The 115,343-nt window shown below is 56.9% G+C and carries 104 protein-coding genes and 3 tRNA genes (1 of these 107 only partly in view); 53 read left to right on the top strand and 54 right to left on the bottom strand.

Features of this window, described 5'->3' with window-relative positions; all coding sequences use genetic code 11:
- On the top strand, positions 1-689 hold the end of the coding sequence (locus GQF03_RS01355) for a ComEC/Rec2 family competence protein (protein ID WP_161337389.1). The gene continues 1,408 nt to the left of window position 1, outside the view; 689 of the gene's 2,097 nt are visible here — the last part of the coding sequence; its start codon lies off the left edge, out of view; the stop codon is at positions 687-689.
- A 12-nt stretch (positions 690-701) separates the two neighbouring features.
- On the opposite strand, the gene lexA is transcribed toward GQF03_RS01355, so the two are convergent.
- From lexA to GQF03_RS01325, 6 genes are all read right to left on the bottom strand, one after another.
- A complete protein-coding gene (gene lexA, locus GQF03_RS01350; protein WP_161337388.1) occupies positions 702-1,427 on the bottom strand; it encodes a transcriptional repressor LexA in 726 nt (241 codons plus the stop codon).
- Between the two features lie 108 nt (positions 1,428-1,535).
- Positions 1,536-2,750 (bottom strand): molybdopterin molybdotransferase MoeA, encoded by a 1,215-nt coding sequence (locus GQF03_RS01345; protein ID WP_161337387.1) that lies wholly within the window; start codon positions 2,748-2,750, stop codon positions 1,536-1,538.
- Positions 2,750-3,223 (bottom strand): cyclic pyranopterin monophosphate synthase MoaC, encoded by a 474-nt coding sequence (gene moaC, locus GQF03_RS01340; RefSeq protein WP_161337386.1) that lies wholly within the window; start codon positions 3,221-3,223, stop codon positions 2,750-2,752. Before moaC ends, GQF03_RS01345 begins: the two co-directional genes overlap by 1 nt.
- Positions 3,224-3,234: 11 nt before the next feature.
- Positions 3,235-4,026, bottom strand: coding sequence for an indole-3-glycerol phosphate synthase TrpC (gene trpC, locus GQF03_RS01335; protein WP_161337385.1), 792 nt, complete (start codon positions 4,024-4,026; stop codon positions 3,235-3,237).
- Complete coding sequence (gene trpD / locus GQF03_RS01330; RefSeq protein WP_161337384.1) at positions 4,023-5,063, bottom strand: anthranilate phosphoribosyltransferase; 1,041 nt, start codon at positions 5,061-5,063, stop codon at positions 4,023-4,025. The genes trpC and trpD overlap by 4 nt, the downstream gene beginning before the upstream one ends.
- A complete protein-coding gene (locus GQF03_RS01325) occupies positions 5,060-5,653 on the bottom strand; it encodes an anthranilate synthase component II (protein ID WP_161337383.1) in 594 nt (197 codons plus the stop codon). Before GQF03_RS01325 ends, trpD begins: the two co-directional genes overlap by 4 nt.
- Before the next feature lie 222 nt (positions 5,654-5,875).
- Between GQF03_RS01325 and GQF03_RS01320 the strand changes: the two genes are divergently transcribed.
- Complete coding sequence (locus GQF03_RS01320) at positions 5,876-6,973, top strand: divergent polysaccharide deacetylase family protein (protein ID WP_161337382.1); 1,098 nt, start codon at positions 5,876-5,878, stop codon at positions 6,971-6,973.
- 2 nt (positions 6,974-6,975) lie between these two features.
- Here the strand turns inward: GQF03_RS01320 and trpE are convergent, their stop codons facing one another.
- Complete coding sequence (trpE, locus tag GQF03_RS01315) at positions 6,976-8,493, bottom strand: anthranilate synthase component I (protein ID WP_161337381.1); 1,518 nt, start codon at positions 8,491-8,493, stop codon at positions 6,976-6,978.
- 4 nt (positions 8,494-8,497) lie between these two features.
- On the bottom strand, positions 8,498-10,372 hold the full coding sequence (locus tag GQF03_RS01310; protein WP_161337380.1) for a SurA N-terminal domain-containing protein: 1,875 nt from the start codon (positions 10,370-10,372) through the stop codon (positions 8,498-8,500).
- Positions 10,373-10,592: 220 nt separating this feature from the next.
- Between GQF03_RS01310 and tpiA the strand changes: the two genes are divergently transcribed.
- The 15 genes from tpiA to GQF03_RS01235 all read left to right on the top strand — a co-directional run bounded on the left by tpiA (position 10,593) and on the right by GQF03_RS01235 (position 25,072).
- Positions 10,593-11,351, top strand: coding sequence for a triose-phosphate isomerase (gene tpiA / locus GQF03_RS01305; protein WP_161337379.1), 759 nt, complete (start codon positions 10,593-10,595; stop codon positions 11,349-11,351).
- A gap of 30 nt (positions 11,352-11,381) precedes the next feature.
- Positions 11,382-12,068, top strand: a complete 687-nt coding sequence (locus GQF03_RS01300) for a phosphatase PAP2 family protein (protein ID WP_161337378.1) — start codon at positions 11,382-11,384, stop codon at positions 12,066-12,068.
- A 127-nt stretch (positions 12,069-12,195) separates the two neighbouring features.
- The gene (secG, locus tag GQF03_RS01295; protein ID WP_161337377.1) at positions 12,196-12,528 is read left to right on the top strand and encodes a preprotein translocase subunit SecG; all 333 of its coding nucleotides are present in this window, start codon (positions 12,196-12,198) and stop codon (positions 12,526-12,528) included.
- Between the two features lie 89 nt (positions 12,529-12,617).
- Positions 12,618-14,249, top strand: coding sequence for a CTP synthase (locus GQF03_RS01290; RefSeq protein ID WP_161337376.1), 1,632 nt, complete (start codon positions 12,618-12,620; stop codon positions 14,247-14,249).
- A 2-nt stretch (positions 14,250-14,251) separates the two neighbouring features.
- Positions 14,252-15,085, top strand: coding sequence for a 3-deoxy-8-phosphooctulonate synthase (gene kdsA / locus GQF03_RS01285; RefSeq protein WP_161337375.1), 834 nt, complete (start codon positions 14,252-14,254; stop codon positions 15,083-15,085).
- A gap of 18 nt (positions 15,086-15,103) precedes the next feature.
- Positions 15,104-16,381 (top strand): phosphopyruvate hydratase, encoded by a 1,278-nt coding sequence (eno, locus tag GQF03_RS01280; RefSeq protein ID WP_161337374.1) that lies wholly within the window; start codon positions 15,104-15,106, stop codon positions 16,379-16,381.
- A 7-nt stretch (positions 16,382-16,388) separates the two neighbouring features.
- Positions 16,389-17,024: a class I SAM-dependent methyltransferase gene (locus GQF03_RS01275; RefSeq protein ID WP_161337373.1), complete on the top strand. Its 636-nt coding sequence runs from the start codon at positions 16,389-16,391 to the stop codon at positions 17,022-17,024.
- A 123-nt stretch (positions 17,025-17,147) separates the two neighbouring features.
- The gene (locus GQF03_RS01270) at positions 17,148-17,645 is read left to right on the top strand and encodes a lysozyme (RefSeq protein WP_161337372.1); all 498 of its coding nucleotides are present in this window, start codon (positions 17,148-17,150) and stop codon (positions 17,643-17,645) included.
- Positions 17,646-17,759: 114 nt separating this feature from the next.
- Positions 17,760-18,071, top strand: a complete 312-nt coding sequence (locus GQF03_RS01265; protein ID WP_161337371.1) for an FtsB family cell division protein — start codon at positions 17,760-17,762, stop codon at positions 18,069-18,071.
- A gap of 287 nt (positions 18,072-18,358) precedes the next feature.
- On the top strand, positions 18,359-19,402 hold the full coding sequence (gene pdhA / locus GQF03_RS01260; protein ID WP_161337370.1) for a pyruvate dehydrogenase (acetyl-transferring) E1 component subunit alpha: 1,044 nt from the start codon (positions 18,359-18,361) through the stop codon (positions 19,400-19,402).
- Between the two features lie 30 nt (positions 19,403-19,432).
- Positions 19,433-20,821: a pyruvate dehydrogenase complex E1 component subunit beta gene (locus tag GQF03_RS01255; RefSeq protein ID WP_161337369.1), complete on the top strand. Its 1,389-nt coding sequence runs from the start codon at positions 19,433-19,435 to the stop codon at positions 20,819-20,821.
- Positions 20,822-20,832: 11 nt separating this feature from the next.
- A complete protein-coding gene (locus GQF03_RS01250; RefSeq protein ID WP_161337368.1) occupies positions 20,833-22,164 on the top strand; it encodes a pyruvate dehydrogenase complex dihydrolipoamide acetyltransferase in 1,332 nt (443 codons plus the stop codon).
- Between the two features lie 12 nt (positions 22,165-22,176).
- Positions 22,177-23,580, top strand: a complete 1,404-nt coding sequence (gene lpdA / locus GQF03_RS01245; protein WP_161337367.1) for a dihydrolipoyl dehydrogenase — start codon at positions 22,177-22,179, stop codon at positions 23,578-23,580.
- A 38-nt stretch (positions 23,581-23,618) separates the two neighbouring features.
- Positions 23,619-24,572: a lipoyl synthase gene (lipA, locus tag GQF03_RS01240; RefSeq protein ID WP_161337366.1), complete on the top strand. Its 954-nt coding sequence runs from the start codon at positions 23,619-23,621 to the stop codon at positions 24,570-24,572.
- Between the two features lie 32 nt (positions 24,573-24,604).
- The gene (locus GQF03_RS01235; protein ID WP_161337365.1) at positions 24,605-25,072 is read left to right on the top strand and encodes a type II toxin-antitoxin system RatA family toxin; all 468 of its coding nucleotides are present in this window, start codon (positions 24,605-24,607) and stop codon (positions 25,070-25,072) included.
- Here GQF03_RS01235 and GQF03_RS01230 read toward each other — a convergent pair.
- The 3 genes from GQF03_RS01230 to GQF03_RS01220 are packed head-to-tail and all read right to left on the bottom strand — an operon-like array spanning position 25,062 to position 27,185.
- Entirely contained in the window at positions 25,062-25,562 is a 501-nt protein-coding gene (locus GQF03_RS01230) for a CinA family protein (RefSeq protein WP_161337364.1), read from the bottom strand. The genes GQF03_RS01235 and GQF03_RS01230 overlap by 11 nt on opposite strands.
- A complete protein-coding gene (locus GQF03_RS01225; protein ID WP_161337363.1) occupies positions 25,549-26,037 on the bottom strand; it encodes a phosphatidylglycerophosphatase A family protein in 489 nt (162 codons plus the stop codon). The genes GQF03_RS01230 and GQF03_RS01225 overlap by 14 nt, the downstream gene beginning before the upstream one ends.
- Entirely contained in the window at positions 26,034-27,185 is a 1,152-nt protein-coding gene (locus GQF03_RS01220) for a bifunctional 2-C-methyl-D-erythritol 4-phosphate cytidylyltransferase/2-C-methyl-D-erythritol 2,4-cyclodiphosphate synthase (RefSeq protein ID WP_161337362.1), read from the bottom strand. The genes GQF03_RS01225 and GQF03_RS01220 overlap by 4 nt, the downstream gene beginning before the upstream one ends.
- A gap of 128 nt (positions 27,186-27,313) precedes the next feature.
- On the opposite strand from GQF03_RS01220, the gene dusB reads away from it, so the two are divergent.
- The 10 genes from dusB to hflX all read left to right on the top strand — a co-directional run bounded on the left by dusB (position 27,314) and on the right by hflX (position 40,173).
- Positions 27,314-28,300 carry a tRNA dihydrouridine synthase DusB gene (gene dusB / locus GQF03_RS01215; RefSeq protein WP_161337361.1) on the top strand — a complete coding sequence of 329 codons (987 nt, stop codon included), beginning with the start codon at positions 27,314-27,316 and terminating at the stop codon, positions 28,298-28,300.
- 1 nt (position 28,301) lies between these two features.
- Entirely contained in the window at positions 28,302-29,423 is a 1,122-nt protein-coding gene (locus GQF03_RS01210) for a two-component system sensor histidine kinase NtrB (RefSeq protein ID WP_161337360.1), read from the top strand.
- Between the two features lies 1 nt (position 29,424).
- Entirely contained in the window at positions 29,425-30,867 is a 1,443-nt protein-coding gene (ntrC, locus tag GQF03_RS01205; RefSeq protein ID WP_161337359.1) for a nitrogen regulation protein NR(I), read from the top strand.
- A gap of 102 nt (positions 30,868-30,969) precedes the next feature.
- Positions 30,970-33,183 (top strand): ATP-binding protein, encoded by a 2,214-nt coding sequence (locus GQF03_RS01200; protein WP_161337358.1) that lies wholly within the window; start codon positions 30,970-30,972, stop codon positions 33,181-33,183.
- A 2-nt stretch (positions 33,184-33,185) separates the two neighbouring features.
- A complete protein-coding gene (gene ntrX, locus GQF03_RS01195; protein ID WP_161337357.1) occupies positions 33,186-34,592 on the top strand; it encodes a nitrogen assimilation response regulator NtrX in 1,407 nt (468 codons plus the stop codon).
- 33 nt (positions 34,593-34,625) lie between these two features.
- Complete coding sequence (gene trkA, locus GQF03_RS01190) at positions 34,626-36,002, top strand: Trk system potassium transporter TrkA (RefSeq protein ID WP_161337356.1); 1,377 nt, start codon at positions 34,626-34,628, stop codon at positions 36,000-36,002.
- Positions 36,003-36,007: 5 nt separating this feature from the next.
- On the top strand, positions 36,008-37,495 hold the full coding sequence (locus tag GQF03_RS01185) for a TrkH family potassium uptake protein (protein WP_161337355.1): 1,488 nt from the start codon (positions 36,008-36,010) through the stop codon (positions 37,493-37,495).
- 14 nt (positions 37,496-37,509) lie between these two features.
- Positions 37,510-38,367, top strand: a complete 858-nt coding sequence (locus GQF03_RS01180; RefSeq protein ID WP_161337354.1) for a D-amino-acid transaminase — start codon at positions 37,510-37,512, stop codon at positions 38,365-38,367.
- A gap of 214 nt (positions 38,368-38,581) precedes the next feature.
- Complete coding sequence (hfq, locus tag GQF03_RS01175) at positions 38,582-38,824, top strand: RNA chaperone Hfq (RefSeq protein ID WP_161337353.1); 243 nt, start codon at positions 38,582-38,584, stop codon at positions 38,822-38,824.
- A 35-nt stretch (positions 38,825-38,859) separates the two neighbouring features.
- On the top strand, positions 38,860-40,173 hold the full coding sequence (hflX, locus tag GQF03_RS01170) for a GTPase HflX (RefSeq protein WP_161337352.1): 1,314 nt from the start codon (positions 38,860-38,862) through the stop codon (positions 40,171-40,173).
- 11 nt (positions 40,174-40,184) lie between these two features.
- Here hflX and mazG read toward each other — a convergent pair whose 3' ends face one another.
- Positions 40,185-41,009, bottom strand: a complete 825-nt coding sequence (mazG, locus tag GQF03_RS01165; RefSeq protein ID WP_161337351.1) for a nucleoside triphosphate pyrophosphohydrolase — start codon at positions 41,007-41,009, stop codon at positions 40,185-40,187.
- A gap of 105 nt (positions 41,010-41,114) precedes the next feature.
- Here mazG and GQF03_RS01160 point away from each other — a divergent pair, with 105 nt between their 5' ends.
- Positions 41,115-41,702, top strand: a complete 588-nt coding sequence (locus GQF03_RS01160) for a regulatory protein RecX (RefSeq protein ID WP_161337350.1) — start codon at positions 41,115-41,117, stop codon at positions 41,700-41,702.
- A gap of 100 nt (positions 41,703-41,802) precedes the next feature.
- Here GQF03_RS01160 and GQF03_RS01155 read toward each other — a convergent pair whose 3' ends face one another.
- The 8 genes from GQF03_RS01155 to GQF03_RS01120 form a co-directional block, all read right to left on the bottom strand.
- Entirely contained in the window at positions 41,803-42,270 is a 468-nt protein-coding gene (locus GQF03_RS01155; protein ID WP_206376071.1) for a GNAT family N-acetyltransferase, read from the bottom strand.
- Complete coding sequence (locus GQF03_RS01150) at positions 42,270-43,028, bottom strand: MBL fold metallo-hydrolase (protein ID WP_161337349.1); 759 nt, start codon at positions 43,026-43,028, stop codon at positions 42,270-42,272. The genes GQF03_RS01155 and GQF03_RS01150 overlap by 1 nt, the downstream gene beginning before the upstream one ends.
- Complete coding sequence (locus GQF03_RS01145) at positions 43,028-43,813, bottom strand: TatD family hydrolase (RefSeq protein WP_161337348.1); 786 nt, start codon at positions 43,811-43,813, stop codon at positions 43,028-43,030. Before GQF03_RS01145 ends, GQF03_RS01150 begins: the two co-directional genes overlap by 1 nt.
- Before the next feature lie 23 nt (positions 43,814-43,836).
- Complete coding sequence (locus tag GQF03_RS01140; RefSeq protein WP_161337347.1) at positions 43,837-44,937, bottom strand: DNA polymerase III subunit delta'; 1,101 nt, start codon at positions 44,935-44,937, stop codon at positions 43,837-43,839.
- Positions 44,934-45,575, bottom strand: coding sequence for a dTMP kinase (tmk, locus tag GQF03_RS01135; protein ID WP_161337346.1), 642 nt, complete (start codon positions 45,573-45,575; stop codon positions 44,934-44,936). The genes GQF03_RS01140 and tmk overlap by 4 nt, the downstream gene beginning before the upstream one ends.
- Positions 45,576-45,588: 13 nt before the next feature.
- Positions 45,589-46,764, bottom strand: a complete 1,176-nt coding sequence (locus GQF03_RS01130) for a D-alanyl-D-alanine carboxypeptidase family protein (protein ID WP_206376069.1) — start codon at positions 46,762-46,764, stop codon at positions 45,589-45,591.
- Positions 46,765-46,848: 84 nt separating this feature from the next.
- The gene (locus tag GQF03_RS01125) at positions 46,849-47,850 is read right to left on the bottom strand and encodes a septal ring lytic transglycosylase RlpA family protein (RefSeq protein WP_206376067.1); all 1,002 of its coding nucleotides are present in this window, start codon (positions 47,848-47,850) and stop codon (positions 46,849-46,851) included.
- 34 nt (positions 47,851-47,884) lie between these two features.
- On the bottom strand, positions 47,885-48,871 hold the full coding sequence (locus GQF03_RS01120) for a lytic murein transglycosylase (protein WP_161337345.1): 987 nt from the start codon (positions 48,869-48,871) through the stop codon (positions 47,885-47,887).
- A gap of 225 nt (positions 48,872-49,096) precedes the next feature.
- Here GQF03_RS01120 and GQF03_RS01115 point away from each other — a divergent pair.
- Positions 49,097-49,186 (top strand) — tRNA-Ser (locus GQF03_RS01115).
- 21 nt (positions 49,187-49,207) lie between these two features.
- On the opposite strand, the gene GQF03_RS01110 is transcribed toward GQF03_RS01115, so the two are convergent.
- The 4 genes from GQF03_RS01110 to GQF03_RS01095 are packed head-to-tail and all read right to left on the bottom strand — an operon-like array spanning position 49,208 to position 53,713.
- Positions 49,208-49,537: a hypothetical protein gene (locus GQF03_RS01110; RefSeq protein ID WP_161337344.1), complete on the bottom strand. Its 330-nt coding sequence runs from the start codon at positions 49,535-49,537 to the stop codon at positions 49,208-49,210.
- A gap of 26 nt (positions 49,538-49,563) precedes the next feature.
- Positions 49,564-51,036 carry a M81 family metallopeptidase gene (locus GQF03_RS01105; protein ID WP_161337343.1) on the bottom strand — a complete coding sequence of 491 codons (1,473 nt, stop codon included), beginning with the start codon at positions 51,034-51,036 and terminating at the stop codon, positions 49,564-49,566.
- Complete coding sequence (locus GQF03_RS01100; RefSeq protein WP_161337342.1) at positions 51,033-52,169, bottom strand: FAD-dependent oxidoreductase; 1,137 nt, start codon at positions 52,167-52,169, stop codon at positions 51,033-51,035. The genes GQF03_RS01105 and GQF03_RS01100 overlap by 4 nt, the downstream gene beginning before the upstream one ends.
- Positions 52,166-53,713 (bottom strand): acetolactate synthase large subunit, encoded by a 1,548-nt coding sequence (locus GQF03_RS01095; protein WP_161337341.1) that lies wholly within the window; start codon positions 53,711-53,713, stop codon positions 52,166-52,168. The genes GQF03_RS01100 and GQF03_RS01095 overlap by 4 nt, the downstream gene beginning before the upstream one ends.
- Before the next feature lie 318 nt (positions 53,714-54,031).
- Here GQF03_RS01095 and GQF03_RS01090 point away from each other — a divergent pair, with 318 nt between their 5' ends.
- The 4 genes from GQF03_RS01090 to GQF03_RS01075 all read left to right on the top strand — a co-directional run bounded on the left by GQF03_RS01090 (position 54,032) and on the right by GQF03_RS01075 (position 57,966).
- Positions 54,032-55,072 carry an ABC transporter substrate-binding protein gene (locus GQF03_RS01090; protein WP_161337340.1) on the top strand — a complete coding sequence of 347 codons (1,041 nt, stop codon included), beginning with the start codon at positions 54,032-54,034 and terminating at the stop codon, positions 55,070-55,072.
- Between the two features lie 71 nt (positions 55,073-55,143).
- Positions 55,144-56,328 (top strand): ABC transporter ATP-binding protein, encoded by a 1,185-nt coding sequence (locus GQF03_RS01085; RefSeq protein ID WP_161337339.1) that lies wholly within the window; start codon positions 55,144-55,146, stop codon positions 56,326-56,328.
- Positions 56,325-57,161 (top strand): ABC transporter permease, encoded by an 837-nt coding sequence (locus GQF03_RS01080; protein WP_161337338.1) that lies wholly within the window; start codon positions 56,325-56,327, stop codon positions 57,159-57,161. The genes GQF03_RS01085 and GQF03_RS01080 overlap by 4 nt, the downstream gene beginning before the upstream one ends.
- Positions 57,162-57,174: 13 nt before the next feature.
- Positions 57,175-57,966, top strand: coding sequence for an ABC transporter permease (locus tag GQF03_RS01075; protein WP_161338065.1), 792 nt, complete (start codon positions 57,175-57,177; stop codon positions 57,964-57,966).
- Here GQF03_RS01075 and GQF03_RS01070 read toward each other — a convergent pair.
- The 3 genes from GQF03_RS01070 to GQF03_RS01060 all read right to left on the bottom strand — a co-directional run bounded on the left by GQF03_RS01070 (position 57,907) and on the right by GQF03_RS01060 (position 61,815).
- Positions 57,907-58,926 carry a LysR substrate-binding domain-containing protein gene (locus tag GQF03_RS01070; protein ID WP_161337337.1) on the bottom strand — a complete coding sequence of 340 codons (1,020 nt, stop codon included), beginning with the start codon at positions 58,924-58,926 and terminating at the stop codon, positions 57,907-57,909. The two genes, GQF03_RS01075 and GQF03_RS01070, sit on opposite strands and share 60 nt — an antisense overlap.
- A gap of 108 nt (positions 58,927-59,034) precedes the next feature.
- Positions 59,035-60,330: an NAD(P)/FAD-dependent oxidoreductase gene (locus tag GQF03_RS01065; protein ID WP_161337336.1), complete on the bottom strand. Its 1,296-nt coding sequence runs from the start codon at positions 60,328-60,330 to the stop codon at positions 59,035-59,037.
- A gap of 51 nt (positions 60,331-60,381) precedes the next feature.
- Positions 60,382-61,815, bottom strand: a complete 1,434-nt coding sequence (locus GQF03_RS01060) for an amidase (RefSeq protein ID WP_161337335.1) — start codon at positions 61,813-61,815, stop codon at positions 60,382-60,384.
- 515 nt (positions 61,816-62,330) lie between these two features.
- Between GQF03_RS01060 and GQF03_RS01055 the strand changes: the two genes are divergently transcribed.
- Together GQF03_RS01055 and GQF03_RS01050 are read left to right on the top strand one after the other, a co-directional pair.
- Positions 62,331-63,950: a class I adenylate-forming enzyme family protein gene (locus GQF03_RS01055; RefSeq protein ID WP_161337334.1), complete on the top strand. Its 1,620-nt coding sequence runs from the start codon at positions 62,331-62,333 to the stop codon at positions 63,948-63,950.
- The gene (locus tag GQF03_RS01050) at positions 63,913-64,818 is read left to right on the top strand and encodes an amidohydrolase family protein (protein ID WP_206673070.1); all 906 of its coding nucleotides are present in this window, start codon (positions 63,913-63,915) and stop codon (positions 64,816-64,818) included. Before GQF03_RS01055 ends, GQF03_RS01050 begins: the two co-directional genes overlap by 38 nt.
- 568 nt (positions 64,819-65,386) lie before the next feature.
- On the opposite strand, the gene GQF03_RS01045 is transcribed toward GQF03_RS01050, so the two are convergent.
- Genes GQF03_RS01045 through GQF03_RS01020 form a run of 6 tightly spaced genes read right to left on the bottom strand, consistent with a single transcriptional unit; the run spans position 65,387 to position 72,004 of the window.
- Positions 65,387-66,529, bottom strand: a complete 1,143-nt coding sequence (locus GQF03_RS01045; protein ID WP_161337333.1) for a rhodanese-like domain-containing protein — start codon at positions 66,527-66,529, stop codon at positions 65,387-65,389.
- A gap of 3 nt (positions 66,530-66,532) precedes the next feature.
- Positions 66,533-67,657, bottom strand: a complete 1,125-nt coding sequence (locus GQF03_RS18720; protein ID WP_194237073.1) for a hypothetical protein — start codon at positions 67,655-67,657, stop codon at positions 66,533-66,535.
- Positions 67,658-67,669: 12 nt separating this feature from the next.
- On the bottom strand, positions 67,670-68,362 hold the full coding sequence (locus GQF03_RS01035; RefSeq protein ID WP_161337332.1) for a vWA domain-containing protein: 693 nt from the start codon (positions 68,360-68,362) through the stop codon (positions 67,670-67,672).
- 2 nt (positions 68,363-68,364) lie between these two features.
- Entirely contained in the window at positions 68,365-69,819 is a 1,455-nt protein-coding gene (locus GQF03_RS01030) for a PrsW family intramembrane metalloprotease (RefSeq protein ID WP_161337331.1), read from the bottom strand.
- An 8-nt stretch (positions 69,820-69,827) separates the two neighbouring features.
- Positions 69,828-70,655 (bottom strand): PP2C family serine/threonine-protein phosphatase, encoded by an 828-nt coding sequence (locus GQF03_RS01025; protein WP_161337330.1) that lies wholly within the window; start codon positions 70,653-70,655, stop codon positions 69,828-69,830.
- Positions 70,652-72,004 carry a serine/threonine protein kinase gene (locus GQF03_RS01020; RefSeq protein WP_161337329.1) on the bottom strand — a complete coding sequence of 451 codons (1,353 nt, stop codon included), beginning with the start codon at positions 72,002-72,004 and terminating at the stop codon, positions 70,652-70,654. Before GQF03_RS01020 ends, GQF03_RS01025 begins: the two co-directional genes overlap by 4 nt.
- A 576-nt stretch (positions 72,005-72,580) precedes the next feature.
- Between GQF03_RS01020 and arsB the strand changes: the two genes are divergently transcribed.
- Both arsB and GQF03_RS01010 read left to right on the top strand, forming a co-directional pair.
- Positions 72,581-73,639 (top strand): ACR3 family arsenite efflux transporter, encoded by a 1,059-nt coding sequence (gene arsB, locus GQF03_RS01015; RefSeq protein WP_161337328.1) that lies wholly within the window; start codon positions 72,581-72,583, stop codon positions 73,637-73,639.
- A 56-nt stretch (positions 73,640-73,695) separates the two neighbouring features.
- Positions 73,696-74,043: an antibiotic biosynthesis monooxygenase family protein gene (locus GQF03_RS01010; RefSeq protein ID WP_161337327.1), complete on the top strand. Its 348-nt coding sequence runs from the start codon at positions 73,696-73,698 to the stop codon at positions 74,041-74,043.
- Between the two features lie 42 nt (positions 74,044-74,085).
- Here GQF03_RS01010 and GQF03_RS01005 read toward each other — a convergent pair whose 3' ends face one another.
- The 7 genes from GQF03_RS01005 to GQF03_RS00975 are packed head-to-tail and all read right to left on the bottom strand — an operon-like array spanning position 74,086 to position 84,831.
- Positions 74,086-74,742, bottom strand: coding sequence for a carbonic anhydrase (locus GQF03_RS01005; RefSeq protein ID WP_161337326.1), 657 nt, complete (start codon positions 74,740-74,742; stop codon positions 74,086-74,088).
- Between the two features lie 18 nt (positions 74,743-74,760).
- The gene (locus tag GQF03_RS01000) at positions 74,761-75,213 is read right to left on the bottom strand and encodes a hypothetical protein (RefSeq protein WP_161337325.1); all 453 of its coding nucleotides are present in this window, start codon (positions 75,211-75,213) and stop codon (positions 74,761-74,763) included.
- A 2-nt stretch (positions 75,214-75,215) separates the two neighbouring features.
- On the bottom strand, positions 75,216-75,899 hold the full coding sequence (narI, locus tag GQF03_RS00995) for a respiratory nitrate reductase subunit gamma (RefSeq protein WP_161337324.1): 684 nt from the start codon (positions 75,897-75,899) through the stop codon (positions 75,216-75,218).
- Entirely contained in the window at positions 75,896-76,603 is a 708-nt protein-coding gene (gene narJ, locus GQF03_RS00990) for a nitrate reductase molybdenum cofactor assembly chaperone (RefSeq protein WP_161337323.1), read from the bottom strand. Before narJ ends, narI begins: the two co-directional genes overlap by 4 nt.
- Positions 76,600-78,153 (bottom strand): nitrate reductase subunit beta, encoded by a 1,554-nt coding sequence (narH, locus tag GQF03_RS00985; RefSeq protein WP_161337322.1) that lies wholly within the window; start codon positions 78,151-78,153, stop codon positions 76,600-76,602. The genes narJ and narH overlap by 4 nt, the downstream gene beginning before the upstream one ends.
- 9 nt (positions 78,154-78,162) lie before the next feature.
- Positions 78,163-81,903: a nitrate reductase subunit alpha gene (locus tag GQF03_RS00980; RefSeq protein ID WP_161337321.1), complete on the bottom strand. Its 3,741-nt coding sequence runs from the start codon at positions 81,901-81,903 to the stop codon at positions 78,163-78,165.
- 24 nt (positions 81,904-81,927) lie between these two features.
- Positions 81,928-84,831 (bottom strand): nitrate/nitrite transporter, encoded by a 2,904-nt coding sequence (locus GQF03_RS00975; protein ID WP_161337320.1) that lies wholly within the window; start codon positions 84,829-84,831, stop codon positions 81,928-81,930.
- 243 nt (positions 84,832-85,074) lie between these two features.
- On the opposite strand from GQF03_RS00975, the gene GQF03_RS00970 reads away from it, so the two are divergent.
- Complete coding sequence (locus GQF03_RS00970) at positions 85,075-85,773, top strand: cyclic nucleotide-binding domain-containing protein (RefSeq protein WP_161337319.1); 699 nt, start codon at positions 85,075-85,077, stop codon at positions 85,771-85,773.
- Positions 85,774-85,776: 3 nt separating this feature from the next.
- Here GQF03_RS00970 and GQF03_RS00965 read toward each other — a convergent pair whose 3' ends face one another.
- Together GQF03_RS00965 and GQF03_RS00960 are read right to left on the bottom strand one after the other, a co-directional pair.
- On the bottom strand, positions 85,777-86,670 hold the full coding sequence (locus GQF03_RS00965; protein WP_161337318.1) for a DMT family transporter: 894 nt from the start codon (positions 86,668-86,670) through the stop codon (positions 85,777-85,779).
- Positions 86,670-87,809 (bottom strand): NADH:flavin oxidoreductase/NADH oxidase, encoded by a 1,140-nt coding sequence (locus GQF03_RS00960; protein ID WP_161337317.1) that lies wholly within the window; start codon positions 87,807-87,809, stop codon positions 86,670-86,672. The genes GQF03_RS00965 and GQF03_RS00960 overlap by 1 nt, the downstream gene beginning before the upstream one ends.
- A gap of 183 nt (positions 87,810-87,992) precedes the next feature.
- Between GQF03_RS00960 and GQF03_RS00955 the strand changes: the two genes are divergently transcribed.
- The gene (locus GQF03_RS00955; protein WP_161337316.1) at positions 87,993-89,024 is read left to right on the top strand and encodes an alpha/beta fold hydrolase; all 1,032 of its coding nucleotides are present in this window, start codon (positions 87,993-87,995) and stop codon (positions 89,022-89,024) included.
- Here the strand turns inward: GQF03_RS00955 and GQF03_RS00950 are convergent, their stop codons facing one another.
- Positions 89,025-89,705, bottom strand: coding sequence for a 5-formyltetrahydrofolate cyclo-ligase (locus tag GQF03_RS00950; RefSeq protein ID WP_161337315.1), 681 nt, complete (start codon positions 89,703-89,705; stop codon positions 89,025-89,027). It abuts the gene before it with no gap.
- A gap of 290 nt (positions 89,706-89,995) precedes the next feature.
- Here GQF03_RS00950 and GQF03_RS00945 point away from each other — a divergent pair, with 290 nt between their 5' ends.
- The gene (locus GQF03_RS00945; RefSeq protein WP_161337314.1) at positions 89,996-90,607 is read left to right on the top strand and encodes an NADPH-dependent FMN reductase; all 612 of its coding nucleotides are present in this window, start codon (positions 89,996-89,998) and stop codon (positions 90,605-90,607) included.
- Between the two features lie 3 nt (positions 90,608-90,610).
- On the opposite strand, the gene GQF03_RS00940 is transcribed toward GQF03_RS00945, so the two are convergent.
- Positions 90,611-91,864, bottom strand: a complete 1,254-nt coding sequence (locus tag GQF03_RS00940) for a flavin-dependent oxidoreductase (RefSeq protein ID WP_161337313.1) — start codon at positions 91,862-91,864, stop codon at positions 90,611-90,613.
- A 9-nt stretch (positions 91,865-91,873) separates the two neighbouring features.
- Positions 91,874-92,641, bottom strand: a complete 768-nt coding sequence (locus GQF03_RS00935; protein ID WP_161337312.1) for a glucose 1-dehydrogenase — start codon at positions 92,639-92,641, stop codon at positions 91,874-91,876.
- Between the two features lie 198 nt (positions 92,642-92,839).
- Between GQF03_RS00935 and GQF03_RS00930 the strand changes: the two genes are divergently transcribed.
- Positions 92,840-94,144, top strand: a complete 1,305-nt coding sequence (locus tag GQF03_RS00930; protein WP_161337311.1) for a diguanylate cyclase domain-containing protein — start codon at positions 92,840-92,842, stop codon at positions 94,142-94,144.
- Between the two features lie 70 nt (positions 94,145-94,214).
- Positions 94,215-94,868: a DsbA family oxidoreductase gene (locus tag GQF03_RS00925; RefSeq protein WP_161337310.1), complete on the top strand. Its 654-nt coding sequence runs from the start codon at positions 94,215-94,217 to the stop codon at positions 94,866-94,868.
- On the opposite strand, the gene mfd is transcribed toward GQF03_RS00925, so the two are convergent.
- Positions 94,869-98,363: a transcription-repair coupling factor gene (mfd, locus tag GQF03_RS00920; RefSeq protein ID WP_161337309.1), complete on the bottom strand. Its 3,495-nt coding sequence runs from the start codon at positions 98,361-98,363 to the stop codon at positions 94,869-94,871.
- A gap of 6 nt (positions 98,364-98,369) precedes the next feature.
- On the bottom strand, positions 98,370-98,648 hold the full coding sequence (locus tag GQF03_RS00915; protein WP_161337308.1) for a succinate dehydrogenase assembly factor 2: 279 nt from the start codon (positions 98,646-98,648) through the stop codon (positions 98,370-98,372).
- A 155-nt stretch (positions 98,649-98,803) separates the two neighbouring features.
- Between GQF03_RS00915 and recG the strand changes: the two genes are divergently transcribed.
- Positions 98,804-100,894 carry an ATP-dependent DNA helicase RecG gene (gene recG / locus GQF03_RS00910; protein WP_161337307.1) on the top strand — a complete coding sequence of 697 codons (2,091 nt, stop codon included), beginning with the start codon at positions 98,804-98,806 and terminating at the stop codon, positions 100,892-100,894.
- Here recG and GQF03_RS00905 read toward each other — a convergent pair.
- Positions 100,886-101,656, bottom strand: coding sequence for a DUF502 domain-containing protein (locus tag GQF03_RS00905; protein ID WP_161337306.1), 771 nt, complete (start codon positions 101,654-101,656; stop codon positions 100,886-100,888). The genes recG and GQF03_RS00905 overlap by 9 nt on opposite strands.
- Positions 101,657-101,885: 229 nt before the next feature.
- Between GQF03_RS00905 and GQF03_RS00900 the strand changes: the two genes are divergently transcribed.
- From GQF03_RS00900 to GQF03_RS00890, 3 genes are all read left to right on the top strand, one after another.
- Positions 101,886-103,598 (top strand): PAS domain-containing sensor histidine kinase, encoded by a 1,713-nt coding sequence (locus GQF03_RS00900; RefSeq protein WP_161337305.1) that lies wholly within the window; start codon positions 101,886-101,888, stop codon positions 103,596-103,598.
- Positions 103,599-103,695: 97 nt separating this feature from the next.
- Positions 103,696-104,451 carry a glucose 1-dehydrogenase gene (locus tag GQF03_RS00895; RefSeq protein ID WP_161337304.1) on the top strand — a complete coding sequence of 252 codons (756 nt, stop codon included), beginning with the start codon at positions 103,696-103,698 and terminating at the stop codon, positions 104,449-104,451.
- A 20-nt stretch (positions 104,452-104,471) separates the two neighbouring features.
- Entirely contained in the window at positions 104,472-104,894 is a 423-nt protein-coding gene (locus tag GQF03_RS00890; protein ID WP_161337303.1) for a cupin domain-containing protein, read from the top strand.
- 4 nt (positions 104,895-104,898) lie between these two features.
- Here the strand turns inward: GQF03_RS00890 and GQF03_RS00885 are convergent, their stop codons facing one another.
- Positions 104,899-105,420 (bottom strand): peptidylprolyl isomerase, encoded by a 522-nt coding sequence (locus tag GQF03_RS00885; RefSeq protein WP_206376107.1) that lies wholly within the window; start codon positions 105,418-105,420, stop codon positions 104,899-104,901.
- Positions 105,421-105,687: 267 nt separating this feature from the next.
- Between GQF03_RS00885 and GQF03_RS00880 the strand changes: the two genes are divergently transcribed.
- Positions 105,688-105,763 (top strand) — tRNA-Lys (locus GQF03_RS00880).
- Between the two features lie 65 nt (positions 105,764-105,828).
- Here GQF03_RS00880 and GQF03_RS00875 read toward each other — a convergent pair.
- A complete protein-coding gene (locus GQF03_RS00875; protein ID WP_206376061.1) occupies positions 105,829-106,521 on the bottom strand; it encodes a hypothetical protein in 693 nt (230 codons plus the stop codon).
- A 151-nt stretch (positions 106,522-106,672) separates the two neighbouring features.
- Between GQF03_RS00875 and GQF03_RS00870 the strand changes: the two genes are divergently transcribed.
- The gene (locus tag GQF03_RS00870; RefSeq protein WP_161337301.1) at positions 106,673-107,902 is read left to right on the top strand and encodes a DUF6161 domain-containing protein; all 1,230 of its coding nucleotides are present in this window, start codon (positions 106,673-106,675) and stop codon (positions 107,900-107,902) included.
- A 62-nt stretch (positions 107,903-107,964) separates the two neighbouring features.
- Here GQF03_RS00870 and GQF03_RS00865 read toward each other — a convergent pair whose 3' ends face one another.
- The gene (locus tag GQF03_RS00865; RefSeq protein WP_161337300.1) at positions 107,965-109,305 is read right to left on the bottom strand and encodes an ABC transporter substrate-binding protein; all 1,341 of its coding nucleotides are present in this window, start codon (positions 109,303-109,305) and stop codon (positions 107,965-107,967) included.
- Positions 109,306-109,394: 89 nt separating this feature from the next.
- Positions 109,395-109,481, bottom strand: a tRNA-Leu gene (locus tag GQF03_RS00860).
- Between the two features lie 235 nt (positions 109,482-109,716).
- Between GQF03_RS00860 and GQF03_RS00855 the strand changes: the two genes are divergently transcribed.
- The gene (locus GQF03_RS00855) at positions 109,717-110,238 is read left to right on the top strand and encodes a fasciclin domain-containing protein (protein ID WP_161337299.1); all 522 of its coding nucleotides are present in this window, start codon (positions 109,717-109,719) and stop codon (positions 110,236-110,238) included.
- A 102-nt stretch (positions 110,239-110,340) separates the two neighbouring features.
- Here the strand turns inward: GQF03_RS00855 and GQF03_RS00850 are convergent, their stop codons facing one another.
- Positions 110,341-111,111, bottom strand: a complete 771-nt coding sequence (locus GQF03_RS00850; protein ID WP_161337298.1) for a competence/damage-inducible protein A — start codon at positions 111,109-111,111, stop codon at positions 110,341-110,343.
- A 106-nt stretch (positions 111,112-111,217) separates the two neighbouring features.
- Between GQF03_RS00850 and sfsA the strand changes: the two genes are divergently transcribed.
- The 4 genes from sfsA (at position 111,218) to purB (ending at position 114,957) form a co-directional block, all read left to right on the top strand.
- Complete coding sequence (gene sfsA / locus GQF03_RS00845) at positions 111,218-111,919, top strand: DNA/RNA nuclease SfsA (RefSeq protein ID WP_161337297.1); 702 nt, start codon at positions 111,218-111,220, stop codon at positions 111,917-111,919.
- Between the two features lie 53 nt (positions 111,920-111,972).
- Positions 111,973-112,797: a type I methionyl aminopeptidase gene (gene map / locus GQF03_RS00840; protein WP_161337296.1), complete on the top strand. Its 825-nt coding sequence runs from the start codon at positions 111,973-111,975 to the stop codon at positions 112,795-112,797.
- Complete coding sequence (gene radC / locus GQF03_RS00835; RefSeq protein ID WP_161337295.1) at positions 112,787-113,566, top strand: RadC family protein; 780 nt, start codon at positions 112,787-112,789, stop codon at positions 113,564-113,566. Before map ends, radC begins: the two co-directional genes overlap by 11 nt.
- 95 nt (positions 113,567-113,661) lie before the next feature.
- A complete protein-coding gene (gene purB / locus GQF03_RS00830) occupies positions 113,662-114,957 on the top strand; it encodes an adenylosuccinate lyase (protein WP_161337294.1) in 1,296 nt (431 codons plus the stop codon).
- Positions 114,958-115,011: 54 nt separating this feature from the next.
- Here purB and GQF03_RS00825 read toward each other — a convergent pair whose 3' ends face one another.
- Positions 115,012-115,335, bottom strand: coding sequence for a DUF1476 domain-containing protein (locus tag GQF03_RS00825; protein WP_161337293.1), 324 nt, complete (start codon positions 115,333-115,335; stop codon positions 115,012-115,014).
- Positions 115,336-115,343: the final 8 nt, after the last annotated feature.

Here is a 115,343-nt window from a genome sequence, read left to right as displayed (position 1 = left end):
CCTTTCCCCTGATCATCGTCGGCAGCGGGATCGATCTTATTCTCTGGTCGGCCCAGGCGACGGCATCCTGGCCGGCTGCCGTGCAATATCTTGGCAGTTTCCCGGTTGTGCAGCTTATCGCTATCACCCTCATCGGGTTGTGGTTTATTATCTGGCGCCAGCCGGTGCGCTGGGCCGCCCTGCCGGTACTGGCGGTTCTGCTCCTGAGCTTCGCGCTGACGCGCAGTCCGGATATCCTCATATCGTCAAGCGGAAATCTTTACGCCATAAACACGGGGGCAGGGCAGGTCTATTTCTCCTCCGATCGTGCGGAACGGTTTGAGGCCGAACGCTGGCGGCTTGTCATGGGAGAGCGTGTGGCGCGGCAACCTCCCGACGGATTTCTCTGTGATCCCTATGGCTGCGTCCTGCGAACGGCAGGGGATATCATCGCCTTTCCCGAAACCATGGGCGGGGTGGAGACGGATTGCGATCGCGCCGATATTATCGTGAGCCGTATTCCGGCACCGGAGAATTGCCGCAAGGCGCACTTGGTGATCGACAAATTCGACCTTTGGCGGGAGGGGGCGCATAGTCTCTATCTCGACAGGGCGGGATCGATAACGGTGGAGACAGCGAATGGTCTCAGGGGTGACCGTCCATGGGTCCCGATCCGTTATCGGACAAGGCCGGAAACTACGCGAAAATAGCCGGACCGGGCCCTAATATTTCCGGAAAAGCGCAACAAGATGACCCTGCACCTTGACGCGGTCCGGGCCGAAAATACGCGTTTCAAAATCGGGGTTTGCCGCTTCCAGCGCGATGGAGCCGCCCTTGCGCCGCAGGCGTTTCAGTGTCACCTCGTGATCATCGATCAGCGCGACGACGATCCGGCCGTTCTCGGCCGTTTCACTCTCGCGGATGATCACGGTATCGCCATCATGGATACCGGCGTCGATCATCGAATCACCCGCAACCTCGAGGCAGTAATGCCGGCCCAGCCCGACCATCCCGGCCGGTATATCAACGAAGCTGCTGGGATCGCTGAGGGCTTCGATCGCCGTACCGGCGGCGATGCGCCCATAGAGCGGCAGGCTGAGAAGGCTGTCATCGTCCGCCTCAACCACTTCTTTGGACGGCAGGTCGTCACGCGCTCCCTTGCGGGAGAAATTCACCTCAACCAGATTTTCGGTATCCGCCGTGGTTTCTTCGGCCTCGATCCGCCGTTTGAGATCATCCGGCAGCTTCAATACCTCGAGCGCCCGTGCACGATGCGGCAGGCGGCGGATAAATCCCCGTTCCGTCAGCCCCGTAATCAGTCGATGAATTCCGGACTTTGATTTTAAATCAAGCGCTTCCTTCATCTCATCAAAGGAAGGGGAGACGCCACGCGTCTCCAGGCACTCATGGATATAGAGAAGAAGCTGGTGCTGTTTTTTTGTCAGCATGCGGGAACCACCGTAAAGAACAAATCAAAAACATTCACAAATGTTCTACAAAAGTTCTCACCACCCGTCAAGGGGAAATCTCCGGGTATCAGGAACTACCGTTCCCGGTTAAACGGCGGGGTAGGGCTGGTGAAGCGGGATAATCTCTATTTCCGCGCCCTTTGACAGGGCTTTCGCAAAGGGCGCGCGGACGACAAGGCAGTCGGCGGCGGACAGCGGGGAGAGCATGGAGCTGTCCTGCTTCGGAAAAAGCGTGACAACGGGAAGACCCTTTTCCTCCCCGTCGATGGTGGCGCGCATATAATCCTCGCGCTGGTCATTCTGTTTCAGATCATGGGCAAGCAGTGCCTTTTGACGCGGCGGAAGCCGGGGCGGGAGACCGCGAAGCGCATCGAGCGCGGGGATCAAGAAAAGATAGCTGCAAATCATGCTGGAAACCGGGTTGCCGGGCATGCCGAGCATGGGGATCCCGGCGAAGTTGCCAAACATCAGTGGCTTGCCGGGACGCATGGCGATCCGCCAGAAATCGACGCTAAGCCCTTCTTTCGCAAGCACCGGCTGGATCAGGTCGTGATCCCCGACAGAGGCGCCGCCGAGGGTAATCAGCATATCGGCCGAGCCCGCGTCCCGCACCTTTTCGCGGAGGGATGCGGCGGTATCCCTGGCGATGCCGAGATCGAGGGGCACCCCGCCCGCCGCGTCGACAAGCGCGGCGACCAGCAGACTGTTGGAAGAGATGATCTGGTTCTCGCCAACCGGCTCGCCGGGACGGACAAGCTCGTCGCCCGTGGAGAGCAGTGCAACCCTCGGCTTGCGGCGGACCGTGACCCATGGAACATTCATCGCGGCAAGCAGGCCGATATCGCGCGGGGTCACGATCCTCGGTGCCCTGAGGCCGATATCGCCATCGCGAAAATCGAGCCCGGCGGCGCGGACATAGGTGCCTTTCGCCGCGCCTTCCTTGACGGTGACAGTACCGCCATCAAATTCCGTATCTTCCTGAATGATGATGGTGTCGGCGCCAGGGGGAAGCGGAGCGCCGGTGAATATCCTGACCGCCTCTCCGGCCTTGAGCTCGCCATCGAAGCTGCCACCCGCCGCACTCTCGCCGATAATCCGAAGTTTGGCGGGAACGTTCGCGACATCGGCCGCGCGGACGGCGAAGCCATCCATCGCCGACATTGCCGCAGGGGGCTGGGTCCGGCGGGAGCGGACATCTTCGGCGAGCACGCGGCCCGCGGCGTCGCTGATGGAAATCACCTCGGTGCCGACCGCGCGGATTTCTTTCAGGATCTTTTCACGGGCTTCATCTACCGAGATCATTATGCTTTATAAGTTCCTGATTTTCCGCCGCTTTTTTCAAGCAGCCTGGTGTCCGCGATGACCATTGAACGATCGACGGCCTTGCACATGTCATAGATGGTAAGCGCGGCGATGGAGGCGGCGGTAAGCGCCTCCATCTCGACGCCGGTGCGGCCCTTGAGTTTGCAGGATGCGCGGACTTCGATGGCATTGTCCGCCTCATGGATAAGGAAATCGACGGTAACATTGCTAAGCGCCAGCGGATGGCAAAGCGGGATCAGATCGGCCGTCTTCTTGGCGGCCATGATTCCGGCAATCCGGGCGACACCGGGGACATCGCCCTTCTTCGCGTCGCCTTGTTGGATGAGTTTCAGGGTCTCCGGCGCCATGCGGACGGTCGCGGCGGCAGTTGCCTGCCGTTCCGTCACGTCCTTGTCCCCCACATCGACCATGTGGGCGGCGCCCTTTTTATCGAAATGGGTGAGGCGGCTCATCTATATGTTCCTTATGTCCGTGTGAGAAGCGCGCGCACCGCGGCGGCGACGTCGTCCTGACGCATCAGGGATTCGCCGACGAGAAAGCAGCCGCAGCCCGCCTTTTCCATCCGCGCGAGGTCGGCCGGGGTATAAAGCCCACTCTCGCTCACGGCGAGGCAACCTTCGGGGAGCGCGCCGGCGAGCGCCTCCGTCGTCGCGATATCCACTTCTAGCGTTTTGAGGTTGCGGTTATTGATGCCGATCAGCGGGCTTTTAAGGGTCACCGCCCGATCAAGTTCCTCCCGGTTGTGCACCTCGACCAGTACATCCATGCCCCAGTCATGGGCGCAGGTTTCAAGCTCCTGCGCCTGATTGTCCTCAAGCGCTGCCATGATAAGGAGAATGCAATCGGCACCGAGCGCCCGGGCCTCGATCACCTGATAGGGATCAAGCATGAAATCCTTGCGAAGAACGGGAAGCGAGACGGCGTTTCGCGCCGCCACCAGATAATCGTCGGACCCCTGGAAATAGGGAATGTCCGTAAGCACGGAGAGGCAGGTTGCGCCGCCTTCCTCATAGGCGCGGGCGAGGGACGGCGGGTCGAAATCGGCGCGGATCAGGCCCTTCGAGGGGGAGGCCTTCTTGATTTCGGCAATTAGGCCGTATTCGCCCCTGTCGCGACGGGCCTTCAGGGCGCGGATGAAGCCGCGCGGGGCCTCCGCGGCACGGGCCGCTGCCTCGATATCCGAAAGGCGGACACGGTCCTTGCAATGGCGGACATGCTCGCGCTTGTCATGGCAGATTTTTGCGAGGATGCTCATCCTTCCTGAACCTTTTCATTGGAAATGCGCTTGAGAGTCTCGAACGCCGTGAGCGCAGCGCCGTCGTCAATGGATTGCGCCGCGAGCTTGATCCCTTCCTCGACGGTCGCGCATTTGCCGCCGATCATGATGGCGGCGCCGGCGTTCAGCAAGGTGACATCGCGATAGGGGCCGGACGCCCCCTGGAGGAGGGCCATCAATGCCTCGGCATTTTCCTCCGGCGTTCCGCCTTTGAGCGCCGCAAGCTCGGCTTTTGCAAGGCCATACTGTTCCGGTGTGATTTCGAATTCCCGGATCTCGCCGTTTTTCATCTCGACCACCTGGGAGGGTCCCGTCGTGGAGAGTTCATCGAGCCCGTCCGCCCCATGCATGACCCAGATGTGGGTCGAGCCGAGCTCGCGCAGGGTTTCTGCCATTGGCCGCATCCAGCTCGGGTCGTAAACGCCAATGAGCTGGCGCTTTACGGCCGCCGGGTTGGACATGACACCGAGCAGGTTGAAGATGGTGCGTATCCCGAGTTCCACCCGTGTCGGGCCGACATGGCGCATGGCCCCATGATGGCGATAGGCGACCATGAAGCCGATTCCGGCCTCGTGAACCGCGCGCTGGGTGAGTGAAAAGTCGCATTCGGTGTTGATGCCGAGAACCGCCTGCACATCCGCCGTGCCCGAGCGGGAGGAGGCGGCCTTGTTGCCGTGCTTGGCGACGGGCACGCCGGCGCCGGCGGTGACGAAGGCGGCAGCGGTGGAAATATTGAGCGTCCCATGGCCATCGCCGCCGGTGCCGACCACATCGACGGCATTATCCGGCGCGGTGATATAGGTTGCTTTTTCGCGAAGTACGGAGACGCCGCCGATCAATTCATCGACGGTTTCGCCGCGCAAATGCAGTCCCATCAGGAAGGCGCCCATCTGCGACGGGGTGGCGTCCCCCGATAAAATGGTATTGAAGGCGGTTTTTGCGTCCGTCACGCTTAAAGTCTGGCCTGCCGCAATTTTCGCGATCAGCGCCTTGAAATCCGGCTGACTATTGCTCATGCCGCGGCCCTGGTATCCGGGCGGGTTAGGTTCAGGAAATTCCGAAGAAGATCATGGCCATGCTCGGAGGCGATGCTTTCGGGATGGAACTGCACGCCGTGAAGCGGCAGGCTCTTGTGGCTGAGCCCCATGATTACCCCGTCATCTGTCGTCGCGGTAACCTCGAGCGTATTGGGCACGGTTGCCGGATCAATGGTCAGAGAATGATAGCGCGTCGCGACGAACCGATTCGGAAGGCCCTTGAAGAGGCCGGTGCCGTTATGAATGATTTCCGACGTCTTGCCATGCATGAGCTGATCGGCGCGCACGACCTTGCCGCCAAATACCTGGCCGATGGTCTGGTGACCGAGGCAGACGCCGAGCAGCGGCGTTCCCGTGACGCTCGCCCGTTTTACGGTTTCAAGGCAGATTCCCGCCCGATCCGGATCGCAAGGGCCCGGCGAAAGAACGATCCCGGCGGGATTTTCCTCAAACAGGGCGTCGACCGTCACGACATTGTTGCGATAGACCTTGACCTCCGCCCCCAGTTCACCGAGAAAATGAACGAGGTTATAGGTAAAGCTATCGTAGTTATCAATTAACGTAATCATTTCAATATTATATCATGCTTTGTTAAAGTCATGCCGGGACTGCTTGGACTAAATCTCCCGACTCCCCGGTTCCGACAAGCAGTTTGGCTTTTTTCGCGTCAAAATCAAGAGCGCAATTTTCGCCCATTTGCCATTTTTATGCCTTGTTTACCATATTGAAATAGATTTACATACATAACGATGAGTAATTTACGCGTTGAGTAGAAGACGAGGGGCCTGTTTATGACATCCCGGCATAAGGGGAAAACCAAGGCGACGAGCGTATCGCGGGTTGACCGGGTGACGGCGTCGCCGGTCAGGATCGCCGTTCTTTGCGTGGCTGTCTTGATGATCAGCGTCAGTGGCGGCATTCTCATCGGCAAGATTTTCGATCCGTTCGAGCGCAAGAAAGAAGTCCAGTCGGTGCATGCGCTGGCGGTCCCGGCCGCCGAGGTTGCGTCGGCCCCCTCAGCCACGACTTTTGTCCCCGAGAGTCCCTTTGCCTATAACGATTATCCGGCACCGGAAGAGCCGCGCCTGACCCCGGAAGCGGAAATCGCGGCGCGTGAGCATATGACGCGCGAACCGGCCACTGCCGAATTACCGGCCAATGCCGAATTGCCGGCCTGGAAACGCTATGCGGCGCTCGCGCCCGATATCAGCGGCAAGCCGATGATCGCGATCGTCATCGACGACGTCGGGCTGAGCACCCAGCGTATTGAGGATCTAAATGAATTGCCGGCGCTCCTGACGCTCGCGTTTCTTCCCTATGCGCCATCCCTGCAGGGAAAGGTGGAGATGGCGCGCCGTAACGGCAATGAGGTGATGCTGCATCTGCCGATGGAACCGACGGACGAGGATACCGATCCGGGCCCCGACGCGCTCCTGACCGAGCTGGACGATGCGGAAATTCTGGAACGGACGATCCGTAACCTCGATAGCTTCGAAGGTTACGTCGGGGTGAACAACCATATGGGCAGCCGGTTTACCGCTGACAGCCGGGCGATGGCCATTGTCATGGACGAAATGTCGAAACGCGGGTTGCTGTTCCTCGATTCCAAGACGACGTCCGCCTCTGTCGGCTATCGGTTCGCGGTAGAACGGGGCATGCCGTCCGTAAAGCGGGATTTCTTCATCGACCATGTGATCGACGAGGCGGCGATCCTCAAACAGCTCGCGAAGGTCGAGGCAATGGCTCTGAGAACCGGCGTCGTGATCGCGATCGGCCATCCGCATCACGAGACGATCGGCGCGCTCCGCAAATGGCTGCCGGAGGCAAAGAAGAAGGGTTTTCTTTTCGTGCCGGTGAGCGCGGTGACGGCACTCACCTTCAAGGGATAATTCTAGCGGTTGCGTCCCGTATCGGATGCGTAGCGCACAGCTTCCTGCGCGGCCCGGACCAGGGCCTTCGCCTTGTTGACGGTTTCCTGATATTCCGCTTCCGGATCGCTGTCCGCAACGACACCGCCGCCCGCCTGGATATAGATTTTCTTGTTCTTCACGACCGCCGTGCGAAGCGCGATGCAGGTATCCATCGACCCGTTGGCCGAAAAATAACCGACCGCGCCGCCGTAAACACCGCGGCGGCTCTTCTCGAGTTCGTCAATGATCTCCATCGCCCGCACTTTCGGCGCGCCGGAGACGGTGCCCGCCGGAAAACCGGCCTTCAGCGCATCGATGGCCGTCAGATCGTCCGCGATGTCGCCCTCCACGTTGGAGACGATATGCATGACATGTGAATAATTCTCGATCGCCATTTTCTCGGTCACGGTCACCGTGCCGATCTTGGCGACGCGGCCCACGTCATTGCGCCCGAGATCGAGCAGCATCAAATGCTCCGCCAGTTCCTTGGGATCGGAGAGAAGATCTTCCGCCAGCGCCGTATCCTCCGCCGCGGTGGCGCCGCGCGGGCGGGTTCCGGCGATGGGACGGATGGTGACTTTTCCGCCGCGAAGCCGGACCAGAATTTCCGGGCTGGAGCCGACAATCGAGAACTCCCCGAAATTGAGATAGAACATGAAGGGGGAGGGATTGGTCCGCCGAAGTGCGCGGTAAAGCGCGAGCGAGGGGAGCTCGAAGGGTAGCTCGAACCGCTGGGACGGGACTACCTGGAAGATATCGCCGGCGCGGATATATTCCTTCGCCTTCTCCACCATCGCATGATATTCGGCTCTCGTCGTGTTGGACGTCGGCTCCGGCAGGTCGAGTTTTCCGGCATCGAGAGACGCCGTATGCGGCAGGCTCCGCTCGAAATCATGGACCGCATCGGCGATCCGCTCCGCCGCATGGTTATAGGCGTCCTGCGCCGAACGGCCGTCGCCGGTCCAGATCGGCGTCACGATGGTGACCAGATCGAGAATGGAATCGAAGATCGCCATAACGGTCGGACGGATGAACATCCCTTCCGGCACCTTCAGATCGTCCGGATTGCCGTCCGGAATTTTTTCCATCAGCCGCACCGTGTCGTAGGACATATAGCCGACCAGCCCGGCCGCCATCGGCGGCAGGTTCGGCGGCAGATCGATATGGCTCTCGTCGATCAGCGCCTGCAGGCTCTCGAGAACCGGCGCGTCGCAGGCGATAAAGGCGTCCGGGTCGAACCGCGCCATGCGGTTGATCCGCGCTTCATTGCCGTCGCATCGCCAGATCAGGTCCGGCTTCAGCCCGATAATGGAATAACGGCCGCGCACGGCGCCGCCTTCCACGGATTCGAGCAGGAAAGAGTTCGGCTGTCCCTCCGCGAGCTTCATCATCGCGGAAACAGGTGTTTCAAGATCGGCTACCAGCGTCGTCCAGAGAATCTGGGACTGCCCGGCATCATGCTTTTCCTTGAATTCGGCGAAACTGGGCTGAATGGACATGATGTTAGAAATATTCCCGGATCAGCTCTTCCTTGATGGAGATACCAATATCCTTTTGAAGATAGTTTTCATATTCCGCCACAATGCCGGTGCGGACGCTGCCGGTTATCCGGTTGGCGATTTCCGTGTAAGTTTCCGTGTCCGCGGCGGCGTCTGCGGGAACAATCTCGGCGATGCCGTAAACAAGCGTGCCGTTGTTGTTTTTATTGATGTTGACGCCATAGGCACCCGGCTCCAGGTCAAACAGACCTTCCAGCGCGATGGGAGAAAGGTCGCTGGCGACATCATTCCGAAGGGCAGGGGTGGAGGTCTGGACCGGAACACCCAGTTCCGCCGCGATCTTCTCGAGCGTCTCGCCGCCGTTCAGCCTGACAAGCAGGGCATCGGCCTTCTTTTTGGTTTCCTCATGGCGCCAGTTGTCCTGCCAGTCCTTCGTGACCTGATCCCGCACTTCCGAGAGCGGCCGGACGGCGGCGGGCTCGATTTCATCGACGGCAATGGCATAATAGCCACCGCCCGCCGTTTCGCTGACTTCCGCGTCATCGCCGGTGCTGCGCGCGAAAGCCTCGCTCAAGAATCCGGTGGCATCGGGAAGGCTGCTGACGGCGGTCCCTGATTTATCCTTGCCCTCGGCGTCGATCCAGTCGGTGGAAAGGACGGTCAGGCCGAGGCTCTGGCCGGCTTCGGCAAGCTTGGCACCGCCCGCGAATTCATCCTCCAGCTTCGTCGCCTGAGCATACAGAAGCTCCTGCGCACGATTGAGCAGGATATCCTTCCGAAGCTGGTCCTTGACGTCTTCGAAATTGCTGGCCGCGCCGGGCTGAATATCGGAGATCGTTGCGACATGCCAACCAAGTATCGTCTTTACTGGTTCCGTGACGCCGCCTTTTTCAAGCGCGAATATCGGGCCCTGCAGTTCGGGGAGGAGGTCGGCGGGCGAAAGAAGCCCGAGATCGATATCCGTTTTCGTCAGTTGCAGATCGGACATGGCGACATCGGCAAAATCTGCGCCCTCGGCGATTTTTTTGCGCGCCGCGGCCGCTTTTTCCTCGGTCTCGAAAATCATCTGCTGGACCGCGCGTTTCTCGGGCGTGTCGAATTCGCTCTTGCGGGCGTCATACTCGGCCTTGAGGTCCTCCTCGGCGATGTCCACCGCCGATGCGACGCTTTCCGGCGTCAGCAGGATATAGCTGATCTTGCGGTATTCGGGCGCGGAGTAATTCTCTGGCTTCTCCCCGATCAGGGCTTCCAGTTCTTCATCGGTCGGTGCGGGAGCGAAGCCGATGCTGCTGTCGAGGATATCGATATATTTCGCAGATCTTTTCTCGGCGGCATAGGCGTAAATGGTGTCGGTCAGCGGCTTCGGCGCGCCGGTGAGGCCCAGCGGGAGCGTTCCGAACAGCTGATCGCCCGTGATGTCATTACGCACGATATTGATATATTCGCCTTCACTGTATCCATTGCGCGCAAGAAACTGTTCGAACAGGAAACGGTCGAATTGCCCGGACTGATTCAGGAAGGCCGGCTGGCTCTGGATCACCGTGCGCACTGCATCGTCATTGGCACTGAGGCCAAGCGAGCGGGTCTTTTCGTCCACAAGGGCGCGTGAGGCAATATTGTTGATGGTCATCTGGGCGAGGCCGAACTGCCGCGCCTGGTCCTGCGTCAGCTGGGTATTCAGGCGCGATGACAGGATATTGAGGTTGCGCTGGTAATCGCGCTGGAACTCACCCAGGGAGACTGTCGTATCGCCCACTTCGATCACATTGTTGCCAACCGAACTCGTCAGCATGTCGCTGCCGATGCCCCAGATGCCGAAACTCGCAACCAGAAGAAGCAACAAACCTTTTGCGAGCCATCCGCTGGCTCCTTTTCGCATCGCGTGAAGCATGATTATCGTCTACCAAAAACCTGTTAGTGTTTAATGCCGCTGTATCGCCGCCGGATCACCCGGCGCAAGCGCGCCAGATTATAGGTGCCATGCGGGGCGGGGCAACATGGAAATTTGCAAAGCGGTATCTTTCTAATCCAAAAAATGGCATATGAACCTGAAATTGCAATATATCTTCTGTTTTTTGTAAAAGCTTCGGGGAAAATTGATGTCAAAGCAAAGACGACCGCTGATTGCCGGAAACTGGAAAATGAACGGCCTGTCGCAACCGGCGGCAACTGAACTTGGGGAACTTGTGCGGCTGTCGAATGAGCATGCCGGGCCGAACTGCGATATCCTGATCTGCCCGCCGGCGACGCTGCTGCGGGAAATGGCGACGATTGCCAAGGGCAGCGCCGTCAGCCTCGGCGGTCAGGACTGTCACGCAAAGGAAAGCGGCGCGCATACTGGCGACATATCGGCGGAAATGCTGAAAGACGCAGGCGGGGACTATTGCATTGTCGGTCATTCCGAACGGCGCGCTGATCATGGCGAGTCGAGTGCTGTCGTCAAGGCAAAAGCGGAAGCCGCGCTACGCGCGGGCCTTGTCGCAATTGTCTGCGTTGGCGAGACGCTGGCGGAGCGCGACGCGGATAAAACGCTTGATTTAATCAGCAGCCAGGTCAGAAATTCTCTTCCCGAAGGCGCAACGGCGACGACCACCGTGATCGCCTATGAGCCTGTCTGGGCGATCGGAACAGGAAAAACACCGACACCGGACGATGTCGCTGTGGTTCACGCCCATATTCGCAAGGAACTGGGCTCCCTGATCAATGATTCGGACAAGATGCGCCTCCTGTACGGGGGATCGGTCAAGGGCAGCAACGCGGCCGAGCTCATGGCGGTGGCGAATGTTGACGGCGCGCTCGTCGGTGGTGCTAGCCTCAAGGCGGCGGATTTCTGGCCAATCGTTGAGACCTGTATCTGAGTTTCGATCCATCAAGCCGGAGAGTGAGGGATGACGTTTTTCACCCGTATTGCAGCCGTTGCATCAATTCTCGTGATTGCAATATTCGCGGGGGTGGTGGCCGATGACTCGGGCGGCGAAAAGTATTTCCCGGATGGCGCGGTCGATGCGGAAGCGCTGATCCCGCCGCCACCGCCGCTCGGATCCCCGGCCTTCAATGAAGCCATGACCGTTGTCCTCTGGATGCAGCGAATCCGGACACCGGAAGACATCGTCTTTGTCGAAAAATCCCTCAATTTTGATCGTTTCATTCCGATTCTCGGAAATGATCTGGATGCTTTCGACCGGGAGGCTCTGGAGGAAATACTGGATGACGCCATTGACGAGGTCAGGGAGGAATATGACGCGATCAAGGAACGGTATGATTACCCGCGTCCCTTCCAGGTCAATGACGCGGTCAAGCCCGTGGGCGATGCGCGGACTGTCGCCTCCTATCCGAGTGGGCATTCCATTCGCGCGACGGTCTATGCAAGACTGCTGGCCGATTTATTTCCCGCGCATGCATCGGAGCTGACGGAATTCGGCAAGCAGATCGGCTATGGACGCGTCACGGGTGGCCTGCATTATCCGCAGGACGTCCTTTCCGGGCAGATTCTTGGCAACGCCTTCGCCGATGTCATCTTGCAGCAGCCGGCCTTTGAGGAAGCGGTTCAGCAGATTCGCAGCGCTAAGGATTAGGGCTCCTCATTCCCGCGTTAAAATAGCGGCACTAGTGTCTAGCATTCTCATTGACTTTGGTGTAGAAGCCCACCAACTGTTGATAAAATGGGCGGATGACGCCGCCCGGTAATCAGGATTGAAGAGAATGGAAACTGTCCTTCTGGTCATTCATATTATGATTGCGGTCTTTCTGATCGGGGTTGTTCTGCTCCAGCGCTCCGAGGGTGGGGCGCTCGGCATTGGCGGGGGCGGCGGCGCGATGACAAGTCGTGGCGCGGCCAATTTGCTGACGCGGACGACGGCCGGCCTTGCGACGGCGTTCATGCTGACGAGCATTCTGCTAGCGATTGTCAGTGGCACGCATTCCGAACCGACATCCATTCTGGATACGCCCGCAACGACGACGGATAGCCCGGAACAGACCGTGCCGGCTGTCCCCGCAAAACCGGCGGAGCCCTCGGCTCCCCTGTCGGAATAATCGGACTTTTCACAAAATATTCCAGAGGCGGCGAAATTGCCGCCTCTTTTACTTCCCGTCGATTACAGAATTGGTTATAACGTAACTCCATGGCTCGGTTTATATTCATTACCGGTGGTGTGGTTTCCTCTCTTGGCAAAGGTCTCGCAGGGGCGGCATTGGCCTCCCTCCTGCAGGCGCGTGGCTTCAAGGTACGGCTTCGGAAACTGGACCCCTATATCAACGTCGACCCCGGCACCATGAACCCCTATGAGCATGGCGAATGCTATGTGACCGACGACGGCGCGGAAACCGATCTCGACCTTGGTCATTACGAGCGATTCACCGGCGTTCCCTCCAAACAGACCGATAACGTGACAACGGGGCGGATTTATCAGACGGTGATCCGCAAGGAACGCCGCGGCGACTATCTTGGCGGCACGGTGCAGGTGATCCCGCATATCACCAACGCGATCAAGGAATTTGCGACGGCCAATCTGGAAGACGAGGATTTCGTTCTGGTCGAGATCGGCGGGACCGTCGGTGACATCGAGGGACTGCCCTTTCTCGAGGCGATCCGGCAATTGGGTTACGAGCTTGGGAACAACGCGGTTTTCATTCACCTGACCCTGCTTCCCTATATCGCCGCCGCGAAAGAGCTCAAAACCAAGCCGACGCAGCATTCGGTTAAGGAGCTCCGCTCCATCGGCATCCAGCCCGACATCTTGCTCTGCCGGAGCGAGCAGCCGATCCCGCAGGGTCAACGGCGCAAGATCGGCCTGTTCTGTAACGTTCCGGAAGAAGCGGTGATCCAGGCGCTCGACGTCAGGACCATTTATGAAGTGCCGCTCAGCTATCACAAGGAAGGCTTCGACGAGCAGGTCCTCAAAGCCTTCGGCATTATGGATGCGCCGACGCCGGATCTTTCCAAATGGGAAAATATTGTCGACCGAGTCCTGCATCCGGAAGGCGAGGTCAATATCGCCGTCGTCGGCAAGTATATCGAGTTGCAGGATGCCTATAAGTCGCTGACGGAAGCCCTTATTCACGGCGGCATTGCCAACAGGGTCCAGGTCAATATCAACTGGGTGGAATCGGAAAGATTCGAAGACGCGGATGCGTCCCCGGCGGCGGTTCTCGGAGATGCGCATGCCATTCTGGTTCCCGGCGGTTTCGGGGAGCGCGGAGCGGAAGGCAAGATCAAGGCCGTTCAATATGCCCGCGAACAGAAGATTCCCTATTTCGGAATCTGTTTCGGCATGCAGATGGCGGTTATCGAAGGCTGCCGCAACCTTGCGGGAATGCCGAATGCCGGCACGTCGGAGTTCGGCCATTACGATCCGAATGTCGTCGGGCTGATGACCGAATGGACGCGGGGCAACAAGACGGAAGTGCGCACGAAAGACAGTGATCTTGGCGGCACCATGCGCCTTGGGTCCTATCCTTGCGATCTTACGCCGGGCAGCAAGGTCAATGAAATTTATGGCGTTTCCCATATCGACGAGCGCCATCGTCACCGGTTTGAAGTCAATATCGCCTACAAGGATGTGCTGGAAAAGGCCGGATATAAATTCTCCGGGCTGTCGCCGCAGGGGGACCTTCCGGAAATCGTCGAGATTGCGGATCACCCGTGGTTTATTGGCGTTCAGTTCCATCCCGAGTTAAAATCGAAACCCTTCGCGCCGCATCCGCTGTTTGAAAGCTTCATCACGGCGGCGGTTAAACAATCACGATTGGTGTAAGCATGAGCGAAAACCATCACGTCCAAATCGGTAATATCACGGTTGGCAACGACCTGCCGCTCGCGCTGATCGCCGGGCCCTGTCAGATGGAAAGCATGATCCATGCAATGGACATGGCGGGCCGACTTCATGAGATGACGAAGAAACTCGGCATGGGGCTCGTCTACAAGACGTCATTCGACAAGGCGAACCGGACGTCGCTGAACGCGGAGCGGGGCCTCGGCCTCGACGGCGCGATCCCCGTATTTCAGCGAATCCGGAGCGAATACGGCATTCCGGTGCTGACCGATGTGCATCTGCCGGAACATTGTGCGGAGCTGGGCGATGCGGTGGATGTATTGCAGATACCCGCCTTCCTCTGCCGCCAGACGGACCTTCTGATCGCCGCCGCCAAGACGGGCAAGGTGATCAATGTGAAGAAGGGGCAGTTTCTGGCCCCCTGGGACATGAAGAATGTTGCCGACAAGCTGATCAACAGCGGTAATAATCGCGTGCTGCTCACCGAACGCGGCGCCAGCTTCGGCTATAACACGCTGGTCTCCGATATGCGCAGCCTCGCCATCATGGCCGAGCAGACCGGCCAGCCGATTGTTTTTGACGCCACCCATTCCGTGCAGCAGCCAGGCGGGCAGGGAACGTCCTCCGGCGGGCAGCGTGAATTTGTGCCCATTCTTGCCCGTGCGGCCGTTTCCGTCGGCGTCGCCATGGTCTTTATGGAAACCCATCAGGATCCGGACAACGCCCCTTCCGACGGGCCGAACATGGTGCCCATCGATCAGATGGAGGCGCTGCTCACCACCTTGCAGAAATTCGATGAACTCGCGAAAAATCTCTAATTAGCAGGAATCAGTTAAATGAGTGCAATTCTTGATATTACCGGCCGTGAAATTTTGGATAGCCGGGGCAACCCGACGGTGGAAGTCGATGTCATTCTGGAAAGCGGCGCGTTCGGCCGTGCGGCCGTGCCCTCCGGCGCATCCACGGGCGCGCATGAGGCGGTCGAACTCCGCGACGGTGATAAATCCCGCTATGGCGGCAAGGGTGTGCTGAAGGCCATCGACTCCGTCAATGGCGAGATTTTCGACATCCTGTCGGGCCGCGATGCAGATGACCAGATTGCCCTCGACCGGGCGATGATCGCGCTGGATGGCACAGAGAACAAGGGCCGCCTCGGCGCGAATGCCATTCTCGGCGTCAGCCTGGCGCTCGCCCGCGCCGCGGCGGAGGATTGCGGCCTCCCGCTTTACCGCTATATCGGCGGTGCGTCGGCGCGCACCCTGCCGGTGCCGATGATGAATATCATCAACGGCGGGGAGCATGCGGACAACCCCATCGACATTCAGGAATTCATGATCATGCCGGTTTCCGCCGATACTTGCGCGGATGCGATCCGGATGGGCTCGGAGGTTTTCCAGACACTGAAGAAAGAACTTTCCAAGGCCGGCCATAACACCAATGTCGGCGATGAGGGCGGCTTCGCCCCGAATATCGCCAGCACCCGAGATGCCCTTGATTTCATTATGAAATCGATCGAAGGCGCCGGTTACAAGCCGGGCGAGGATGTCTATCTCGCGTTGGACTCCGCCTCGACCGAATTCTTCAAGGACGGGAAATATCATCTAAAGGGTGAAGGCAAGGTCCTCGAAGCCGGGGAGATGGTCGATTACTACGCCGCGCTTGTCGGCGACTATCCGATCATCTCTATCGAGGATGGCATGAGCGAGGATGACTGGGCCGGTTGGAAGCTGCTCACTGACAAGATCGGGGGCAAGGTCCAGCTGGTGGGCGACGATCTGTTCGTTACCAATCCGAAGCGTCTGGCGGATGGCATCGCGAAAGGCGTTGCCAACTCCATTCTCGTGAAGGTCAACCAGATCGGCTCGCTGACGGAAACGCTGGAGGCTGTCGAGATGGCCCACAAGGCGCGCTACACGGCCGTTATGTCCCATCGTTCCGGCGAAACCGAGGATTCTACCATCGCCGATCTTGCCGTCGCCACCAATTGCGGCCAGATCAAGACGGGCAGCCTCAGCCGCTCCGACCGGCTCGCAAAATATAATCAGTTGATCCGCATCGAGCAGGAGCTCGGCGACGCCGCGGAATATGCGGGGCGCAGCATCCTGAAAGGATGAACTGTCCATGGCGCTCTCGATGGCGGAACTTGCGAAGAGAACGCAGGACGTTTATGAGCGCAATGCCGCCCGGTTCGACGCGGAGCGGGCAAAAATCCTGTTTGAGAGGAACTGGTTAGATAAGTTCCTCTCCCATCTTCCCACCGGCGGTCACGTGCTGGATCTTGGCTGCGGTTCCGGCGATCCCATCGCCAGCTATATCATCGGGCAGGGCTACAGGCTGACCGGTGCCGACGCCTCCGCTGCCATGCTCCGCCTCGCGCGCGAAAAATTTCCCAAGGGCGACTGGCGGCTGGTGGATATGCGAAGCCTGGAACTGCCCGAACGGTTTGACGGCATTATCGGCTGGGACAGTTTCTTCCACCTCACGCGAGAGGAACAGAGATCGGTCATCCCGAAGCTCGCGGCGCATCTAGTCCCCTCCGGCGTGCTGATGCTAACCGTGGGGCCGGACGATGGCGAAGAGACCGGACGGGTCGGGGATGACGCCGTTTATCACGCCAGCCTCTCCATTGACGAATATACCGCCATTCTCGCGTCCCATGACGTTACTGTCATCGATTTTCGGGTGGACGATCCCGACTGCGGCCATCATACGATCCTGCTTGCGCAAAAAAAGGCGACGCCGGACCACTCTCACTGAAACATAAGCTCTGTAGGGCGACAGTTCTTTTACGAGTATTTTTTTATAGAAAAACAATTAATAATTGAAATTACTTCTGCCGGTAATATTTATGGAAGTGTATCAATCGGCAGGAGATTACCCATGGCGCATCAACTTTCCAAACAAGGGGCGGAGTTTATCAAACGGTTCGAAGGTCTGAGATTAACGGCCTATAACGACGGAACGGGTGTGATGACCATCGGCTATGGTCATACGGGCGATGTCAAGGCGGGGGAGACCATCACCCAGGCAGAGGCGGACAGTTATTTCTGCGAAGATGTCAAATGGGCCGTCGATACGGTGAATAATGCGGTGAAAGTGAAACTCCAGCAAAATCAATTCGATGCGCTGGTTTCCTTCGCCTATAACGTCGGCGAGGGGGCGTTCAAATCCTCAACCCTTCTGAAAGACCTGAATGCCGGTGACTATAAAGCGGTCCCCGATCAGCTGGACCGATGGATCTATGCAGGTGAGAAAACCGGGATATTGGCCGCATTCGTCCGCTGGGCTCATATTGGCAGCGGCAAGGAAGTATCGCCCGTCCTGAAGTCGCGGCGGGAGAAAGAGGGGCGGCTGTTCGAAACCGGTTCCTATTCCTGAAAAAAATCCGAATAATCAACGGATTTCGGACGATTAGCCGGGTATTTGCAACTAATTTATCCACAATGCAACTTTACTGTTGACCTCGACTCATGGATTTGATTCACTCCCTAAATGATTATCAGCCTTGAGATAAGAAAGCGTGCGAAGGCCGGAGCCGGACCCATCCTTGGGATTCTGGCCGTCGCCTATTTCAGCTACCATTTGATCGAAGGGGATCGAGGCCTGTTCGCCTATCTCAAGCTCCAGCATGAAATCGACCGGGCCGAAGCGGTTTACCAGCTGACGGAAAATGAAAAGCAGGCGCTTGAAAAGCGCGTGGCGTTGCTGCGACCCGAGAATCTCGATATTGATATGCTGGAAGAACGCAGCCGCGATGTTTTGGGGCTTGCCCATCCGGACGAGATCGTCATCTACCGGAAATAGCCGGGCGCGCGCCCGGAAGATTTTTTATGTCCCTATTTTTTCTGTTGCTTTTCGTTTATTGCGTGAGTTCGATGCCCAAAGTCCCGTTTCTTGCTGCCGAAATTTATTACTCATATTTCGGTTAATTTTTGCATGATCAATCGAAATTTGTAAATTTAACCTATTTTAAGTTAAATTTTAAAATCTGCTTGTCTAATACTGTCGCGTCATCCACATTCAACCCATATCTGGCATCCATCGTGAAGCTGCAGGGACGCTTCATGATCCAAACATGATTGGGAGATATTATGGCACGTCAAGCTGCGAGCCGGGCAAAATCGTCCGCATCCACCGCAAAAAAACCGGCGGGAGGCGGTAAGAAATCCGCTCCGAAATTCACGCCCGAGCAAATCCGGAAATTTTATTACGATATGCTGCTGATCCGGCGGTTTGAAGAAAAGGCAGGCCAGATCTACGGCATGGGCCTGATCGGCGGCTTCTGCCATCTTTATATCGGACAGGAAGCCGTGGTTGTCGGCATGAAATCGGCCATTACCGACGATGATGCCGTGATTACCTCCTATCGCGATCACGGTCACATGCTGGCCTGCGGCATGGATCCCAAGGGAGTGATGGCCGAACTCACCGGGCGTGAGGGCGGCTATTCCAAGGGCAAGGGCGGCTCCATGCATATGTTCAGCAAGGAAAAGAATTTCTATGGCGGCCACGGGATCGTCGGCGCCTGCGTGCCGCTCGGCACCGGTCTCGCCTTCAGCCAGAAATACCAGGACAGCAACGATATCACCCTTTGTTATATGGGCGATGGCACGGCCAATCAGGGGCAGGTCTATGAGAGCTTCAACATGGCGGAACTCTGGAGCCTGCCGGTCGTTTATGTGATCGAGAACAACGAATATGCCATGGGCACGTCGGTCAAGCGTTCGTCGGCCCAGACGCAGCTCTACAAGCGCGGGGAAAGCTTTAACGTTCCGGGCGAACAGGTTGACGGCATGGATGTTTTCGCCGTTGCCGCCGCGGGCCGGAAAGCCGTCGACTGGGTCCGTTCCGGCAAGGGGCCCTATATTCTCGAGATGAAAACCTACCGTTATCGCGGTCATTCGATGTCGGATCCGGCCAAGTACCGCTCCAAGGAGGAGGTCAACAAGAAGCGCGCCGAACATGATCCGATCGACCATCTTCGCCAGACCATGCTCGATGACAAGATCAACACCGAGGAGGAACTGAAGGAGGTCGACCGCAAGATCAAGGCGATCATCGCCGATGCGGTCGAGTTCGCCCAGAACAGTCCGGAGCCGCAACCGGAAGAGCTTTATACCGATGTTGTGGCCTGAGCGCCGATCAGCTTGAGAAGGACAAGATAAATGCCAACAGAAATTTTGATGCCGGCGCTGTCGCCGACGATGACCGAAGGCAAGCTGGCCCGCTGGATGGTGAAGGAGGGCGATACCGTCAGCTCCGGCGACGTGCTTGCGGAGATTGAAACCGACAAGGCGACCATGGAGGTCGAGGCGGTGGATGAAGGCAAGATCGGCAAGATCCTGATTGCCGGCGATACCGATAATGTCGCTGTCAATACGCCGATTGCGGTTCTTCTGGAAGAAGGGGAGGATGCCGGTGATCTTGACGATTTCAAAGCATCTGCCGCGCCCGCTCCGGCGGAGAAGGCGGAAGACGTAGAGGAGGCCCCCGCGCCGACGCCGCGCGTCAGTACGCAGGAGACGCACGACGCCTATGACGCCAGCGGCGAGATCCCGGCGGGCACCGAGATGGTCAAGATGACGGTGCGCGAGGCGCTACGCGACGCCATGGCCGAGGAAATGCGCAAAGATGACCGCGTTTTCATCATGGGGGAGGAAGTCGCCGAATATCAGGGCGCCTATAAGGTGACGCAGGGCCTGCTCGATGAATTCGGTGCCCGCCGCGTGATCGACACCCCGATTACCGAACATGGCTTCGCCGGGATTGGTGTCGGCGCTGCCTTTCACGGTCTCCGCCCGATTGTCGAATTCATGACCTTCAACTTCGCCATGCAGGCGATTGACCAGATCGTCAACTCCGCGGCCAAGACCCGCTATATGTCGGGCGGGCAAATGGAAAGCCCGATTGTCTTCCGCGGTCCGAACGGCGCCGCGTCGCGTGTTGCCGCGCAGCATTCGCAATGCTATGCCTCCTGGTACTCCCATGTGCCGGGACTGGTGGTCATTGCGCCGCATACGGCGGCCGATGCAAAGGGTCTCCTGAAGGCCGCCATCCGCAATCCCAATCCGGTTATTTTCCTCGAAAATGAAATCCTGTACGGCCAGAGCTTCGAGGTGCCGGTGATGGATGATTTTGTCCTGCCCATCGGCAAGGCGAAGATCGAGCGGGCGGGCGATGATGTCACCATCGTCTCCTTCGGCATGGGCATGCGCTACGCCCTGGAGGCCGCCGAGGCGCTCAGCAGCGACGGGATCAATGCGGAGGTTATCGATTTACGCACGCTCCGCCCGATGGATATGGAGACGGTGCTGGCGTCGGTCCGCAAGACCAATCGCTGCGTGACGGTGGAAGAGGGCTGGCCGCAAAGCGGCGTCGGCGCGGAAATCACCGCGCAGATCATGCATCATGCCTTCGACTATCTCGATGCGCCGGTGCTGCGGGTCACGGGCAAGGACGTTCCGATGCCCTATGCCGCCAATCTTGAAAAACTGGCGCTGCCGCATGCCGACGAGGTCGTGGCGGCCGCTAAATCTGTTTGTTATCGCGATTAAAGGGGGCGAAGATGCCAATTACCATTACAATGCCGGCCCTTTCGCCCACCATGACCGAGGGGAAGCTGGCTACCTGGCAAGCCAAGGAAGGCGATAGCGTATCGTCGGGCGATGTCCTGGCCGAAATCGAGACCGACAAGGCGACCATGGAGGTCGAGGCGGTCGATGAGGGAACGCTCGGCAAGATCCTGATCCCGGCGGGAACCGATAATGTCGCCGTCAATACGCCGATAGCGATCCTCCTGGAAGAGGGGGAGGATGCCTCCGCTCTTGACGGATATAAGGCGGGAGGCGGTGCGGCACCAGCGGATGCGCCGGAGCCGGCGACCGAGGAAAAGGCCGAAGCGGCTCCTGCCTCCGCGCCAGCGGCGCCTGCGGCGCCAACGAGTAGCCCTGCGTCCGAACCCGCGAAAAATACGGCGCCCGGGCCGGCGAAGTCAGAGGACCGCATCTTCGCGAGCCCGCTTGCGCGGCGCATCGCCAAGGATGCCGGGCTTGATCTCGGCGCGATCGCGGGTACCGGGCCGCATGGACGGATTATCAAGGCGGATGTCGAAAAATCCATTGCCTCGGGCGGTGCGAAAGCTCCGGCGACCCAACCTGCTGCCGCCGCCGCCGCGCCGACCCCCGCGGCTCAGGCGGTGACGCCGCCCCCTGCCGGAAATTACGAGGAAATCCCGCTGACCAGCATGCGCAAGACCATCGCGCGGCGGTTGTCGGAGGCCAAGCAGACGATCCCGCATTTCTATCTCACCATCGAATGCGAACTCGATAACCTGCTGGCCATGCGCAAGGAGCTGAATGCCCGATCCGATGACTACAAGATTTCGGTCAATGACTTCATCATTCGCGCCTCCGCCCTTGCGCTCAGGAAAGTGCCGACGGCCAATGCCTGCTGGGGTGGCGACAAGATCCTGCAATATAAGGATGTCGATATCTCCGTCGCGGTGGCGATCGAGGGCGGCCTGATCACGCCGGTCGTTCGCAATGCCGACCAGAAGGGGCTCGCCGCCATCTCGAACGAGATGAAAGAGCTGGCAAACAAGGCGAAGGCAGGCAAGCTGATGCCGGAGGAATATCAGGGCGGCTGCTTCTCGATCTCCAACCTCGGGATGTTCGGGATCAAGGAATTTTCCGCCGTGATCAATCCGCCGCAGGCGGCGATCCTCGCCATCGGTGCCGGTGAAATGCGCCCGGTCGTAAAAGAGGGCGCGCTCGCCATGGCGAATATGATGAGCGTGACGCTCTCCTGCGATCACCGGGTGATCGATGGCGCGCTTGGCGCGGAATTGTTGAAACATTTCAAGGGCTACATCCAGGAACCCTTGACCATGATGCTATAGAGGAACCGGATTATGAGCGATACGAATTTTGACCTGGTTGTCGTGGGGTCCGGTCCGGGCGGTTATGTGGCGGCGATCCGGGCGGCGCAGCTCGGCATGAAGACGGCGGTCATCGAACGGGAGCATCTCGGCGGTATCTGCCTCAACTGGGGCTGTATCCCGACCAAGGCGCTGCTGCGGACCGCGGATATCTATAATCTGATCAAGCATGCGGACGCGTTCGGCATCAAGGTCGAGGGCGCGTCGGTGGACATCAAGAAAACCGTGGAACGCTCCCGTCAGGTGGCGGGGCAGCTTTCCGGCGGCGTGCAGCATCTTCTCAAGAAGAACAAGGTCACTGTCATTGATGGCCATGGCAAGCTGGCAGGCTCGGGCAAGGTCGATGTTTCAAAGGATGGCAAGAAAGTCTCCACCGTATCCGCCAAGCATATCATTCTCGCGACCGGAGCCCGGGCACGGACGCTTCCCGGCCTTGAACCCGACGGCAAGCTGATCTGGACCTATAAGGAAGCGCTCGTACCAGATGTGACGCCGAAGAAGCTGCTGGTTGTCGGCTCCGGCGCGATTGGAATTGAATTCGCAAGCTTTTTCAATTCCTTGGGCTCCGATGTGACAGTCGTTGAGGTGATGGACCGGATCCTCCCGGTGGAAGATGCGGAGATTTCCAGCTTCGCCGAGAAATCCTTCAAGAAGCAGGGGATGACGATCCATAAGGGCACGACGGTGTCCGAGCTAAAGAAATCGGGCAATACGGTCACCGCCACCTTCAAGGACAAGAAAGACAAAACTTCCTCCGACACCTTCGATCGGGTGATCCTCGCCGTTGGGATTGTCGGCAATGTCGAGAATATCGGCCTTGAGGGCACCAAGGTGAAGGTCGAGAAGACTCATGTGGTCGTCGATGACTATTCCCGGACGGGAGAGCCCGGCGTCTATGCCATCGGCGATTTGACGGGTCCGCCCTGGCTCGCGCATAAAGCCTCCCATGAAGGGGTGATTTGTGTCGAGAAGATCGCCGGGGAAAAGGATGTGCATCCGCTCAATACGGCGAACATTCCGGGCTGTACCTATTGTCATCCGCAGGTTGCCTCCGTCGGTCTCACGGAAGAGGCGGCGAAGGCCAAGGGCTATGAGCTAAAAGTCGGGCGCTTCCCCTTTATCGGCAATGGCAAGGCCATCGCGCTTGGCGAGCCGGAGGGGCTGATCAAGACGATTTTCGATGCCAAGACGGGCGAGATGCTGGGCGCGCATATGGTCGGCGCGGAAGTGACCGAGCTTATTCAGGGCTATGGCATCGCCAAAACGCTGGAGACGACCGAAGTCGAGTTGATGCATTCGATCTTCCCGCATCCGACGCTTTCGGAGATGATGCATGAATCCGTGCTTGACGCCTATGGTAAAGCGATCCATTTCTAGGCTATAAGGTCGTCAAGGTCTTTCCCTCGCGAGGTGATATGATGAACGAGACTACGCCATTGAAACGGGTGCGACATCCGGAAAAGGTGAACCGGCCCGATAATCCGATCCAGCGCAAGCCCGCCTGGATACGGGTAAAGGCGCCTGTCTCGAAAACATATCATGAGACGCGGGAGTTGATGCGGGGCCTCAATCTCACCACGGTCTGCGAGGAGGCGGCCTGCCCCAATATCGGCGAATGCTGGGCGAAGAAACATGCGACCATGATGATCATGGGGGAGATTTGCACACGGGCCTGCGCCTTTTGCAATGTTGCCACCGGCAAGCCGAATACGCTTGATCCGTTTGAGCCAACAAATGTGGCGACGGCGGTCAAGACTATGGGGCTCAATCATGTGGTGATCACCTCCGTTGACCGGGACGATCTGAAGGATGGCGGCGCGCAGCATTTCGCCGACGTTATCCAGGCGATCCGCGAGGCGGCGCCGGACACCACCATTGAAATTCTGACACCTGATTTTCTTAAGAAACCCGGGGCTTTAGAGGTCGTTGTTGCGGCCAAGCCTGATGTCTTCAATCATAATCTGGAGACGGTGCCGAAGCTCTATCCCTCTGTCCGGCCTGGCGCGCGCTATTACCATTCCCTCCGCCTTTTGGAGCGGGTGAAGGAGCTGGACCCGAACATGTTCACCAAATCCGGCCTGATGGTCGGGCTTGGGGAAGACAAGGACGAGGTCGGGCAGGTGATGGACGACATGCGTGTTGCCGGCATTGACTTCGTTACCATCGGCCAGTATCTGCAACCGACGATCAAGCATCACGCCATTCACCGTTTTGTCACGCCGGATGAATTTGCGGTTCTTGAAAAACAGGCCTATGCTAAGGGCTTCCTGATGGTCTCCGCGTCTCCGCTCACACGTTCCAGCCATCATGCGGGTGAGGATTTTGCGAAACTCAAAGCCGCGCGGGAGCGGGCGAACGCTGCCAAGTAACGTCAATGCCGTGTATGGGTAAAAAGTAGAGTATGCCGACACATGCCGAAAAGCGGGTACTTCCCTATAAGCCCAAAGAAATGTTCGATCTGGTCGCGGCGATTGACAGATATAATGAATTCCTGCCCTGGTGCATCGGTTCGCGGATCAAGGAGCGCAGGGATAATGTAGTTCTTGCCGACCTCGTGATCGGGTTCAAGCTGTTCCGGGAGAAATTCACCTCGAAAGTGACGCTTGACGAGGAGAATATGCGGATCGACGTGGAATATATGGACGGGCCCTTCCGCTACCTCAATAATCACTGGCAGTTCAACGATCATCCCGATGGATGTGAAGTGGATTTTTTCGTCGATTTCGAATTTCGCTCAATGATCCTGCAAAAGACCATCGGCATGCTGTTCAACGAGGCGGTGACCCGCATGATCACTGCTTTTGAGGGCCGGGCGCGGGATCTGTATGGCGCTCCCGCTGCCCCGGCGCCGCGACCGACTAACGGCTGAGGGCGTCGCGCAGCATTTCCAGCGCGGTTTTGACGGTGGCGAGGCGGACTTCCGACCGGCCAATATCACCATATTCCATCTTCCGATGCTCCGCGATGCCTTCTTCGGTCGCGACCGCAAAATGAACGAGGCCGACCGGTTTGTCGGGACCGCCACCGCCGGGGCCCGCAATGCCGGTCACCGCGACAGTGATATCAGCGCCCGCCGTTTTTAACGCGCCGAGCGCCATCTCCCGCGCTGTCTCTTCCGAAACCGCGCCATGGGCCCGCAAAATCTCGGTGCTGACGCCGATCACGCGGGCCTTCGCCTTGTTGCTGTAGGTGATAAAGCCGCGATCGAACACATCGGAGGAACCGGCGATATCCGTAAGCGCGCCGCCGATCAGGCCGCCCGTGCAGGATTCCGCCGTCGCCAGCTGCCATTTCCTCTGGCGGCATTTTTCAAGGACGTCTGTTGCCAGCGTTTCGATCTCATTGCTAAAAATGCCCATAATACACCTTTTTTATGATCACCAGCAGGACCGAGCCGATCAATCCCGCCACATAGTCGTCGATCATGACGCCGAAGGCGCCTTTGACCTTCCTGTCGAGCCAGCCGATGGGCCAGGGTTTCAGGATATCAAGGGCGCGGAAAATCACGAAAGCAAGCAGGATCATGAGCGGGCTCAGATCCGCCGCATGGAGGGTCAGCCAGATTCCCGCGACCTCGTCGATCACGACTTCACCCGGATCGGATTTTCCCGTCCGTTCCAGATAGATTTTCGTGCTCCACCAGCCGATGAGAAGCGCAATCAGCGACGCCATCCCGAGCGCCGGGGCGCCGAAATAGTATAAAACCAGGATACCGAACGGAAGCGCGGCGAGGGAACCGACCGTTCCCGGCGCTTTCGGGGAAAGCCCGCTCCAGAACCAGGTGGAGAGAATGACGGCCGGATGCCAGAGGGAGAGGGGCGCCGTCTTGCTCATTCGGGAAGTCTCACGGTTGCGACGGCCTCTGCGGCGATGCCTTCGCCCCGCCCGGTGAAGCCGAGCTTTTCCGTCGTCGTGCCCTTGACGCTCACTCGCTCCTCGGAAATGTTCAGGATTTCCGCAATTCGCCTCCGCATGGCGGCGCGGTGCGGGCCGATGCGCGGGGCTTCGCAAATGACCGTAAGATCGACATGATTGATCATGCCGCCCCGGGCCGCGACAAGGGACGCCGCATGGGCAAGGAATCGGTCGGACGGCGCGCTTTTCCAGCGGGCGTCCGAGGGTGGGAAATGGGTGCCGATATCGCCCTCTCCGATGCTGCCCAGCAGGGCGTCGGTCAGCGCATGAAGCGCAACGTCCGCATCCGAATGACCTTTCAGTTTCTTGTCATGGGTGATGTGAATGCCGCCGAGCCAGACGCCATCACCTGCGGTGAAGGCGTGAACGTCAAACCCGAACCCCGTCCGGATGTCCGTGAGGTCCCTCTGGATAATCCGGCGGGCCTTCTCAATGTCTTCTGCCGTGGTGATCTTGAAATTGCCGGACTCGCCCTCCACCATCGCAACCTCTATCCCGGCGCGCGTCGCCACCGCTGTGTCATCGGTCAGCGCCTCACCGGCAAAGGTCCGGTGCGCGGCGAGGATGGTGGGATAAGTGAAGCCCTGCGGTGTCTGCGCGGCGACAATCTCATCACGGTTGAGGGCCCCGGTAATGCGTTCATCCGCGAAGGTCTTGAGGCTGTCGATGACCGGAAGGGACGGGAGAACGGCGTCTGCCCCTTTAAGCCTGTCGAGACAGCGGCTGATCAGGTCATGGCATACAAAAGGCCGCGCGGCGTCATGAATCAGGACAAATTCGGGCGGTGCGCCTGTCAGGCTTTCGAGCCCATTGTGGACCGATTCCTGCCGCTCACTCCCGCCCGTGACCGGCGGAAGCAGGGAGAGTCCGTCGACCGCGGCTTCATAGAGCGCCCGGTCGGCATCGCTGATAACCACGCAGACATTATCGATGTCGGGATGCTCGAGAAAGGCGTCAATGCTTCGGCGGAGGATGGTTTTTCCCGCAATTTCAATATATTGCTTCGGAAGTTCCTGGCCGGTGCGGCGGCCTTTTCCGGCAGCGACGATAAGGGCGGTTGTTGTCATGCGCCGACAATAGTTCGCGAATTTGAAAGGTTCAATAAAATTGACCGGATCCGAATGAATCTGTTGCAGTGCGGCAAAGACCCGCCTATAGTGCCTAATTATTAGTCAATATAAATTTTGCATAAAAAATGGTCATTCATATTGGTTCCATCACCATAGATCCTCCGGTTTTGCTGGCGCCGATGGCGGGCATTACGGACCTGCCGTTCCGCCGCCTGGTCTCCCGCTACGGGGCGGGGCTGGTATTTTCCGAAATGGTGGCCAGCAAGGCGATGGTCGCGGAAACCCGCCGCTCGCTGCGTATCGTCCGCTCAGAGAAGGATGATCAGCCGATGGCAGTCCAGCTCGCCGGCTGCGATCCCGAGATCATGGCGGAGGCGGCGAAGCTCAACGAGGATATGGGCGCGCGGATTATCGATATCAATATGGGCTGCCCGGTGAAAAAAGTTACCTCCGGCATGGCCGGGTCCTCGCTTATGCGCGATCTGGACCATGCGGCGGGAATTCTGGATGCGACGGTCAAGGCGGTGAATATTCCGGTCACGCTCAAAATGCGCACCGGCTGGGATGACGAGAGCCGCAATGCGCCGGAACTTGCCCGCATCGCTGAGGAATGCGGTATCCGGATGCTCACCGTGCATGGCCGGACCCGTTGCCAGTTTTTCAAGGGATGGGCGGACTGGCGGTTTATCGGCGAGGTCAAGCGCGCCGTTTCCCTTCCGGTGATCGTCAATGGCGATATTCAGACGGTGGAGGATGCGGCGCTTGCCCGGCAGCAGTCCGGCGCCGATGGCGTGATGATCGGCCGCGGCTGCTATGGCCGCCCCTGGTTCGTCGCGCAGGTTGCCGCCTTTCTTGACAGCGGCGCGCGTATTTCCGATCCGGACTATGCGGAACAGAAGGATATCCTGCTCGAGCATTATGACGCGCTGCTTGCGCTTTATGGCGAGGACGTCGGCGTTCGCGTCGCGCGGAAACATCTCGGCTGGTATACGGAACGGCTGCCCGGCGGGGAGAGTTTCCGCCAGACCGTCGTGCGTCTCACTGACCGCCACCAGGTGCGCCGCGAAATCGATTGTTTTTATGAGGCCCTGCAAATGAAGGAAAGCGCGTAACATGGCCCTTTCTAATCCTTTTAGCAGCACGAAGCGCAAGAAGACGGATGTCGATGCGCTCTCCGTGCTAAATGCGCTTCCCGATCCGCTGATCGTCGTCGATGACGACGGCTATATCTGCATGACCAACCCGGCGGGGGAGGAGTTTTTTGCGCTTTCGGCGAAGAAGCTGCTGCGCATGACGGTAAATGAAATCGTGCCTTTCGACAGCCCCCTCATCGGCCTGATCGAGCAGGTCCGGGCGATGGGCGATTATGTATCGGAATATGGCGTCGACCTCGGCACGCCGAAAATCGGCATCAAGAACGTCAATCTCCAGGCGTTCCTGCTCTATGGCACGTCCAATGTCGTTGTCCAGATCGAGGAACGGACGATCGCCGCGAAGATGGACCGCCAGCTGACCCATCGGGGTGCCGCCCGTTCGGTGACGGCCATGGCGATCATGCTAGCCCATGAAGTGAAGAACCCGCTTTCAGGCATTCGTGGATCGGCGCAGTTGCTCGAGATGAATGCCTCCGATGCCGACCGGGCGCTCACCCGCCTTATCTGCGACGAGACGGACCGCATCTGTGCGCTTGTCGATCGCATGGAGGCCTTTTCCGACGACCGGCCGATTGATCGGGACGCGGTCAATATCCATGAAGTGCTGGAACATGTCCGCCGCGTCGCCGAAGCCGGTTTCGGGCGGAATGTTACCTTTCGTGAAAATTACGATCCCTCGCTCCCCTTTGTCTATGGCAATCGCGACCAGTTGATCCAGGTGCTGCTCAATCTTGTGAAGAACGCGGTCGAGGCGGCGCCCGAAGACGGCGGCGAGATCACCCTCAGCACTGCCTATCGTCACGGCATCCGCCTGGCGGTGCCAGGTGCGCAGGAAAAGGTTCAATTGCCGCTCGAAGTCGGGGTGCAGGATAACGGCCCCGGCATACCGGAAGAGATCCTGCCGCATATTTTCGATCCCTTCGTCACGACCAAGGCAGGCGGCAGCGGGCTGGGCCTCGCTCTCGTCGCCAAGATCGTCGGCGATCACGGCGGGATTGCGGAGTTCGAGTCGTCGGAAGAGGGCAGCAAGGTACTGATCCGGCTGCCTGTCTATAATTTCATTAAAACGGATACGGAATAAAATGCCCGGAACCATATTAGTCGCAGATGACGACCAGAGTATTCGCACCGTGCTGGAACAGGCGCTTTCGCGGGCGAATTATATCGTCCGCTCCACCGGCAACGCGGCCACCCTCTATAACTGGGCGCTGGAAGGGATTGGCGACATCATCCTGACCGATGTGGTCATGCCTGACGAGAATGGTCTTGATCTGCTGCCCAGAATTAAGAAGATCCGCCCGGAACTGCCGGTCGTGGTGATGAGCGCGCAGAATACGCTGCTGACCGCGATCAAGGCGACGGAGCGGGGGGCCTATGACTATCTGCCCAAGCCTTTCGATCTGAAATTGCTGTTGCAGGTCGTCGAACGGGCGCTTTCCAAACCCAAGAAAGCGGCCAGCCGGTTCGGCGCGCAGGAGGATGAGGAGACGAAAACGCCGCTCATCGGCCGCTCGCCCGCCATGCAGGAGATCTATCGCGTGCTCGCGCGCCTCATGGGTACGGATCTTACGGTTCTTGTCTCCGGCGAGAGCGGCACGGGCAAGGAGCTCGTCGCCCGGGCGCTGCATGAATATGGCAAGCGGAAAAACGGACCGTTTGTGCCGATCAATATGGCGGCGATCCCGAAGGAACTGATCGAATCCGAGCTGTTCGGTCATGAAAAGGGGGCGTTCACGGGCGCCGATTCCCGCGCCATCGGCCGGTTCGAGCAGGCCCAGGGCGGCACGCTTTTCCTCGATGAAATCGGCGATATGCCGATCGAGGCGCAGACGCGCCTGCTCCGTGTCCTGCAGCAGGGGGAATATACCACCGTCGGCGGCCGGACGGCCATCAAGACGGATGTGCGCATCGTCGCGGCAACCAACCGCGATCTCCGGCAGTTTGTGCGGCAGGGGCTGTTCCGCGAGGATCTCTATTACCGGCTAAATGTCGTGCCATTGCGGTTGCCGCCGCTGCGCGAGCGGGCGGAGGATATTCCCGATCTCGTCCGGCATTTCCTTGCGCAGGCAAGGGATGAGGGCCTGCCGGTCAAGAGCATCGACAAGGAATCGCTCGAGGCGCTGAAGAAGCATAAATGGCCCGGCAACGTCCGGGAACTTGAAAATATGGTCCGCCGTCTGGCGGCGCTCTATTCCGATGATGTCATCAACCTGTCGGTTATCGAACAGGAACTGCAGCCGCAGGAGATCGGCACCTCCGAAGAGCGGCTGCATGAGGATGAAAGCCTCGGCATGGCGGTTGAGCGGCATATCGCGAAATATTTCGCTGCCCATGCCGGCGGGCTCCCGCCGAGCGGCCTGTATGAGCGGGTGATCCGCGAAGTCGAACGGCCGCTGTTGTCGCTCTCCCTTGAGGCGACGAACGGAAATCAGATCAAGGCCGCCGATCTGCTCGGCGTGAACCGCAATACGCTGCGTAAAAAAATCCGGGATCTGGATATTCAGGTTGTGCGCGGGCTCAAGTGATGCTTAAATGCCACAATGTGGTATTTTGATCGAAAAGCCGGAGGAGGCCAGATTCTCTGGTCCGCCCGGACCGCATCATGACAGGGTCGGTCGGGGGACATTGTGGCAGAATCGCAGCACAATAATGTGAAGCAGCCGTTTTCCTTCGTTCGCTGGACGAAGAAGATCGGACTAGGGCCCAAAACCTCTTTCTTCGTGGCCATGCTGGCCATCGCCAGCGGGATCGCGACCTATGAATCCCTGACGATCGATAATCCGGCCTATACCCGGGCGCTGCTGATCGCCGATGTGGTAATCGTCGTCATTCTCGCCGCCATCATCACGCACCGCGTGATCAGAACCTGGCGCAAGGGACAGTTGGGCGGGTCGGGCAGCATGATGCACCGGCGCATCCTGCGCCTCTTCTCTCTGATTGCCGTCGCGCCGGCGCTCATGGTTGCGCTCTTCTCGGCGCTCTTCTTCAATATCTATTTCCAGCGGCATTTCTCCGATCCGGTCAATATGGCCGTCTCGGAATCGATTGTTGTTGCCGATGCCTATATCAAGGAGCATATCCAGAATATCCAGTCTGATGTTCTGGCGATGGCGGCCCAGATAAATCGGGCACCGACGCGCGTTCTGGAAAACCGGGCCCTGTTCGATTCCTATCTCAGCGACCAGGTCATCGCGCGCAACCTGAGCGAGGCAGTGGTTGTCGACGGCAACCAGAATATTATCGCCCAGTCGGATCTCAGCTTCGCGCTCGAATTCGACAAGATCAAGCCCGAGTTCTTCAATGAGGCGAGGGAGCGCGAAGTGGTCATTACCACGAATGAGGGCGATGACCAGGTTCGCGCCCTGATCCGGCTTGACCGGCTGCTTGACGGCTTTCTCTATGTCGGCCGGTTTATCGAGCCGCGCGTGCTCGCCCATATGGAGCGGACCCGTGCCGCCGCCGCGGAATATGAGGAATTGAAGGAAGAGGGCTTTGGCATTCAGATCCAGTTTGCCGTCATTTTCTTTATTATTTCGCTGATGGTGGTGCTGGCGGCCGTCTGGTTCGGGCTCGTGATCGCCTCCCGTCTGGTCGGGCCGATCGAAAGCCTTGTGAAGGCGGCGGAGAGAGTGCGTTCCGGCGATCTTTCGGCCAAGGTGGATGAAAGCCGTGCCTATGATGAAATGGCGATGCTGAGCCGCGCCTTCAACCGGATGACCGAGCAGTTGTCGACGCAGCGACAGGAGCTGGAAGAAACCAACGAGAAGCTCGACGAGCGTCGTCGGTTTACCGAGGCCGTGCTTTCCGGCGTGTCGTCCGGCGTTATCGGCCTCGACAAGCAGGGTTTCATCCATCTGCCGAACCGCAAGGCGACGGAACTCCTCGGTCTGACGGAGGAGGAGATGATCGGCAAGGCGATCCGGGAGATACAGCCGCAGATGGCGGGGCTGCTAGATGAAATCCGCGACAAACCCTACCGCGTGGCAGAGCGGCAGATCCAGCTTCAGGCCGGGAACCTGCATCGTCACCTGCTGGTTCGCGCGGCCGCTGAAATATCCATGGGAAGCATTCAGGGGTTCGTCGTGACATTTGACGATATCACCGACCTTGTCTCGGCGCAGCGGATGGCGGCCTGGGGTGATATCGCGCGGCGCATCGCCCATGAGATCAAGAACCCGCTCACGCCCATCCAGCTCTCGGCGGAGCGGATCAAAAGGAAATACGGCCGCCAGATCCAGGAGGATGTGGACATTTTCAACCAGTGCACCGATACGATTATCCGTCAGGTCGGGGATATTGGGCAGATGGTCGATGAATTCTCCTCCTTTGCGCGGATGCCGACGCCGGTGTTCAAGCCCGAGGATCTGGGCGAATTGGTCGGGCAGGCGATTTTCCTCCAGAAAATCGGGCATCCGGAAATCGACTATGAGTATGAGACACCGAAATCGCCGATGATCTGCGCCTGCGACGCACCGCAGGTCAACCGGGTGCTCACCAATCTCCTGCAGAACAGCGCTGATGCCATCGAAGGGCGGGATGACACCGGGGAATCGCTGCCGAGGGGAAAGATCGCCGTCGATATCCGAATGGTTGCCGATGAGATTTTTGTTGAAATCCGGGACAACGGGCGTGGACTGCCGAAGGAAAACCGCAGCCGCCTGACAGAGCCGTACGTGACCCACCGCGAGAAGGGAACCGGCCTTGGTCTGGCGATTGTCAACAAGATTATGGAGGAGCATGGCGGCAGCCTCGCCATGACGGATGGAGAGAACGGGACGGGCGCTTGTGTCAGGATTGCCTTTCCGGTCAGTGAAGCGAACTTGAAAACAGGGAATGACTAACAATGTCTGCAGACATTCTGATTGTTGATGATGAATCCGATATCCGGGAGCTTGTCGCGGGAATACTGGAAGACGAAGGCTATGAAACCCGCATGGCGGCGAACAGTGACCAATGCCTTGCGGAAATCGCCCATCGTCGGCCGAGCCTGGTTATTCTCGATATCTGGCTGCGCGGCAGCAAGCTGGATGGCATAGAGATTCTCCAGGCCGTTAAAAAAGACCATGCGGATCTGCCGATCCTGATGTTTTCCGGCCATGGCAATATCGAAACGGCGGTCCAGACGATCAAAATGGGCGCCTATGACTTTATCGAGAAGCCGTTCAAGGCCGAACGCCTGATCCAGCTTGTCGACCGGGTTCTCGAAGCGGTGCGGCTTCGGCGGGAGGTTGCGGATCTGAAGACCCGCGGCGGGGAAGTGATGACAGAACTGATCTGCCGCTCGAATGTCATGATCCAGTTGCAGCAATCTATCGAAAAGGTCGCGCCGACGAACAGCCGCGTGCTCATTACCGGGCCCTCCGGCGCCGGCAAGGAAGTCGTCGCCCGACTTATTCACAACCGCTCCCATCGCAAGGAGGGGCCGTTCATTGTGCTGAATGCGGCGACGCTCGCGCCGGACCGCCTCGAAATACAGCTGTTCGGTGTCGAGGATGGCCGCATGAGCTCGGTCAAGGGCGCGCGCCGGGGGCTGCTGGAGCAGGCCCATGGCGGCACGCTTTTCCTGGATGAAATCGCCGACATGCCGATGGAGACGCAGGGCAAGATCCTGCGCGTGCTCGTCGATCAGTCGTTCCAGAGGGTTGGCGGCACGGAAAAGATCAAGGTTGACGTCCGGATCATTTCCTCCTCCAGCCGCGACCTGAAGGAGGAAATGGCCAACGGCCGCCTGCGGGAGGATTTGTACCACCGTCTCGGCGTGGTGCCGGTTTCGGTCCCGTCGCTCAAGGAACGGCCGGAGGATATCGGCCCGCTCGCGCGGTATTTTGTCGAGCGATTCTCGAAAAGCGCCGGCCTGCCCATGCGCAAGATCGGCGAGGATGCGATCGCCACCCTGCAGGCATCGGCCTGGCCCGGCAACGTGCGTCAGCTCAAGAATGTTATCGAGCAAATCATGATCCTTGCGACCGGCGACCGCACAGCGCCGATCACGGCGAATATGATCCCGGCGGATGCCGGCTCCGCCCAGTCGATCATGGTCGGGCAGAATGACAATACGGAGATCATGGCGCTCCCCTTGCGTGAGGCGCGCGAACGGTTCGAAAAGGAATATCTCGAGGCGCAAATCAATCGGTTTGGCGGAAATATTTCGCGTACCGCGTCATTTGTTGGTATGGAAAGGTCCGCGTTGCATCGCAAGCTGAAGACGCTCGGTGTGAGCAACGGGGAGCGCAAACGCTCTCCGGAGTAAGTGCGGATATTGGCGTAGGGGGATATTGAGGCGATGAAGGTTATCGTTTGCGGCGCAGGTCAGGTGGGCTCGAATATCGCGCGGCAGCTCGCCCGGGAAAACAACGATGTCACGCTGATCGACCAGTCGGCGGAGCTGGTCCGCAAGATCGGCGATGAGCTCGACGTCCGGGCCATGGTCGGCCATGCGTCCCATCCGGATGCCCTGGAGCGGGCAGGGGCCTATGATGCCGACATGATTATCGCCGTGACCTACAGCGACGAGGTCAATATGGTCGCCTGCCAGATCGCGCATTCGATCTTCGATATCCCGAAGAAAATTGCCCGTATCCGCGCGTCTCAATATACCAATCCGCTCTGGGCGCATCTGTTCAGCCGGGAAAACCTGCCCATCGATGTGATTATCTCCCCGGAGAACGAGGTCGCCCAGGCGATCGAGCGGCGGCTGAAGGTGCCCGGTGCTTTCGACACCGTGTCGTTCGCCGACGGGAAGGTGCAGGTGATCGGCGTACGGCTTGATGAAAGTTGCCCGATCGTCAATACCCCGCTCAAACAGCTGACCGAACTATTTCCCGACCTTAATGTCATCGTTGTCGCCATCTACCGCGACGGCAAGATGATTGTCCCGGCCAGCAATGACCAGATGTTCCCCGGCGACGAGGTTTACTTCGCTGCGGACGTCAACCATGTGGCGCGGGCGATGCCGCTTTTCGGTCACGAGGAGCAGGAGGCGCGCAGCATCGTCATTGTCGGCGGCGGCAATATCGGCCTTCATCTCGCCCAGTTCGTCGAGAAGAACATGAAAAATGTCTCGCTCAAGCTGATCGAGTATAACAAGGCCCGCGCGGAGAAAATCACGGACGATCTGGAGCGGGCGGTGGTCCTTCATGGCAGTGCGCTCGACCCCGACCTGCTGCAGGAGGCAAATGCGTCGCGGGCCGAAACGATCGTCGCGCTCACCAATGATGATCAGGTGAATATCCTCTCATCGCTGCTTGCCAAGGGGCAGGGGACCAAAACGGCGGTCACGCTTATCAACAATCCGGTATTCGGCAACTTGGTGACCTCGCTCGGGATCGAGGTTGTCGTCGATCCGCGCGCGACGACGGTATCGGAAATTCTCCGTCATATCCGCCGCGGACGCATTCGCGGCCTGCATTCCTTCCGCGATGGCGCCGCCGAGGTGGTCGAGGGGGATGCCCTTGAAACCTCGCTTCTGGTCGGCAAGCCGCTGCGCGATATCAAGCTGCCGCCCGGCACGATCATCGGTGCGGTAATCCGGGGCAACGAGGTGGAGATCCCGCGCGGCGATTCGGTCATCCAGGCCGATGACAGAGTGGTGATCCTAGGCCTTCAGGAGTCGATCCAGAAGGTGGAGGAAATGTTCTCCGTCGGCCTCGAGTTCTTCTAGACATCATGCTGTTCGCCCCTGTCTTTACATTTGTCGGCTGGGCGCTGGGCTTTCTTTCAGCCCTGATGGCGGTGCCGATCCTGTTCGCGCTCGCGCAAGGGCAGTCGGAACTCGCCCTCAGTTTTCTCATTTCGGCAATCGTTACGCTGTTTTTCAGTGGCGGGCTGATCCTGGCCATGCGGCGGGAAATCACGATCCTTGGCCGGCGCGAAACCTTTCTCGCGGCAACGCTGATCTGGATCATGGTGCCAGCCTTCGCCGGGCTTCCCTTTTACCTGAGCGATGCCATTCCTTCGGCGACCAATTCCTATTTCGAGGCGCTGTCGGGCTTCACGACAAATGGCGCGACGGTGATTGATGACCTCAATGTTCAGGCCCGCGCCATATTGCTCTGGCGCAGCATGATCCAGTGGACCGGCGGGTTCGCGATCATCGTGTTCCTGTCGATCCTTGCCAGCGCCTTCAATTCTCCGGGCAATAACCCGCTCAGGCGGGCGATCGCCAAGAACAGCCGGCGCCGGGTCTCTCGCCGTGTCGGTTACGCGGTATTTTCGCTCCTCAAGATCTATGCCCTGCTGACGGCCATCTGCATCGTTGCCCTCTGGATTGCCGGAATGTCCGCCTTCGATGCAATCTGTTATGCGTTCAGCACCCTGTCGACGGGCGGTTTCATGACCTCCAATTCCGCCGGGACCGCCTTCGCGAGCCGGGCGATCGAGGTGGTGCTGATGGTCTTCATGATTGTCGGGGCGGTGAATTTCTCGCTGCACTGGTCGTTCTTCAACGGCGACCGGCAATCCTATTTCAAGGATCCGGAATACCGCTATCTTCTGGTCACGATCGTCTTCGGCAGCTTTTTCGTCTTCTTCCTGATGATGACGCAGACGGATATGTCGATACCGGACACCCTCCGCTATGCGGTGTTCAATACCGTTTCCGCGATCACGACGACCGGTTATAACCTGCCGCTCATCTCCGGGCAGGGCGAATATTACTGGCCGCTCGGCGCGCTATTCCTTGTGCTTGTGTTGATTACCATCGGCGGATCCACGGGGTCGACGGCGGGCGGCATCAAGCTTATGCGCATCAGCATCCTGATGAAGGTCGCCAATACGGAAGTAAATCGCCTCAGTTTTCCGAGCAGCGTTTACGTCATGAATTATGGCGGACAGAGGGTCCTGCGGGAACAGATTCTCTCGGCCTGGGTATTTTTCGTGCTCTATTGCGTGGCGATTGTGTTTGTTACGCTGATTCTCGCGTACAACGGTCTCGATCTTCAATCCTCGCTCTCGCTGGCGGTCACCAATCTGGCGAACGCGGGATCGGCGGCGCAGCCCCTTATTACCGATGTTGTGGTGGGGCAGGAGAATTTTGTCAGTTACGAGGCCTTACCGAAATTTTCGAAATGGGTATTATGTGTCACTATGTTGCTTGGACGGCTTGAATTCATTGCCGTGCTTTCGTTACTCAATCCGGCCCTATGGCGGCGTTAACAGGTTAGGAAAAAATGTCCAGAATTGCTTATGTAAACGGTCAGTATGTCCCGCATCGCGACGCCAGCGTTCATATCGAGGATCGCGGGTATCAGTTCGCCGACGGGGTCTATGAGGTTGTTACTGTTACCGGCGGCCGGATGATCGACGAGGAGGGGCATCTCGACCGGCTCTGGCGCAGCCTGAATGAGCTCAGGATGGCGCCGCCGATGAAGCGCGCGCCCCTGAAAATGGTCATGCGGGAGGTCATTCGACAGAACGGCATCCGCGACGGCATCATCTATCTGCAGGTGACCCGGGGGGTTGCGCCGCGCGATCATCCGTTCCCGAAAAACACGCCGTCGTCCCTTGTCATGACGGCAAAGCGTTTGTCGATGGCCAAGGCGGCGAAGACGGCGGAGCAGGGGGTCAGCGTCATCACGGTGCCCGATATCCGCTGGACCCGCCGCGATATCAAGTCGGTATCCCTGTTGCCGAATGTGCTGGCCAAGCAGGAAGCCAAGGACCGGGGCGCCTATGAGGCGTTTCAGGTCGATGATGACGGCATGGTAACGGAGGGGAGCTCAACCAATGCCTGGATCGTGACAAAGGAAGGCCGGATTGTCACCCGGCCTACGAGTAATTCCATTCTGGCGGGGATCACGCGGGCCTCCCTCATCCGGGAGCTGGAGAAGAACGATATCGAGATCGAGCTGAGAAGCTTTTCGGTGGAGGAATTGCTTGACGCCAAGGAGGTGTTTCTGACCAGCAGCACGTCTTATGTTCTGCCGGTGGTAAAGGTCGACGACCAGGTCATTGGAAACGGCCATCCCGGAATTGTCTCGCAGAAGCTGAGATCGATTTACGAGAATTTCATGGCGGGTGAGGTCTAGACCGGTTTCGCCCTTTGTAGGTGTAACTGTGCTTTTTATGCCAATTACGTAATTTGTTGCAATTTTGGCGTGATAATGCTTGAGTTTAACGTGAGAAATCCTTATGTCAGGGAAACTTTTTTGCCTTTTATTTGCGATACGGGCCAACCGAACCCTGATTGGACTGTAAAAAAGGTAATTTGAACATTAAATGGCAGACGAGAGATAATTCGAGATGGGCGCTGAAAAGTCACAGAATGTACAGGATGTTTTCCTTAACAAGGTACGCAAGGACAAGGTGCCGGTAACGGTATTTCTGGTTAACGGCGTCAAACTTCAGGGCTCCATCAGCTGGTTCGATAATTTCAGCGTTCTGTTGCGCCGCGACGGTCACGAGCAGCTTGTCTATAAACATGCCATCTCGACGGTCATGCCGGCGGGCCCGATCCAGCTTTTTGATCCGTCAGCCGAAAGCTGAACCCATTTCCCTCATGGCGCTGCTGATATCCACATATGGAAGCTAATTCGGAACGCGATGGATTGCGTTCGGGTGAGGCGGCGCTTGTCCTGCATCCCTATATAAAGAGCGGTCCGCAGACAAAGCTGCGCGATCCGGTGAGTTGCCTGGAAGAAGCGGTGGCGCTGACCGCCGCCATTTCCCTTGACGTTGTTCATGCCGAGATCGTGCCGCTCGCCAAGGCGCGGCCGGGCACGTTGCTCGGCGAGGGGAAAATTTCCGAACTCGCGGATTTCATCAAGAACTCGGAGATCGATGTCGTCATTATCGATGGTCCCGTCTCGCCCGTACAGCAACGCAACCTTGAACGGCGGTGGCATGTCAAGATTGTCGACCGGACCGGCCTGATCCTCGAGATATTCGGCGAACGGGCGCAAACGCGCGAAGGCGCGCTGCAGGTCGAACTCGCGCATCTCAGCTATCAGCGGACCCGACTCGTGCGGTCCTGGACCCATCTGGAGCGGCAGCGCGGCTCCCTCAGCTTCATTGGCGGCCCCGGTGAATCGCAGCTTGAGATCGACCGGCGACTGATCGATGAGCGGATCACCAAGATCAAGCGTCAGCTCGGCTCCGTCGTCCAGACGCGGGAACTGCACCGGGCGAAGCGCAAAAAGGTGCCGTATCCCATCGTGGCGCTCGTCGGTTATACCAATGCCGGCAAATCGACGCTATTTAACCGGATGACGGAATCGCAGGTTTTTGCGAAGGACCTGCTCTTTGCCACGCTCGATCCGACAATGCGCAAGGTGTCGCTGCCGGGCGGGCAGCCGGTGATCCTCTCTGACACGGTCGGATTCATTTCCGATCTGCCGACCGAACTCGTCGCCGCCTTTCGCGCGACGCTCGAGGAGGTGCTGGAGGCCGACCTGATCGTCCATGTCCGCGATATCACCCATGTGGATTCGGAGGCGCAGCGCCAGGACGTTCTCGATGTTCTGCAACGCCTCGGCGTCGATACCGATGACGAGACCCTGTATCTCGAAGTCCTGAACAAGATTGATCTGCTGGGGCCAGAGGAAAAGGAAAGAGTGCTGAACAGTGTTTCGCGCGATGTCCGGCAGGTGGCGATCTCGGCGGTGACGGGCGAGGGGACAGACTCCTTCCTTGCGCTGATCGAGGGGATGCTGACCGCCAAGCAGCAGATAATGGAGCTCGATATTCCGGCTGCCGACGGGGCCACCTTGTCCTGGATTTACCGCCATGGCACGGTACTGGATCGCTCCAACAGGGACGACAAGGTCCATATCGAGGCGAAGTTCTCGCCGGAAAATCTTGGAAGATTGGAGAAAATTCTTAAAAATAACTCATAATATATTGATTTTTAAGAATTTATTTTATCTTTGATCCGTATTTCGTTCCAGATGGCGTCCATTTCTTCCAGACTGCTTTCGACTATCTTTTTTCCCTTACTTTCAATCGTTTCTTCGACTTTCTGAAAGCGTCTGATAAATTTCCGGTTGGCGTCGCGCAGCACGGTTTCCGGGTCCAGTTCCAGATGCCGGCCGAGGTTGGCGAGAACGAAAAGAAGATCGCCATATTCCTCCGCAATGCGATCCTTCCTGCCGCCGTCGTCGATCTCCGTTCGCAATTCGCCGAGTTCTTCCACGATCTTGTCGAATACCGGCGTGATAGACGGCCAGTCAAACCCGACGCGCGCCGCCCGTTTTTGCAGTTTTACGGCACGGGTCAGGGCCGGAAGGGTCTCGGCGACGCCATCGAGAGCGGACGGCGCCTTGGCCGATGTCGCGGTTTTGGCGGCGCGTTCGCGGGCCTTGGTTTCCTCCCAGGCGAGGGTTTGCGCCTCCGCCGTGGCAATATCGGCGCTGCCGAAAACATGGGGGTGGCGGCGGACCATCTTTTCTGAAATCGCCTCGATCACGTCGTTGAAGTCAAAATCGCCAGATTCCTTCGCCATCTGGGCGTAAAAGACGACCTGGAACATCAGATCGCCGAGTTCGTCTTTAAGCTCGTCCATGTCGCCTTTGGCGATCGCCTCGGCGACTTCATAGGCTTCCTCGATTGTATGCGGCGCGATGGTGCTGAAATCCTGCTCCAGATCCCACGGACAACCGCCGTCCGGATCCCGTAATTTCTTCATGATATCAAGCAGTTGATCAATAGGGACGGCAGCATTTCTTTGCGGCATTGGGCGGTCTTTCACAGTGAACTGAATATCCGGGCAGTTTAAGGGATTTCCTTTCCCGCTGGCCATAAGTAACATTGGATTTCCTGGAATTTTATTGAGTTTTCCATGACGGAAGAGCGAAAACCGGACAAGAAGCGCGCGAGAAATTTCGTCGAGCCCACGAAAAAATGGCTGCGCGATCAGGCGCTGCGCTATCTGAACCGTTTTCCGGCGACCAGCCACAAGATGGCTCAGCATCTGCTGCGAAAGGCGGAACCGCATGCCGAACATTTCGACATTGCACGGGAGACCCTCAAGTCCGACGTCGATGCGGTCGTTGCGGAGCTTGTAAAGGTCGGCTTCATCAATGATGCGGAATTTGCCGCGAGCAAGGCGCGCCTGATGGCGCGCCAGGGGCGGTCTGTAGCGCAGATCGGCCTCAAGCTCCAGGAGATGGAATTTTCCGACAGCGATCAGGTGCAGGCGCTCGATGCGCTTGGCGAGGACAGGCAAGGACTCGACAGGCGCGCGGCGGCGCGTTTCGTGAAAAGACGGCGGTTCGGGCCGTACAAGCCGGAGAAGACACGAAGCGAGCGCCGCAACCGGGAGCTTGCATCGCTCGCGCGTCAGGGATTTTCCTTCGATGTGGCGACGCTGGTGATTGACGCGGAGACGGTCGAGGATATCGAAGCCATCATCTATGGCGACGAATAGCCGTCGATTTAGCCAGGTTATTCATGGGATAGGGCAGAATAAATTCCGTTGCGACCTCATATCCGTAATACGCATAATATATATTATGGAAAATAATGGGCTAGGTAATATCAACCTTATAGCCGATATGGCTCGCTGTGAGGCCAGCCCCCTCATAGAAGCGGTGGGCATCAGGGCGGGATTTATCGGTGGTGAGTTGCAACAGCTGGCATCTGTTTGCCTGAGCGCGCTCTATGGCGTCCGCCATCAACCGTTTTCCGATATTCTGTCCGCGCATGCTGCTGTCGACGCGAACGCCTTCGATTTGTGCGCGTGACGATCCGCTGCGTGAAATGCCGTGGATCACCGTGAACTGATAACAGCAAACGATGCGGTCATTGATGGCGCCGACAATATAGTCATTGCCCGGCTGGCTCTCCATGGCCTCGAATGCCTCCAGATAAACCTGCGGCAATGGATCGGTCAGGACTTCGCGTGTGGACCCGAGCTGATCCTGAATGAGCAGTCGGACAATCTCGGGAAGATCTTCCGCGCATGCGATCTTGAACTGCAGCTCATCCGTCATCATCAAGCCTCTATCACCATGCCGTCATAGGCCGGCTCGACGCCCTTGGGCAGTTCCTTCAGCAGCGTCTGGTAATCCAGATCTACATGCATATTCGTTAAGATCGCCCGTCGTGGTTTCAGGCGCTCGATCCATTTGAGCGCGGTTTCCAGGTTCACATGGGTTGGATGCGGCGTATAGCGCATGGCGTCGACGATCCAGGTATCGACGCCGTTAAGGATTTCGAATCCGCGATCGTCGAGATTGACCAGATCGTTCGAATAGCCGATCGGCCCCATGCGAAAGCCGAGGCTCGTGATACTGCCGTGATCCTGCTCGAACGGGATAAAATCGATATCGCCGATGGTAAACGGCCCGTCGATGAAATGCTCCTGCAAGATCGCCGGATATGGGTTCCCTTCCAGCTGACGGAAGCAATAGTCAAAGCGCCGCATCAGGATATCGAGCGTCTTGTGGTCGCCCCAAACGTTAACACGGTGGCGGTTACGGATCGCCAGTACGCGCAACTCGTCTATGCCATGGCACTGGTCGGCATGCTCATGGGTCCAGACGACCGCATCCAGCTTTCCGATGCCGGCATCCAGCAACTGCTCGCGGATATCCGGCGAGGTATCGATTAGCACCGTGGTGTTCTTTTCCTTGAGCAGGATTGAGCAGCGCCGCCGGCGGTTTTTCGGCTCCGTCGGGTCGCAGGCGCCCCAGTCATTGCCTATGCGCGGAACCCCGCCGGAGGTGCCGCAGCCGAGGATCGTCACTTCCATTAGATTTTCCGCTCTATCTTATTGAAAAGGTTAAAGAAATTATCCGTCGTAATGGCGGCGAGCGCCTCCGGATCGAGCCCTTTTAATTCGGCGACCTTCGCCGCCGTGTGGGCAACAAAGGACGGTTCATTCGTCTTGCCGCGCTTGGGAACCGGAGCAAGATACGGACTGTCCGTCTCGACCAGAAGTCTTTCGACGGGAATGTTGCGGACATGCGCGCGAAGGTCGTCGGCGGGCTTAAAGGTGACAATTCCGGAAATGGATATGTAAAATCCGATTTCCATAGATTTTTCAGCAACTTCCCAACCCGAGCTAAAGCAATGGATAACCCCCGTGAAGGGCCCCTTCTCATATTCTTCATGTAAAATCTTAACGGTATCCGCATCCGCATCGCGCGTATGCACGATGAGCGGCAGTCCCGTCTCCCGCGCCGCGGCGATATGAACGCGGAAACTTTTCTCCTGCAACGTGCGCGGTGCATGTTCGTAGAAATAATCGAGGCCCGTCTCGCCGATGCCGACGACCTTCGGATGCTGGCTGAGCTCGATGAGTTTCGCCGCGGTGACGTCCGCCGCCTCGCTTTCCGCCTCATGCGGATGCACGCCGACGGAACAGTGAATTTCGTCATAGCGTTCGGCAATGGCGCGCACGCCCGAAAATTCTCGGAGTTTCGTGCCGATGGTCAGCATATGCCCGACCCCGGCCTCCCTCGCCCGCGCGACGACCGCGTCGAGCTCGCTTGAGAGCTGTTCGAAATTCAAATGGCAATGACTATCGACTAACATCAACTATCCGGCTGTTTTTGTTGTTATCTGCCCATGCGTTCTACATTCAAAAACAGGTTGAGCACAACCTGTTTGCGGTCGAGATTGATGGAATCCGCCTTTTTTATCAGCTCATTCCCCTTATCCCAGAGGTTCGCCCATGCCGATGGCGGATGGGCAGCGGCCATGCGTTTCATGATGTCCGCCTCACCCGGCACCAAAATATCCGTCTCGAAATTCTCGCTGGCGGCGCGCACAAGGCGGGTCAGCCACCAGGGATAAAGCTCGCAGATACTCCGATAGACCGCCTCCGCGTCCTTGGTGCCGCTGCTATCGGCAAGGGCATGCAGCTTTTCCGCATCAAGACGCGGGTAGCCCCTGAAGATATCGAGGATCGCGGTGAATATTTCAAGCCCCTTGGCATCGAGCAGGCGGAGTGCCTTGCCCGGGCTCCCCTCGGCGAGGATCAGCAGCATCTCAAGCTGTTCCGGCGACAGGATTTCACAATAGGGTGTCAGAACCTCCCGCATATGCGCGTCGTTCAGGGGCCTTAGCGCGAGTTGCCGGCAGCGTGACCGGATGGTCGGCAGCAACCCCGCTGGCGTATGCGAGAGCAGCAGGAACAGGGTTTTCTTCGGCGGCTCTTCCAGGATTTTGAGAATGGCGTTGGCGGCGCTCGCGTTCATGTCGTCGACGGGATCAATGATAACGATCCGCCAGCTGCCTTCGGATGCGGTGAGCTGAAAGAAGGAGTTGAGCGCCCTCACCTCGTCGACACGGATGACCGTGAAGAATTTCTTGTTCTTGGTATCATACTGCCGCCTGAGGACGGCAAGGCCAGGGTGCGATCCGGCCCGCAGAAGCGCAAGTGACGGATGATTTTCCGAAACATCCAGGGTTTCCGGCGGGCCGAACAGTCCCCCTGCTCCCTCCCCATCCTGACAGAGAAGGAATTTCGCGGCCCGATAGGCAAAGGTCGCCTTGCCAACGCCCTTCGCGCCGGTGACCAGCCAGGCATGATGAAACCGTCCGCTCAGGTAGTTGCCAAGAAACAGCTTTTCCGCCGCCTCATGCCCGATAAGGCGCCCGGTGTCCTGCGGATGCGGATAACCATCGAGCTTATCGGAAAGGGGAATGTCACTCACGGCGCCAGCCGCGCAACCAGGATATCGCGCATTTCCTGCTGAATGGCGTCGATCGCGCCCGACGCATCGACAAGGACGCACCGGTCGGGATGTTTCCGGGCGATCTCGTGAAAACCACCGCGCAGCCGTTCATGAAAGGCGAGATCCATCTTCTCGAAGCGATCCTCGTCATGGGTGCGCCCCTCGGTGCGGCGGAGCCCCTCCTCTGCCGGGAGATCGAGGATAAAGGTCAGGTCGGGATTGAAGTCGCCAACGGCGAAATCCTGTATTGTCCGGACGGCGGCTTCGCCAAGCTGGTTTCCGTATCCCTGATAGGCCATGGTGGAATCCGCGAAGCGATCGGAAATCACCCATTTACCCGCGGCAAGTGCCGGGCGGATGGTCAGGCGGATATGATTGCGCCGGGCGGCATTGAACAGCAGGGTTTCCCCCACCGCATCCCATCTGTCAGGCTCGCCTGTCAGGATTAGCTCGCGGATTTCATCTGCTCCCGGCGCGCCCCCCGGTTCCCGGGTCACGACGCAGTCAATGCCACGTGTCGCCAGAAATTCGGCGAGAAGACGGCATTGGGTTGACTTGCCGCTGCCGTCCCCACCTTCCAATGTGATGAATTTTCCCTGCACCGGTTCCCTTGCCATCCGGGTCGGCCGCCTAATTGGCGGGCGGGCCGAAAACCAGATATTCGACCGCCGATGTCAGGCGCTTGAACGGGCCGGGACGCGTGACATCCTCCATGGCGACGAGGGGGACAGAGACGGTCTCCATTTCCGGGGCCGAGACAACCAGCTGCGCGACCGGTGTTCCCTTGACGATCGGGGCCGGGATCGGTTCGTTATAGACGACCTTGACGACCATGGATTTCCGCGCCTGACGGGAGAGAGTTACGGTCAGGTCGGATTCCACGGTCAGCGGCACGGTATCCTGACTGCCGAGCCAGACCCGGGCGTTGTCAACCACATCCCCCGCCTTGAAGAGCGCATAGTTATCGAACTCGCGGAAGGCCCATTCCATCAGACGTTCGGATTCGCGGCTGCGTTCCTTCGCGTTCTCAAGGCCATTCACCACAAGGATCAGTCGCCGTCCGTTGCGTTCTGACGAGCCGACGAGACCATAACCGGATTCTTCCGTATGCCCGGTTTTAAGGCCGTCCGCGCCGTTATCCTTGTAGAGAAGCGGATTGCGGTTGCCCTGATTAATCTCGCTGTAGGTAAAGTCCTTTTCCGCGAAAATCGGATAATATTCCGGAAAATCCTCGATGATATGCTTGGCCAGCATTCCCAGTTCCCGCGCCGTCATTTTATGGTTCGGATCGGGCCAGCCCGTTGCGTTCGCGAAGGTGCTTTTCTGAAGACCCAGTTCCCGCGCCCGCGCCGTCATGGCGTCAGCGAAGGCTTCCTCGGAACCGCCAAGGCCTTCGGCCACCACGATGCAGGCGTCATTGCCGGACTGCACGATGATCCCGCGCAGAAGATCGCCAATCTTTACGCGGGTATCCACCTCGACGAACATCTTCGAACCGCCTTTTTTCCAGGCCTTTTCACTGACCGGCAAGGTGTCGTCCATCGACAGCGATCCTTCCTTCAGCCGTTCGAACAGCATCGTGATCGTCATCAGCTTGCTCATGGATGCCGGCGCCATCAGGTCATCGGCATTCTTCTCAAGGAGGATAGCCCCGGTATTCATGTCAAAAATGAAGGCTTCGCGGGCCGGGGTATCGATGGCGTCCGCCCGGGCGGCGGTGATGCTCAAGGCCATGCAAAGGCAAAGAAGAGAGAAAATCCGGGTGGAAAAGGTCCTGCATGTCATTGCGGTTACGCTTTCAGTCATTGTTATCACTTGGGTCTGTCAACAGAATCCGGTTGATGTTCAGCCGAATTCCCTAACGGCAAAATCAGGCCAGTTTGTGGCCGCTTACTCGATTATAATCCGGGCGTCCGTGTGACCGGTATTGAGCAGGTTGGCCAGCAACTGATCGGCTTCGGCGATATTGTCAACCGGACCAACCCGTACGCGGTAAAAATCCTGCCCGTTCACCAGTACCTGGCTCACCTTGGTCGGACCGAGGGACGAGAGCCGCGCACTCAGGATATTGGCATTGTTATAATCGACAAAGGCGCCCGCCTGAATAAAAATCTCACTCTGCGCGACCGGGGCGACGGTCACCACATTTGTCGGCCCGTTGTAGGGCGCGGTGCTGGCGATCTGGGTCTCGACAGCGGGCGACGGTGCCGGCAGTGGCTCAATCTTCGGCAGTGGGGCCGCCTTGACATTCGGCGGCGGCGCAAGGGTATCGGCCACGATGGTCGCCTGCGGCGCGGCGGCAACGGCATTTTTCTCGTTAAGCGGCGTATTCGGTTTGGCGATAACGGTATTGCCGTCGATCGTATCGGAATTGATCACCTGCACGCGGACCTTCGCTGTTCCATTCTCTACCATTCCCAAAAGCTGGGCGGAGCGATAGGACAGATCGATGATGCGGGAATGCGCAAACGGTCCCCGGTCATTTACGGTCACGATGATCGACCGCCCGTTTTCCAGGTTGGTGACCCGCACATCCGTTGGCAGCGGCAGGGTCTTGTGGGCGGCGGTCAGCTGATGCATGTCATAGACAGCGCCGTTCGCGGTTTTGCGACCATGAAACGGCTCCCCATACCAGGACGCGATCCCGGTTTCGTCATAGGAATTGTCTTCCTTCGGATAGTACCAGATACCGTCCACCTGGTAGGGATTGCCGATCTTCGGCGTCCCCCGGTCGATGCCGGCACTGGTGACCGTGCTGTTCTGCTTGTCATAGGCGGCATGGTATTTCTTTGCGCCATAGCTGAGCAGGTTGACCTCGGAGCAGCCGCCGAGCAGCATTGTCGTTGCGGCGAGGATCAGGAATCCGGATTTCGGCATCGGTTTTGTCATCATACTACCACCTTATACGCTACGCACTTTCAATATTCTAGCCGTCCCCGATCCGGTCGGCGAGAAAGCCGACGGACATGGCGAAATAGGTTGACCGGTTCCATTTCAGAATGGTCCGGTAATTGTTGTACACCAGAAAAGTCTGGCCGTTGCCGCCCTTGGGCTGCACCAGAGAGCCGACCAGTTGGCGATCCGGCAACGGACTGCCATCGGACTTGCGCACCCCGAGTTCCTCCCATTCGCGCATCGGCTTGGCGACGTCTAGATCGATGAGGGCGGGATCGAAGCCTTCCGGCAGCCGGACCTCCCTCCCCCATGTCTGGTCATACTGCCAGCCGGATTTGGCGAGGTAATTGGCGGCGGAGGCGAAGACGTCGGCTTTCGTTGTCCAGATATCGCGTTTCCCGTCCGCGTCGTAGTCGACGGCGAAATTGACGAAACTGGAGGGCATGAACTGCGACTGACCCATGGCACCGGCCCAGGAGCCCTTCATGTCGGCAAGCGCGATATGGTTCTCATCGAGGATCCGGAGCGCGAGCAGCAATTCCTTGCGGAAATAATCCGCCCGGCGGTTGTCATAGGCAAGGGTCGTCAGCGCGTCGATGACGCTGAAGCCGCCGGTATATTTGCCAAAGCGCGTCTCGACGCCCCAAAGGGCAACGATAAATCGAGGCTGCACGCCATATTTCCGGCCAATTTCTTCAAGCAGGGGACGATGCTCGTTAAGCATGGCCTTGCCGGAATCGATCAGCGATTGCGGCAGGCGCTGCGCCATATATTCCTGAAATGTCTGGACGACTTCCGGCTGCTTGCGGTCGAGTTTGACGACTTTCTCGATCAATTGCACATTGGCGAATGCGCTTTCAAGGGTGCCCTCGCTGATGCCCTTTTCCCGTGCTTCGGTCTTGAATTTCTCGAGCCAGACGTCAAATGACTCCTGCGCGGCGAAAGCCGGCGTGGAAACAGCAACGAGGAAAATGCCAAACAAAAGTACAAGAATGTTACGCGCAGATAACTTTGCCATTTGAACTCCGAATTACGACCCCCTCCTTTTTGCCACAAACCCCAAGGATTCGCAACGGGTTCGGCATGAAAAGACTTGATTTTTACCGATTAACGGATGCGGCGCGGGAATTGTGAATTCGGCCCTGAAAGATATTGACAGCCCCCTGCCGGAACTTTAAACGATCAGGACCAGTTGCGGGTGGTGATGCACGGAAGGTCGGCGCATCCTTCAACGCCCGCCGCGGGAGGGTTGGCAGAGCGGTTGAATGCACTGGTCTTGAAAACCAGCAAGGGTGCAAGCCCTTCCGGGGTTCGAATCCCCGACCCTCCGCCATATAATCAATAAGGGCTGCTTTCATCTTCTCAATGTAATGGGATTTTCCGTGTTGAGTGGGCGGCCATGGGCAAATACAACAAAACAAGCAAAACTTAGTGCATTTTTATGTGTCATTAAGCGAGAGTACTTTGATAGATTTAGGGGTGAAGAATTGGGATATTTTGTCCCATCGTCGCCCTTCCAATAGAACTTTTGAGATATCAATTGACGCTGGTCTTTCATCAAAATCTCAACGCCGATTTCTCTGTTGCTGCCGGTGGTGATGGCCCCTATGGCATCGATACGGCGGGGACCATGATCGATAGTGTAGTGAAAAGCAATGGGGTAGGTTACGAACAGGAGCCCCACCCCCCTTGCCTCTTTCTGGCTAAAGCTTATTGCGCTGCCGCTCTCGGGTCTTCCACAACCGGCCAATAGTTTCCGTCGCGGTGTTTGTAGGGGGACACGGGCCCTTCAAACTGGATCGCACTTTCGGTTCGGGAATAAAGCACTTCGCTTGCGATGGGGGCAAAGCCAGCATAAAAATGTTGCGTAGATTTCACGCAGATGATGGGACGATTTGACAACTCAATTCCCATCTCGGTAAACGCGTTAGGATGAAAAGTCTGGACGCGTTTATCGCACAAAACAACATCAACGCCGTCAACGTCAATCCAAACGGCGGTGCCTGTGGTCATGGTTTGCCCGGCGACTGTGGTTTGCGTATGATTCTCCCGAATATTTTTAACAATCGCCTGTAAATCCAGAGGCGGTCCGGAGAAAGGACCAAATTTTCCGCCGACGCGCACTGTCATTCGAGTTCCGATGCCGGCGTTACAGCAGGAGGCGACCGCCATGGGATCATACATTAATCCGAAGACGGAGCCCTTTGCTTTCTGATCAAGCAAGGCGCTTAAGATAAAAGTGCTATCTCCTCCCGCGCCGGTTCCCGGATTGTCCGCGGCGTCGGCAATGACAACCGGCCCTGATTTCGCCTGCAAAGCTTTTTGAACAACTTCCTGTGCGCCGAGTGAAATATGGCGGGTCTTATGGCGCATATCCCAAATTTTTTCAGCGCATTTCTCAGCGGTTACCTTCGCCAATTCTGGATCTTTATCAGCATATACGAGCATACGGGAACCAAGTTGCGGGGTGTCTGCAAGGGCGAAGCCATGACAAAAACTCACAGATAGGATTGCTGAGTTATCGTTTTCAAGTGCAAACATTTCGGCGACGAAGGATTTCATCGGCTCCCGTGTCGTATGCCAAACACTCAACATATGGCATTCCGCGCGCCCTGCGACTGGCGTAATTTCACCCCGCATGGCGCGGTCACATAAAGTATAGAGATCTTCAGCCCGATCCAGAATATCCGTATGTGGATACTCCTTGTAAGGAACAATCAAGGTTGCCGCGTCGACCATTTCATTTGTCAGCACGCAGTGAAGATCAAGTTCGCAGCCAATTATGGTCGTAGGGCCGGATATCTCGCGGATGGCCTGCAACAACTCTCCCTCGCAATCGTGATGACCGTCAGCCACCATCGCACCATGAAGATTTAGTAAGATCATGTCGATAGACCCAGCCTGACGAAGATCTTCAAGGAGCATGTTTTTCAACGCTTCCCACGCGTCATGCGTCGTGGTTCCACCGGGCTGCGTATAAGTCATCAAGCCTTCAATAACTTCGTACCCATCTGATTCAGCTCGGCGACGCCAGCAATGCAGCGGAGATGTGAAATGTGTGGGAGGAGACTGCGTCGCATTCCCGCGAAAGAGACCATCATTCTGAAAGTCTTTTAGCCCTGTGGGAACGGCGGAAAATGTATTTGTTTCCGTGGCGATGCCGCCAATGAAAATACGGTTCATCTAGCAAACTCCATGATTCGGTTGGGTGAAAAATTATTTTGGTGCAGCCCGGCAAAACCGCAGAACTCCGGCAAAGGCTCTTTCAGCAATAATGCGGCTCCAACCTTAGAGAGAGCTGGAGAGCTTTGTACGCCAAAGCCACCTTGACCTGCATACCAGAAGAAACCTTCGGCCTGCGCATCGTATCCGACCACGGGATCTTCATCGGGAAAGAAGCTGCGCAGACCTGCCCAGGAGCGTTCAATACGTCTCACCGGGATATCCAGCCATTGCTGCATTTTGTCGATAGCAATGGCGATATCCATTTCGTCTGGCTGGACATCATGCGGCTTACAGGGCTCGGCGTCTACTGGCGACACCAGGAGGCCAGTAGCCTCTGGTTTCAAGTAAAAGGAATATTTCAAATCAGCAATCAATGGCCAACGTTCTGATTTTTCCCGGACAGTGGCGGGAATCATGACGATCGTCCGCTTTTTCGGGGATAACGGTAGCCGCATTGCGCCTGCCAAAGTGGCGACATTACTCGCAAATGCGCCGGCGGCATTCACAACAATTGGGCTTTCGAATTGTCGCCCGCCTGCCGTAACCGTCCAGATGCCCGAACGCTGAGATAATTTTGTTACGGGAGTTTGCAAATAAAGCTGGGCGCCCTCTTTTTTTGCGCCAGTTAGAAAACCCATATGAAGGCTGTTTACGTCGATGTCGTCCGTCTCGTCATCAATTAGAAGCGATACAACGCGCTCCGAAATCGGGATACCCAGTTTTTTCGCTTCGGAAAGCGGAGCCATCCGAACGGGCCTGCCGACATTTTGCATTTCCTTTGCACTGGCGATTAATTCCTCTTCATGCGTCGCGTCTGCCATCAGCAATGTACCTCGTGCAGAGACAAGCGGATAGGTAGTGAATCCCTCAGGCGGATTTCTCAAAAAATTGCGACTTGCCAGACTGCAAGCCTTTATGGCGGGTGCGCCTGCATACGGGGTCAGCAGGGCCGCGGAGCGGCCCGTCGAATGGAATGCGGGTGTTTCTTCCGCCTCCAGTAGCAGGACTTTGCATTTTGGAGCGAGGCGCCAGGCGAGAGAGGCCCCTGCGATCCCTGCACCTACTATAACGATGTCGGCGGTTTCGCTCACAACATAACCTCGATAAGTGTTGGCCCGGGATTGCGAAAAGCGGATTCCAGGGTTTTTTGGAACGCCTTTATCGTCTCAACTCTTTCGGCGGCAACGCCCATCCCCTCGGCCATCTTGACGAAATTCAGCTCCGGAGAATCTATGTTCAATGTTTTCTGTATTGCATTACCTTGAGTTCTAGTGACCAGTTTTTCAGCCTCTAATTGTAGGATTTTGTAAGTTCGGTTCACCAGAATTATGGTAATGACATGTAGGTTTTCTCGTGCCTGCGTCCAAAGTGCCTGTAGAGTATACATCGCCGAGCCATCACCTATCAGCGTAACGATAGGCCTGTCCGGGCGGGCAAAAGCACAGCCTGTTGCGGCGGGCGCCCCATAACCGATAGATCCGCCCATGTTCTGAAGCCACTCATGAGGTGCGGCTGTTGCTGTCGCTGCGGCAATCGGCACACTATTGGTTATTGCCTCATCAACAATTACAGCACCTTCGGGTAAAAGGGTCGCGAGAATATGCCCAACGGCACCGGCATCCAGGAGACCTGTTAATACGGGACGGTCTCCTGCTTTTGTTGTATGGGAGGCGACGCCATAGGCATCAACCGCATCCGCCAAAGCGGCGAGTGAGGCTATTGCATCTCCCGCCGGTGGACAAAAATCTACAATTTTACAGTCGTTGGGTGTGAGACGACCGGGCTTGCCAGGATAGGCAAAAAAAGCGACGGGAGCCTTCGCGCCGAGCAGCACCATCGCGGGCACATTTTGAAGAGTGGCCAACGCCGCTTCAATTGGGAACGGCAGGCGGGTAATGGGAACCCGCCCAATACCTCGATCAATAACCGGGTTAGTCGTTTGTGCAATTAGCCGTGTACCGGTTTTATCGGAAATTTGTCCGGCGATCTCAAGTGCTTTGCCGCGTACGGCATGATGCCCTAGTAGTAGGACACTGTTTGGTTGTCGCAATATGCGTACAGCTTCGTCAAGGCTGGCCGAACTGTGTTGAAAATTACTATTTATGAAATTGCTGGATATCTGCGCGGAACTATCCGCTTCGGACCAGGCCGCATCGGCAGGTAACAACAATGTTGAAACGCCGGGTTTCGGCCCAAGTGCCGCTTTAACCGCCGTATGAGTTGCGTTTGCAACGCCTGTCTTAACGGGAACCGTCAGGGTCGAGACACTTACGGTACGTGATAGCGCTTCAATATCTGATGTCAAAGGGGCATCAAGTGCACGATGCGTTGTTGCATGATCGCCGACAACATTCACTATTGGCGTTAAGGCGCGAGCGGCATTATGAAGGTTGGATAGCCCATTCGCCAAACCAGGCCCAAGATGTAAAAGCGTAACAGCTGGTTTGCCCGCTAACCTGCCATATCCGTCTGCGGCCCCGGTCGCGATATTTTCCTGGAGCGCAAGTACGGGGCGAATGTCTGCTCGTTGATCCAGGGCAGCGAGAAAATGCATCTCAGAGGTGCCCGGATTGGCGAAGCACAGATCAACACCGCAGTCTGCCAGCGTCTTTACAACCAGGTCCGCGCCGTTCATTTCTTCTTACCCCTTATAGAAATTATGAAACTTACTTTTGCGATATCTCACATGAAAAAAAAATGAATTATGATCACCATATCATATGAAATTGTTATGAACGGCGGTTGTTTGTTGTTTTCGCCAACTCAGCCGAACAACTGTTATATTGCGGAAGAAGAGCAAGTTCATCCCATGGGTATTTCAATTCAATCATAACCCACAGGAATAAATTATGCTGACAAATGAATTTTACAAAACGCCAATCGGTTAGCGATAGTGATTGAATATCGGCTGTCGCTCGAAATAGGCCGTGGTAAACAAAAGGGAGAAAGATTCATGAAACGCTGGTTCATTATGTTCGCATTGGCGATATTTGGCGCAGCGATGAGCAGTTCAGCCATCGCTGAGGTCATTCACGCAACATGGGGAGGTGGAGGTGCAATCAACCTTGCCAAATACGTGACAGATCCATTTACAGAGAAAACCGGAATTGTAGCCAAAGTAGCTGAGGTGCCAAATACTGCGGGAACTGTTCGTTCGCCGAATGCGTCGCAGTATAATGTTGTTACTGTTACATACTTCGAATCGATTGCTATGGCCGACCTTGACCTGCTCGAAGAATTTGAAGATAGCGAACTCCCGGGAGTTCAAAATTTGCCGCCTGAATTGGTCGTTCGTAATTCTGCCGGAAAGATCGTCGGCATTCCAACAAGTTTCGGGTATTTGGGTATTGCCTTCAGGAACGACATGGCAACCGCCGCAGACTTTGCCTCGTGGAACAACCTCGCAGATCCAAAATGGAAAGGAAAGCTGTCCATTACAAGGCCAATTTATGCGGCACCTTATGATTTGACTATGTTCGCCCACGCTAATGGCGGCGATGCCAACAATGTCGAGCCAGGTATGGCCACTCTGAAGGGATTAATCGCAAACTCACTGACGACCTATACGTCGCTGGCACATATGAATACGCTGCTCGGGCGCGGCGAAGTGATTGCTGTACCATATTATTCCACTCGGATCTGGCAAATGCGTAGAGATGGTGTCACTAATCTTGATATCGTTATTCCGAAAGAGGGTGCGTTGATGCTGCCCTACGCGGCGGTAGTGCCGAAGGGATCTAGCAATCGGGCCGATACTATTACCTATCTCGAGTGGCTGATCAGTGCGCATTCGCAAAAGGCAATGGCACTTGCAACAGGATCTCTGCCAACCAACACTACCGTAATATTACCGCCGGAGTTCGAACAAAGCATTGGAATGCCGATGAAGGAACTGTTGGCCAAAATGTACGTTCCTGATTGGAAAGTAGTTGTTGCAAATCGAGAAGAACGCGTGGATGCGGTCGAGCAGATTATGGCAAATACGCAAAAATAGCCTCCCAGCGGGGTGGGATAAATACTATGTGTCCCACCCCAATTTAAAATTATTGTGTACCGGAGTCTTGAATGACCAACATCCGCGCGAATTCCGTGAGCCAAATTGATGATGGAACGCCTTCTGCGCAAGGCAGTATTACAATTGAAAATGTCTCGAAGAGCTATGGAGAAACAGAAGTTCTTTCCAATGTTTCTCTTTCAATCGGGTCAGGCAGTTTTGTGACTCTACTTGGCCCGTCGGGGTGTGGTAAAACGACACTCTTACGGCTCATAGCCGGATTTATTGAACCATCCCGCGGCCAAATTAGTATCGATGGGCAGAATGTAAACGGTATTCCAACCCAGAAACGCCCAATTGGCATGGTGTTCCAGAACCTGGCTCTTTTCCCACATTTTACGGTATATGAGAACATTGCCTACGGATTGAAATTACGACAAATTTCTTCGAAGGAAATTGAATTTCGCGTTGGGCAATTCATTGAGTTGGTTGGCTTGCAAGGGCTTGGCGAACGACGGATAGCCCAGTTATCTGGCGGTCAAAAGCAACGGGTCGCACTCGCTCGTTCCCTCGTCCTTGAGCCTTCGATCCTGCTGCTGGACGAGCCACTTAGCGCCCTTGATCTACAACTACGCAAACAATTGCAGTTCAGCCTGAAGGATATCCAGAAGGTCTTAAAAACCACATTTGTTTTCGTAACGCATGATCAGGAAGAAGCGACTCTCATGTCCGATCAGGTTGTCGTTATGAGCGCAGGAGAAGTGCAGCAGATTGGCTCACCGCAATCTATTTATGAACGGCCGGAAACGCTGTTCGTATCCAAGTTCATCGGTGAAGTGAATGAACTTGCAGGAACAGTCCGCACGATAAAGGGGGATATGCTTGAAATCGATACAGCTATAGGCCTCATCTCCTTACCAAAGTCCACGGCGCACGGCTTGGTTGCCGTTGAAGGTGCACCTTGCGTTGTTTGTTTGCGTCCTGAAAAACTCATGACATTGCCCACTGGCAGTAGCGCCGCCGCGGGCAGAATTTCTTTTGACGGAGTCGTTGAAGACCGTCTCGCATTGGGACCAATGATACGCAATACTGTGAGATGCAAGAATCTAAAGTTAATATCACTGACGATGACGGGCAACGACGCAAACTCCCTGCATACAGGCGACCACTGCAGTGTTCAGTTCGACGCCGAAAATGTTCAATTATTTTCACCGCTTACCGGTGATTTGGCTTTGGCGTTTGGAGAGCGAGAATGAATACCGGCGAACCTTTCAGCCCCTCCAAAGCGTTAATGATTTTGCCCGTACTGATCCTTCTTGGCCTGTTTTTTGGATCAGTAATCTACCTGTTCAGTAATGCATTTACCGCGGGCGACGGTTTCTCGATGAAATATTTTCAGCAGATTATCGACCGTCCTGACTACATTGTCGTATTTATACGCACAATTATCGCTTCAGTTATCGTTGCCCTGCTTGCTGTGATTCTGTCCTATCCGATTGCATTGCTTTTATGGCGTGCGGATAAATGGCGCAATATGTTGCTGATTATTGTGCTCGTCCCTTGGCTTGTTAGCCTCGTCGTCCGTACCTATGGCTGGATCGTCCTACTCGGCACTAAAGGCTTCATCAATTCCATGCTGATATGGATTGGCGTAATTGAGGATCCATTGTCGTTGATGTTCAATGATCTTGGCGTTATTATTGGCCTTACCCATGTGCTTATACCTTTCGCGGTGATCTCAATTTTGTCGTCGCTTTTGCAGATTGAGAACAATTTGGAAGAAGCATCGCGTGTACTTGGCGCCGGTCCTGTTCAAACTTTCCGTTACATTGTTCTTCCACTTTCGTTGCCTGGCGCATTTACAGCATTAATAGTGATCTATCTGGCATGCATTGGCGCAATTGTTACGCCAATCCTGCTCGGGGGACTGTCGCAGAAATTTGTCGGCTCACAGATCTATCAGGAGGTAATGTATGCCTTCAATATGAATAAAGCGGCAGCATGGTCAATTTGTCTATTAGCACTCAGCTTTCTCTCTCTCGTGATCCTTAAAAAAATTGAGCGCCGCGTTTTGCGCGGACAGGAGTAGAACCGTGCCAAGAATGAATCGTAGTTTAAAATTGCTTGGAATAATACTTCTATGCGCTCTTCCGGCACCAATTTTTATCGTTATAGGGGCGTCTTTCAACGGCGGAGCCTATATCCAGTTTCCACCGGAAAGCGTGAGCCTGCGCTGGTATCTTGAAGCTTTTGCAGATCCAAGATGGCTGGATGCATTTTTAACGAGTTTTTGGATGGCTGCCGTTACCGCAATAATTACGACAGCGGTTAGTTTTTTGACGGCTTATTACGTGCTGCGTTATGCCCCACGTATCGCGTCAATGCTGGAAATTGCGATATTCTCTCCCCTCTTTTTCCCTCATGCGGCGATGGGGGTCGCCTTGGTCGCTCTTATCGCAGAGCTTGGTCTTCTCGGGAGGGCACCAGGTATTATTTTGGCGCATCTCATCGTCGTACTGCCATTTTCCTACCGGCCGATCTATATTTCGTTGCGTAGTATCGATCCTGATTTGATGCGTGCGGCAAATGTTCTGGGGGCAAGTGAATGGCGGGCGCTTAAGGATATAATCTTACCTATGTGCCGGTCTGGTATTCTGACGTCTTTGTTGTTTTCAGGTATTATCTCATTCGACGAGGTAACTGTGACTATGTTTTTGATTGGTCCCGAAATTACGACATTGCCTGTGCAGATTTTTACATTCATTCAGGACAGGGCATCCCCTGTCCTCGCAGCGATATCGACCATCAGCGTGATTGTAACATTCCTCGCGGTTCTAATTCTTGAGCGCGTGGCTGGCTTGGCCTTCTTTGTCCAGCGAGATAGCTCCGCCTGATGTGTTGTCCTCCGCGTTTATTGATCTTGGCAGTCTGATTGAGAGACCACTATTTGGCTGTTCAATTTCGCGATCAATTAACGCGGCTACTCTAAGGCGAAGATACTCCAAAAATGAATCAGTTAGCGCGGAGCGCTTTCTATCGCGGGGAAGCACGACATTGAAGGTAAACTCAATTGCTGGGCTGAAAGGACGGAAGGCAATGTCTTCGCGGAATTTGTAGTACAATCCCAAAGGTTCAACAATCGCGACTCCCATCCCGCGAGAAACCAATTCAATGGCTTCAACAGAGGAAAACACTTCGGTATTCATTTCCCTTTGAACACGATGTTGTTCAAAAACAGCGTCGATAATATGGCGCATTCGAGTCTCGCGCGGAAATGATACGAATGATTCTCCCGCAAGGTCCCTCGGGACGATTTCGTCCTTTGTCGCCAGAGGATGGTTCTTTGCCATAATACAAATGGCATTCGCGTGAAAAAGAATATTTGTTGTAAGTGCCGCTTGCTGCAGCTGTGTCACCGAAAAACCGACATCAACATTTTGTCCCATGACGTCACTTCCAACAGATGTAGAGACATCTAAAGAGATTTTGACGGCGGGATTGGCGCGAGAGAAATCAGCAAGTGCATCAGCCACCAATGTCCGTCCGATAGAGGCGGCAGATACCACACGTAACTCGCCTGTTCTCATGGCTTTTAGGTCCTGTGCGAACCGTTCGATGTCGGATAAGGACGCAAACATTCGACGAACTTCCTGAAACAGAAGTTTGGCTTCGTCCGTGGGCACTAAGCGTTTGCGATGGCGCCGAAACAAGGTAAGGGATAGATCCATTTCGAGTCCCGCCAACATCTTGCTCATGGCGGGTTGAGATACGCACATGCCATCAGCAGCGGCAGACACCGTACCGGTCTCCATAAATTTGACAAAGCCCTCCAATTGCCGATGTTTGATGCGCATAACTAGCCCCCAGTGTTTTCTTCTAGTTCGTGATTAAAAATTGTAGTCAATTCGAAAAGAACGACAACCCTTGTGATGAAGTTAGCTTTGACGGACTTTTTCTAGAGATCAGCGTGTAAACCTCTGTTGCACATTGTCTACCTGATCCATAAGGCGAAAATAACCAGTCATAAGGGGCAAAAACCAGGGGCGCTGATGATAGAATGGCAGGGTAGGAAACTTCAGGTTCCAAAATAGACTCTTTGGCCGATCGAGCATACCTTCGGCAGCACAATGACCGAGATAGCTTTGCATAGCGACGCCGCTGCCATTGCAACCGGCGGAATGGATAATGCCGTCGTTCTCGCCGAGATGAGGCATGAAGTCAAAAGTGAAGGCAATCTTCCCACTCCAGGCATGGCTAATTCCGGTGTCTCGCACTTCCGGGAAAATACGGTGTAGCCGAGCAAATAACTCCGGTGATACATGCGCTGGATCTCGATGGCTTAAAGTCGCCCGTCCCCCAAAGAGTAACCGTTGCCCATCAGGCGTGGGGCGAAAGTAGCTTAGCAAGCGGCGCGTGTCTGCGTAGGTCCTCCTATTGGGGAGTAAGCGATCCATCATTTTGGTGGGGAGCGGGTTTGTAACAATGATATAGCTTGCAACGGGAATTATTCGCCTTCGCAACCAGGGCTGAAGGCCGTCCGTGTACCCATTTGTGGCAATCAGAACCTTGTCGCAACTTAGGCGCCTGTTTTCCGACGTAACCTGCCATTTATTGGCCGTTCTACTAATACTGGTTACCGGCGTGTTCGAACACAAGCGAACACCTTCCTGCATCGCTTTCTGAACCAATCCATGTAAATAGCGCGCCGGGTGAAGTTGTCCGGATCGACCAATGACGGCACCTCCATGGAAAAGAGTTGATCCTATTTCGCGGTCCTGTTCAGAACTGGGTATTAGCTCCGCATCATTTGGGGCCACTTTTTTCATTTTTGTAGCCAAAGTGGCGTAATGTTGTGGTGACATGGCAGCAACGAAACGGCCAGAGCGGACATATTGTGAATCAACGGGCAAGGTTTTAAGTCGTTGTTCTATAAAGTCGAATGATTTGCTTGCCTCTTCACGCAAGCCCGCAATGGTTTGCTCAGACATATGGCGTTCCATTGGGGATTTTGCGGCAGATGTAGACCCTTTCCCAAGATTAATTCCGCTGCTTACATGCCCTGCATTTCTGGAACTGGCGCCTTGGCCGAACTCTTGCGCCTCCAGCACGGCGACAGACGCACCACCCTGCCGAAGGGTTATCGCTGCATTTAATCCTGTATATCCTCCCCCGATAATAATGACATCCATATGAGAGGAAAGGTCGTCTTGATGCCGTATTGGAGGACACTCTTCCCACCAGTAAGGTGTCGTTTTCATTGGTTGATCAAACGCCTCCACCTTAGGGGTTACGGGCATATGCGTGAGTCGTCACAACGTCGGCCATTCATTGTGCCAAGGCGCAAGCTTTGAAAGGGTGTTTGCAATATCGAGTAAACGCTGTTCATCAAACCAGCGACCAACCACATGCAGACCCGACGGCAGCCCGTCAGAAGTGAAGCCCATTGGAATATTGATTGCCGGATGACCGGTATGATTGAAGGTACCCGTATATCCGTACCAATTTGCGCGTAATGGTCCCGCTAACTCATTATTGATATAGATTGGATCGTTCTGAGTGTGATCATAATAGGGTGGCGGCGCAGAAACTGTTGGTGTGGCGATCACATCATAGGTAGAGAACAAGCTCTGAACTCTTCTAAAAAGGTCAGAACGTTTTGCCGGCGCGCTCTGTACATCAAGAAGATTCTGTTTTGCCCCTTCCTCAAGAGCATCGACAAGGATGGGATCCATAATATCACGATGTTCATCCAGATAATGACTGAGCCGTGCATGCTGATATGACCTCATTGCGGCCATCTGGGGTAGCTTATCCCAATCAAAATCATCCGAGCCGTCGTCGATTGTCGCGCCCTGCTCGCGAAGCCTGTCAAGCTGAGCATTGAAGAGAGCTTCGACATCATTGTCCAGCAGACGATTTCCCATCTTGCGGAATGTTAATACCTTTAGCCCTTTCATACTCATGTCCCCGTTGTCAGAGACTTTGAATTCTTCCTGCGGAATTTTTATGGACCAGGGATCCAATTCATATTCACCGCACATTACGGTCAGGCCGAGCGCCAGATCATCCGTCGTCCTAGAGCTAATGCCGAGGTTTACGAAACTTGAAAACAGCTCGATTGCTGTTTCATTGGGAATTCGGCCAAGTGTAGGTTTCAGACCTAATACACCGCAAACGGCGGCCGGGATACGGGATGAACCGGCCCCGTCCGTTGTAACGGCGATCGGGCCCATACCCGCCGCCACGGCGCAAGTCGCGCCGCCACTTGAGCCGCCCGGGGATCGATCTGTTTTCCATGGGTTTCGTGTATATCCGTGGCGAGGATTGTTGGTAAGGGCCTTAATACCAAATTCCGGTGTATTGGACTTGCCGACTAAAATTGCGCCCGCTCGGCGTAACCGTGCCACTGCTTCTGCATCTACATCGGGGATATTGCCCGCAAAAATATGGGACCCGAAGGCCGTTTCAACGCCCTTGGTAATTACCAGATCCTTAACGGAGAATGGAACCCCCGCCAATGGCCCCGGCATTTTTCCGTCTGCGATAGTGGCGTCCAGTTCTTTCGCGGCCGCCAGTGCGCCCGGTGCATCGACGCATGCATAAGCATTAATTTTGTTATCAACTTCCGCAATACGAGCCAAAACCGCCTCAGTTACTTCATAAGCCGTGAGTTCGCGGTTTGTTACAGACTTGGCAATTTCTGTTGCACTTTGTTGCCAGATTGGTGCTTTCGTTGATGGCATTGTTCTGTCTTCCCGTTTTTTACCGCAATTTTGGGCGGTCGCTGGTGACCATCCATTTTGTTATTACAACGTTACTATCACTGAATACTTTTCTCTGTTCTGCGAAGAAACTACGAAGAGCGGAGAGAATTATTTTGCCATTGTAACTTTTGTCTGGGCAAAACTTGGTTCGGTGCGCACGCTTTTTTAATTTGTAAATAGATCACCCAACTCCTCGGTCAGTCAAATTTCATTTTGGATATAATTTATTCCTTCAGGTTATGTGTTCGGGAACGGTGGCAATGTGGCGCTATTTCCAATCGCCTTACTTCTTACATTGATTTTGGCAATTTAACTTGGTGCACTGAAAAGAATGTGACGCTAATGAAGGATCATGAAGAGAGGTTTTATTCTCCTTGGTTATAAATTCGGGCCAAATTGATATTTGTCGAGTCCGACGCTCATTCAGTAGAAAGGAAGTAGGTAAGCAATGATTATGACCCATAACTATAAACCAAAATGCAGCCGAGTTTTACATGACACCTGTTCCCGTTACTACCCCGGACCAAACCGCAGAGGAGCGGCGCGCGACCATCGAAAAAGCAGAGCTGCCAAAGTCCATAAGCGATCTTCTCGATCAGGCAGCTATTGATTCAGGGGACAAGTGTCTTCTGAATTTTTTCGACGATGGTATTACGCGAACCTATTCTGAAGTTCGCAGCGCATCAATGCAGGCAGGTGCCGCTTTGGCAGAACTCGGTATTGGAAAAGGGACGCATGTTGCAGTGATGCTGCCTAATATATTGGAAATGCCAATAATCTGGCTCGCACTCGCTCGACTTGGTGCAGTAATGGTGCCCGTTAATATTCGTTATAGTCCAAGAGAGCTGAGATACGTCATTGAAAACTCCGAGGCGACCTATTTGTTCATCCACAATGACCTGAGGTCGTCAATTAGCGGTGAAATGACCGACGCTATGCCTTCTGACCGCATTTTCTTCATTGGTGGAAATACCGATTTTTGGCACGCGAATGTATCCCATGCTGACCCTGGAAAATGTCCAGTGCCGGCGACAGATCTAGATGATCTGATGAATATTCAATTTACATCTGGTACGACGGGGTTTCCCAAAGGTTGCATGCTCTCGCATCGCTATTGGCTAACCGCGGGCATCGTCAATGCGTGGCGGGACGGGCGGCGGTTCCGACGAATACTCTCTGTCACGCCGTTTACCTATATGGACCCACAATGGCTGCTATTAATGGCAATGTTCCAGAGAGCTACACTTTTCGTGGGCCGCCGTCAAAGCACCAGCAAATTTTCCAAATGGCTTTCACAGTATAAAATCGAATTTTGTCTTTTTCCCGAAGCGGTAGCAAAACAACCACTGGCCGAACATGATAATCAAAACAAGGTCGTGCGGGCCAATATTTACGGTTTACGGGCGTCAGCACATGCGGCATTGGAAAAGCGGTACGGTTTGATCGCTCGGGAAGCTTTTGGAATGACAGAGATAGGCTCCGGCATGTTCATGCCCATGGAGGCCGTCGAAATGGTCGGTTCAGGCAGCTGCGGCCGTCCATCTCCTTTTCGGGAAACGCGGATCGTCGATGAAACCGGAAAAGACGTTGCAGATGGCGAAATCGGGGAACTATTGATAAAGGGACCTGGTATCTTCCAGGGATATTACCGCAACGCCGAAGCAACGATGCAGTCACTTAAAGATGGCTGGTTCCACACTGGTGACCTTTTCCATAAAGATGCAATCGGAAATCATTTTATTGTTGGTCGGAAGAAAGACATGATCCGGCGTAGCGGCGAGAATATTGCCTGTCGCGAAGTTGAGGGTGTCCTGAGGGAAATTGATGAGGTGGTTGAGGCCGCCCTAATTCCGGTTCCGGATCCGATCCGCGGTGAAGAAGTGAAAGCCTATATTGTTTTACGCGACGGTATAAAACCAAACGATGAAATAATTAGGGGTATATTTGAGTTCACTGGTGAGCGTCTCGCAACTTTTAAAATCCCGCGTTATCTTGAATTTATTCCCACCATGCCTCATACGACGTCTCTCAAAATAGCGAAGTCAGAGCTTGCAGCTTACCGTAAAGACCACCGGCTTGGCAGTTTTGACCGTGTCGATGATGTGTGGCGATAAAAAAGGTCCTGATATGATAATAGATTACGGCGCAACGCCGCCTGTTCCGCAATTAAAGCTGACGTCACAAGAGCATCTGGAAAATTACAGACGTGTCTATGCCTCCAGCGAGAAAGCGTCGGGCCGTCATACGCCTGAGGCTAATCTTGAGAACTATCTCAAGGAATGCGACACTCAAGACATAGAACATGTCGTCATAAAGGCGCGCGACGTGGAAACCACCTTTGGCGGCCGCGTGCGGAACGAAGACGTTGCGGAATTTTGCAATAGTAATGGTGATCGCTTCATTGGTTTCGCAGGCGTCGATCCCAACAAGGGTATGGTCGCCGTACGTGAGCTGGAATATGCCGTGCGCGAGCTCGGGCTACAGGGGTTAAACCTCCAATGCTTTGAAAACCAGTTGGCAATTGATGACCGCAAAATGTATCCGGTTTACGCGAAATGCGTAGAACTCGACATCCCGGTAAATATTCATGTGGGCGTCAACTTTTCGTTAAAAAGTTCGCCGGAATTTGGACGTCCTGAAATGTTGGACCGCGTGATGTGTGATTTTCCAGAGTTAAGAGTTTGTGCTTCTCCTCCCGGTTGGCCATGGGTATTGGAGTTGTTATCGGTTGCCTGGCGCCAACCTAACTTGTGGATAGGCCTCGTCGCTGTTCGCCCTCGTCTTCTGGGCGTCGCAGAGTCCGGCTATGGCCCATTGCTACAGTATGGAAAAACAGTGCTGAAGGACCGGATGATATTCGGCTCTGCTTATCCGATGCAGCCTGTTGGAAGATGTATCGAAGAAATTCTGGCGCTGCCGATGAACCCCGAAATAGCCGATCTTTGGTTATACAAAAATGCAAAAGCATTTCTGAGACTTTAGTTGCAAAGTGGGCACGCGAGACAATTGCCCAAGGCATAAATTTAGCACAATTGCCCGCGAAAAATGACGACATTTGACGCGAACGGAGGATTGGTGATTTAAAAATATAGTATTCTTTCTATCGTAGAGACTCTTCATCTATCCTCTTGGATTAAATTTATATTATGTGGCAATATCTATTCTCTGAATATACCAACAGGAAATCTGGGTTATAATATTGGATTTACGATTAGCCGGTGATCGTTGGGTGATCCAGTGTTAGAAAAGCATGTTAAATTTTATTCTAAGTAATTGAAAAGATTAATGCATCGGATGCGATTCGAACGTGTGACCTCTGCCTTAAGAGGTTTAAGTTCGGATGTACGGGGAATTTTCTTGAGAAGCTATCAATCTAAAACGAAACCAACGACATTTGCAATCAATTGCAAATCCATTGGACTGATACAAAAAACTGGTACAGGATTCTGCATTGCAAGGAGGCAGTGTAGCTCTAACCCCTTGATATAATTACATCGGAAAAACGCGGCGGTTTCTCCCTGATGCACCGCCATTTTATGGAACGCATGAATTACCGAGGGGGCGGCGTTGGCTGCATCGGCAGTCCTGCGGCACTCCAGGAGGCTAAACCTCCGCGGTACCAGTATAGATTGGTGTAGCCTGCAGCATTGGCGCGCAGCACCGCGTTATAAGATTCCCAACATTCAGACCCGGCACAAAAGAAGATTATAGGGACGGATGTTCTACCTCCAAATAACGACCGGAGCGACGCCACAAAATTCTGCTGGGCGTTATCGTTGAAGGTGCCGCCATACCCCCCAGAGGGTATATGGACTGCATTTTTTATTGTCGATCCATGGGAATTCGCCAATACATCAATCAGCTGAATTGATGCGTCCTGCGCGATCATGTTCTGGACCTCGCCGGTCGTCACGCGTCGCCCGACAGGAATTGAAATGGGCGTTGCGGATCCAACATTGTTTTCAAGAGTTGATTTAGCCGGCACGCCCCAGTCTGCCAATTCGTTGGCATAGCCCGTGGTATTGACAGGATTGTTATGCACGACGACTGGCTCATTATTATCGGGAGATGGAATGACGTCATCACCGCCGAATTGATCCTGCAAGCCAAATATGACAACGGCAACGACTACGACGGCAATCGCCGCATATTTTCGATCCAGCGAAAACTGGCCGATGGTGATGGTGTTTGCCGCTTTTTTTGTCGCTTCCTTTTTCGCATTGTTCGTTCTGGTGTTCTCAGGGGAAACAACGTTTGTTTGTCTCCCCGTCTCCGGCTGCACTGGTTGTGAAAGGCCTGCCCAAGTGTCCTCTGACGCCTGTGGTGGCTTTTCGGCATCTGATGACGGCGTTTCATATACCGACGGCAACGGGCCAAGACCAAGGGAATAAGCGAACGCCCGGACGATCTGCCGGGCAATATCAATACGAAGTCCGGTGCCGGATTCCAGGCGGCCGGCCTGACGGTCCATTTCAAGTCCGGAAAGATGACGCTCGGTACTGACAAGCGCAGCGGGCACGCCTTCATCCACGGCAGACCGCACAACGCGCAGTTCTCGCTTGGCGTCCGGCAGATGGTCCGCGAGGAGCGATATCAATCGTCTTCGATCATTGAAAATATCACTGCCGAAGCGTTCAACAAGAGCCTTCAAAACCTCGGCGAGTGAATCATATGTAGAGATATTTCCAGTCATTTCTTATTGTATCCGGCCACAGGCTGCGGCTTGTTCGCAATTTCCATCCATTATGCACATGGTCGACCCGGATAATTGTACATCCTGTCCCATTGACCCCATGAATGCGACACAGATATTTCCCAAGCCGATGTTGTCGCGCTGCCATAAGGGTAAAAGGGCCCGTATCGGCGTACCATTCGGATTGTAGGGCATAAATATACCGCCGCCCAGGCTGTCGGGAGGAGTTGAGTTAGCATCGGCACCGGGACGCCATACACCAAAAAAGCCTTCGCCCATATCCCAGCCCCCGGCGGGCAGCACGACCATGGCCGGAGCAGCGCCAACTTGTGTTGTAATGGAGAAGGTAATGCCAAGATTTCCGTTCTGCATTTGCTGAGCTTGTATGGTCGGCAATTGGCCATTCGGAGGCTGAAGCAACGGGAGTGTTTGCTGTCCGGACGGCTGGGGAACTGGCTGCGGTCCCGGTTGGGGCGCCGGTTGCGGCGCCGGCTGAGGCCCAGGTTGCGGCATTGGCTGTGGCGCGGGTTGCGGGGCGGGCTGCGGGGCAGGTTGCGGCACCGGTTGCTGCCCTCCCCCCTGCTGCTGCGAAAAGTAGAGTAAGGCCACTACAGCAATCGCAGCGCCTGCAATTACACGCTTGTCCTTCCATATCGGAGGTTTTTCTTCCTCCTCCTCGTCATCGTCTTCATGCTGACCTTGTGCCTGCGGGCCCGTCTGACCAGTATGCGGTTGTTGATGTTGCTGTGGTGCGGGGCCGCCGACAACCACAGAATCCCCGGCCCATTCATCGCTTGCTGGTGCTGTCGCGCCACTGGCTGTCGGTGCCAGAGACCCTATTCTTTTTGCGACATTTAACGCTGTCTCAACAACGCCTGCCGACAATTTTTCATTTACGGCGATTTCATTTCGGATCTGCTCGGTTTCAGCAGCGCTATCGCCAGCGCCAGCAATGCGACCGGCGGCATTCATGGCAAATGCCGCGGACAATGCCTTTATTTCGGCGTGCAAATCTGGCGCCTGACTGCTGAGGCGGGGCACAAGAAGGGCGGGAGACTGGAGGAAACCATCACCCTGCTGCTGCCGGCACTGGTCCACAAGTGTATATAAGCGGTCTTCAACGGACATGAATGTTTCCTCTTACCAGATGATATCGCTCGTTACGGGCTGATTTTCATCAATTTCCTGAGCGAACGCTTTGAGTGGGTCGGGTGAATTCGTTGGCGATGATGCGGCTTTCACCGGGGCGGTAGTCGCCCATTTGATATACTTTACAAGGTCAGTTGCATTATTCGCCTTCAAGGGTTTTAGTTCCGGATGGCGGATAAAGCGGCCAAGTATTTCATTATCGGCATCGGATCCTATTGCTATCGCCAGCCGGATCGCCGACGATGTGAGTTCAGCCGCAAAGAACGCGTCAAACCCAGATTCGAAATCGTCCGTCGGATATCCATCGGAGGCCAGCACCAGTATTGGAGGAAGCTGGCGTCCCGGCATGGCCGCCGGGGTCAGCCTGTCGGCCAAAAGCCTTAGCGCATCGCCCAAATGGGTCTCGCCTTCCGCCGTCAGGTCTGTCCATTGAATGTTCTCGACAGGTTCCGGGGCTTCTATTTGCCATTCGGCTGTAGAGGCAAACCGCAATACGCTCATTCTAACGTCGACTTCAGGATTATCCGCCGCGACGCTTCTCAACTCCGGTAAAGCGGTTCGCATCGCGTAATTCAGGGACGCAATCCGGTCGCCCTGCATCGATCCGGAGCAGTCGACCGCCAGCAGTATTTGCAGTTGCCGCCGAGCGATTGCGGCGGGATCGAGTGGAATTTTCTTGGCCATTACTACCCCAGTCCCACGACAGTACCGATCAAGTTACCGCCGAAATCAATTGTAACGCCGGGTGCCAGACGGATGTTTTGATTAATTTCGATCATCTGCGTGCTGCCATCGCGTAAAGTCGCAGACCAGGCAGAGGCGCCGCTGTTTCGAAGCCCGATAACATTTTTCCGTGTGGGATGGGGCACAACGGCAGCGGTAACGCCGGCACCACGCCCGTTGAGCGCGGGTTCACTCCCCAGATCGAAGGCACTATTGGCCCTGAGCGGAATTTGCAGCCCCTCTATATCGAGCATCAGTATTTCTGCCTTCGCAACCGTTGGCGCGGCCGCCGGAGCCGGAGCCGGAGCCGGAGCTGCCGTGGCCTGTGCAGGCGGCGGTGATGCGGTTGTGGCCGGTTTCGCTTTTGGCTTGTGGTCATTTTCGACAACGATGGATCCGAAACTTTCCGCAGCGCGGCCCGCTTCTTTCGCGTCAATATGGCGAGCCTTTAGAATTGCGGCAACCAGCCCGACAGCGGATATCCCTGCAATGACATAGTTTAGCATCGGAGAGATAACGGAAACGCTGTTCCATAAGGCGTGGATAATTGAGGCGGCGAGCCACCCTATTCCCAGCAATTTCCACATCTGCTTTGGACGAATGACAGCCAGGCCGATGAAATATCCGGCAATTCCGGCATAGGCCATGTGCCCCACCAGAGAACCGAGGACCCGTGGCATAAGAAGTAGCAATCCCCCGGCCATACCCAGTGAAAGATCACCCGTCTCTTTCGTAATATCCTGGACCATATTGGGAACATATTGCGTGCCGGTTTCAATAAATGTAAAAGCGCCCCCTGCAAAAATTCCCATAAGTGCGCCGTCCAATGGCCCGCGCACATGAATAATCTTCCAGAAGAAATTTTCCTTCAGATCCGGCTTCGACTCCGCCTTGAGTGTCCACCAGGCGCCAAACAGGATGGGCGTGGCCTTCAACAGTTCTTCCATCAGGCCGGCGCCAAAAAACATTCCAATGAATGTCATGATAAAATTTGAATTTGCCCCCATGCCGATGTTGCCCGGAAGAATTGTTCGGAAAACAAAGAAGTACGGCATGATCAGAGGGGTCATCATGATCACACAAACAGCGGCAAACGGGTACATATATGTCCAGATGGGTCGCGATGTTCTGGAATAGAAGAATATCATCAACTGAAACAGCATGACGACGAAGAAACAGATAATCAGGTTGATCGTAACCAAGGCACCGAACCGCTGCTGATCATCCGGGTTTCCAAGAGCACTGCCCATTGCCGCGAACAAAAACGGCACGCCAATTGCGAGCAGAATGGTAAGCAGGAATAACGGGCTCTTGAATATTTTTATATTTTTGGAGCGAAATGGAACCAGTTCCGAAAGACTTGCGTCGTCATGATCGCGGGGCACCGTCGGCATAACAGGCTTCTTTTTCTTGGCCATAGTTATTCTTATTCCTTTCTGGGCATGTTGGTATCAGTGCGGATGGCAATACAAATCGTGCTGTCATCCCCACTGCCGTTGCGGGAGACTTCTTCCAACCAGGATGGAAGTGCTTCTATCGTTTCGTCCCAATTGTCATGCGCAAGTGTGCGCAAATGTTTTATGGCTTCTTCGAATCCATCGTTATCGCGGAATGATTTGGCGACGCCGTCAGTTGCAAGAATTATGAAGTCAGGCCAGTGATGATCCCCCTGATTCCACATTGTGGCGACCCTGAAATACTGGCCGGCATCATCTTGGCATAGAGAGTAGGTTTCTTCTCCGTGCAGACCTTCGTCGTCACGTAGTGGACGCTCTATGCTGCCGTCAGCGTAGCCGAGCAGTAAATCTCCGTCGCCGATCTGCAGCAGGATTGCGATGTTTTCGTCCGCCGCTACTGTAATAAGTGTTGCGCCATAAGGCGTATACGCCGAACGACCGGGATAGATGTTGTCTTCTTCAGAAATTGGATTCGCTTGCAGATCAGCGATCACCGATGTTTGCCAGTGGGAAATAATTTCACCGACCAGAGCCCCCTCGATTTCGTCATCTTCCTGAGTGTCAAGATGCCATGCCAAGATATCGGTGGCCCCTTGTGTCGCAAACCGGGCGCCGGTCGACGAGCGGAAATGGGGCGCGGATCCATGACCGTCCGAAACCGCGGCGACTATTCGGGCCCCTGCCCCCGTATCCGGCAGGAACCTAACCGCATCCTGATTGGGAAGGCCGGAACGCGAATGCGCCGCCCCTCTCACTGAGGCGCCAGCTATCTTCCAGTTCGGATAATCAGAACTCATGAAGTAAGCTCCAGTTTATTGACCTCAATTATGTTTCCGACGGCTGTACCAAATTCTATGGTGGTGCCGGGCGCAATGCGGACGGCTTGTCCCGGTGGCACAAGATGTGACGTGCCCTCCGGGAGTGACGCCCGCCAAGGAGCATTAGTCATATTGCGCAGGCCGATCAGGTTCGCTCGAGTGGGATGTGCCTCAACTTTCGCCGCAACGGCGGCCGCATCCTTCGTATAATTGACCTGTTCGCCGCGAATTTCTTGCCCGATGCTCATGGTAAGGATGTGAGATCCCAGTACTAGCACCGGGGAAAACTCCAGAATTTCTCCGCAACAAAGGCATTCACCGGATGCCGCGGGCTGATTTTTCACTAGTGAAATCACATGCTCAAAACCGCAATCGTGACAAATGTGAATTGAATCCGGTATGAGGTTTAAAACATTCATCCATTCGGTTTCAAGCACGCGCGAAGCCGGATCATGAAGCCCGTCCGTAAAGGAACGGATGAAAAGCTGTCGCAAGGCCCGGGGCAAACTGTGCCACCGTGCAACGATCCAGTCATGCACACCCTCAACGGGGCCGTTTTCATCTGTATCCGGGTCGAACAGGAAAATCGGCTTGGTGCCGTAAAGTGACATTTCTGAATCGGCGTTCAAGACGCTGATGTCATTTTCTCTGCGGCCATCAAGCGGATGCCAGCCGAATATCGTATAAAAAAACAACACGGCCATTGAGAACAGGTCGGTGCGGCTATTTGGCAGGGATTCCCGGCGAACGACTTCCGGCGCCATGAATTTACGCGTGCCGTAAATGCTCGCGTCGGCGCCATCTATATTCACATTATCATTATCGCAGATGAGAATACGCGCCGTATCCGGATTCACAAAAATATTGCCAAAATTGATGTCCTGATAACAGAACCCTCCGGCGTGGAGCTCGAAGAAACTATGGGCCAGTTGTTGGCAGAGACGAATTCTGCTGGCAAGCGTAAGCTCAAGTCGATGCGGCGGTGGCGCGATCAGGTCGCGGATGCCTCTGAAGTCGCTTTTCCGCAATGGCATTATATAGCCAAAGCTGCTATTTCCCGGAACTTCAACAAGGTCAAGGGGCCAAAGAAAATCGTTTGTCGGCGCACCACGCCTCACGCCGCGTTCCAGCCGCAACCTTAGTCCTGTATCAATTTCCGTGTAGTGTTGGTGATACCATTTCAGGGCGAAAGGCAGGCCATCAACGACGACATGGTAAACCTCGCCCTGTCCACCAGCTCCAAGTAATTCTCCAATGCGTCCTTGTCTTCCGCTCAACGTGGCGAAGGACAGCCCTGACATCGCAGGTCTGGCTGAAGGTACTTCCATACCCTGCCCCCCCTCAATATTTTTGAATGGAAGGCGCATAAGCCAATCCCATTTTCGATAATATATTCATATGAAGATATTTTTGGCAAACTTAATGATCTAATTTTACTATGTTTTTTTAAGGTTAGGCGCGCGTAATCAACGGCTTAATCAAAGTTTTTCTCCAATTCACCAAGATTAAATGTGCGGAAATACTTGTTAAACGAAAATTATATTTGAGATTTCCTCGTAATTTAGGTTTTTCCACTTAAGCGCAAATCCACTGGCTTGGACAGAAAACCGGCACAGGATTCAGCTTTGCAAGGAGGCAGTGTAGCTCTAACCCCTTGATATGATTACATCGAAAAAAAACGCGGCGGTTTCTCCCCCACCTCCCCCATATTTTCTTCAGTCTATAGCCCGCTGACGGGTAGTTATTGGTTTCCTGCGGATCAATTCGCGGATGAAAAATGCGCGGACAGGCTCCTTTTCGTCGACAAAGGCGGTGGTGCTTGTATTATTAATCGTGCCGCAGGAATATCTTTTCCGCCCGCCGGTTCACGGCAATGCTTGCATATCTATTTTTCAGGTTGACTGATGACGAATACAATCGGATCCCGCAGTTCCGCCCTTGGCATCTTCGAACGCTGGCTGAGCCTGTGGGTCCTCCTGGCGATCATCGTCGGCGTGACGCTCGGCAATTTCCTCCCCGGTTTGATGGAGGCCATCGCGACGGCGGAAATCGCCTCGATCAACCTTGTCGTCGCCGTTTTGATCTGGGCCATGGTCTACCCCATGATGGTGGGCGTCGATTTTGGCGCCGTCAGCGGTATCGCCCGGCAACCCAAAGGCCTGCTGATAACCTTGGTCGTGAACTGGCTGATCAAGCCTTTCACCATGGCGCTGCTCGCCGTTCTCTTCTTTGAGTATCTTTTCGCCTCGTTGATCGCCCCGGACGACGCGGCGCAATATATCGCGGGCCTCATTCTTCTCGGCGCGGCCCCCTGCACGGCGATGGTGTTCGTATGGTCGCAACTGACGCGCGGCGATGAAACCTATACTCTGGTTCAGGTGTCGGTTAACGACCTTATCATGGTCTTCGCCTTCGCGCCCATCGTCGCGTTTCTGCTCGGCGTTGCGGATATCTCCGTTCCCTGGGAAACGCTGGTCCTGGCGACGGTTCTCTATGTCGTTCTGCCCCTTACTGCCGGCCTGGCGACCCGGCGATGGCTTCAGACCCCGGCACGGATCGAGTCCTTCAAGGCGCGGGTCAAGCCCTTGTCCGTCATCGGCCTGATTGCGACCGTCGTCATCCTGTTCGGCCTGCAGGGCAATGTCATCATCGAGCGTCCGCTAACGATTGGCCTGATCGCCGTCCCGATCCTGATCCAGAGCTATGGCATTTTCGCAATTGCCTATGCGGCGGCATTTTTTCTTAAAGTTCCGCACCGGATCGCGGCGCCCTGCGCGATGATCGGCACGTCCAATTTCTTCGAACTGGCGGTCGCCGTGGCGATTAGCCTGTTTGGCCTGAATTCGGGAGCGGCGCTGGCCACCGTCGTCGGCGTACTGGTCGAGGTTCCGGTGATGCTCTCCCTCGTCGCATTGACCAACCGCACCCGGAACCGGTTTCCCGAAACCAGCACAAAACAATAGGAAATCAGCCATTTAGTCCAATCTCATCCCCCGTTCCAAAATAAAGGATCAGCACAATGATTGCCGTTATTTTTGAAGTGTATCCGCACGAAAAACACAAACAGCAATATCTGGATATCGCGGCGAGCCTGCGCCCGACGCTTGAAAAGATCGACGGATTTATATCGGTTGAACGGTTTCAAAGCCTGACGGACGAGACGAAAATTCTCTCGATTTCCTTCTTTCGCGACGAGGCGGCAGTCGAGCAATGGCGCAATATTTCCGCGCACCGCAGCGCCCAGGCCAAGGGCCGCGCGGATATTTTCCGGGACTACCGCATCCGCATCGCCAGCGTCATCCGCGATTACGGGATGTTCGAGCGGGACGAAGCGCCGACCGACAGCAAGGCGGAACATCGGGGCTGATGCCGGAGGGCCGGCAAAGGGCTTCCGATTCCGGCGCCGGGGCTAATGCGGGCGGACGAGGCGGAGATAGCGGCCCTTTTCGAAATTGTAGCTGAGCAGCTCCCCGCTTTCGATATGGAAATACCAGGCGTGGAGGTCCAGCGTCCCCTTTTCCAGTGCCGCGCGCACATAGGGATACTGCATCAGATTGGCGAGCGAGACGAGCGCGCCCTCCATCTCGCAGACCTTGCATTGCTCCTCGAGATCGCGGTGGGCCATCGATGACAGCACCGCGTCCTTCGCCTCGCGGATGATATTGACCCAGCCCTGGATATAATCGTCCGCCGGCGTATCCTCCGCCGCCTCGCCAAGGGACATCAGCGCCCTCACCCCGCCGCAGCCGCTATGGGCCATGATGATGATATGCTCGACTTCGAGACGGGTGACGGCGAACTGAACCGCCGCGCCGATGGAGAGATGTGAATGCCGTCCCGTCTCGAAGGGCGGGACGATGTTCGCGACATTATTGGCGGCAAAGATATCGCCAAGGCCCGCATGGGTGAGGATGGACGGATTGACCCGGCAATCGCTGCAGCCGATGATCATGGTTCGCGGGCGTTGCGTGGTCGCGGCCCAGCGCTGATAGGCATCGAAATCCTGCCGCAGATACCTATGCCGAAACGACTTGTACCCCTCGATCAGTTCCCGATAGCTGTCCATCAATCTCCCCTCTTCCGGTCACAGGGACGCCGTCAGGTCGAAACCGGAAATGCGGGCGGATTCGGCGAGATGGAGGATATAGGAGCGGATGCCTTCGCGAATGCTCCTCGTATGCAGATAATCGCGTATCTTCTCCTCCACCATCTCAAAGGGTAGGATGGCGCTGCTGGCATCGGAGGCACGAAACCGTTGCAGGTTTTGCTCATAATAGGCGCGGCAGGCGTCGGTGGTAGCCGCCGGCGCGACGACTTCGCGCTCGATGAGTTGCATCAGGGAGGCTTCAAGCGCCTCGCCCGGTTCATCGGGATCGCTCAGTCCCTGCCGGACCGCCTCCTGTCGCAAGAGCTCCTTTACCACAAGGGCCCGGGCCGCCGCATCCCGCGCCTCCTCCATGCTCCGTGCCGAATGATACTGCATCTCGGAGAAGACGGTGTTGTCGTCAATTTCGGTATCGTTTACATAAACCGGCATGGCTACCCCCTTTTACGGACGATCTGATATCCCGGCCGCAGGATATATTTCACCGGCGCGCTGAACACATGCACAAGGCGCGTGAAGGGGAAGATCAGGAAGATCGTCAGGCCAAGGAAGATATGGGCCTTGAAGATAAAGGCCTCTCCCCTCACGAAATCGGCCGCCCCGCCTCGGAAGGTAACGATATGCTGCGCCCAGTTGGCGAGCGCGATCATGCTGCTGCCGTCCGGATGCTGGGCGGAGGCCGGTATGGTCGCAAGACCGAGGATCAGCTGCAGGTACAGAATGACGAGGATCAGGATATCGGCGAACTTGCTGGTCGCCCGTATCCGGGGATCCGTGATACGCCGCCACAGGAGAATGGTGAGGCCAATGAAACACATCACCCCGAAAATGCCGCCGGCGATCATTGCCAGTTTTTGCTTCACGGCGGCGCTCATCACCAGATGATAAACCGCCTCCGGTGTCAGCAGGCCGACCAGATGGCCGAAAAACAGCAGGATGATGCCGATATGGAACAGATTGCTGCCCCAGCGCATGCCCTTGCTCCTGAGCAGTTGCGAGCTGTCCGCTTTCCAGCTGTAGGGGTTCTGGTCATAGCGGAGAATACAGCCGAGTACCATCACGAGTATAGCGATATAGGGATAGATGCCGAACAGGAGTTCGTTTAGATAATAGCTCATTGTCCGCTCCTATTGAGTTGGCCGGTTGATTGCTGGGTTGCCCCGAACTCAAGGGGCTGGGCGGCGGCGCAGGTGTTGCAGGCGGAATCGCCGATCCCGTCGAACGCCGGCGCCTCGTCCCATTCCTTGTCGAGCGCCTCGAGGCTGTCATCGCGCGCTGCTTCCTCGATCAATGCCTGGCGCACGAATTCCTCATCGATCCGGGCATCTGTCAATCTGGCGAGGGCCTCGAAGACGACGCTGTAGCCGGAGTCCCGCTTTTTAAGCTTGGCGCCGATCGCCGCGATGATATGCACGACCTCTCCTAGAGTTTCCTGCGCTTCCGACGGCGCGCAGATCGACAGGAATTCGAGGAACAGCGGCAGATAGTCGGGAAGTTCCCTGGCGTTGAGCGCGAGCCCCTTCTCCCGGTAATGATCGATCAGATCGACCATCGCCTGCCCGCGGTCACGGCTTTCGCCGTGAATATGCTCGAACAGATAGAGGGAGTTTCCGCGGCCACGATCGAAGAGCGACACATAATCCTCCTGCGCCGTCAAAAGGTTGCGCTTGGCTAGCTGTTCCATAAAGGTAATCAGCTGTTTTTCAAGCTTCGTCGGCAGAATATTTTCCCGCCGGATGACCGCAATCAGATCGTCCATGTCCTGCTGGAGCTCGGCGGTAGGATAGCTGAGCAGTAATCCCAGTATTTTGAAGCTTTTCATTTCTGCCTCCGGATTTGGCCGTTGAGGGTGTTGGCATGGGTGCGGGTTCCGAACAGGCTTTTCTTCGGTGCGCCGCCGGAACATCCATCGCCGAAGGTGAAGCCGCATTCGGAGCGGGAGGCAAAGGCGATTTCATTGTCGAAAGGCGTCTTGCCCGCATATTCGCGGTGATTGGTCGGGATCACATAGCGGTCCTCGTAATTGGCGATCGCCATGATCTGGTACATGTCCTCGACCGTCGGCTTGTCGAGACCGACATGATCGAGAATGCCCTGGTCCGGCGCCCCCTCGACATGCTTCGTGCGCATATAGGCGCGCATCGCCAGCATGCGTTCAAGTGCATGGGTCACCGGCTGTTCCTTGCCCGCCGTCAGCAGGTTGGCGAGATATTTGATCGGGATGCGCAGCTTGCTGACGTCCGGGATCACCCCGTCGGTTTCCAGCTGGCCGTCTTCCCAGCGGCTCTGGATCGGGCTCAGCGGCGGGATATACCAGACCATCGGCAGGGTGCGGTATTCCGGATGCAGCGGAAAGGCGACCTTCCACTCCATCGCCATTTTATAGACGGGCGATTTCTTCGCGGCGGCAAGCCAGCTGTCCGGCACGCCATCGCGTTTGGCCGCGGCAATCACCTCGGGATCGTTGGGGTTGAGGAAGATATCGATCTGCGCCTCGTAGAGGTCCTTCTCGTCCTTGACGCTCGCCGCCTCCTCGATCCGGTCGGCATCATAAAGGATCACGCCGAGATAGCGGATACGGCCAACGCAGGTCTCGCTGCAGACGGTGGGTTCGCCATTTTCTATTCTTGGATAGCAGAAGGTGCATTTCTCTGATTTTCCGGACTGCCAGTTGAAATAGATCTTCTTGTACGGACAGCCGGACACGCACATCCGCCAGCCGCGGCATTTATCCTGATCGATCAGGACGATGCCATCCTCTTCCCGTTTGTAGATCGCGCCGGAGGGACAGGACGCGACACAGGCCGGGTTCAGGCAATGCTCACAAAGCCTCGGAAGATACATCATGAAGGTATTTTCGAACTCTCCATACATCTCCTTCTCGATGTCCTTGAAGTTATAATCCTGGCTGCGCTTCTCGAACTCGCCGCCGAGGATTTCCTCCCAGTTTGGGCCCCATTCCGGCTTTTCCATCCGCTCCCCGGTAATCGCCGAATGTGCCCGCGCCGTCGGCATGTCCTTCGCTTCCCCCGATGTTTGCAGGTGCGCGTAATCGAAGGTGAAGGGCTCGTAATAATCGTCGATCTCGGGCAGGTCCGGATTGGCGAAGATCTTCGAGAGCAGGCGGAATTTCCCGCCCATTTTCGGCTGGATCTTGCCGTTCGATTTGCGCGTCCAGCCACCGTTCCATTGCTTCTGGTCCTCCCAGTTGCGCGGATAGCCGACGCCCGGTTTTGTCTCAACATTGTTGAACCAGGCATATTCCACCCCTGCCCGGCTCGTCCAGACATTCTTGCAGGTGACCGAGCAGGTATGGCATCCGATACATTTATCCAGGTTCAGGACCATGCCGATTTGAGCACGTACTTTCATTTCACTCTCCTATTCGGCCGCTTCGGTGACGGGATTTTCATCCCCAAAATCAACATTTTCGATTTTCCGGACCATGACGAATTCATCCCGGTTCGATCCGACGGTGCCGTAGTAGTTGAACCCGTAGGACAACTGCGCATAGCCGCCGATCATATGGGTCGGCTTGACCACCGCCCGGGTCACCGAGTTATGGATGCCGCCCCTTGCCCCGGTTGTCGGCGATTTCGGCGTATTGATGGTTTTCTCCTGCGCGTGATACATCATCGTCATGCCTTCCGGCACGCGCTGGGAGACAACCGCGCGCGCGACAATGGCGCCGTTCGCGTTATAAAGCTCAAGCCAGTCGTTATCCTTGACCTCGATCTTTCTTGCGTCCTTTTCGCTGATCCAGACGACGGGCCCGCCGCGGTTTAAGGTCAGCATAAGAAGATTGTCCGAGTAGGTCGAATGGATACCCCATTTCTGATGCGGCGTGATCCAGTTGAGCGCGACCTGCTTGTCGCCGTTTCCGTGGCGGGCGACCGGCGCGAGGGTCTTGGTGTTGACCGGTCCCTTGTAGAGGCAGAACCCCTCCCCGAAATCGCGCATCCATTCATGATCCTGATAGAATTGCTGTCGCCCCGTAAGGGTGCGCCAGGGGATCAGTTCATGGACATTGGTGTAGCCGGCATTATAGCTGACATGCTCATCCTCAAGACCCGACCAGGTGGGGGAGGAAATGATCTTGCGCGGCTGCGCTTGCAGATCGCGAAAGCGGAGCTTCTCATCCTCCTTCGGCCGGGCAAGGTGGGTGTGATCGCGACCCGTCGCCAGCCCCAGCGCCTCCCATGCCTTGACGGCCACCTGTCCGTTGGTCTCCGGCGCGAGGGAGAGGATCATTTCGGCCGCATCAATATCCGTCTCCAGTTTCGGCCGGTCCGTATTGCTGCCGTTGAAATGCGTGCCGTTGAGCAGGCCGAGGAAGGCCACTTCCGCCTCCGTATTCCAGGTAATTCCCTTGCCGCCGTTACCGAGCTTTTCGAGCAGCGGTCCGATCGATGTAAAACGCTGATAAGTGTTCGGGTAATCCCGCTCGACCGTGATCAGGTTCGGGAGAGTTTTTCCGGGAACCGGCTCGACCTCCCCTTTCTTCCAGTCCTTGACGTCCATCGCCTGCGCGAGTTCCGCCGGCGTATCATGGAGGATCGGCAAGGAAACAATATCCTTTTCCACGCCGAGATGACCGGGGCAAAGATCCGAATAGGCCTTCGCCAGCCCCTTGTAGATTTCCCAGTCGCTCCGGCTTTCCCACGCCGGATCGACGGCGCAACTTAGGGGATGGATGAAGGGGTGCATGTCCGAGGTATTGAGGTCGTTCTTCTCGTACCAGGTCGCGCTCGGCAGCACAATATCCGAATAGATGCAGGTCGTGGACATCCGGAAATCGAGCGTCACGACGAGATCGAGCTTGCCTTCCGGCGCCTCATCATGCCAGACGACTTCGGAGGGCTTTTGCGCCCCGTCTTCCCCGAGATCCTTGCCCAGCACGCCATGATTGGTGCCGAGCAGGTGCTTGAGCATATATTCATGGCCCTTGCCGGACGATCCCAGCAGGTTGGAGCGCCAGACGAACAGGTTGCGCGGGAAGTTTTTCGGATTGTCCGGATCCTCACAGGCGAACTGCAAATCGCCGGATTTCAGCTTATTCACCACATGATCCGCGCCGGAGATCCCGGCGGCGTCAGCTTCGCGCGCGAGCTCCAGCGGGTTCTGGCTAAGCTGAGGGGCGGACGGAAGCCAGCCCATCCGCTCGGAGCGGACGTTGCAGTCGATCAGCGAGAGGTCTTTCCACTTTTCCCTATCCGCCGTCGGCGACAGGATTTCGTCCAGATTCAGCTTCTCATACCGCCACTGGTCCGAATGATTGTAGAAGAAGCTGGTGGAATTCATATGGCGCGGCGGGCGGCTCCAGTCGAGGCCGAAGGCGAGCGGTTGCCAGCCGGTTTGCGGGCGGAGTTTTTCCTGCCCGACATAATGCGACCAGCCCCCTCCAGACTGTCCGATGCAGCCGCACATGATCAGCATATTCATGATCCCGCGATAGATCATGTCCATATGGTACCAGTGATTGACCCCCGCCCCGAGGATGACCATGGAGCGGCCATGGGTTTTGTCGGCATTATCCGCAAACTCGCGGGCCACCTTGATGACCTTTGCCGCCGGAACGCCGGTGAAATGCTCCTGCCAGGCGGGGGTGTAGGGAATATCCTCATCGAAGGAGTTCGCGACATTCGCGCCGCCGAGACCCCGATCAATCCCGTAATTCGCGACCATCAGGTCAAACACGGTGGCGACCAGCACCTCGCCCTCTTCCGTCATGATTTTCTTTGACGGAACGTTCCGATCCAGGATGCCTTCATGGGTTGAGGATTTGAAGATAGGCTGCTCGTTCTCGAGGTTGCCGAAATAGGGAAAGCCGACAGTAACGACCTCGTCCTTGTCGTCAATAAAGGTCATTTCCGGAGAGATGTCGCTGCCGTCGCGGGCGTCCTTCATCTCCAGATTCCATTTGGCGCTTTTGTCCCAGCGCGATCCGACGGTGCCGTTCGGCACTTTGAGACTTTTTGATATGCTGTCGAAAAGAACGGGCTTCCAGTCGGTATTTTCGCTCTCGCCGAGTTGACCGGTAAGCTCGCTCGCCCGCAAGGTCCGCCCGGCGACATACCGCTCGCCCTGCTTTTCGAGCCGGACAAGGAACGGCATATCGGTGTACTGGCGGCAATAGTCGCGGAAATAGGTGGATTTACCGGTAAGGTGGAATTCCTTCAGGATCACATGCCCCATGGCCATGGCCATGGCGCTGTCTGTCCCCTGCCTCGGGTTCAGCCAGAGATCGGTCAGTTTGGCGACCTCCGAATAATCGGGTGTGACCGAAACAGTCTTGGTCCCCTTATAGCGAACTTCGGTGAAAAAATGCGCATCCGGCGTGCGCGTCTGCGGCACGTTCGAGCCCCAGGCGATGATATAGCCCGAATTGTACCAGTCCGCGCTCTCGGGCACGTCCGTCTGCTCTCCCCATGTCTGCGGCGAACTTGGCGGCAGGTCGCAGTACCAGTCGTAAAAGCTCATGCAGACACCGCCGATGAGCGAGAGATAGCGGCTGCCCGCGGCGTAGGAGACCATCGACATCGCCGGGATCGGGGAAAAGCCGATGACCCGGTCCGGTCCGTATTCCTTCGCCGTATAGATATTCGCCGCCGCGATGATCTCGTTGACCTCTTCCCAGTCGGCGCGGACAAACCCCCCTCGCCCGCGTATTTCCTTGTATTCGCGCATCTTGGCCGGATCGGACGCGATGCTCGCCCAGGCATCGACCGGATCGGCATGGTCCTTTTTCGCCTGCCGCCAGAGCTTGACGAGGCGGCTTCGGATGAGCGGATATTTCAGGCGCGCGGCGCTATAGAGATACCAGCTGTAGCTGGCCCCGCGTGAACAGCCGCGCGGCTCATGGTTCGGCAAATCCGGCCGGGTCCGGGGATAATCCGTCTGCTGGGTTTCCCAGGTGACGAGACCGTTCTTGACGTAGATTTTCCAGGAACAGGAGCCCGTGCAGTTCACCCCATGGGTTGAGCGAACGATCTTGTCATGGGCCCAGCGGCCGCGATAGGCCTGCTCCCAGTCCCGGTTTTCCTCCGTCGTGATACCGTGACCGCCGGAGAATTTTTCCGGTCTGGCGGTGAAATAGGTGAACCGGTCTATCAGGTTGCTCATCAAATTACTCCCAGGTCGATATTTTTAAGGGTTCATCACATAGGCGTTCTTGCGGAGGTAGAACCACCAGTTGATTGCGATACAGACGCCATAGAAGACGGCGAAGCCGTAAAGGGCATATTCCGGCGTCGTCAACTTGATCTGTTCCCCGAAAACCTGGGGAATGATGAAGGCGCCGTAGGCCGCAATCGCCGATGTCCAGCCAAGAACCGGCCCCGCCTGCTCCTTGTCGAAAACAATTGCGATGGTGCGGAAGGTCGATCCGTTACCGATGCCGGTTGCGGCAAACAGAACAAGGAACAGGATCAGGAACGGGAAGAAGTAGGCTTCGGGCGTCGTTGATCCGTAGGCCGCGCTCATGAAATAGGCGACGCCGAGGGCGGACAGGACCATCACGACACTGATGATTTGCGTCACCAGCGCGCCACCGAACCGGTCGGCGAGCTTGCCCCCGACGGGCCGGATAAGGGCACCGATAAACGGTCCCATCCAGGCATAGGTAAGCGCGCTCGGCCCATTCGGATTGGCGACATCATGGGTCATGACCCCGTCCACCATGCCATGCTGGAAGCCGAATATGACCTTGATGGCCAGCGGCAGCGCCGCGGAAAAGCCGATAAAACTCCCGAAGGTCATGGTGTAGATGACAGTCATGGCCCAGGTATGCTTGTTCCTGAAAATCTTGAACTGCCGTTTCAGGTTTGTCTGGATCGTGCCGGGGATCAGCCGCAGCAGCATCAGCGTGAGCACAATCACGATGGGCAGCACCAGCCATTTGGAGAGCTCCAAGCCGGATCCGCCCGCATCGCTAGGCAACAGCAGCCATAATCCGAATACCGACGTCACCAATCCAACGAGCAACATGCCGCCGATTTTCAGGAATGAGCCAAAGGCGGAACTCGCGTCCGGAGAGACATGCTCATCGCGGATATTGTTCATCCCGAACCATACGACGACGGCCAGCGGAATGAGGAAAATCAGCCAGACGAAACCGGCATTCTGTATGTAGGTCTCCGTGCCAGCGGGGATTTTGCCGATCAATGTACCAGAGGACGCCTGCAGGACCATCGGCTCGCCGCCGAACATGGCGAATGTCATCACCAACGGCACAAGTATTTGCATGGTGGTAACGCCGAAGTTTCCGATGCCGGCATTCATGCCGAGGGCATAGCCCTGAATTTTCTTCGGATAAAAGAAGCTGATATTGGACATGGAGGAGGCGAAATTACCGCCGCCGAGACCGCTCAGCAGGGCCATGAGCTGGAACTGCCAGAGGGGTGAGTTGATATCCTGAAGCAGGATTCCGGCGCCGAGGGCGGGAATGATCAAAAGAACGGTCGTAAAAAAGGTCGTATACCGTCCGCCACCAATCCGGATGAAGAATGAGCTGGGAATACGCAAAGTCGCCCCGGACAGGCCCGCAATTGCGGTCAATGTGAAGAGCTGGCTCTGGGTGAAGGGGAAACCCAGGTTCATCATCTGCACGCTGATAATGCCCCAGTAAAGCCAGACGGCAAATCCGCAGAGCAGCGCCGGGATCGATATCCACAGGTTGCGGGTGGCGATGGATTTCCCGTCGGTGGCCCATTGAACCGGATCGTCCGGATTCCATCCCCGCAAATCGCGCAGGCTCTCGAATTCCGGCAAATCGTGCGGCCTGCGCAAATCCGGAACCCGCTTTCCTTCCAGCCTGCGGACGGTGAAATGCATCCAGGTCAGGGCGATCCCGATGAGGATGGTCAGCAGCATGAAGCAGCTGGTCCAGACGCCGGTGACGTCATTCATGAAGCCGAAGGAAATGGGCAGCACAAAGCCGCCAAGTCCGCCGATCAGGCCGACGATACCGCCGACCGAGCCGACATGTCCCGGGTAATAGGTCGGGATATGCTTGTAGACGGCGGCCTTCCCCAAGGACATGAAAAATCCGAGAATGATGGTCAGGCCGACAAACAGCCAGAGCGGAATGGTGATATTGAAACTGATCGGCCCGTCAATCCCCGCCACCGTATAATCTGTCGAGGGGTATGAGAGAATGAAGGTACAGGCGACACTGGCGATGAACGTCCAGTACATCACCGTTCGGGCGCCCAGTTTATCGGATATCCATCCGCCCAGGGCGCGAAAAATCGATCCCGGTAACGCATAGGCCGCGGCCAGCAGACCGGCTGTTTTCAGGTCCAGGCCATAGGCGCCGACATAATAGCGCGGCAGCCAGAGCGCCAGCGCGACGAAGGCACCGAAGACGAAGAAATAATATAGCGAGAACCGCCAGACCTGGAGATTTTTCAAAGGATCCAGCTGCGCCAGGAAGGAGGTGTGTTTTTGCCCCGCCTTTTTACGCGCGGCGACATCGGGATCCTCCTTCGTGAACAGGAAGAACAGCACGGCGGCAATTGCCATCACGACGGCGTAAATCTGCGCGACGCCCTGCCATTGCCCGCCGACTAGGATCAGCAGGAACGGCGCGCCGAAATTGGTCACCGCCGCCCCGACATTGCCCATGCCGAAGATGCCGAGCGCCGTCCCCTGCCTCTCTTTCGGATACCATTTCGCGACATAGGCGACGCCGACCGCGAAACTGCCGCCCGCAAGTCCGACGCCAAGCGCCGCAACGAGAAACATTTCATAGGTAGTGACCAGCGTCAGCAGGTAGGCGGCGAAAGCCGTCAGCAGCATTTGCAGCGTATAAACGATACGTCCGCCATACTGGTCGGTCCAGATACCGAGAAAGATGCGGCTGATGGACCCGGTCAATATGGGGGTCGCCACCAGGATGCCGAACTGCGTGTCCGACAGGCCCAGTTCCGATTTGATCCGGATGCCGATAATTGAAAAGATCGTCCAGACCGCAAAGCAGACGGTGAAGGACAATGTACTGGCCGCCAAGGCTCTGTTCTGGTCAGCGGTTGAGATGCCGTTGCTATTCATACCTTTAACCCTCTCGACTGACTAGCTATTGCAAATGCTACAATTCCCGGAGAAATTGAGCGTAATCCCGCGCGGCGGAACTTGATTCTAATCAAGGGAAATCGGGTTTTCGGCAGAAACAAGGCCTGCGAAAACAAATGCCGGAGGCGTAATCTGGATATGTTAAATGTCGCGCTGAAATGAATGGATATGCCGATCAAAGTTGGCTAATATCGTTCTTGATATTTATCAATTGGAGGTCCAATGCGATCTGCTGATTTACCGGAAGTGCGGTCACTTCACCTTTTTCAAACCATGAAAGAGGAAACATTCGATTCGATCGTCAAGGCGGCCTATTTCCAGACCTTCCCGGATCATGTGGTACTGATTGAGGAAGGCGAACCGGCCGACTTCCTGTATGTCGTCATTGAAGGTCGCGTTGAATTGTTCGCCCATGCAAACGGCCGGGAAACCTCACTCGCCATGGTCTCCCCCATCGGCACCTTTATACTCGCCGCCGTTTTGAAGGATGCGCCTTACCTCATGTCGGCACGGACGTGCCAGCGATCCCGCATATTGATGATCCCGGCGGAGGATCTGCGCGCCGCGGTTGATCAGGACAAGGCCTTTGCCGCCGCCATCATCCGGGAGCTTGCGAGTTGCTACCGGGCGGTCGTCAAGGATCATAAGAGCCTGAAGCTGCGGACCGGCGTGGAGCGGCTGGCGAACCGGCTGCTGCGCTACCACCACGATCAGGGCGGCAACGGGTCGCTGTCGCTTCCCTATGACAAGCGGACACTGGCGTCGCTTCTCGGGATGACGCCGGAAAATCTCTCACGGGCCTTCAATACGCTGAAACCCTATGGGGTGACGGTCGATGGCGGGACGGTCCGCCTTCATGACCTTGTCGCATTGGAAACCCTAGCGAAGCCGAATAGCCTGATCGACGACCGGCGGATTTGAATATTATGCCGCCGGTCGGTTGGGCTGGCTTTGACGTAACGTGAGGTAGGTGGTCGCCGCAATGATCATGCCGCCGCCGATCCAGGTATAGAGCCCCGGTATCTCGCCAAAGGCAAGAAAGGCGATGACCGCGATCCAGATCAGGCGTGTAAACTCGATGGGCAGAACGACCTGCGCCTCGCCTTCCTTCAACGCATTCGCCATGGACAGCTGTCCGAGGCCGCCGAGAATCCCGATCACGACCAGCCAGCCGAGATCATACAGCGTCGGGGTCGTCCAGACGAAAAGCGCCGGGATCAGGATGATCGGCGCCATGGTCAGCGACATATAGGCGGTGATCGTCTCCGCCGACTCCGTCTTGGCGAGATCCTTGATGATGATGATACAGGCCGCCCAGCCGAACGCAGCGCCGAGCGTGACGATGCTCTCGATCCCGATGTCGGCAAACCCCGGACGCACGATGACGATCATACCTGCGAACCCGAACAGGATTGCCGACCAGCGCTTGAGACCGACCCGTTCACGAAAAATCAGCACGGCGAGGACGATGGCAAAGAGGGTCGCCGTAAAGCCGAGCGCCGTGATCCGCGCCAGCGGCCCGATGGAGAGCGCATAGAAAAATCCCAGCATGCAGCCCGCGTTGATCAGCCCGCGCAGCCACAACATGGGAAGCCGCTTGGTCTTGAGCACGCCGAAGCCCTGTTTGTAGAAAAACGGGATAATGGCCACGAGCCCGAAAATCAGCCGGAAAAAAGCCACCTCGAACGGATGCATATTTTGCGAGATATGCCGGACAGATGCATGCATTCCCGACATGACGATCGTAAACAGGATCATCCAGAGAATGCCGTTCAGGTTATTCTTGCCGCCCGCCGCAGAGACGTCCTGGGGTGGCATCAGCGCACCGACGCGTCAGGCGGCGTCAGTTTTCTTGTGACTTGCGCCCGCTTCTCCAGCCACCAGCGTGCTTGATCCGGGACGAGATCGAAGGGTTGGTCAATGCCCAGGTCCAGCGCGGCCTGCAGCGCCCAGTTCGGGTTGTGCAGAAGCTCGCGGGCAAGGGCGATGAGATCGGCCTGCCCCGCCTGCAGGATGGCCTCCGCCTGATGCGCCTTGACGATGAGGCCGACCGCCATGGTCATGATCTCCGCCTCGCTGCGGATTTTCTCGGCATAGGGCACCTGATAGCCGTAATCGATGGCGGCGGTATTGACCGCGCCCTGGATCCCGCCCGAGGAACAGTCGATCACGTCAACGCCCTTCTCCTTCACGAGCTTGGCGAGCGCGACGCTGTTCTCGATCTCCCATCCCGCGCCATCCGCGGCGGAAAAGCGCATGAAGACAGGCTTGTTCGCCGGGAAATTGGCGCGGACGGCCTCCACCACCTCAACGGCGAAACGCATGCGGTTGGTGTCCGATCCGCCGTAGTCATCGTTGCGCTGATTGGCTTTGGGCGAGAGGAATTGATGGATCAGGAAGCCGTGCGCTGCATGGATTTCGACCATGTCGAACCCCGCCGCGTCGGCGCGCGCGGCTGCCCTGCCCCAGGCGTCAATCACGTGCGGGATTTCCTCCCGCGCGAGGGGACGCGGGATCGCCGCCGGGCTGTCGCCGACCGCGCTCGGCCCGATGGGTTGCCAGTCCTCCCAATCGGCAATGCCGGGATTCTCAAGAAGCGGCCGTCCGCCTTCCCAGGGCCGTTCGGAGCGCGCCTTGCGGCCGCTATGGCCGAGCTGGATGGCCGGCACGGAGCCGCAGGAGCGGATGAAGGACGTGATCCGCCGGAATGCCTCCGCCTGGTCGTCGCGCCACAGGCCGAGATCGCCAACGGTGCCGCAGCCGCGCCGCTCGACCTTGGTCGATTCGATGATCACCAACCCCGCGCCGCCGGCAGCGAACCGACCGGCATTCATCAGGTGCCAGTCGTTGGGCAGGCCGTCGACGGCGGAATATTGATGCATCGGCGCGACCACGACGCGGTTCTTCAGCGTCATGTCCCGGATGGAAAGCGGTGAGAAAAGTTTGCTGGTCGCCATGAAGGAAAGCTCCGGTTCTTTATTATTAATTGGTTCCTGCGTCCTAGAATACTGTTTGTCGTCAAATGATGATAGAGCCTAAACGCCGTGCTCCGGTCCGCCCCCGGTTTGCCGCGTGACTTTCCCTCTACCGGTGCTAGGATTGACGGGAGTTCAGTCAAAAAGAAAATTGGGAAGCGAACAATGACTGTCACAACGATAACGGAAAACGTCGCGAAAAGCGCACGCCATACCAGTTTTTATCTTGAGGCCGGGCCGGAGGGGGGACCGCTCGTTATTTTCGTGCATGGCTGGCCGGAACTTTCGCTGAGTTGGCGGCACCAGCTGCCCGTCCTCGCCGGTCTCGGCTTTCATGCGGTCGCGCCGGACATGCGCGGTTACGGCGGCTCCAGCCTCTATAAACGGCACAGCGACTATGCACAGCGCGAGGTCGTTGCCGACATGATCGAGCTTCTCGATCACCTCGGCCATGAAAAGGCGGTCTGGGTCGGCCATGACTGGGGCAGCCCGACGGTCTGGAATATCGCCAGCCACCATCCGGAGCGTTGCCACGCCGTCGCCAATCTATGCATTCCCTACCATACCCTTGAACGGGGGCTGGATTATTGCCTGCAGTACATCGACCGGGACCTGTATCCCGAAGAGGAGTTTCCGGCGGGACAATGGGAATATGTGCGCTTCTATGAGGAGAATTTCGACAAGGCCTGTTCGGTGTTCGACGCCAATCCCTATAATTCGGTGAAGGCGCTTTTTCGCAAGGGCAAGCCCGGCTATACCGACAGGCCGGCGCTCACCGCCTATATGCGCCAGACGAACGGCTGGTACGGCGGCGCGGATGAGGCGCCGGATATCCCGCGCGACGGGGACGTGATCACCGAGGAGGATTTGCGAGTTTACGCCGCCGCCCTTACCCGGAATGGATTTTTCGGGCCCGATTCCTATTATATGAACAATCCGGCGAATGCCGACTATGCGAAGGAGGCGGTGAACGGCGGCTATATCGATCTGCCGACCCTCTTTCTGCTTGCGGAATATGACTATACCGCCGAATGCCTGCGCTCGCCGCTGGCCGAGCCGATGAAGGAATATTGCCGAAATCTCACCATCCGCAATATCAAATGCGGCCACTGGATGGCGCAGGAAAAGCCGAGAGAGGTGAATGCCGCGCTAATCCATTGGCTGGCGACATCGGTGCCGGAGGTCTGGCCGGGCTAGTCAGCCGCCGCGGGTCAGAATATCGCCGCTTCCCGTGGCGATATGATCCATCGGGATATCATGGGGCTGCGGGAAGATCGTTGACAGTCGGCTTGCCGCATAGCCGATTCCGATGACTTTCGGGCGCGGCGACAGCGCGGCGAGCGTCCGGTCGAAATAGCCGCCGCCATAGCCGAGGCGGTAACACTCCGCGTCAAATCCGACAAGCGGCGAGATGACGACGTCGGGAATGATCTCCTCTCCGTCTGCTGGCACGGGGATCTGCCAGATACCGGGCGCCATCGCGCATCCGGGTGTCCATTCGCGAAAGATCATCGGTTGTGCCTTGACCTTCACGACGGGAAGCGCGATGCGCGCGCCGGTTTCAATCACCCGGGTCATCCAGCCGCGCATATCCGGCTCCCCCCGTATCGGCCAGTAAAGGCTGATGGTCATCCCACCCGCCGGGGAGATAATGTGATCAAGTTCTGCCGCGATCGCCGCGGCAATTGCCCGCCGCTCTTTGACGGTCAATTTGAGTCGGGCGGCAATCAGCTCGTCACGCTTCGCCTTTCGAAACCGCACGACATCGAGCGCGGTCTGCGCATCGACACCCAAATAGCCGTTGTCATCAAGCTCCAACTCATGGGCGAAACAGGGGGGCGATGAAAAACCGGTCGCGATTTTGCTCTCGTCTGACATGCATGAAGAATATCACCCAAGGAACTGATATGCCATTTCAAATGCGCCGGGGAATGATGCGAATCCGCCCTCGCCTCTCTACCCGGCAATCCGGCGGCGACTAGAGAATGCTTGAAAATTACCGCCCTTATGTTTTTTGCGCCGGACCCAGTAAAATTCGTCCGGTGACATTTACAGACGCGGTAAAAACTGCAAGAAAGAATGTTGTTGACGCCTGAGAAACCATCAAACTCCGGCCGCGCCTTGGGCGCTGTCCCCTGGGCGCCGGGACTGAAGGGAATTGAAAACTGATGTCGAAGACAACAATCGGAATTGTCGTCGGAAGTATCCGGAAAAAATCACAATCAGACCGTATCGGGAAATATATCAATGACTTGCTGGGTGAATTTGATCCGTCAATCGAGGTAGAACTGTTTCAGCTCCGTGATCTTGAAATCCCCCTCTGGCATGAGGATAAATGGGAGAGCGGCAGCGATCTGCAGACATTCTGGAAGCCGATCTCGGACCGGCTCAAATCCTGCGCCGGGTTTGTCGTGATCAGCCCCGAATGGGCCGGCATGGCCCCGCCGCATCTGAAAAACTTTCTGCTCATGTGCGATGGCGGCGAGCTTGCCCATAAGCCGGCGCTGCTGGTGACGGTCAGCTCGGGCATGGGCGGCGCCTACCCCGTCGCCGAACTGCGGATGAGCGGCTACAAGAACAATTTCCTCTGGTGGATGCCCGATCACATGATCCTGCGCCAGGTGGAGGGATTGTTCGTCAGCAACCCGCCAACGGATTTGGATAATCGCCTCCGGGCGCGGCTTCTATATGTCCTTGAATTCCTTGTGGAAACTGCGAAGGCAATGGCGCCGGTTCGCGCCAGCGTGCAGAATCTCAAACTCTACAAGAACGGAATGTAACCCCTAACGCGCGGACTTCAGTGTCTGCTTGTCGAAACCGGCAAGCTTCTTGTAGGCCGTCGCGACTTCTTCCAGTACATCCTTTGGAATACAGCTGTGCGTCTCACCGCAGGTGCCGGGGCATTGATCCTTCACCATCTGCATGACAAGCTCCGGTCCCGTCTGCCGGTTGGCGAGCGAGATCTTCGCCGTCGCCTCCCGCCGCGCATCGTCATAGGCGGTCAGCGTCGTCTCGATATCCGTCGCATTCTCCATGAGATCGGCGAAGGTCATGGCGTCCAGCACGCCCTGCGACACCCCGTTGGAGCCGTTCGGATACATGGCATGGGCGGCATCCCCCATCAGAGTCACCCGCCCGAAGGACCATTGCGGCACCGGATCGCGGTCGACCATCGGGAATTTATGGATGGAAATGGCGTTTTCGAACAGCCTGTTGATATCGAGCCAGCCGAGATTCCAGCTGGCGAAATAGGGTTTGAATTCCTCGATCAGCCCCTTCTCGTTCCAGTCCGCGCTGCGCGTAGCAAGGTCCGAGGGGATGCGCCGCTCGGCAATCCAGTTGATATAGGACGTGCCGCGTTTTGCGCTGTCGCTGCGGATCGGATAGGCGACCAGCTTGAGGTCGTTATGACCGGCCATGAACATGGAGCGGCCATCGAGAAATGGCTCCATTTCCGTCACGCCGCGCCAGAGCATCTGGCCGGAATATTTGGGCGGGCCTTCGTCGGGATAGAAAATCTGCCGAAGGCGCGAATTGATGCCGTCGGCGCCGACCAGGAAATCGCCGCGCGCCGTCCCGACGGCCTCCCCCGTTTCGCGGTCGGTGAAATGGGCGGTGACCCCGCCGCCATCCTGTTCGAAGGACTGGAAATGATGGCCGCTGACGATATTTTCCGCGCCGAGACGCTCGCGCGCGGCATTCAGCAGGATCATATGGAAATCGCCGCGATGGATGGAGAATTGGGGCACGTCATATCCCGCGTCGAGCCCGCGCGGCTCCCGCCAGATGGTCTTGCCGTCCTCGGTGTAATAGGCAAGGCTCGAGGTCTTTATGGCGACTTTCTCGAGTTCCGGCAGCAGTCCCAGCTTTTCGAGATTTTGTACCGAATGTGGCAGCAGATTGACGCCGACGCCGAGCGGCCTGATTTCCTTGACGGCCTCAAAAACGCGGACCTTGATCCCTTTTTCATGCAGCGCGAGCGCGAGGGTCAGGCCGACCAGCCCGCCGCCTGCAATCATTCCGCTGAAGGTTCCCATCTTCGTCCCTCAAAACCCGGAAACAGTGAGGCCGTCATCGACCTCGAGGATCGAGCCGGTCATGAAATCCGATCCCGATCCGGCGAGCAGAAGAAGCGCGCCGTCCAGAACCGCCGGCTCCCCGACCCGGCGGCCGGGCAGTTTCGAGATCAGGCGTTTGCCGGACTCGGTCTCCCAATAGTCGCGGTTCAGCTCGGTGACGATATAGCCCGGATTGATGCAGTTGACCTGGATTTTGTAGCGGCCCCATTCGTCGGCGAGCGCGCGGGTCATATGCTGAACGGCGGCTTTCGACATGCAATAGGTGATGCTCTGCTTGAGAACCCGCGATGCGGCGACAGAGGCGATATTGATGATCTTGCCGCCCTGGCCATGGCGGATCATGCTCTGGCCGACCGCCTGGGCGACGAAAAAGGCGCCTTTGCCGTTGGTGTCCATGACATAGTCGAAATCCTCCTCCGTCACCTCCTCGGCCCGGCATTGCGCACTTACGCCGGAATTATTGACGAGGATATTGACGGGCCCCAGTTCCGTTTCCGCGACATGCACCGCGTCATGAATGCTCGCCACATCGGTGACATCCATGCGGACCGGCAGCGCCCGCCCGTCAAAGGCAGCGATTTCCTTCGCCAGCGCCTCCAGCTTTTCCGTTCGCCGCGCCGCGATCGTCACCTTCGCCCCGGCGCGCGCGAGCGTCAGCGCAAATTGCCAGCCGAGACCGGAGGAGGCCCCGGTCACCAAGGCATGTTTTCCCTCAAGAATGTGAGGCGATGTCATCTATTTTCTCCCGATACGTTTCTTTTTGTTCTTCTGCCGTGTGGCGCCCATGATTTCCCGTCCCCGGCGTAAAATCAAGGCTCCATTTCCGCTCGCGGCAAGATATCGCGGCGGGCGCGCCGTAAACTTGCGGAAAACTCACATAATTTTAAGATTTTTCTTCCTAAACTGGCGGCCAGGAATACTGGAGACCTTGTTATGCGTTATGCCGCCAATCTTCTGGTTGTCTCGGACAGCCCGGCAAATACCATCGAACCCTGCCTCACGGAGGCCGGATATCATTGCGTGCGCCTCTCGTTCCTTGAGATGTTCGAGCAGGAATTCGGCGATCAATCGTTTGACCTGATCCTGATCGATGGCGAGAACAACACCGCCCATGTCAATGTGAAGGAAATCGCGAAAATGGCGGCGGAAAACGGCTTTCCGACGCTGCTGATCGGGCCGGCGGACATCAAATGCCGGATCCAGACGATTTCTCCCGGTTACTGCGATTTGGAACTGCGGAGCCGCGTCGGCGCGCTTATCCGCCTTGAAAATATGGAGCAGGAACTGGCGCGACGGATCGCGACGACCGAAACCTACGGGGTCGACCTGACCGGCGTAACGGCGCCGGAGCCGGATATCGGGGATGCCAATATCCTTATCGTCGGCAACAAGACGGTTGTGCTCGGCAATATTCTGCTGCGGCTCGACACTCAAACCAAAATCAATATCTGCAAAAATCCGGAAATGGCGCTCGATGATCTGCGGTCCATGAAGTTCGATGCGGTCATCCTGTCGGGCGTTGGCCATGGCGACAGCAACCTCCGTCTCTGCTACGATATCCGCGCCGACAGCCGCCTCTATAACCTGCCGGTGATCATGGTGCTGGAGAATTGCGAGAACCGGCGCGCGGCCTATATCCACGGCGTTTCCGACATTGTTCTGCACGAGCGCGAAATGGATGCCCTGGTCAATCGCGTCGGGCTGCAGATCCAACAATACCGCTACCGCTTCGCCATCCAGAAGCTGTTTCGCATCGCCAAGCCGCATCCGGTGGCCGACGGCCCGACGAACCTTTATTCCAGCGGGTTCATGCGCGCGCATCTGCCGGTGATGTTCGATCATCATGCCCGGCAGAACAAGTTCCTGAGCATCGCCTCTATCCGCATCACCAATCTCGACGAAGTGACGGAAGCGCATGGCTATCCCTCGGCGGATCAGCTGCTCCGGCAGGTTGGTTCGACCCTTGGCTTTCTTGTGCGGGGGGAGGATTTCTGCTGCCATTACGACCGCGGTCATTTCCTGATTGCCCTGCCCGGCACCCGGAGCCAGGAGGCGCTGATTGCCCTCAAGCGTGTCGAGGGTGTGCTGCGGGCAACCGAATTTTCCCTCTCGCCGCTGCCCGCGCCTGTGCGGGTGGAAACCTATGTCGGTCTTGCCGAAGTGGCGCCCGGTGATCGGATCGAGGATGTGGTCGAGCGCGGCCTGACCCTTGGCATGGGTGAAGAAAAAGCCGCCTGACCCGTCCATACCGGACCGATCGTTCCAATAAATTCTTGCCCCGTGCCCATCCCGACCCTATAGTCAGGGTATGAAAATTGATATTGTTTCCGATACTGTCTGTCCCTGGTGCTTCATCGGCAAGCGCAAGCTTGAACAGGCCCTCGCCGAGCGGCCCGATCTCGATGTCGAGATTACCTGGCATCCCTTCCAGTTGCATCCCGACATGCCGAAAGGCGGCGCGGACCGCAAGGAGTTCATCGCCCGCAAGTTCGGCAGCCATGAACGCGCCAAGGATTTATACGAGAATGTGAAGATGGCGGGTGAGACTGTCAAAATTCCCTTCCAGTTCGAAAAGATCGAACGCAGCCCCAATACCCTCGATTCCCACCGGCTGATCCGCTGGGCCTATTCCGCCGGCTGCCAGGACCGGATGGTCGAGATCCTCTTCCGCCGCTTCTTCATCGATGGCGAGGATATCGGCGATCATGCGGTGCTGATTGCCGCCGCAGAGGAGGCGGGCATGGACACGCAGCTTGTCGCTGACCTTCTAGCGAAGAATGCGGACAGCGACATCGTCAGCGAAGAGGATATGCGCGCCCGTCAGATGGGGATCTCCGGGGTTCCCTTCTTCATTCTGGACAACAAATATGCCCTGTCGGGCGCCCAGGACGCGGCGGCCTTTCTGGCGGCTTTCGATAAAATCGCGGAAGAAGTGGCAAGCGCTCCCTCCGATCCTGAATAGCTAGGCGGCCTTCGCGATCTTCGCGAGATTCTGCGCGAGCCAGAGCACCCCTTTCAACCGATCCTCCGGATGCTGCCAGCTGCGGCTGTGGACCAGCTTGTGGTCGGCGCGGAGTTTTGTTGATCCCGGCGCGCGCGAAATAAACTCGACAAGGCCGCCGGGGTTATCGAAGCGGTTCTCGCGGAAACTGAGGACCGCGCCTTTCGGCCCCGCCTCGATTTTTTCGATATTGGCCTGACGGCAGAAATACTTGATCATCATCACTTCGATCAGATGCGACACCTCGTCGGGCAGCGGGCCGAAACGGTCCACCAGCTCGATCGCGAAGGCGTTGATCTCCTCCGCGGTTTCCTGCGCGGCAATCCGCCGGTAGAGCTCCATCCGGAGGCTGAGATCGGCGACATAATGCTCCGGGATCAGGACCGAGGTGCCGATATTGATGCTCGGCGACCATTTATCCTCCGCCTCGATCGCATGGCCAAGCTCCGTTTCGCGGGCCGTTGCGACCGCCTCCTCCAGCATTTCCTGATAAAGCTCGAAGCCGACTTCCTTGATATGGCCCGACTGCTCATCGCCGAGCAGGTTCCCTGCCCCGCGAATATCCAGGTCATGGCTCGCGAGTGTGAAGCCCGCGCCCAAGGTATCGAGCGATTGCAACACGCGGAGGCGTTTCTCCGCCGCATCGGTCAGGCGCTTGCGCGGCGGCAGCGTCAGATAGGCATAGGCCCGTGTCTTCGAACGGCCGATGCGCCCCCGGATCTGGTAGAGCTGGGCCAGCCCGAACATATCCGCGCGATAGGTAATAAGTGTATTGGCGGAGGGGATATCGAGGCCGGATTCGACGATATTCGTCGCCACCAACACGTCATAGGAGCCGTCATAGAAGGCGTTCATCACACTGTCGAGCTCTTTGGCTGGAAGCTGGCCATGGGCGGTGACATATTTCACCTCCGGCACATGGTCGCGCAGGAATTCCCCGACTTCCGGAAGATCGGTGAGGCGCGGCACGACGATGAAGCTCTGCCCGCCTCGGTAATGCTCCCGCAGCAGCGCCTCGCGCAGGACGACCGGATCGAACGGCAGCACGAAGGTACGGATGGCGAGCCGGTCAACCGGTGGCGTCGCGATAATGGACAGATCGCGGATGCCGGACATGGCAAGTTGCAGCGTGCGCGGGATCGGCGTCGCCGTCAGGGTGAGTACATGCACATCGGCACGCAGTTCCTTCAGCCGTTCTTTATGCGCAACGCCGAAATGCTGTTCCTCATCGACGATGACAAGCCCGAGGTTCTTGAATTCAATGGATTTCGCGAGCAAGGCATGGGTGCCGATGACGATATCGATCTGGCCTGAGGCAAGGTCGGCCTTCGTCTGGTTCGCCTCTTTCGTGGTCACCATGCGCGAGAGCTGCGCGATACGGACGGGCAGATCGGCAAAGCGCGCGGTAAAGCCCTTGAAATGCTGGCGCGCCAGCAGCGTCGTCGGTGTGACGATGGCGACCTGCTTGCCCGCCATGGCGGCGGTGAAGGCGGCCCGGAGCGCGACTTCGGTCTTGCCGAAGCCGACATCGCCGCAGATAAGGCGGTCCATCGGCTTGCCGCTCGACATATCAGCGAGCGTATCCTCGATGGCCCTTAATTGATCCTCCGTCTCCTCAAACGGGAAATCGGCGCAGAATTCGGCGTAGAGCCCGTCCGGTGGCGCCAGTCGCTCCGCCTTGCGAAGCTGCCGGGCGGCGGCGATCTTGATGAGCTGGTCGGCCATTTCCATGACCCGTTTCTTCAGCTTCGCCTTGCGCGCCTGCCAGCCGGAACCGCCGAGCTTGTCGAGGACCGCCGCCGTATCGCTGCCGCCGTAGCGCGACAGCATCTCGATATTCTCGACCGGCAGATAGATCTTGTCGCCGCCCGCATAGAGAAGCGTCACGCAGTCATGCGGTGCGCCGGAGATTTCAATCGTCGTCAGCCCCTCATACTGGGCGATGCCGTGATCGACATGAACCACATAGTCACCCGGCGAGAGCTGAGAGGCGGCGGCGATGAAATTCTCGTGCCGGCGGGAGGATTTGCGCGGCCGCACCAGCCGGTCGCCCAGCACATCCTGCTCCCCGATGATCACGAAATCCGGCGTCTCGAAGCCCTTCTCGATGGGCAGGATCGCCAGGTTCGGAATGTTCGGGCCGCTGATATCGCGGAAATTTTCAATTTCGCGCACCGGCTCGATCCCGTGATCGGCGAGCACCGTCTTGTTGCGGCTGCGCGAACCGTTCGTGAAATAGGCAAGGATAACCTGCTTTTTCTCGCCCAGTTTCTCGATCACGTGGGATTTGAGATAGTCGTAGATATTGGCTTCGTGGCGCGCCCGTTCGGGGGCGAAGTCGCGCCCGGCGTGACCGTCGGCATCGAGTGTGGCGGCCTCCGCGGTGCCGCTTTTGAAGGGCGAGAACTGCCCGGCGGCGCGGGTCGAGAGCGCCTGATGCCATTCATCGGGATCGAGATAGAGATAACGGGGGTCGAGCGGCTTGTAATCCGCCCCACCCGACGTTGCCGCGGCCTTGCGGGTCTCGAAATAATCGATGACCGTCTCATGCCGGGCGGCGAGCGCCTCCTCCAGCCTGTGGTCGAGGAAGACGACCGCTTCGGGCAGATAGTCGAGAACCGTCGCCATCCTGTCGTGGTAGAGCGGTAGCCAGTGCTCCATGCCCGCATGGCGGCGCTTCTCGCTTACCGCCTCATAGAGTGGGTCATCCTGGGTGACGGCGCCGAATTCCTCCCGGTAGCGGGAGCGGAACAGCGGCACCGAGGTATCGTTCAGGAGAAATTCGGACGCGGCGGTGAATTCCAGTTGATCCAGCTTGCCCGTCGATCGCTGGCTGAGGGCGTCGAATTCGCGAATGCCATCGACGGAATCGCCGAACAGATCAAGCCGGACCGGGTTTTCGGCGCCGGGCGGAAAGATATCGATGAGCCCGCCGCGCACGGCGAATTCGCCCGGCTCCATCACCGTGCCGATGCGGGAAAAGCCATTGGCGATCAGATAGGCGGTCAGTTCCGCGCCATCGATCCGGTCGCCGACACGGACGCTGAGGCGGCTGTCCCTGACCATCTCGACGGGCGGCACCCGCTGCGTCGCCGCGTTCAGCGTGGTGAGAAAGATCCGTGGGGCAGAGGCCGTCTCGGTCATCCGGCCGAGGCTGGTCATCCGGTGGGCGACGATCTCCGGGTTGGGCGAGACGCGGTCATAGGGCAGGCAATCCCAGGCGGGAAAGCTGATGATCTCGATTTCGGGACCGAAAAAGGCCAGCGCGGCCTCGCTCGCGGCCATGCGCAGATCGTCGCGCAGCACGAACAGGATATCCTTGCGGCTCTCGCGGGCGAGCTGCCCGAGGAGATAGGCGTCATAGCCTTCGGGAACCGATTCAAGGCGAAAGGCGCGGCGGTCTTCCGCCAGTTCCGTTATCCGGGCGCCAAGGCGTGAGGTGCGGGTTTCGCTCATCTAAGGCTAGTCGTTGCGGGCCAGTTCATGCTGGCCATATTCCTGCAGTTTTTTCATAACGCTCGTCTGGTATTCTTCGGGCACCGGTTCGCGCCCAACCGCCCAGACATAGATATTGGGATCGCCCGCCTCAAGCAACGCTTCGTAGATATCGAGCTCCTGCATCGAGAAATCACCGAGATATTTGCCGGCAAAGCCGCCCAGCAGCAGATCGGTCTCCTTCATGCCGGTATAGCGGGAACGATGAATAAGCCGCTTGCGGCGAATGGTGATATCTTCGGTCATGATCTCATTCTCTTGATGAATTGAGCATGGATATAGCCTTTCTCGCGCACGCTGTCAGCAGTAAGTGACGATCCGGCGCGATTTCCCGTGATGCGCCATTGACCTTTGTGCAAAACAGCCGCCAAAATACCGGGCCATAACTCACGGGGGAAGCGGTGCGTCCAGAAGTCCTGTTTCAATTATTTTCGCCGGTCAGCAAGCTCACCGGTATCGGGCCGCGCCTGACGGCGCTGATCGAAAAGCTGGCCGGACCGAATATCATCGATCTGGCCTGGCATCTGCCGGTGGGCCTGGTCACGCGACACAAGGTGGAACATCTGACGCCGGATCTCGTCGACCAGAATATCGTCGTGACGCTTCATATTGACCAGCATCATCCGTCCCGCAACCGCCGCGTTCCCTATAAAATCCAGTGTCATGCGGGGGATACGCCGCTCACCCTCACCTTCTTCAACGGGCGCGAACAATATCTGCGCCAGCAGTTCCCCGAAGGCGGCGAGCGGATTGTCAGCGGCAAGCTCGAGGAATATGCAGGCGTCTACCAGATAACCCATCCCGATCACGTCGCGACGCGGGAGACGATGGACACGGTACCGCTGTTCGAACCGGTCTATCCGCTGACCGCCGGCCTGACCAACGCGACCTTCCTCAAGGCGGCGCGCCAGTTTCTCCCCATGCTGCCCGATTTGCCGGAATGGCTGGACCGGAGCCTGCTCGCGCGGGAGCAGTGGACCGGCTGGAAAGACAGCCTGTTGGAGGCCCATGCGCCGAAGACGGAGGCGGATTTCGACCGCGACGCCCCCGCCCGCGCGCGGCTTGCCTATGACGAACTGTTGGCGAACCAGCTCGCCCTCGAACTCGTCCGGCGCAGCATGAAGCGAAAGCCCGGACGCTCCCTGCCCGGCACCGGCGACATCCGCCGGAAGATCCTGAATGACCTCCCCTTCACCCTGACCGCCGCGCAATCCTCGGCGCTTCAGGAGATCGAGGAGGATATGGCCGGCCCGCACCGCATGCTTCGCCTCCTGCAGGGCGATGTCGGCAGCGGGAAGACCGTGGTCGCGCTGTTGGCCATGGCGCAGGCGGTCGAGGCTGGCGCGCAGGCGACGATCATGGCGCCGACGGAAATCCTCGCGCATCAGCATTACAACGCCATCGAGCCGCTCGCCGCGAAGGCCGGGATGACCTGTATGCTCGTAACCGGGCGCCTTAAGGGCAAGAAGCGGGAGGAGGTGCTGGGCGCGCTCGAAAGCGGCCGGGTCGATCTTGTCGTCGGCACCCACGCCCTGTTTCAGGAGGATGTGCGGTTCCACGACCTCGGACTTGCCATCATCGACGAACAGCATCGCTTCGGCGTGCATCAGCGCCTTGCCCTCAGCGCCAAGGGACGCGACGGCAAGGGCGGTGTCGATGTGTTGGTGATGACGGCAACGCCAATCCCCCGCACCCTCGCGCTCACCGCCTACGGGGATATGGATGTGTCGATCATCGCCGAGAAACCGCCCGGGCGAAAACCGGTCGATACGCGGGCCATCGATCTATCGCGCCTGAATGACGTCGCCGAAGGCCTCGATCGCAAGCTCGCCGCCGGGGAGCGGATTTACTGGGTCTGCCCGCTGGTTGAGGAATCGCAGGTTCTCGACGTCGCCGCGGCGGAGGAACGGTTCGAATCGCTGCATCATCTCTATGGCGATCAGGTCGGCCTGATCCACGGTCGGCTGAAGGCGGAGGAAAAAGACGAGACCATGCAGCGCTTCATGACCGGCGAGATCAGCGTCCTTGTCGCGACGACGGTGATCGAGGTGGGCGTCGACGTGCCGGAGGCGACGGTGATGATCATCGAACATGCGGAGCGTTTCGGCCTCGCCCAGCTTCACCAGCTTCGCGGCCGGGTCGGACGCGGCGGCCTGCCGGGCACCTGTCTCCTGCTCTATTCCGGGCCGCTCAGCGAGACGCAGAAGGCACGGCTCGGTATCCTGCGCGAGAGCGAGGACGGGTTCCGCATCGCCGAGGAGGATTTGCGCCTGCGCGGCGCCGGGGAGCTTCTCGGAACCCGGCAGAGCGGGCTTCCCGAATTCAGGCTTGCGGACCTGCACGCCCATTCGCGCCTGCTTGCCATCGCCCGCGACGATGCCCGGCTTGTTCTCGAGAAGGATCAGGCACTGGAAACGGAACGCGGCAAGGCGCTCAAAATCCTGCTCTATCTGTTCGAGCGGGACAACGCGATCAAGTATCTGTCAGGCTGATTTGGGTTTTGCCCCGGTGCCGTTCTTCGGCGGCGCAATTTTTTTCTTTTCCTTTTCGCCCGCGTCCGGCTTTGGCGGCTCGGGCCAGATCATGCCGGCGGAAATGACGAGCTTGACCCCCTCCTCCACCGACATATCGAGATAGATGAGGTCGCTTTTGGGCACGAACAGCAGGAAGCCGGACGTCGGGTTCGGCGTCGTCGGCAGGAAGATGCTGATCATATCCTCCTCCGCCAGCTTGTTGACTTCCCCTCTCGCCTGGCTGGTGACGAAGGCCAGCGCCCAGATGCCTTTGCGGGGATATTCGAGAAGGACGACATCGCGAAAGGACGTACTCGACTGCGCAAGCACGGTTTCCATGATCTGCTTGAGCGCATGATAAATGGTGCGCACGACCGGCATCCGCCCGACGATCCGCTCCCCGAGGGTCAGCAGCGACCGGCCGAGATAATTGGCGGTCAGGAAGCCGATCAGGATAAGCGCGAAGGCCGCAATGATGACGCCAAGGCCGGGAACACTGAACGGCAGATAGGTTTCCGGGTTATAGCGCGCCGGGATCAGCGGCGTGATATTCGCATCGACGAAGGAGACAAAGACATAGGTCAGGTAAATCGTAATCGCGATCGGCGCGGTGACGACGATGCCGGTCAGGAAATAGGTGCGCAGGCGCGCGAGCGGACTGACTTTCGGCGCAGGCTCGACCAGAAGCGGTTTTTTCTCGTCATCGCCGGGCGTGTCCGCATCATTCGTCTTCTTGAACATGTCTCGCCACTTATCTCTAAAACAATATTAAAATTACTGGTTTACCGGATTTTCCTGATCCCGCCCCGAGATTAGCACGAAGGCCAGACGCTGTCTTTTTAAATTTCCGGCGCATCGGCGGCGATGAGACTTACTCTGTAAACGTACTATTAAGATTAACCGGGTAGAATCACGGCCAACTTTCTGGCGCATTGCGAAGCAATGTAAATATGGGGCCTGAAGACGGGCAATGAATAGTCGGTATCTGAAATATTTGCGGGGATCCAGCGGGATCGCGTTGATCGCGGGCACGCTGGCCGTTCTGCTGTTTTTGTCCGTTTTCTTCGATCATGCCTATTTCGATTTCGTGAGCCGGATTGCGGTCGTCGGCCTTCTGGCCTGCGCCGTGCTTGCCTTTCTTCAGGCGAAACGGTCAAGAAATTACCGGAAGGTGATGAAGTTCAAGGATTCCCTTCTTGATTCCGTGTTCGACAATGTCGCCATCGGTTTTTGTGTTTTTGACGAGAATTTCAGGTTACTGAAATGGAATGACCGCTATGTCGAACTCATCGAGATCGACCCGGAGCGATTGACGCCGGAGACCACCTTTCGGGAGATGGTCGGATGGAATTTCGAAAATTACGTCAATGTGGGCGACGACCGGGAAGAATTCGTCTCCTCCTCCATCGAGAAAATCGAGCAGCGCATTTCCGGCACCGTCGATCGCCAGTTTGCGAGCGGCAAGATTATCGAGATTTCCTACAGCCTGCGGCGCGAAGGCGGCTTTATCATGACGGTGACGGACGTGACGTCGAACCGGATGGCCGAGCAATCCCTTCGGGAAAACGAGGACCGCTACCGCCGCATGGTCGAACTCTCGCCGGATGCGATCGTCGCCCACAAAGGCGGCTTTATCATTTATGTCAATGAAGCGGCGCTGACCTTGTTCAACAAGAAAGACCGCCATGACCTGATCGGCCAGAGAATCGCGGGCTACTTCCCCTATTCGGACAGCGACTCGCTGGACGTCTATTTCGGCGCCGCCGATGATGTGGAGCGTATCAACAACCTGCCGTCGCTCAAATCCAAGGTCATCCGCGAGGACGGCGCGCAAGTGAATGTGGAAATGGACGCCTCCGCCCTCTTCTACGGGGACCGTATCGTGATGCAGCTTGTCATCCGGGATATCTCCGCGCAGATGCAGATCGAGGAATTCCTCAAGCAGGCAAAGGACGAGGCCGAATATGCGGCGCAGATCAAAGGCAAGTTCCTCGCCAACATGAGCCATGAGTTGAGGACCCCGCTGAACGCGGTCATCGGATTTTCCGAGGTGATCATCAGCCAGATCTTCGGCCCTGTCGGGTCCGCGAAGTATCTCGAATATGCCCATGATATCAACGCAAGCGGCCATCACCTGCTGGAGCTCATCAACGACATCCTCGACTTCTCCAAGATCGAGGCGGGCGAGCAGAAAATCAACGAGGAGGAAGTCGAGGTCGACGTTCTCGTCAATGAATGCATCCGCCTGACGCAGCAGCGCGCCATCGAGAATGATATCAATATCAAGCTCGAGTTCGACCCGCTGCTGCCGCAGATCTTCGCCGATCGCCGCATGATCAAGCAGATCCTTATCAATCTCCTCTCGAACGCCGTGAAATTCACGCCGACGGGCGGACGGATCGTGACCTCCGTCCAGCTTCTCGAAGATGAGGGGCTGAAGATCAGCGTCAGCGACAACGGCATCGGTATCCATGAGGATGATATCGAGAAGGCCCTCACCCCCTTCGTCCAGGTGGACAGCGAGAAAAGCCGCAAATACCACGGCACGGGGCTCGGCCTGCCGCTGTCGAAGAACCTGGCGGAGATGCATGAAGGGCGACTGGAGCTGACCAGCAAGTATGGCGAGGGGACCGTCGTCACCCTATTCCTGCCGAAGGACCGCATCCGCCAGAAAGCAGCCTGAGCCCCCGCCCCGGCACACACTATAAAATTTTCCTTCCCGCTCTTGCCAAATCGCGCCGGACGGTCAACTATCCTCCGAAATAAAAAGGAGGATGTTCATGCGGTTGAAAGACAAGGTTGCGATTATCACGGGCGCCGGTTCCGGATTTGGCGAGGCGATGGCGAAACTGTTCGCGGCGGAAGGCGCGAAAGTCGTTGTCAGCGACATCAATGGCGCCGCCGCGGCGGCGGTCACGAAAGAGATTACGGAGGCCGGTGGCGTTGCGATCAGCAGCGAGTGCGATGTCACAAATGCCGAAGATATCGCCGCCATGACCCGGCAATGCCTCGACAACTTCCAGAAAATCGACATTCTCGTGAATAATGCCGGCATGCCGCAGCGCAACGGCTCCATGTTCGATGTCGATGAAGCGACCTTTGACAAGATTTTCGACGTCAATGTGAAAAGTATCTTCCTGACGACCAAAGAAATCGTGCCGCATCTCCTCAAGACGGAAGGCAATGTGGTCAATATCGCCTCGACAGCCGCGCTGAGCCCGCGTCCGGGCCTGACATGGTATAACGCCAGCAAGGGCGCGGTGGTCACCATGTCGAAATCCATGGCCCTGGAACTCGCACCGAAGCAGGTGCGCGTCAATTCCCTCTGCCCGGTATTCGCAAGCACGGGCATGTCTGTCGAGTTTATGGGCGGCGTCGATACGCAGGAGATCCGCAACAAGTTCGTCTCCACCATTCCGCTCGGCCGCGAGAACACGCCGCGCGATCTCGCCAATGCCGCGCTCTGGCTCGCGTCCGACGATGCGTCCTTCATCACCGGGGTGGCGCTTGAAGTTGATGGCGGCCGCTGCGTCTGACCGCGGGAGGATCTGTTACCATGACCCGGACTCAACCCTCAAAACGGGATATCCTGAATATCGCGCCCGGCGCCGGGCGGCGCTATGATATGGGCGGAATGACGAGCTTTTTTCTCGCCGATGAAGCGGAGACGAACGCCGACTATTCCCTGTCGGAATGGTGGCTGGACCCGCATCAGGCGGGCAGCGGGCCGCATTCCCATGAAGATGAGGACGATATGTTCTATGTCCTCGACGGGGTCGTGACCTTTTATCTCGACGGGAAGCGGGTCGAGGCGCCGAAGGGAACCTTTTTACGGGTTCCCGCCGGCGTCACCCATGATTTCGCGAATGAGACCGATGCCCGCGCGGGGTTTCTCAATATCTTTATCCCCGGCGGGTTTGAGCGGGACATGCCCGCCATTGTCCAGTGGTATGCCGATAATCCGCCGGAGGATCGCTGAGAGGCTATTCCTTGGCGTCCGCCGCGACCTGCATCTTGACGACGATGTCAGGCTCGCCCGGCACCATGCCGCTCTTGCCGACGCCTTTCTTGATCAGGTCGACAAATTCCATACCCTCGGTGACGCGGCCCCAGACGGTATATTTGCCGTCCAGCCACGGGGAATCCCCGGTGACGATGAAGAACTGGCTGTCGGCGCTATGCGGCGAATTCGCCCGCGCCATGGAGACGGTTCCGCGGACATGCGGGGTGTTGGAGAATTCCGCGCGCAACCGGCGCCCGGAACCGCCCGTTCCCGTTCCCGTCGGATCGCCGGTCTGGGCCATGAAATCGACGATCACGCGATGGAACTTGACCCCGTCGTAAAATCCTTCGCGCGTCAGTTCCTTGATCCGGGCGACATGGTTCGGTGCAAGATCGGGACGCATTTCGATGACGACGCGGCCATATTGCAGGTCGAGATAGAGGGTGTTTTCCGGATCGGCCGCCGTTGCCGCCGACAGCGGCAGCGCCGCCGCGCCCGCCATTACCAGAACCAGAAATATCCGTGATAGAAATTTCGAAATCATCCGCATCCTCTTTCTTTGACTTGATGTGCCCTGTTTTCTGCCATTTAGCGGCGGAGGCGTCCATCATTAAAAGACAAATGTGGCAAATAACCGCAATTCGGCAGGCGGCTCAAAAAAACGAAAAGTGTGCTTGACCATCCGCCGCAACCTCCCTATGTTGCAGCCGCATTGCGACGCTACACGGTGCCAATCCGGCCGCCGGTTGCAATAAACACCTCAAAATGTGGGCCCGTAGCTCAGTCGGTAGAGCAACTGACTTTTAATCAGTGGGTCACAGGTTCGAATCCTGTCGGGCTCACCATTTTCTTATGATAATCAGATAATTATGCGAATTTGTTGCCGCAGTGGATGAGGCGTGCTGCGCCCTCAGGCGCGGACCGGTGTTTCCGGGAAGGCCAGTTCATGCCGCGCCCGCCATTTATCGGTGACATAATTCACGATCAGGCTCTTGCGGATACCGTTGATGGGACGCGGCTCAAATCCGTGCCAGGTATGTGGGGAGGGCACGAAAACATTGGCGGAATTGCTCTTGAACGGCACATTGCGCACGAAGGTCTCGCGGTCCTTGTAGATGGAGGAGCCCCAGCTCCCCGCCTCCGCATCGCGGGAGAGGTAGATCTGCATGGTGAATTTCTTCACCCCGATGTCGGTATGCGGCTCCAGCCAGAATCCTTCTGAATCTTGCGTATATTCGATGCGCAGAAACGTGCCGGTGAGGTCGATGGCGAATTTCTTCTCGATCGCCGCGACGATTTCCGTCGCCTGGAACAGCTCCGAGATACTCCGGATGACCGGCGTCGTCCGCTGCCGCTCGGCATCGAAATAGTTGCGCTTGTCGTTGTTGATCTCGCGCCGGCCGACCTTATAGTCCATATCGCCGGGCCCGATTTTAAGGGTCAGCAGATCGTCCACGACCGCGTCGGGAAAAACGCCGTTCAGCTCCCACAGATCATAGGGATCATCCGTGTAGCCCGCCTGATCCAGGCATTTGAGGAAGGTCGTCTCCAGATCCATCAGCTCGCCCACGATTTTTTCCACTTGATATGAGTGTGTACGCATGCCCCAAGCATGTCCTCTGGTCCTACCAGAAACCGCCCCGCCCGACAACTCTTTCCGCCCCACAGGATTATGCGGGCGATTTAATAGAATATTGGGTATAATAGCGGGGGTGGTGATTGGTTGCGGCCATTTAGTATGAGGGGAAACTAACATGACTGGTAAATATTCTGCTGATGAACCTATCGAAATTCGACTTAATACTAGTGAAACATTTGTATTTAAAGATGTATCAGAAATAAAAGAATGGCTCGAAGACGAGATAAATTTGTGGGAAGAATTTTCTGAAAAAACAAAAAATGAGGGAATATATAGAGATCGTGATTCCTCATACTTAATCAAAAGTGATCTTATCCAAGCTAAGGATGCATTAAATGGGTACCTTAATTTAGTGGTTGGAGACGAGGAAGAATACGAAGATGAATATAAAAAACAAGTATATGATGCTTTTCGGGAAAAATTAGACAATCTCATGAATAGTGAGAGGTTTGTGAGCGCGCGATCAAGCTCAGGCAGATCAATAATCACGCTTTCAGACTACGACCCTGCAGCTGCGTTAATGTTGCTTGCGGCTACGGTAGGTCAAAATATACCAAATCAAAATATATTAAATTTAACCAAGTATATAGATGGAATTGCCAGGGGAAGAGTGGCGCAAATTGATGCCACTATCTTAAAAAAATCTCATGAAGAACTGTCAAATGTCATCGCTAAGGATTGGAATAAAATAAAAGATGAAATCTATTTAGAATTGTCCAAAAATCAAAAACAGAACGATGATGCATTAATGAACGTAGAAAATTCCATAAAAAAATTTGAAGACGAAAAAAACAAAATAATTGAGAAATTTAGCAATTTTTATAAAACAGCTACTGAGCAAGTACAGACGCTTGAAGATACATATCATAAAAAACTGCAATTGGAGGCACCGGCCACATATTGGAGTTCACGCAAAACTAATCAAAGGTGGGCTGCAGCACTTTTTGCCGTAATTTTCATAGCTTGTATTCTTGGCGCGCTAGGTTTGGCCTACAAGTACGTAGACGAGATATTTGCTCATATTCCGCGAAATAATAATGGAGACATTGGATTGGCTTCAATCGTTGTCGTTTCAATTCCAGCCGCTGCCATCGCATGGGGGCTTCGTGTTTTCGCGAAGTTATTCATACATAATTTAAATTTGGCATCGGATGCAGCACAACGGCAAACAATGGTTGCAACTTATCTCGCACTAGCTAATGATGAGAAAGCAAATCTTGGTAATGACGAGCGCATTTTGATTCTAAATGCATTATTTAGACCAACAGATGCTGATAAGAATCATGATGCTCCGCCGCCAAATTTGCTTGATATAGCTAAATCTGCATCAGGAAAAGGAGCTTAAGTTTTCTGATCGGTCTTGCGCTCCGCTATCGGTTCCGGATTTGATGTCCGGTCTTGCGGCGATTATTCGCGCTCCGGTTTGAATTCCCTTGCGAGGGTTTCGGCGCGGGCGATGTCGCTTGCGCTCATGCGGCTCTTGAGGAGGGTTTCCCACCTCTCTGCCTCGTCATCCCCCTCTTTGACCGCGAGGAGCGCCCATTTCAGCGCCTCTATGTCATTCTTTGCGACCCCCTCGCCCTCGCTGTAGCGGGCGGCGAGCTTGCCCAGCGCCTTGCCATGGCCCTGGCGGGCCGCCTTTTCGAACCAGGTGAAGGAGGCCGCCATATCGACCGCCGTGCCATAGCCGTCTCGGTAGATCTTGCCAAGATTATACTGCGCTGCCGCCATGCCCGCGCCGGCCGCAAGGCGGATATTTTCGACGGCGCGCTCCGGGTTCTCCTCCGTGCCGATGCCGTAGATATACATCTTGCCGAGCGTATATTGCGAGGGCGCGAACCCGTCGCGGGCCGCCGTTTCAAGCGCCGCCATCGCGGGCGTGTATTTCCTGTCCGCGAGCAGGCGGAGCGCGTGATTATGCAGCGCCGGCGGATAGCCCGCCGCGACCGCCTTATTGTTCCAGAACTCGGCCTTGACGCTATCCGGATCGACGCCGCGCCCTTCCTCATAGAGGACCGAGAGGCCGAACTGCGCGGCCGGGTTGCCCTTCTCCGCCAGGTCCTGCCAGAGCGCCAGGGCCTCGGTAAAGCGGCCCTGTTCGAACAGCGCCTTGCCGGCGGCGAAGCTCTGCGTATCGGTGTTCAGCCGCTCGGCGCGGATCTTGAACAGCGTGATGAGGCCGCCGATCCCCTCGCGTCTCAGCACCGGATAGAAGGCCTCGCGGTGGCTGAGCGCGACGCTGGTGCCGTTGATGATGATATCGATGATGAGCGGCGTTCCGAGAATTTCCCGAAGCCGCCAGTCAATCTCCACCGCCTCGCGCTGCGGCCGGATCAGCCGGGAATGGACATAGGCGTCGCGCGATCCCTTCTCCTCCACCGACAGCACGGTGAATTCGTCGCCCGGATAGCCGCCCAGCTGGCTGCCGTAGGCCTGCAGGAAGAAATCGCGGAACAGTTCAAGGAATTCCTGCCGCCGCTCCTGCGGCAGCGTCTCCCACTCCGGCCCGATGACGAGTTCCGCGATAAGGGTGAAATGAAAGTTCCGGCCGATGATCGCGGCAAGATGACTTTCCCGCGACGCCAGCGGTTTGTCCGGTTGCGAGAGAATAGCTTTCGCCTGGCCCGACAGCCCGGCGATGACCGCCTGGGCCCGCGTCGCCCGCTCGCCGGCGCTGGCGGGCGCGCCCCCGGCAACGACGGCCGCCACGATCCCCAATGCAAGCGCAATGTCGCGAAGTCGCCGCAAAAAACCCTCTCCCCATACCGTCATCTCGCCCCGGGGAATTATTCTATGGCTTTGAAGATAAATTGCAAAAGGCTTTATTGCGCCGGAAATGGTGCCCGCACCCGGAATTGAACCGGGAAGCCCTTACGGGCGGCAGATTTTAAGTCTACTGTGTTTACCAATTTCACCATGCGGGCGGCGCCTTGCAAACTAACTAAATCGGTTTTGCGAAACAAGGAGATAATGCCTCCGGATCGAATTTTGGAGTCGTATTCCCGATCCCGGCCGTGACGTTCGCCTCGCCATTTCACAATATGGTGATGGGAAAAGTTTATTTCTGTTGATCCGATTTCCCCCCGCCCCCGTATTCCTTTCCAAACGCAGATCGCGACTGGGTTTTTATCGATGTACCTGAACCCCAGAGGAGGGAAAATGTCCAAAATCCTAAAACTAGTCTCCACGTTTCTGATTGTTGGCGTCTTTGCCACGGCCTGCGCGCAGGACGCCAAGATGGCGAAAAAGCCGATGCCGGCCGAGAAAGATATCGTCGCCACCGCCGTTGATGCGGGCCAGTTCAATACCCTGGTCGCGGCCCTGAAGGCAGCCGGACTGGTGGAAACCCTGCAAAGCCCCGGACCGTTCACGGTGTTTGCGCCGACGGATGACGCCTTTGCCAAGCTGCCGGCGGGAACCGTCGAAAATTTGCTGAAGCCGGAAAACAAGGAAAAGCTGGTCCAGGTCCTGACCTATCATGTGGTCTCGGGCAACGTGCCGGCATCTGCGGTGGTCGGCAAGATGGTTGATGCCACCAGCGTAGAGGGCAGCACCATCATGATCAACGGCATGGACGGCGTCATGCTGAACGGCTCCGCCAAGGTGGTTGCCGCCGACGTGATGGCCAGCAACGGCGTCATTCATGTGATCGATACGGTGATCCTGCCGCCGAGCAAGTAACCCTTGCCGGGCCTGCATTCTCCAGCAGGTCCCCGTTCGTCGCGGCGACAATGATTGGTGACAGGTCCCCCCTAGCCGATCGTTGTCGCCCGACGTCTGTTATCAGGTGGTTTCCACGACGTGGACGCCCTCCCCCTTCAAATATTCCACCAATTCACCGAAGGCGGCATCCAGATCCGCTTTCTCGGTCGAGCGCAGGACGAGATTGGTGCCCACCTCCCCTTGCCGGAAATAGGGGTAGGACCCCATCGAGACATCGGGATAGGCCTTCTGCAGCGCGCCGAGCTTTTCCGCGACCCGTCCTTCGGGCAATCCCGCGCCGATGGTCCGGCTCAGCATTTTCGGACCGCCATGAAGCGTCGGCGCGATCTCCTCGAACATGGCCTGCATGATCGTCGGCACCCCCGCCATGACATAGACATTCTCGATGCAAAAGCCCGGGGCCTTGCTGACGGGATTATTGATCAGCGATGCGCCATCGGGAATGCGGGCCATGCGTTTGCGCGCGTCATTGAACTCGATCCCGCTGGTCTCGTAATGCCGGGTCAGCAGCGCCATGGCCTCGGGATGAAAATCGATGCCGACGTCGAAGGCCGCGGCAATGGAATCGGCGGTGATATCGTCATGGGTCGGGCCGATGCCGCCGGTCGTGAAGACATAGTCGAACTTTGCACGGAGCGCGTTGACCGCGGCGACAATCTCCGCCTCGATATCCGGCACCACCCGCACCTCGCGCAGCTGCACGCCGATCTCGTTCAGACGGACCGCGATCCAGGCCATGTTCTTGTCCTGTGTGCGGCCCGAGAGGATCTCGTCGCCGATCACCACCACGGCGGCCGTCACGATTTTTTTCGCGCCTGACTTATCTGACATAAAGGTACCTTGTAATTTGCCGACTTCGGGTTGGCCATATCATAGCAAACCGATTACAAAGGGCATCAGCTATTTTCACCTACCGGAATATGGTCGACGTAAAATCATGAAATTCCCCGCTCCCCTCCTCAAGGGCCGCCTGATCCGGCGCTACAAGCGCTTCCTTGCCGATATCGAACTTGAGGATGGCAATGTGATCACGGCCCATGTCGCCAATCCCGGCTCGATGATGGGGCTGAAGGACGAAGGCATGACCGTCTGGCTGTCAGAATCCGATAACCCGAAACGCAAACTCCCCTATAGCTGGGAACTGGTGGAGGCGGACGGCGCGCTCGTCGGCATCAATACCGCGCATCCGAACGGCATCGTGGCGGCGGCGATCGAGCGGGGCGACGTCCCGGCCCTCTCCGGCTACGACCATCTGACGCGGGAGGTCAAGTACGGCGAGAATTCGCGCATCGATATCCTGCTCTCTGGCGGCGATAAGCCCGATTGTTATGTCGAGATCAAGAATGTCACGCTGAAGCGCGATTCGCGCCATGCGGAATTTCCGGATTCGGTCACCGCGCGCGGCGCGAAGCATCTGAAGGAGCTTTCCGCGATGGTGGCGGCCGGTCACCGGGCGGTGATGTTCTATCTGGTCCAGCGGGCGGATTGCGGCGCTTTCCGCCTGGCCGCCGATATCGATCCGGCCTATGCCGCGGCATTCGCCGAAGCGCGGGCTGCGGGAGTTGAAATTTTGTGCTATGACTGCCACATAACCCCTGCCGGGATTTGTCTCGGCTCCCCTGTTCCGGTTATTCCCTAGTTTGTTTTCTGCCGGAGATGGGGTATTATTTTGCAAAAAGTTGATGAGCGCTTATGAGATATGAAACGAGTATAACGGCGCCGGATCGCAATACCGGCGTGATAAAGCTGCATGGTCCCGACGCTTTCGAAGGGATGCGCAAGGCTGGCCGACTGGCGGCGGAAACGCTGGACATGATCGCCGAGCATGTGGTGCCGGGCGTGACGACGGACGAGCTGAACACGCTCTGCGCCGAGTTTATCGCGGAGCGCGGCGGCATTTCCGCGCCACTGAATTACCGCGGCTTTCCGAAATCGATCTGCACTTCCATCAACCATGTGGTCTGCCATGGCATTCCTGGGCCGAAGAAGTTGCAGAACGGGGATATCGTCAATATCGACGTGACCCCTATCGTCGATGGCTGGCATGGCGACAGCAGCCGCATGTATATTGCCGGCAAGCCGAGCGTGAAGGCCGCGCGCCTGATCGATATCACCTATGAATCCCTGATGCGCGGGATCGAGGTGGTGAAACCCGGCGCAACGACCGGCGATATCGGCTATGCGATCCAGAATTATGCCGAGGGCAAGCGCTGCTCGGTCGTCCGGGATTTCTGCGGCCATGGCCTTGGCCGGGTTTTTCATGATGTTCCGAACATCGTTCATTACGGCACACCCGGCGAAGGCGTGGAGCTGAAGCCCGGCATGATCTTCACGATCGAGCCGATGATCAATCTCGGCACCTGGCAGGTCAAGGTGCTAGATGATGGCTGGACGGCGGTGACGAAAGACCGCTCCCTCTCCGCCCAGTTCGAGCATTCCCTCGGCGTGACCGAGACGGGATACGAGATTTTCACCCTCTCACCGAAGGGACTGGACAAGCCGCCCTATGACGTCTGACGCCAAGACTTCACCGGCGCGACCCGGTTTGCAAGAATTGGACAACCCCTCCTTTTCCCTCGGGCTGGAGGAAAGCGCACCGGCGAAGACGGCGGCGGACGATCACCGGCTCGGTCATCGCGAGCGGATGCGCGCGCAGGTGCTGAACGCGGGCGCGCGCAGCCTCGCCGATTACCAGATCCTCGAGATGCTGCTCTTCGCCGCCGCGCCGCGCGGCGATACGAAACCGGTGGCGAAGAACCTGATCTCCCGCTTCGGTAGCCTTGCCAAGGTCCTGAAGGCGGAACCGGATGAACTTCGCAAGGTCGACAAGGTCGGCGATGCGGTGATCGCAACCCTCAAAATCGCCGAGACGCTGGGCGAACGCCTGCTCCGGACGGAAATCGAGAAGCGGAACGTGCTCGGATCCTGGCAGGCGTTGCTCGAATATTGCCAGGGCACGATGAGCGGCCGCAAGATCGAGCATTTCCGGATACTGTTCCTCAATAACAAGAATCACCTGATCTCGGATGAGGTGCAGCAGACCGGCACGGTCAATCACACCGCCGTCTATCCGCGCGAGGTGGTGAAGCGCGCGCTCGAGCTTGGCGCGACGGCACTGATCCTCGTGCATAACCACCCGTCCGGCGACACCACGCCCTCGAAGGCGGATATCGACATGACGTCCGATATCGTCAGCGCCGCGGCGGCCCTCAACATCCGCATTCACGATCATATCATCGTCGGCGACAAGGACTGCGTCAGTTTCAAATCCCTCGGCCTGATGTGAGGGCGGCGCTCCTGCCGTTAACTGGTTGAGATTTTCCGTTATCTCTGCTAGTCAGCCCTTCTTCCGAACAACCTAGTCAGAAAGTTGGACCCGCCATGATCCCCCGTTATGCCCGCCCCGAGATGACCGCAATCTGGGAGCCGCAAAGCAAATTCCGTATCTGGTTCGAGATCGAGGCCCATGCCTGCGATGCCCAGGCGAAGCTTGGGGTGATTCCCGAAGCCGCCGCCAAGGCCGTCTGGGAGCGCGGCAATTTCGATATCGAGCGGATTGACGAGATCGAACGCGAGACCAAGCATGACGTGATCGCCTTCCTCACCAACCTCGCCGAATATGTCGGCGATGAGGCGCGGTTTGTGCATCAGGGCATGACGTCCTCGGACGTTCTCGATACCTGCCTTTCGGTGCAGCTGACCAAGGCCTGCGACATTCTTCTCACCGATATGGACCAGCTTCTCGCAGCGTTGAAGGCGAAAGCCTATCAGCATAAGGATGATGTCTGCGTCGGCCGCTCCCACGGCATCCATGCGGAGCCGGTGACCTTTGGCCTGAAAATGGCGCAGGCCTATGCGGAATTTTCCCGCAATCGCGAGCGGCTGGTGAACGCGCGAAAAGACATCGCCACCTGTGCGATTTCCGGCGCCGTCGGGACATTTGCCAATATCGACCCTTACGTGGAAGAGCATGTCGCCAAGGCGCTCGGTCTCGCGCCGGAGCCCGCCTCCACCCAGGTGATCCCGCGCGACCGCCATGCGATGTTTTTCGCGACCCTCGGCGTCATCGCCAGCTCGATCGAGCGTCTCGCCGTTGAGATCCGTCATCTGCAGCGGACGGAAGTGCTGGAAGCGGAAGAATATTTCGCGCCGGGCCAGAAAGGCTCCTCAGCCATGCCACACAAGCGCAATCCGGTGCTGACCGAGAACCTCACCGGCCTCGCCCGCCTCGTTCGCATGGCAACCATCCCGGCGATGGAAAATGTCGCGCTCTGGCATGAGCGGGACATCTCCCATTCCTCCGTCGAGCGCGGGATCGGGCCGGATGCGACGATCACCCTTGATTTCGCCCTCGCTCGCCTCACCTCAGTGGTCGAGAAGCTGGTGGTCTATCCGGAAAACATGATGGACAATATGAACAAGCTCGGCGGCCTCATCCATTCGCAGCGCGTGCTGCTGGCGCTCACGCAGGCCGGTGTCAGCCGCGAGGACAGCTATCGCCTTGTGCAGCGGAATGCCATGCGAGTCTGGCAGAACGGCGAGGATTTCATGGAGCTCTTGAAGGCAGACGCCGATGTAATGAAGGCCCTGACGCCGGCGCAGGTCGAGGGCGTCTTCGATCTCGAATATCACACCAAGCATGTGGATACGATTTTCCGCCGGGTGTTCGGCGACTAGGCAAAAAAAAGAGGCGCAGTCGCCTGCGCCTCCTTTTCTACAATATCTTCGGGTCTATTTGTCCGCCAGGATCTGCTGACGCGCGGTTGCCAGCAATTCTTCCATCTGGCGGCGGATGCGGTGGTCGGACATTTCGACATTTGCCGCATCAAGGTCCCCACGGATTTTCCGAAAGACGTCTTCATCGCCCTTCTCTTCCATGTCCGAGATGATGACTTCCTTGGCATAGACATCAGCGGCCTCGCCGGTCTTGCCCATCAGTTCCGCCGCCCAGGCGCCGAGCAGCTTGTTCCGGCGCACCATGATCTTGAATTCCATTTCCTGATCATGCGCGAATTTGCTTTCCTGACCTTTTTTGCGATCGTCGAATCCTGCCATATCTATTC

Source organism: Sneathiella chungangensis (assembly GCF_009882935.1).
Classification (GTDB): domain Bacteria; phylum Pseudomonadota; class Alphaproteobacteria; order Sneathiellales; family Sneathiellaceae; genus Sneathiella; species Sneathiella chungangensis.
The sequence above is the reverse complement of the archived record's forward strand: the minus strand, read 5'-3'. Positions and strand labels throughout refer to the sequence as shown.

Bases quoted from the DNA above. Each gene is read 5' to 3' on its own strand.
- GQF03_RS00950 (WP_161337315.1), bottom strand. From the start codon at position 89,705: ATGTCAGACGAGAGCAAAATCGCGACCGGTTTTTCATCGCCCCCCTGT.
- hflX (WP_161337352.1), top strand. From the start codon at position 38,860: ATGGAAGCTAATTCGGAACGCGATGGATTGCGTTCGGGTGAGGCGGCG.
- GQF03_RS00915 (WP_161337308.1), bottom strand. From the start codon at position 98,648: ATGACCGAAGATATCACCATTCGCCGCAAGCGGCTTATTCATCGTTCC.
- GQF03_RS00955 (WP_161337316.1), top strand. From the start codon at position 87,993: ATGACTGTCACAACGATAACGGAAAACGTCGCGAAAAGCGCACGCCAT.
- trkA (WP_161337356.1), top strand. From the start codon at position 34,626: ATGAAGGTTATCGTTTGCGGCGCAGGTCAGGTGGGCTCGAATATCGCG.
- GQF03_RS01225 (WP_161337363.1), bottom strand. From the start codon at position 26,037: ATGAGCAAGACGGCGCCCCTCTCCCTCTGGCATCCGGCCGTCATTCTC.
- tmk (WP_161337346.1), bottom strand. From the start codon at position 45,575: ATGGCAAGGGAACCGGTGCAGGGAAAATTCATCACATTGGAAGGTGGG.
- ntrC (WP_161337359.1), top strand. From the start codon at position 29,425: ATGCCCGGAACCATATTAGTCGCAGATGACGACCAGAGTATTCGCACC.
- GQF03_RS00850 (WP_161337298.1), bottom strand. From the start codon at position 111,111: ATGTCAGATAAGTCAGGCGCGAAAAAAATCGTGACGGCCGCCGTGGTG.
- GQF03_RS01030 (WP_161337331.1), bottom strand. From the start codon at position 69,819: ATGGCCAAGAAAAAGAAGCCTGTTATGCCGACGGTGCCCCGCGATCAT.
- GQF03_RS01125 (WP_206376067.1), bottom strand. From the start codon at position 47,850: ATGATGACAAAACCGATGCCGAAATCCGGATTCCTGATCCTCGCCGCA.
- GQF03_RS01000 (WP_161337325.1), bottom strand. From the start codon at position 75,213: ATGCCGGTTTATGTAAACGATACCGAAATTGACGACAACACCGTCTTC.
- GQF03_RS00975 (WP_161337320.1), bottom strand. From the start codon at position 84,831: ATGAATAGCAACGGCATCTCAACCGCTGACCAGAACAGAGCCTTGGCG.
- GQF03_RS01095 (WP_161337341.1), bottom strand. From the start codon at position 53,713: ATGAACGGCGCGGACCTGGTTGTAAAGACGCTGGCAGACTGCGGTGTT.
- narH (WP_161337322.1), bottom strand. From the start codon at position 78,153: ATGAAAGTACGTGCTCAAATCGGCATGGTCCTGAACCTGGATAAATGT.
- GQF03_RS01250 (WP_161337368.1), top strand. From the start codon at position 20,833: ATGCCAATTACCATTACAATGCCGGCCCTTTCGCCCACCATGACCGAG.
- GQF03_RS01185 (WP_161337355.1), top strand. From the start codon at position 36,008: ATGCTGTTCGCCCCTGTCTTTACATTTGTCGGCTGGGCGCTGGGCTTT.
- GQF03_RS01290 (WP_161337376.1), top strand. From the start codon at position 12,618: ATGGCTCGGTTTATATTCATTACCGGTGGTGTGGTTTCCTCTCTTGGC.
- GQF03_RS01320 (WP_161337382.1), top strand. From the start codon at position 5,876: ATGACATCCCGGCATAAGGGGAAAACCAAGGCGACGAGCGTATCGCGG.
- dusB (WP_161337361.1), top strand. From the start codon at position 27,314: ATGGTCATTCATATTGGTTCCATCACCATAGATCCTCCGGTTTTGCTG.
- GQF03_RS01055 (WP_161337334.1), top strand. From the start codon at position 62,331: ATGACACCTGTTCCCGTTACTACCCCGGACCAAACCGCAGAGGAGCGG.
- GQF03_RS01310 (WP_161337380.1), bottom strand. From the start codon at position 10,372: ATGCGAAAAGGAGCCAGCGGATGGCTCGCAAAAGGTTTGTTGCTTCTT.
- GQF03_RS01035 (WP_161337332.1), bottom strand. From the start codon at position 68,362: ATGGCCAAGAAAATTCCACTCGATCCCGCCGCAATCGCTCGGCGGCAA.
- GQF03_RS01300 (WP_161337378.1), top strand. From the start codon at position 11,382: ATGACGTTTTTCACCCGTATTGCAGCCGTTGCATCAATTCTCGTGATT.
- GQF03_RS00825 (WP_161337293.1), bottom strand. From the start codon at position 115,335: ATGGCAGGATTCGACGATCGCAAAAAAGGTCAGGAAAGCAAATTCGCG.
- GQF03_RS01255 (WP_161337369.1), top strand. From the start codon at position 19,433: ATGCCAACAGAAATTTTGATGCCGGCGCTGTCGCCGACGATGACCGAA.
- GQF03_RS01270 (WP_161337372.1), top strand. From the start codon at position 17,148: ATGGCGCATCAACTTTCCAAACAAGGGGCGGAGTTTATCAAACGGTTC.
- GQF03_RS01105 (WP_161337343.1), bottom strand. From the start codon at position 51,036: ATGAACCGTATTTTCATTGGCGGCATCGCCACGGAAACAAATACATTT.
- GQF03_RS01005 (WP_161337326.1), bottom strand. From the start codon at position 74,742: ATGGACAGCTATCGGGAACTGATCGAGGGGTACAAGTCGTTTCGGCAT.
- narI (WP_161337324.1), bottom strand. From the start codon at position 75,899: ATGAGCTATTATCTAAACGAACTCCTGTTCGGCATCTATCCCTATATC.
- GQF03_RS01180 (WP_161337354.1), top strand. From the start codon at position 37,510: ATGTCCAGAATTGCTTATGTAAACGGTCAGTATGTCCCGCATCGCGAC.
- GQF03_RS00870 (WP_161337301.1), top strand. From the start codon at position 106,673: ATGACTGGTAAATATTCTGCTGATGAACCTATCGAAATTCGACTTAAT.
- purB (WP_161337294.1), top strand. From the start codon at position 113,662: ATGATCCCCCGTTATGCCCGCCCCGAGATGACCGCAATCTGGGAGCCG.
- GQF03_RS01120 (WP_161337345.1), bottom strand. From the start codon at position 48,871: ATGGCAAAGTTATCTGCGCGTAACATTCTTGTACTTTTGTTTGGCATT.
- GQF03_RS01265 (WP_161337371.1), top strand. From the start codon at position 17,760: ATGATTATCAGCCTTGAGATAAGAAAGCGTGCGAAGGCCGGAGCCGGA.
- moaC (WP_161337386.1), bottom strand. From the start codon at position 3,223: ATGAGCCGCCTCACCCATTTCGATAAAAAGGGCGCCGCCCACATGGTC.
- GQF03_RS01155 (WP_206376071.1), bottom strand. From the start codon at position 42,270: ATGATGACGGATGAGCTGCAGTTCAAGATCGCATGCGCGGAAGATCTT.
- lipA (WP_161337366.1), top strand. From the start codon at position 23,619: ATGATGAACGAGACTACGCCATTGAAACGGGTGCGACATCCGGAAAAG.
- GQF03_RS00900 (WP_161337305.1), top strand. From the start codon at position 101,886: ATGAATAGTCGGTATCTGAAATATTTGCGGGGATCCAGCGGGATCGCG.
- pdhA (WP_161337370.1), top strand. From the start codon at position 18,359: ATGGCACGTCAAGCTGCGAGCCGGGCAAAATCGTCCGCATCCACCGCA.
- GQF03_RS01090 (WP_161337340.1), top strand. From the start codon at position 54,032: ATGAAACGCTGGTTCATTATGTTCGCATTGGCGATATTTGGCGCAGCG.
- GQF03_RS01060 (WP_161337335.1), bottom strand. From the start codon at position 61,815: ATGCCATCAACGAAAGCACCAATCTGGCAACAAAGTGCAACAGAAATT.
- GQF03_RS00935 (WP_161337312.1), bottom strand. From the start codon at position 92,641: ATGACATCGCCTCACATTCTTGAGGGAAAACATGCCTTGGTGACCGGG.
- mazG (WP_161337351.1), bottom strand. From the start codon at position 41,009: ATGCCGCAAAGAAATGCTGCCGTCCCTATTGATCAACTGCTTGATATC.
- GQF03_RS18720 (WP_194237073.1), bottom strand. From the start codon at position 67,657: ATGTCCGTTGAAGACCGCTTATATACACTTGTGGACCAGTGCCGGCAG.
- arsB (WP_161337328.1), top strand. From the start codon at position 72,581: ATGACGAATACAATCGGATCCCGCAGTTCCGCCCTTGGCATCTTCGAA.
- GQF03_RS01235 (WP_161337365.1), top strand. From the start codon at position 24,605: ATGCCGACACATGCCGAAAAGCGGGTACTTCCCTATAAGCCCAAAGAA.
- GQF03_RS00980 (WP_161337321.1), bottom strand. From the start codon at position 81,903: ATGAGCAACCTGATAGACCGGTTCACCTATTTCACCGCCAGACCGGAA.
- narJ (WP_161337323.1), bottom strand. From the start codon at position 76,603: ATGAAAAGCTTCAAAATACTGGGATTACTGCTCAGCTATCCTACCGCC.
- GQF03_RS01080 (WP_161337338.1), top strand. From the start codon at position 56,325: ATGAATACCGGCGAACCTTTCAGCCCCTCCAAAGCGTTAATGATTTTG.
- secG (WP_161337377.1), top strand. From the start codon at position 12,196: ATGGAAACTGTCCTTCTGGTCATTCATATTATGATTGCGGTCTTTCTG.
- GQF03_RS00895 (WP_161337304.1), top strand. From the start codon at position 103,696: ATGCGGTTGAAAGACAAGGTTGCGATTATCACGGGCGCCGGTTCCGGA.
- GQF03_RS01220 (WP_161337362.1), bottom strand. From the start codon at position 27,185: ATGACAACAACCGCCCTTATCGTCGCTGCCGGAAAAGGCCGCCGCACC.
- ntrX (WP_161337357.1), top strand. From the start codon at position 33,186: ATGTCTGCAGACATTCTGATTGTTGATGATGAATCCGATATCCGGGAG.
- GQF03_RS00960 (WP_161337317.1), bottom strand. From the start codon at position 87,809: ATGGCGACCAGCAAACTTTTCTCACCGCTTTCCATCCGGGACATGACG.
- GQF03_RS01045 (WP_161337333.1), bottom strand. From the start codon at position 66,529: ATGACTGGAAATATCTCTACATATGATTCACTCGCCGAGGTTTTGAAG.
- GQF03_RS00940 (WP_161337313.1), bottom strand. From the start codon at position 91,864: ATGGGAACCTTCAGCGGAATGATTGCAGGCGGCGGGCTGGTCGGCCTG.
- GQF03_RS01020 (WP_161337329.1), bottom strand. From the start codon at position 72,004: ATGGAAGTACCTTCAGCCAGACCTGCGATGTCAGGGCTGTCCTTCGCC.
- trpD (WP_161337384.1), bottom strand. From the start codon at position 5,063: ATGAGCAATAGTCAGCCGGATTTCAAGGCGCTGATCGCGAAAATTGCG.
- GQF03_RS00855 (WP_161337299.1), top strand. From the start codon at position 109,717: ATGTCCAAAATCCTAAAACTAGTCTCCACGTTTCTGATTGTTGGCGTC.
- GQF03_RS01145 (WP_161337348.1), bottom strand. From the start codon at position 43,813: ATGTTAGTCGATAGTCATTGCCATTTGAATTTCGAACAGCTCTCAAGC.
- GQF03_RS01325 (WP_161337383.1), bottom strand. From the start codon at position 5,653: ATGATTACGTTAATTGATAACTACGATAGCTTTACCTATAACCTCGTT.
- GQF03_RS01025 (WP_161337330.1), bottom strand. From the start codon at position 70,655: ATGAGTTCTGATTATCCGAACTGGAAGATAGCTGGCGCCTCAGTGAGA.
- GQF03_RS00945 (WP_161337314.1), top strand. From the start codon at position 89,996: ATGTCGAAGACAACAATCGGAATTGTCGTCGGAAGTATCCGGAAAAAA.
- GQF03_RS01345 (WP_161337387.1), bottom strand. From the start codon at position 2,750: ATGATCTCGGTAGATGAAGCCCGTGAAAAGATCCTGAAAGAAATCCGC.
- map (WP_161337296.1), top strand. From the start codon at position 111,973: ATGAGATATGAAACGAGTATAACGGCGCCGGATCGCAATACCGGCGTG.
- radC (WP_161337295.1), top strand. From the start codon at position 112,787: ATGACGTCTGACGCCAAGACTTCACCGGCGCGACCCGGTTTGCAAGAA.
- mfd (WP_161337309.1), bottom strand. From the start codon at position 98,363: ATGAGCGAAACCCGCACCTCACGCCTTGGCGCCCGGATAACGGAACTG.
- GQF03_RS00925 (WP_161337310.1), top strand. From the start codon at position 94,215: ATGAAAATTGATATTGTTTCCGATACTGTCTGTCCCTGGTGCTTCATC.
- GQF03_RS00930 (WP_161337311.1), top strand. From the start codon at position 92,840: ATGCGTTATGCCGCCAATCTTCTGGTTGTCTCGGACAGCCCGGCAAAT.
- GQF03_RS00965 (WP_161337318.1), bottom strand. From the start codon at position 86,670: ATGCCACCCCAGGACGTCTCTGCGGCGGGCGGCAAGAATAACCTGAAC.
- GQF03_RS01150 (WP_161337349.1), bottom strand. From the start codon at position 43,028: ATGGAAGTGACGATCCTCGGCTGCGGCACCTCCGGCGGGGTTCCGCGC.
- GQF03_RS01010 (WP_161337327.1), top strand. From the start codon at position 73,696: ATGATTGCCGTTATTTTTGAAGTGTATCCGCACGAAAAACACAAACAG.
- GQF03_RS00905 (WP_161337306.1), bottom strand. From the start codon at position 101,656: ATGTTCAAGAAGACGAATGATGCGGACACGCCCGGCGATGACGAGAAA.
- GQF03_RS00970 (WP_161337319.1), top strand. From the start codon at position 85,075: ATGCGATCTGCTGATTTACCGGAAGTGCGGTCACTTCACCTTTTTCAA.
- trpC (WP_161337385.1), bottom strand. From the start codon at position 4,026: ATGAGCATCCTCGCAAAAATCTGCCATGACAAGCGCGAGCATGTCCGC.
- hfq (WP_161337353.1), top strand. From the start codon at position 38,582: ATGGGCGCTGAAAAGTCACAGAATGTACAGGATGTTTTCCTTAACAAG.
- eno (WP_161337374.1), top strand. From the start codon at position 15,104: ATGAGTGCAATTCTTGATATTACCGGCCGTGAAATTTTGGATAGCCGG.
- GQF03_RS01160 (WP_161337350.1), top strand. From the start codon at position 41,115: ATGACGGAAGAGCGAAAACCGGACAAGAAGCGCGCGAGAAATTTCGTC.
- sfsA (WP_161337297.1), top strand. From the start codon at position 111,218: ATGAAATTCCCCGCTCCCCTCCTCAAGGGCCGCCTGATCCGGCGCTAC.
- tpiA (WP_161337379.1), top strand. From the start codon at position 10,593: ATGTCAAAGCAAAGACGACCGCTGATTGCCGGAAACTGGAAAATGAAC.
- GQF03_RS01275 (WP_161337373.1), top strand. From the start codon at position 16,389: ATGGCGCTCTCGATGGCGGAACTTGCGAAGAGAACGCAGGACGTTTAT.
- trpE (WP_161337381.1), bottom strand. From the start codon at position 8,493: ATGTCCATTCAGCCCAGTTTCGCCGAATTCAAGGAAAAGCATGATGCC.
- GQF03_RS01075 (WP_161338065.1), top strand. From the start codon at position 57,175: ATGAATCGTAGTTTAAAATTGCTTGGAATAATACTTCTATGCGCTCTT.
- lpdA (WP_161337367.1), top strand. From the start codon at position 22,177: ATGAGCGATACGAATTTTGACCTGGTTGTCGTGGGGTCCGGTCCGGGC.
- GQF03_RS01230 (WP_161337364.1), bottom strand. From the start codon at position 25,562: ATGGGCATTTTTAGCAATGAGATCGAAACGCTGGCAACAGACGTCCTT.
- kdsA (WP_161337375.1), top strand. From the start codon at position 14,252: ATGAGCGAAAACCATCACGTCCAAATCGGTAATATCACGGTTGGCAAC.
- GQF03_RS01070 (WP_161337337.1), bottom strand. From the start codon at position 58,926: ATGCGCATCAAACATCGGCAATTGGAGGGCTTTGTCAAATTTATGGAG.
- GQF03_RS00885 (WP_206376107.1), bottom strand. From the start codon at position 105,420: ATGGCGGGCGCGGCGGCGCTGCCGCTGTCGGCGGCAACGGCGGCCGAT.
- GQF03_RS00875 (WP_206376061.1), bottom strand. From the start codon at position 106,521: ATGCGTACACACTCATATCAAGTGGAAAAAATCGTGGGCGAGCTGATG.
- GQF03_RS01130 (WP_206376069.1), bottom strand. From the start codon at position 46,764: ATGACTGAAAGCGTAACCGCAATGACATGCAGGACCTTTTCCACCCGG.
- lexA (WP_161337388.1), bottom strand. From the start codon at position 1,427: ATGCTGACAAAAAAACAGCACCAGCTTCTTCTCTATATCCATGAGTGC.
- GQF03_RS01085 (WP_161337339.1), top strand. From the start codon at position 55,144: ATGACCAACATCCGCGCGAATTCCGTGAGCCAAATTGATGATGGAACG.
- GQF03_RS01065 (WP_161337336.1), bottom strand. From the start codon at position 60,330: ATGAAAACGACACCTTACTGGTGGGAAGAGTGTCCTCCAATACGGCAT.
- GQF03_RS01210 (WP_161337360.1), top strand. From the start codon at position 28,302: ATGGCCCTTTCTAATCCTTTTAGCAGCACGAAGCGCAAGAAGACGGAT.
- GQF03_RS00890 (WP_161337303.1), top strand. From the start codon at position 104,472: ATGACCCGGACTCAACCCTCAAAACGGGATATCCTGAATATCGCGCCC.